Source organism: Gilliamella sp. Choc5-1, from assembly GCF_001690595.1.
Taxonomy (GTDB): Bacteria; Pseudomonadota; Gammaproteobacteria; order Enterobacterales; family Orbaceae; genus Gilliamella; species Gilliamella apicola_M.
In genome coordinates this window covers 1-108487 of the sequence record NZ_LZHH01000028.1, presented here as the reverse complement: position 1 = coordinate 108487, position 108487 = coordinate 1, and the positions used below count along the sequence as shown (strand labels likewise).

General features: G+C 35.4%; 92 protein-coding genes, 3 pseudogenes and 2 riboswitches. Of the genes and pseudogenes, 30 read left to right on the top strand and 65 right to left on the bottom strand.

All coding sequences use genetic code 11. The annotated features are described in order from the left end of the window. On the top strand, positions 1-544 hold a 544-nt coding region (locus A9G35_RS02720), incomplete at its 5' end, for an integrase core domain-containing protein (protein WP_141673745.1). A gap of 85 nt (positions 545-629) precedes the next feature. Here the strand turns inward: A9G35_RS02720 and clpB are convergent. Beyond that, positions 630-3203: an ATP-dependent chaperone ClpB gene (gene clpB, locus A9G35_RS02715; protein WP_065635569.1), complete on the bottom strand. Its 2574-nt coding sequence runs from the start codon at positions 3201-3203 to the stop codon at positions 630-632. 287 nt (positions 3204-3490) lie between these two features. After that, positions 3491-3536: riboswitch (PreQ1 riboswitch) on the top strand. A gap of 3 nt (positions 3537-3539) precedes the next feature. On the opposite strand from clpB, the gene queD reads away from it, so the two are divergent. Both queD and A9G35_RS02705 read left to right on the top strand, forming a co-directional pair. Next, the gene (gene queD, locus A9G35_RS02710; RefSeq protein ID WP_065635568.1) at positions 3540-3962 is read left to right on the top strand and encodes a 6-carboxytetrahydropterin synthase QueD; all 423 of its coding nucleotides are present in this window, start codon (positions 3540-3542) and stop codon (positions 3960-3962) included. Between the two features lies 1 nt (position 3963). Further along, complete coding sequence (locus tag A9G35_RS02705) at positions 3964-4578, top strand: 7-carboxy-7-deazaguanine synthase QueE (protein ID WP_065635567.1); 615 nt, start codon at positions 3964-3966, stop codon at positions 4576-4578. Between the two features lie 68 nt (positions 4579-4646). On the opposite strand, the gene pgeF is transcribed toward A9G35_RS02705, so the two are convergent. Continuing rightward, the gene (gene pgeF, locus A9G35_RS02700; protein WP_065635566.1) at positions 4647-5414 is read right to left on the bottom strand and encodes a peptidoglycan editing factor PgeF; all 768 of its coding nucleotides are present in this window, start codon (positions 5412-5414) and stop codon (positions 4647-4649) included. 5 nt (positions 5415-5419) lie between these two features. Next, positions 5420-6394 carry a 23S rRNA pseudouridine(1911/1915/1917) synthase RluD gene (rluD, locus tag A9G35_RS02695; RefSeq protein ID WP_065635565.1) on the bottom strand — a complete coding sequence of 325 codons (975 nt, stop codon included), beginning with the start codon at positions 6392-6394 and terminating at the stop codon, positions 5420-5422. Between the two features lie 92 nt (positions 6395-6486). On the opposite strand from rluD, the gene bamD reads away from it, so the two are divergent. The 6 genes from bamD to infA all read left to right on the top strand — a co-directional run bounded on the left by bamD (position 6487) and on the right by infA (position 12817). After that, a complete protein-coding gene (bamD, locus tag A9G35_RS02690; RefSeq protein WP_065635564.1) occupies positions 6487-7281 on the top strand; it encodes an outer membrane protein assembly factor BamD in 795 nt (264 codons plus the stop codon). Positions 7282-7602: 321 nt separating this feature from the next. Beyond that, positions 7603-10185: a leucine--tRNA ligase gene (gene leuS / locus A9G35_RS02685; RefSeq protein WP_065635563.1), complete on the top strand. Its 2583-nt coding sequence runs from the start codon at positions 7603-7605 to the stop codon at positions 10183-10185. A 35-nt stretch (positions 10186-10220) separates the two neighbouring features. After that, on the top strand, positions 10221-10712 hold the full coding sequence (gene lptE, locus A9G35_RS02680; RefSeq protein ID WP_065635562.1) for an LPS assembly lipoprotein LptE: 492 nt from the start codon (positions 10221-10223) through the stop codon (positions 10710-10712). Between the two features lie 7 nt (positions 10713-10719). Next, complete coding sequence (gene holA / locus A9G35_RS02675) at positions 10720-11724, top strand: DNA polymerase III subunit delta (protein WP_065635561.1); 1005 nt, start codon at positions 10720-10722, stop codon at positions 11722-11724. Continuing rightward, on the top strand, positions 11718-12371 hold the full coding sequence (gene nadD, locus A9G35_RS02670; protein ID WP_065635560.1) for a nicotinate-nucleotide adenylyltransferase: 654 nt from the start codon (positions 11718-11720) through the stop codon (positions 12369-12371). Before holA ends, nadD begins: the two co-directional genes overlap by 7 nt. A gap of 227 nt (positions 12372-12598) precedes the next feature. Further along, the gene (infA, locus tag A9G35_RS02665; RefSeq protein WP_025315083.1) at positions 12599-12817 is read left to right on the top strand and encodes a translation initiation factor IF-1; all 219 of its coding nucleotides are present in this window, start codon (positions 12599-12601) and stop codon (positions 12815-12817) included. A gap of 118 nt (positions 12818-12935) precedes the next feature. Here the strand turns inward: infA and A9G35_RS02660 are convergent, their stop codons facing one another. Together A9G35_RS02660 and A9G35_RS02655 are read right to left on the bottom strand one after the other, a co-directional pair. Further along, positions 12936-14378 carry an amino acid permease gene (locus A9G35_RS02660; protein WP_065635559.1) on the bottom strand — a complete coding sequence of 481 codons (1443 nt, stop codon included), beginning with the start codon at positions 14376-14378 and terminating at the stop codon, positions 12936-12938. A 209-nt stretch (positions 14379-14587) separates the two neighbouring features. Then, positions 14588-14854, bottom strand: coding sequence for a YkgJ family cysteine cluster protein (locus A9G35_RS02655; protein WP_065635558.1), 267 nt, complete (start codon positions 14852-14854; stop codon positions 14588-14590). 116 nt (positions 14855-14970) lie between these two features. On the opposite strand from A9G35_RS02655, the gene efpL reads away from it, so the two are divergent. Next, entirely contained in the window at positions 14971-15543 is a 573-nt protein-coding gene (gene efpL, locus A9G35_RS02650; RefSeq protein WP_065635557.1) for an elongation factor P-like protein EfpL, read from the top strand. A gap of 14 nt (positions 15544-15557) precedes the next feature. Beyond that, on the top strand, positions 15558-16454 hold the full coding sequence (gene ttcA / locus A9G35_RS02645) for a tRNA 2-thiocytidine(32) synthetase TtcA (RefSeq protein ID WP_065635556.1): 897 nt from the start codon (positions 15558-15560) through the stop codon (positions 16452-16454). 54 nt (positions 16455-16508) lie between these two features. Here the strand turns inward: ttcA and glnE are convergent, their stop codons facing one another. The 10 genes from glnE to rplM all read right to left on the bottom strand — a co-directional run bounded on the left by glnE (position 16509) and on the right by rplM (position 28993). Further along, positions 16509-19352 (bottom strand): bifunctional [glutamate--ammonia ligase]-adenylyl-L-tyrosine phosphorylase/[glutamate--ammonia-ligase] adenylyltransferase, encoded by a 2844-nt coding sequence (gene glnE / locus A9G35_RS02640; protein WP_065635555.1) that lies wholly within the window; start codon positions 19350-19352, stop codon positions 16509-16511. Between the two features lie 75 nt (positions 19353-19427). Next, positions 19428-20405 carry a hypothetical protein gene (locus A9G35_RS02635; protein ID WP_065635554.1) on the bottom strand — a complete coding sequence of 326 codons (978 nt, stop codon included), beginning with the start codon at positions 20403-20405 and terminating at the stop codon, positions 19428-19430. A gap of 10 nt (positions 20406-20415) precedes the next feature. Next, entirely contained in the window at positions 20416-21375 is a 960-nt protein-coding gene (locus A9G35_RS02630) for a CYTH domain-containing protein (RefSeq protein WP_065635553.1), read from the bottom strand. A 330-nt stretch (positions 21376-21705) separates the two neighbouring features. Next, positions 21706-23187, bottom strand: a complete 1482-nt coding sequence (locus A9G35_RS02625; protein ID WP_141673744.1) for a hypothetical protein — start codon at positions 23185-23187, stop codon at positions 21706-21708. Between the two features lie 578 nt (positions 23188-23765). After that, positions 23766-24173: a ClpXP protease specificity-enhancing factor gene (locus tag A9G35_RS02620; protein ID WP_065635551.1), complete on the bottom strand. Its 408-nt coding sequence runs from the start codon at positions 24171-24173 to the stop codon at positions 23766-23768. 40 nt (positions 24174-24213) lie between these two features. Beyond that, a complete protein-coding gene (gene sspA, locus A9G35_RS02615) occupies positions 24214-24846 on the bottom strand; it encodes a stringent starvation protein SspA (protein ID WP_065635550.1) in 633 nt (210 codons plus the stop codon). Between the two features lie 314 nt (positions 24847-25160). After that, the gene (locus tag A9G35_RS13830; protein ID WP_255305925.1) at positions 25161-25358 is read right to left on the bottom strand and encodes an HNH endonuclease; all 198 of its coding nucleotides are present in this window, start codon (positions 25356-25358) and stop codon (positions 25161-25163) included. 133 nt (positions 25359-25491) lie between these two features. Then, a complete protein-coding gene (gene ltrA / locus A9G35_RS02610) occupies positions 25492-26889 on the bottom strand; it encodes a group II intron reverse transcriptase/maturase (protein WP_255305919.1) in 1398 nt (465 codons plus the stop codon). A 1271-nt stretch (positions 26890-28160) separates the two neighbouring features. After that, positions 28161-28553, bottom strand: coding sequence for a 30S ribosomal protein S9 (gene rpsI, locus A9G35_RS02605; protein ID WP_034915459.1), 393 nt, complete (start codon positions 28551-28553; stop codon positions 28161-28163). Positions 28554-28564: 11 nt separating this feature from the next. Next, positions 28565-28993: a 50S ribosomal protein L13 gene (gene rplM / locus A9G35_RS02600; protein ID WP_065566227.1), complete on the bottom strand. Its 429-nt coding sequence runs from the start codon at positions 28991-28993 to the stop codon at positions 28565-28567. 275 nt (positions 28994-29268) lie between these two features. On the opposite strand from rplM, the gene A9G35_RS02595 reads away from it, so the two are divergent. Beyond that, positions 29269-29886 carry a YrbL family protein gene (locus A9G35_RS02595; RefSeq protein WP_065635549.1) on the top strand — a complete coding sequence of 206 codons (618 nt, stop codon included), beginning with the start codon at positions 29269-29271 and terminating at the stop codon, positions 29884-29886. On the opposite strand, the gene pmrB is transcribed toward A9G35_RS02595, so the two are convergent. From pmrB to coaA, 18 genes are all read right to left on the bottom strand, one after another. After that, positions 29858-30961 (bottom strand): two-component system sensor histidine kinase PmrB, encoded by a 1104-nt coding sequence (pmrB, locus tag A9G35_RS02590; protein WP_065635548.1) that lies wholly within the window; start codon positions 30959-30961, stop codon positions 29858-29860. The genes A9G35_RS02595 and pmrB overlap by 29 nt on opposite strands. Positions 30962-30994: 33 nt before the next feature. Further along, positions 30995-31657 (bottom strand): two-component system response regulator PmrA, encoded by a 663-nt coding sequence (pmrA, locus tag A9G35_RS02585; protein ID WP_065635547.1) that lies wholly within the window; start codon positions 31655-31657, stop codon positions 30995-30997. A 288-nt stretch (positions 31658-31945) separates the two neighbouring features. Then, entirely contained in the window at positions 31946-36889 is a 4944-nt protein-coding gene (locus A9G35_RS02580) for a DNA repair ATPase (RefSeq protein ID WP_065635546.1), read from the bottom strand. Between the two features lie 114 nt (positions 36890-37003). After that, a complete protein-coding gene (locus A9G35_RS02575; RefSeq protein ID WP_442903164.1) occupies positions 37004-39052 on the bottom strand; it encodes a hypothetical protein in 2049 nt (682 codons plus the stop codon). Between the two features lie 97 nt (positions 39053-39149). Continuing rightward, entirely contained in the window at positions 39150-39797 is a 648-nt protein-coding gene (locus tag A9G35_RS02570; protein WP_065635544.1) for a hypothetical protein, read from the bottom strand. 77 nt (positions 39798-39874) lie between these two features. After that, complete coding sequence (locus tag A9G35_RS02565) at positions 39875-40567, bottom strand: PspA/IM30 family protein (protein WP_065635543.1); 693 nt, start codon at positions 40565-40567, stop codon at positions 39875-39877. A gap of 17 nt (positions 40568-40584) precedes the next feature. Then, positions 40585-41241, bottom strand: a complete 657-nt coding sequence (locus tag A9G35_RS02560) for a YjfI family protein (protein ID WP_065635542.1) — start codon at positions 41239-41241, stop codon at positions 40585-40587. A 231-nt stretch (positions 41242-41472) separates the two neighbouring features. Next, a complete protein-coding gene (locus tag A9G35_RS02555) occupies positions 41473-42156 on the bottom strand; it encodes an amino acid ABC transporter permease (RefSeq protein ID WP_065635541.1) in 684 nt (227 codons plus the stop codon). Between the two features lie 6 nt (positions 42157-42162). Then, the gene (locus tag A9G35_RS02550; RefSeq protein ID WP_065635540.1) at positions 42163-42888 is read right to left on the bottom strand and encodes an amino acid ABC transporter permease; all 726 of its coding nucleotides are present in this window, start codon (positions 42886-42888) and stop codon (positions 42163-42165) included. A gap of 5 nt (positions 42889-42893) precedes the next feature. Further along, positions 42894-43727: an ABC transporter substrate-binding protein gene (locus A9G35_RS02545; protein WP_442903163.1), complete on the bottom strand. Its 834-nt coding sequence runs from the start codon at positions 43725-43727 to the stop codon at positions 42894-42896. 106 nt (positions 43728-43833) lie between these two features. Next, positions 43834-44256: a nucleoside-diphosphate kinase gene (gene ndk / locus A9G35_RS02540; protein WP_065635538.1), complete on the bottom strand. Its 423-nt coding sequence runs from the start codon at positions 44254-44256 to the stop codon at positions 43834-43836. Positions 44257-44271: 15 nt separating this feature from the next. Then, entirely contained in the window at positions 44272-46569 is a 2298-nt protein-coding gene (gene pbpC, locus A9G35_RS02535) for a penicillin-binding protein 1C (RefSeq protein ID WP_065635537.1), read from the bottom strand. A gap of 95 nt (positions 46570-46664) precedes the next feature. Continuing rightward, the gene (locus A9G35_RS02530; protein WP_065635536.1) at positions 46665-51791 is read right to left on the bottom strand and encodes an alpha-2-macroglobulin family protein; all 5127 of its coding nucleotides are present in this window, start codon (positions 51789-51791) and stop codon (positions 46665-46667) included. 306 nt (positions 51792-52097) lie between these two features. After that, on the bottom strand, positions 52098-52778 hold the full coding sequence (locus A9G35_RS02525) for a 7-cyano-7-deazaguanine/7-aminomethyl-7-deazaguanine transporter (RefSeq protein ID WP_065635535.1): 681 nt from the start codon (positions 52776-52778) through the stop codon (positions 52098-52100). Positions 52779-52823: 45 nt separating this feature from the next. Beyond that, complete coding sequence (queC, locus tag A9G35_RS02520; RefSeq protein ID WP_065635534.1) at positions 52824-53480, bottom strand: 7-cyano-7-deazaguanine synthase QueC; 657 nt, start codon at positions 53478-53480, stop codon at positions 52824-52826. Positions 53481-53509: 29 nt separating this feature from the next. Then, positions 53510-53983, bottom strand: coding sequence for a preQ(1) synthase (gene queF / locus A9G35_RS02515; RefSeq protein ID WP_065635533.1), 474 nt, complete (start codon positions 53981-53983; stop codon positions 53510-53512). A gap of 3 nt (positions 53984-53986) precedes the next feature. Further along, positions 53987-54031: riboswitch (PreQ1 riboswitch) on the bottom strand. A 133-nt stretch (positions 54032-54164) separates the two neighbouring features. Then, a complete protein-coding gene (locus tag A9G35_RS02510) occupies positions 54165-54608 on the bottom strand; it encodes a DUF1090 domain-containing protein (protein ID WP_065635532.1) in 444 nt (147 codons plus the stop codon). Positions 54609-54624: 16 nt separating this feature from the next. After that, entirely contained in the window at positions 54625-55560 is a 936-nt protein-coding gene (gene coaA / locus A9G35_RS02505; protein ID WP_065635531.1) for a type I pantothenate kinase, read from the bottom strand. Positions 55561-56489: 929 nt separating this feature from the next. Here coaA and yihI point away from each other — a divergent pair. The 3 genes from yihI (at position 56490) to A9G35_RS02490 (ending at position 59631) form a co-directional block, all read left to right on the top strand. Further along, positions 56490-56990: a Der GTPase-activating protein YihI gene (gene yihI, locus A9G35_RS02500; RefSeq protein WP_065635530.1), complete on the top strand. Its 501-nt coding sequence runs from the start codon at positions 56490-56492 to the stop codon at positions 56988-56990. A gap of 301 nt (positions 56991-57291) precedes the next feature. Beyond that, complete coding sequence (gene hemN, locus A9G35_RS02495; protein WP_065635529.1) at positions 57292-58662, top strand: oxygen-independent coproporphyrinogen III oxidase; 1371 nt, start codon at positions 57292-57294, stop codon at positions 58660-58662. 213 nt (positions 58663-58875) lie between these two features. Continuing rightward, positions 58876-59631: a hypothetical protein gene (locus A9G35_RS02490; RefSeq protein WP_141673743.1), complete on the top strand. Its 756-nt coding sequence runs from the start codon at positions 58876-58878 to the stop codon at positions 59629-59631. Between the two features lie 172 nt (positions 59632-59803). Here the strand turns inward: A9G35_RS02490 and rsmC are convergent, their stop codons facing one another. Continuing rightward, complete coding sequence (gene rsmC / locus A9G35_RS02485) at positions 59804-60844, bottom strand: 16S rRNA (guanine(1207)-N(2))-methyltransferase RsmC (protein ID WP_065635527.1); 1041 nt, start codon at positions 60842-60844, stop codon at positions 59804-59806. 88 nt (positions 60845-60932) lie between these two features. On the opposite strand from rsmC, the gene A9G35_RS02480 reads away from it, so the two are divergent. From A9G35_RS02480 to cyaY, 6 genes are all read left to right on the top strand, one after another. Next, on the top strand, positions 60933-61340 hold the full coding sequence (locus A9G35_RS02480; protein ID WP_065635526.1) for a DNA polymerase III subunit psi: 408 nt from the start codon (positions 60933-60935) through the stop codon (positions 61338-61340). Further along, positions 61309-61770 (top strand): ribosomal protein S18-alanine N-acetyltransferase, encoded by a 462-nt coding sequence (gene rimI, locus A9G35_RS02475; protein ID WP_065635525.1) that lies wholly within the window; start codon positions 61309-61311, stop codon positions 61768-61770. Before A9G35_RS02480 ends, rimI begins: the two co-directional genes overlap by 32 nt. Before the next feature lie 23 nt (positions 61771-61793). Continuing rightward, entirely contained in the window at positions 61794-62429 is a 636-nt protein-coding gene (locus A9G35_RS02470) for a thiamine diphosphokinase (RefSeq protein WP_065635524.1), read from the top strand. 78 nt (positions 62430-62507) lie between these two features. Further along, positions 62508-63293 carry a hypothetical protein gene (locus tag A9G35_RS02465; RefSeq protein WP_065635523.1) on the top strand — a complete coding sequence of 262 codons (786 nt, stop codon included), beginning with the start codon at positions 62508-62510 and terminating at the stop codon, positions 63291-63293. After that, positions 63294-63800, top strand: a complete 507-nt coding sequence (locus A9G35_RS02460; protein ID WP_065635522.1) for a surface-adhesin E family protein — start codon at positions 63294-63296, stop codon at positions 63798-63800. It abuts the gene before it with no gap. Between the two features lie 105 nt (positions 63801-63905). Next, positions 63906-64217, top strand: coding sequence for an iron donor protein CyaY (cyaY, locus tag A9G35_RS02455; protein WP_065635521.1), 312 nt, complete (start codon positions 63906-63908; stop codon positions 64215-64217). An 81-nt stretch (positions 64218-64298) separates the two neighbouring features. Here the strand turns inward: cyaY and uvrD are convergent, their stop codons facing one another. The 12 genes from uvrD to A9G35_RS02400 all read right to left on the bottom strand — a co-directional run bounded on the left by uvrD (position 64299) and on the right by A9G35_RS02400 (position 76531). Beyond that, positions 64299-66503 (bottom strand): DNA helicase II, encoded by a 2205-nt coding sequence (uvrD, locus tag A9G35_RS02450; RefSeq protein ID WP_065635520.1) that lies wholly within the window; start codon positions 66501-66503, stop codon positions 64299-64301. Positions 66504-66709: 206 nt separating this feature from the next. Next, positions 66710-67423, bottom strand: a complete 714-nt coding sequence (gene yigB / locus A9G35_RS02445) for a 5-amino-6-(5-phospho-D-ribitylamino)uracil phosphatase YigB (RefSeq protein WP_065635519.1) — start codon at positions 67421-67423, stop codon at positions 66710-66712. Positions 67424-67425: 2 nt separating this feature from the next. Further along, positions 67426-68346: a tyrosine recombinase XerC gene (gene xerC / locus A9G35_RS02440; protein WP_065635518.1), complete on the bottom strand. Its 921-nt coding sequence runs from the start codon at positions 68344-68346 to the stop codon at positions 67426-67428. A 10-nt stretch (positions 68347-68356) separates the two neighbouring features. Continuing rightward, a complete protein-coding gene (locus A9G35_RS02435; protein WP_141673742.1) occupies positions 68357-69091 on the bottom strand; it encodes a DUF484 family protein in 735 nt (244 codons plus the stop codon). Between the two features lie 121 nt (positions 69092-69212). Then, positions 69213-70037: a diaminopimelate epimerase gene (dapF, locus tag A9G35_RS02430; protein WP_065635517.1), complete on the bottom strand. Its 825-nt coding sequence runs from the start codon at positions 70035-70037 to the stop codon at positions 69213-69215. A 134-nt stretch (positions 70038-70171) separates the two neighbouring features. Then, a complete protein-coding gene (gene lysA, locus A9G35_RS02425) occupies positions 70172-71425 on the bottom strand; it encodes a diaminopimelate decarboxylase (protein WP_065635516.1) in 1254 nt (417 codons plus the stop codon). Continuing rightward, a complete protein-coding gene (lptM, locus tag A9G35_RS13350) occupies positions 71425-71598 on the bottom strand; it encodes an LPS translocon maturation chaperone LptM (protein WP_176701370.1) in 174 nt (57 codons plus the stop codon). The genes lysA and lptM overlap by 1 nt, the downstream gene beginning before the upstream one ends. 366 nt (positions 71599-71964) lie before the next feature. Continuing rightward, positions 71965-72852 (bottom strand): L-ribulose-5-phosphate 3-epimerase, encoded by an 888-nt coding sequence (locus A9G35_RS02420; RefSeq protein WP_442903162.1) that lies wholly within the window; start codon positions 72850-72852, stop codon positions 71965-71967. A 95-nt stretch (positions 72853-72947) separates the two neighbouring features. After that, positions 72948-73592 (bottom strand): 3-keto-L-gulonate-6-phosphate decarboxylase UlaD, encoded by a 645-nt coding sequence (locus A9G35_RS02415; RefSeq protein WP_065568886.1) that lies wholly within the window; start codon positions 73590-73592, stop codon positions 72948-72950. Between the two features lie 20 nt (positions 73593-73612). Further along, positions 73613-74305: an L-ribulose-5-phosphate 4-epimerase gene (locus A9G35_RS02410; RefSeq protein ID WP_065635514.1), complete on the bottom strand. Its 693-nt coding sequence runs from the start codon at positions 74303-74305 to the stop codon at positions 73613-73615. A 3-nt stretch (positions 74306-74308) separates the two neighbouring features. Further along, positions 74309-74782 carry a PTS sugar transporter subunit IIA gene (locus tag A9G35_RS02405; RefSeq protein ID WP_065568888.1) on the bottom strand — a complete coding sequence of 158 codons (474 nt, stop codon included), beginning with the start codon at positions 74780-74782 and terminating at the stop codon, positions 74309-74311. A 24-nt stretch (positions 74783-74806) separates the two neighbouring features. Beyond that, positions 74807-76531 carry a PTS ascorbate-specific subunit IIBC gene (locus A9G35_RS02400; RefSeq protein WP_442903161.1) on the bottom strand — a complete coding sequence of 575 codons (1725 nt, stop codon included), beginning with the start codon at positions 76529-76531 and terminating at the stop codon, positions 74807-74809. 485 nt (positions 76532-77016) lie between these two features. Between A9G35_RS02400 and ulaR the strand changes: the two genes are divergently transcribed. Both ulaR and ulaG read left to right on the top strand, forming a co-directional pair. Next, positions 77017-77778, top strand: coding sequence for an HTH-type transcriptional regulator UlaR (gene ulaR / locus A9G35_RS02395; protein WP_034943282.1), 762 nt, complete (start codon positions 77017-77019; stop codon positions 77776-77778). A gap of 26 nt (positions 77779-77804) precedes the next feature. Further along, positions 77805-78872: an L-ascorbate 6-phosphate lactonase gene (ulaG, locus tag A9G35_RS02390; RefSeq protein WP_034943283.1), complete on the top strand. Its 1068-nt coding sequence runs from the start codon at positions 77805-77807 to the stop codon at positions 78870-78872. Between the two features lie 89 nt (positions 78873-78961). Here the strand turns inward: ulaG and recG are convergent, their stop codons facing one another. From recG to pmbA, 5 genes are all read right to left on the bottom strand, one after another. After that, entirely contained in the window at positions 78962-81055 is a 2094-nt protein-coding gene (recG, locus tag A9G35_RS02385) for an ATP-dependent DNA helicase RecG (RefSeq protein ID WP_065635512.1), read from the bottom strand. A 5-nt stretch (positions 81056-81060) separates the two neighbouring features. Continuing rightward, positions 81061-83169: a bifunctional GTP diphosphokinase/guanosine-3',5'-bis pyrophosphate 3'-pyrophosphohydrolase gene (gene spoT, locus A9G35_RS02380; RefSeq protein ID WP_065635511.1), complete on the bottom strand. Its 2109-nt coding sequence runs from the start codon at positions 83167-83169 to the stop codon at positions 81061-81063. A 24-nt stretch (positions 83170-83193) separates the two neighbouring features. Next, positions 83194-83484 (bottom strand): DNA-directed RNA polymerase subunit omega, encoded by a 291-nt coding sequence (gene rpoZ / locus A9G35_RS02375; RefSeq protein WP_065635510.1) that lies wholly within the window; start codon positions 83482-83484, stop codon positions 83194-83196. A 169-nt stretch (positions 83485-83653) separates the two neighbouring features. Further along, a complete protein-coding gene (locus A9G35_RS02370; protein WP_218057179.1) occupies positions 83654-85387 on the bottom strand; it encodes a SulP family inorganic anion transporter in 1734 nt (577 codons plus the stop codon). A gap of 5 nt (positions 85388-85392) precedes the next feature. Continuing rightward, positions 85393-86745, bottom strand: coding sequence for a metalloprotease PmbA (gene pmbA / locus A9G35_RS02365; RefSeq protein WP_065635509.1), 1353 nt, complete (start codon positions 86743-86745; stop codon positions 85393-85395). A 77-nt stretch (positions 86746-86822) separates the two neighbouring features. Here pmbA and yjgA point away from each other — a divergent pair, with 77 nt between their 5' ends. The 3 genes from yjgA (at position 86823) to cspE (ending at position 88536) form a co-directional block, all read left to right on the top strand. Further along, positions 86823-87359 carry a ribosome biogenesis factor YjgA gene (gene yjgA / locus A9G35_RS02360; protein ID WP_065635508.1) on the top strand — a complete coding sequence of 179 codons (537 nt, stop codon included), beginning with the start codon at positions 86823-86825 and terminating at the stop codon, positions 87357-87359. A gap of 63 nt (positions 87360-87422) precedes the next feature. Continuing rightward, positions 87423-87953 (top strand): inorganic diphosphatase, encoded by a 531-nt coding sequence (gene ppa / locus A9G35_RS02355; protein ID WP_065635507.1) that lies wholly within the window; start codon positions 87423-87425, stop codon positions 87951-87953. 373 nt (positions 87954-88326) lie between these two features. Continuing rightward, positions 88327-88536, top strand: coding sequence for a transcription antiterminator/RNA stability regulator CspE (cspE, locus tag A9G35_RS02350; protein ID WP_025315032.1), 210 nt, complete (start codon positions 88327-88329; stop codon positions 88534-88536). Between the two features lie 147 nt (positions 88537-88683). Here cspE and gapA read toward each other — a convergent pair whose 3' ends face one another. Together gapA and A9G35_RS13065 are read right to left on the bottom strand one after the other, a co-directional pair. Further along, entirely contained in the window at positions 88684-89682 is a 999-nt protein-coding gene (gene gapA / locus A9G35_RS02345; RefSeq protein WP_065635506.1) for a glyceraldehyde-3-phosphate dehydrogenase, read from the bottom strand. Positions 89683-90379: 697 nt separating this feature from the next. Continuing rightward, entirely contained in the window at positions 90380-90841 is a 462-nt protein-coding gene (locus A9G35_RS13065; RefSeq protein ID WP_141673740.1) for a hypothetical protein, read from the bottom strand. Positions 90842-91515: 674 nt separating this feature from the next. Here A9G35_RS13065 and A9G35_RS02335 point away from each other — a divergent pair. Together A9G35_RS02335 and A9G35_RS14060 are read left to right on the top strand one after the other, a co-directional pair. Next, positions 91516-92175, top strand: coding sequence for a DDE-type integrase/transposase/recombinase (locus A9G35_RS02335; protein ID WP_218057178.1), 660 nt, complete (start codon positions 91516-91518; stop codon positions 92173-92175). After that, positions 92165-92320 (top strand): integrase core domain-containing protein, encoded by a 156-nt coding sequence (locus tag A9G35_RS14060; protein WP_141671754.1) that lies wholly within the window; start codon positions 92165-92167, stop codon positions 92318-92320. Before A9G35_RS02335 ends, A9G35_RS14060 begins: the two co-directional genes overlap by 11 nt. A 22-nt stretch (positions 92321-92342) precedes the next feature. Here the strand turns inward: A9G35_RS14060 and A9G35_RS13060 are convergent. From A9G35_RS13060 to A9G35_RS02310, 6 genes and pseudogenes are all read right to left on the bottom strand, one after another. Then, positions 92343-92459, bottom strand: a pseudogene (locus tag A9G35_RS13060) (helix-turn-helix domain-containing protein); the annotation flags it as partial. 124 nt (positions 92460-92583) lie between these two features. Beyond that, positions 92584-93435, bottom strand: a complete 852-nt coding sequence (locus A9G35_RS02330) for a metal ABC transporter permease (RefSeq protein WP_065635504.1) — start codon at positions 93433-93435, stop codon at positions 92584-92586. Then, entirely contained in the window at positions 93432-94298 is an 867-nt protein-coding gene (locus A9G35_RS02325) for a metal ABC transporter permease (protein WP_065635503.1), read from the bottom strand. The genes A9G35_RS02330 and A9G35_RS02325 overlap by 4 nt, the downstream gene beginning before the upstream one ends. A 6-nt stretch (positions 94299-94304) precedes the next feature. Beyond that, positions 94305-95195 (bottom strand): manganese/iron ABC transporter ATP-binding protein, encoded by an 891-nt coding sequence (locus tag A9G35_RS02320; protein WP_065635502.1) that lies wholly within the window; start codon positions 95193-95195, stop codon positions 94305-94307. After that, a complete protein-coding gene (locus tag A9G35_RS02315; RefSeq protein ID WP_255305923.1) occupies positions 95195-96040 on the bottom strand; it encodes a metal ABC transporter substrate-binding protein in 846 nt (281 codons plus the stop codon). Before A9G35_RS02315 ends, A9G35_RS02320 begins: the two co-directional genes overlap by 1 nt. 487 nt (positions 96041-96527) lie before the next feature. After that, positions 96528-98537 (bottom strand): autotransporter outer membrane beta-barrel domain-containing protein, encoded by a 2010-nt coding sequence (locus A9G35_RS02310; protein ID WP_065635500.1) that lies wholly within the window; start codon positions 98535-98537, stop codon positions 96528-96530. Positions 98538-98742: 205 nt separating this feature from the next. Here A9G35_RS02310 and A9G35_RS02305 point away from each other — a divergent pair, with 205 nt between their 5' ends. Beyond that, positions 98743-99669: an L-lactate dehydrogenase gene (locus tag A9G35_RS02305; protein ID WP_065635499.1), complete on the top strand. Its 927-nt coding sequence runs from the start codon at positions 98743-98745 to the stop codon at positions 99667-99669. A 126-nt stretch (positions 99670-99795) separates the two neighbouring features. Here the strand turns inward: A9G35_RS02305 and A9G35_RS02300 are convergent, their stop codons facing one another. The 6 genes and pseudogenes from A9G35_RS02300 to ilvG form a co-directional block, all read right to left on the bottom strand. Continuing rightward, the gene (locus A9G35_RS02300) at positions 99796-100665 is read right to left on the bottom strand and encodes a hypothetical protein (RefSeq protein WP_065635498.1); all 870 of its coding nucleotides are present in this window, start codon (positions 100663-100665) and stop codon (positions 99796-99798) included. A 169-nt stretch (positions 100666-100834) separates the two neighbouring features. Continuing rightward, the gene (gene ilvA, locus A9G35_RS02295) at positions 100835-102373 is read right to left on the bottom strand and encodes a threonine ammonia-lyase, biosynthetic (RefSeq protein WP_065635497.1); all 1539 of its coding nucleotides are present in this window, start codon (positions 102371-102373) and stop codon (positions 100835-100837) included. Continuing rightward, a pseudogene (gene ilvD / locus A9G35_RS02290) lies at positions 102373-104222 on the bottom strand (dihydroxy-acid dehydratase). The gene ilvA and the pseudogene ilvD overlap by 1 nt, the downstream one beginning before the upstream one ends. A gap of 115 nt (positions 104223-104337) precedes the next feature. Next, the gene (locus A9G35_RS02285; protein WP_065635570.1) at positions 104338-105267 is read right to left on the bottom strand and encodes a branched-chain amino acid transaminase; all 930 of its coding nucleotides are present in this window, start codon (positions 105265-105267) and stop codon (positions 104338-104340) included. 167 nt (positions 105268-105434) lie between these two features. Further along, positions 105435-105665, bottom strand: a complete 231-nt coding sequence (gene ilvM, locus A9G35_RS02280; RefSeq protein ID WP_065635496.1) for an acetolactate synthase 2 small subunit — start codon at positions 105663-105665, stop codon at positions 105435-105437. Positions 105666-105668: 3 nt separating this feature from the next. After that, complete coding sequence (gene ilvG, locus A9G35_RS02275; protein ID WP_065635495.1) at positions 105669-107345, bottom strand: acetolactate synthase 2 catalytic subunit; 1677 nt, start codon at positions 107343-107345, stop codon at positions 105669-105671. A 639-nt stretch (positions 107346-107984) separates the two neighbouring features. On the opposite strand from ilvG, the pseudogene A9G35_RS02270 reads away from it, so the two are divergent. Continuing rightward, a pseudogene (locus A9G35_RS02270) lies at positions 107985-108487 on the top strand (IS481 family transposase); the annotation flags it as partial.

The following is a 108487-nucleotide window of genomic DNA, read 5'->3' as shown; positions in this document are numbered from 1 at the left end:
CTATTCCAGACTCGCTTTTGCTAAAGTCTATACCGAGAAAAACAGTCTGATTGCTGCCGATATGCTCAATGATAAAGTCCTTCCTTTCTTTGACAGCGAACAAGTGCCGCTGTTACGCATTCTTACCGACCGAGGGACGGAATATAATGGCCATAAGGAGAGCCATGCTTATGAGCTTTATCTTAATCTAGAAGATATTGAACACACCAAGACCAAAGCCTACAGCCCACAAACTAACGGTATTTGTGAGCGATTCCATAAGACGATGAAAACAGAATGTTATGATATTTTATTTCGGCGTAAGATTTACACGCAATTGAGTGAAATACAAAACGATATTGAGCAATGGCTTGAATTTTACAATCGAGAAAGAACGCATTCAGGAAAATATTGTTATGGGAAGACACCATGGCAAACATGGAATGATGCAAAGGGCTTGGTTAAGGAAAAGCAATTGGAGAATTTATTTTGCTCATCGGACACGCATTTTGTTAAAATGAAAGCCGATGAGCAATATGTGTCTGTCAGATCAAGTTTGAGCTAATACATAAAAAATAAACCCCGAATTATATCGAGGTTTGTCATCAATCTGAAACCAACCATTTAGGTCGGTTTGTTGTTTTGGTGTGTTATTGCTGTTTCGCTTCGATATTGTCGCCCACTAAATCCAGATGGATGGCTTTACCTGGAATTAATTTGCCTGACAATATTTGTTGTGCTAATGGATTTTCGATCTCTTGTTGTATTGCGCGTTTTAGTGGTCTTGCACCATAAATTGGGTCAAAGCCCACTTTGGCAAGATGTTCTAACGCCGCATCTGAAATATCCATTTGGTAACCACGTTCATCTAAACGTTTTTCAACGTGTGCTAATTGAATTTTGGCAATCGCTTTGATGTTTTCTTGTCCAAGTGGGTGGAATACGACAGTTTCATCAATTCGATTGATAAATTCTGGTCTAAAGTGTTTAGCTACAACGGTCATAACCAATGCTTTCATTTCGTTATAACTTAGATCAACTTGACCTTGAATTAGGTCAGATCCTAGGTTTGATGTCATGATGATAACTGTGTTACGAAAATCAACGGTGCGACCTTGCCCGTCGGTTAAGCGTCCGTCGTCTAACACCTGTAGTAGGATATTAAACACATCAGGGTGCGCTTTTTCAACTTCGTCAAGTAAAACGACCGAATAAGGACGACGTCTTACCGCTTCGGTTAAGTAACCCCCTTCTTCATAACCCACATAACCCGGAGGCGCACCGATTAAACGTGCAACTGAGTGTTTTTCCATAAATTCAGACATATCAATACGCACCATGGCGTCTTCGCTGTCAAACATGAAGTTAGCAAGCGATTTGCATAGTTCGGTTTTACCCACACCCGTTGGTCCTAAAAATAGGAATGATCCAATCGGTTTGTTCGGGTCTGATAGCCCTGCACGGCTACGTCGAATCGCATTGGCAACCGCAATAACCGCTTCTTGTTGCCCTATAACACGTTTGTGTAGCGCATCTTCCATATGTAATAATTTTTCTTTTTCGCTTTCAAGCATTCTTGAAACCGGAATGCCTGTTGCTTTTGATAGCACTTCGGCAATTTCGTTATCGGTCACTTTGTTACGCAATAACTTTATGGTTTTGCCTTCTAACTGCGTTGCCGAGGCGAGTTTCTTTTCAAGCTCTGGTATTTTGCCGTATTGTAATTCGGACATTTTACTGAGATCGCCTGCTCGGCGCGCTTGTTCTATTTCAGTGCGTGCTTTTTCTAATTCGGCTTTAATGTTTTGAGTACCTGAAACAGCAGCCTTTTCAGATTTCCATTCTTCTTCGAGCGATGCGTACTGTTTTTCCTTTTCTGTAAGCTCTTCATTTAACATTTCAAGACGTTTTTTACTGGCTTCATCTGATTCTTTTTTGAGTGCTTGTTGTTCCAATTTGAGTTGGATGATACGTCTTTCAAGGCGATCTAAAGATTCAGGTTTAGAGTCCATTTGCATACGAATGCTTGATGCGGCTTCGTCAATAAGGTCTATCGCTTTATCTGGTAGCATACGATCTGAGATATATCGATGCGACAAAGTTGCCGCCGCTACGATCGCAGGATCGGTAATTTGTACATGGTGGTGCAATTCGTAGCGTTCTTTTAATCCGCGTAAAATAGCAATCGTGTCTTCTACTGTTGGTTCAGCAACGTAGACTTTTTGAAAGCGACGTTCTAACGCAGGATCTTTTTCAATATATTGGCGATATTCGTCAAGTGTGGTTGCCCCAACGCAGTGTAATTCACCACGCGCTAATGCTGGCTTTAACATGTTACCTGCATCCATTGCGCCGTCGCTTTTACCTGCACCGACCATGGTGTGGATTTCGTCAATAAATAGGATGATGCGCCCTTCTTCTTTGGCTAAATCTTTAAGTACCGCTTTTAAGCGTTCTTCAAATTCACCACGGTATTTTGCACCCGCAATTAATGCGCCCATGTCTAACGATAAAACACGTTTGTTACGCAAACCTTCGGGCACTTCGCGGTTGACAATGCGTTGCGCAAGCCCTTCAACAATGGCGGTTTTACCTACACCCGGTTCACCAATAAGTACAGGGTTGTTTTTGGTTCGGCGTTGTAATACTTGAATGGTACGACGAATTTCTTCATCACGACCAATTACAGGATCTAACTTACCTTGCTCTGCACGTTCAGTTAAGTCAATGGTGTATTTTTTAAGTGCGCCTCGTTGATCTTCGGCATTAGGATCGTTCACGTTATCGCTCCCTCTTACTTGGTTGACTGCTTGGCTAAATTTGTCTTTATTGATGCCTGATTTTTTAAGGATATCGCCTAGGCTGCCTTTGTCTTCTAAAGCGGCAAGTATAAAGAGTTCTGACGAGATATAGCTATCGCCATTTTTTTGCGCTAATTTGTCACACAAATTTAAGACACGAATAAATTCTTGTGATGGCAATACATCAGCCCCGACACCTTGAACTTGTGGTAATCGGTCAATCGCTTGTGTTAGTTCTTGCTGTAAAATAGCCGCATTAGCGCCCGCTGCATTCAATAATGGCGCAACGCTGCTACCTTCTTGGTTGAGCATGGCTGTTAGGACATGCACTGGCTCGATATATTGATTGTCTTTACCTAATGCTAGCGATTGTGCATCAGCTAAAGCTTGTTGAAATTTGTTGGTAAGTTTATCTAACCTCATAGTTTAATCTCCTGAGCAATAGATTTGGTGTAAATGCTTAATACATTTATACCATTTGCATTGATCACTAAATGAGTGTGGAAGAATAATTTTCAAGATCGGGTGAAGAATATTTTTATAAAATTTGTACAACAAAATCATTTACTAGTTTAGGCTTAATCAATGCTAAAATAAAGGTGGTAGTAAGAATAATTATAGTCAATAAATATCATTTAATTAACCAGTGAAAATGACAAATTGCCGTTTATCGATTATAGTAGCGCTCCCTTTTTATTTTGTTAGATTATCTAACCGTGGTTCGTAACCCATCCCACGCAAAAAAACTAGGAATACAACATGTTCAAAATAGCCAAAGAATTTCAATTTGATGCTTGTCATATGTTAGACGGGCATAATAAGAAATGTCACAATCTGCACGGTCATACTTACCGTTTATTAGTCGAAGTCAGCGGTGATCTTATTGATAGCGGTTCAAGCCAAGATATGGTCATGGATTATGCCGATTTAAAGCAAATCGTTAAACAGTATATTGTTGATTCTCTCGACCATGCTTATCTTTATAATCAAAATAATCCTAATGAGTGCCGTATTGCGTCTTTACTGCAAGAAATGGATCGCAAGATTTTTGCCTTTCCTTGCCGAACAACGGCCGAAGGGATGAGTCAGTTTATTTTCGATCATCTGTCGCAATATTTGCCTGTTTCGATGATCAAATTGTGGGAAACCCCCACCTCGTATTGCGAATATCGTCGGAGTTAATATGGTTGAGTTTCGTATTGTTGAAATCTTCGAATCTTTACAGGGCGAAGGTTATAATACTGGCATGCCTGCGGTTTTTATCCGTTTTGCTGGGTGCAATTTGAATTGTACTTGGTGTGATACTAATTTTCGTCAGTTTACTCGCTTTTCGTTGGCGGAACTGCTTGGCAAAGTGAGCAAATATAAAACTAAAAATATCATAATTACCGGTGGCGAGCCAACCATGGTTAAAGCGTTACCTGAATTGCTTTTGTCACTTAAAAAAGCGGGGTATTTTATCGCCATTGAAAGTAATGGGCTTGGTAAGGTCGATCCGTTAGTTGATTACATTGCAATTAGCCCTAAATTTTGCTACCAATCACGCTACCAAAAAATACCCCAACCTTCCGCCAATGAGGTGCGCATTGTTGCCGAAAATCACCCCGATTTTATCGATTTTTGCCAATATATCGAAACTCATATTCAAGCCAAACACTATTATCTATCGCCTTGTGAAAAAGATGGTGCGTTTAATATGTTTGAAACGATAAAGTTGTTAGGAAAAATCAACCAAAATCGACTGGATAATAAATGGTTTTTGAGTGTGCAAAGCCATAAGTTTGCCAATATAGAATAAAAATCCAATACTTTAAAAAACAAAAAATATCGTTAATACTTAATAGGTAAGATTAACAAAATTAATTTTTATTCGAACCAAATCATTGATGCCATTCTACCGGTCTTATTTTCTCGACGGTATGAAAAAAACGTGTCTTGTTCGGTATAAGTACAAAAATCACCGCCAAAAATCTTAGTTATCCCCATTGCTTGTAAGCGTTGTTTCGCAATTAAGTAAAGATCGGCTAGGTATTTTTGTTCTATAGGGTTAATTAATTTAAAGGCAGTTTTTGCGTTGCGGTCAATGTTTTCAAATTGTTCCTTAACTTCAATACCAACTTCGAACTTTTTGGCACTGATTGCTGGCCCAAGCCATGCAATGATATTTGACGGTGACGAGGCAAATTTTTTGACGGTTTCTTCCAATATTCCGTTACATAATCCTCGCCATCCTGCATGCGCTGCCGCAACTTCGTCACCTTCGGTTGTACAAAATAAGACAGGCAGGCAATCGGCTGTAAGTACAACGCTCACTTGTTTGGGTTGATTAGTATACGATCCGTCGGCTTCTGCCGTTTGGTTAGGAATGTTACCTGTTGCCGTTTTTAAAGGATTTTGCGATATGTCTAACACTATGGTGCTGTGGGTTTGTGTTAACCAATAAGGTTCACTTGGTATTTGTTCTGCCTGTATAACACGTTGGCGATTTTGGGCTACATGCATTAAATTATCGTCTATTCGACTTCCCATATTTAAGCTTGTAAATGGTGTCATGCTAACACCGCCTATTCGTGTTGTGGTCAAGGCATGGACGTTCTTCGGAGCTGTCCAATATGGGTAAATCGATTTTATCATGTTGGTTACCAATCTAGTTCGTCTTTGTGTTGTTCGGTATCTTCTTGCAAGGCTTGAATTAGCGTTTGCATATCTTGCGGTATTGGTGCGTTCCATTGCATAAGTTCGCCTGTAATAGGGTGATACAAACGTAACATGGTGGCATGCAATGCTTGGCGATCAAAATCGCGTAAGGTTTGAATAAACGATTCGCTTGCACCTTTAGGAGGCCTTGGGCGTCCACCATAAAGTGGATCGCCAATTAATGGGTGAGCAATATGCGCCATATGTACACGAATTTGGTGAGTTCGACCCGTTTCTAAGCGCAAGCGCAAGCGAGTATGTAGGCGGTACTTTTCCATCACTCTGTAATGTGTTACAGCAGGTTTTCCTGTCGGAAATACCGCCATATGAGTGCGTTTGGTTGGGTGACGGGTGATTGGTTGATCAACCGTGCCTCCTGCAGTGATAATGCCCATGGCGACAGCTTCATATTCCCGTGTAATTTCACGATGTTGAAGCGCATCAACTAAATGGGTCTGAGCATTAATGGTTTTGGCAACAACCATTAAGCCTGTGGTGTCTTTATCGAGTCGATGAACAATACCTGCTCGCGGCACGCGTGCTATGTCAGGATAATAATGCAATAAGGCATTTAATACCGTGCCATCAGGATTACCAGCACCAGGATGCACAACTAAATCACGAGGTTTATTAATCACTAAAATGTCATCATCCTCGTAAACAATATCAAGCTTTATATCTTCGGGTTGGTGATAAGTTTCTTCTTCAATTTCAGCATTGATTGTGATTTTTTCACCACCTAATACTCTTTCTTTAGGTTTGTTGACAATAACATCATTAACAATGACTTTATTATTAACAATCCAATCTTTTATTCTTGATCGTGAATAATCAGGAAAAAGCGCCGATAAAGCTTGATCTAAGCGCATCCCTAATTGGGTTTGTTCAATTTCGGTTGATAATTTTAACTTATGCATGTGTAATTTATCTATTTTAAGCTGTTATGTTTTAGAGTATTATATACCAATCATCGCCTTTAATGTTTAATTATATTTGGATTGAAAACTGAATGAAATTACGTTTACACTCTTTGTTAGCAATTGTTTTAAGTGGCTTGCTAATTGGCTGTACGTCTTCCAAACCCGATGTTGAAAATGTACCGGAAATAGAGCTTTATAATAAAGCAAAATCAGATCTTGAAAATGGGAATATTAAATCCAGTATTGCTGTATTAGAGGCTATGGACAAGAACTATCCATTTGGTCCTTATTCACAACAAGTACAACTTGATTTGATTTATGCTTATTATAAGTCAGCCGATTTACCATTAGCGATTGCATCAATTGACCGTTTTTTAAAGTTGAATCCAACACATCAAAATATTGATTGGGTTATTTATATGCGTGGTATTTCAAATATGGCGCAAGATGATAACATGATTCAAGGTTGGTTTAACGTTGATCGTTCAGACCGCGATGCTGATTATGCAGCTGCTGCATTTAAAGATTTTACTTATTTAGTATCAAGTTTTCCAAGCAGTCAATATACGGCCGATGCGCAAAAACGCCTTGTATTTTTGAAAAACAGGTTAGCGCGCTATCAGTTAAAAATAGCTCAGTTTTATACTAAACGTGGTGCCTATGTAGCGGTAATTAATCGTGTCACTGACATGCTATCGATGTTTCCTGATACCGATTCAACTAAAGAGGCATTGCTGTTAATGCGTAATGCTTATAACCAGTTAGGTTTAGTTAACGAAACACAAAAAGTCGATCAGCTAATTCAAGCCAATATTGAGAACATGCCAAAACAAGAACAAAAATCATTTTTATCACGCTTTACTAGTGTTTTTAATGGCGGTTAGACTGTTTTAAATTTAGACTCCAATCATTATTCTACATAACATTAATTGCTATTTACGTTTGATTAAATAGCAATTATTTTTGTTACGTTTCTTTTTATTTTTCAACTTAATCCCTTATTATTTTTTTATTGATTCAATATCAACAACCAATGTTACTTGATAACTGACAATTTTTATACCTGAAATTGGTTGTGTTTATTTAAATTAATTATGGCAAGAAATCAATATTGTGATTCACATATCGTTTGTAAAACGTGTCAATAAACAATACAATTAGCAGCATATTTTTATTAGCAATAATAGATAGGACATTAACTCGTCATGCAAGAACAATACCGCCCAGATGAAATTGAAGCCACTGTACAAAAACACTGGCAAGAAAATAAAACCTTTCACGTTACTGAAGATCCATCAAAAGAAAAATATTACTGCTTATCGATGCTGCCTTACCCTTCTGGGCGTTTGCATCTTGGTCATGTGCGTAACTATACTATCGGCGATACCATTTCACGTTATCAGCGTTTAAATGGTAAAAATGTACTGCAACCAATTGGTTGGGATGCGTTTGGTTTGCCGGCTGAAGGTGCTGCAGTTAAAAACAATACTGCACCTGCAAAATGGACCTATGAAAATATTGCTTATATGAAAAAGCAATTACAACTGTTAGGTTTTGGTTATGATTGGGATCGTGAAGTGACAACGTGTCGCCCAGAATATTATAAATGGGAACAGTGGTTCTTTACTAAGTTGTATGAAAAGGGCTTAGTGTATAAAAAAACCTCTGCCGTTAACTGGTGTCCTAACGACCAAACGGTTCTTGCTAACGAACAAGTCGTTGAAGGTTGCTGTTGGCGTTGTAGCACGCCAGTTGAGCGCAAAGAGATCCCTCAATGGTTTATTAAAATTACAGATTATGCCGAAGAATTGCTGAACGATTTAGATACATTAGAAAGCTGGCCTGAACAAGTTAAAACCATGCAACGTAACTGGATTGGGCGTTCTGAAGGCGTTGAGTTTGATTTTGCTGTTGAAAATTATGCTGATAAGTTACGCGTCTATACCACTCGCCCTGATACATTAATGGGCGTTAGCTTTGTGTCAGTTGCCGCAGAGCACCCTCTTGCACAATTAGCCGCAAAAAACGATCCTAAAATTGCCGAATTCGTTGCCGAATGTAAAAATACCAAAACCGCCGAAGCGGATATGGCAACGATGGAAAAGAAAGGTATTGCGACAGGATTTTATGCAATTCACCCTTTAACAAATAAAAAGGTGCCTGTTTGGATCGCTAACTTTGTGTTAATTGAATATGGCACAGGTGCAGTAATGGCAGTGCCGGGGCATGATGAGCGTGATTATGAATTTGCTTCAAAATATAACTTACCAATTAATCCTGTTATTTTAACACAAGACGGTAATGCGCCCGATCTTTCACAGCAAGCTTATACTGAACACGGAAAATTATTTAATTCCGGCGAATTTGACGGCCTTGATTTTGAGCAGGCCTTTAATGCCGTTGCCGATAAATTAATTGCACTAGGTATTGGCCAGCGTAAAGTAAATTACCGTTTACGCGATTGGGGCGTTTCACGTCAGCGTTATTGGGGTGCGCCAATTCCAATGGTAACGCTTGAAGATGGCACAACTATGCCAACACCAGAAGATCAGTTGCCAGTTATTTTGCCAGAAGATGTTGAAATGAACGGCATAACAAGTCCAATTAAAGCTGATCCTAATTGGGCAAAAACAACCGTGAACGGTCAACCTGCTTTGCGTGAAACGGATACTTTTGATACCTTTATGGAGTCATCTTGGTATTATGCCCGTTACACTTGTCCAAATTATGATAAAGGTATGCTAGATGAAAAAGCAGCAAACTATTGGTTACCTGTTGACCAGTATGTTGGTGGTATTGAACATGCCATTATGCATTTACTTTATTTTAGGTTTTTCCATAAATTAATGCGTGATTTTGGTTTGGTATCGGCAGACGAACCAGCAAAACGTTTACTATGCCAAGGTATGGTGTTAGCCGATGCATTTTATTACACCAGCCCAACCAATGAGCGTATTTGGGTGTCACCAACTGAAGTTACCATTGAACGCGATGACAAAGGTCGAATAGCTAAAGCTGTCGATAGTCATGGCAATGAGCTAGTTCATGCTGGTATGACAAAGATGTCAAAATCCAAAAATAATGGTATTGATCCGCAAGAAATGGTTGAAAAATATGGTGCCGATACCGTTCGATTATTTATGATGTTTGCATCTCCTGCTGAGATGACACTAGAATGGCAAGAATCTGGCGTTGAGGGTGCTAACCGATTTATTAAACGTGTGTGGCGTTTAGTGTATGAACATGCGCAAAAAGGTCAAACGACTAAACTCAATGTTACAACTTTGGTTAGTGAACAAAAAGCGTTACGCCGTGAATTACATAAAACGATTGCGAAAGTAAGTGATGATATTGGTCGTCGCCAAACGTTTAATACCGCTATTGCCGCTGTCATGGAGTTTATGAACCGCTTACAAAAAGCACCACAAGAAACCGAGCAAGATCGCGCCCTAATGAACGAGGCATTAAATGCAATTGTTCGCTTGCTTTACCCAATAATGCCGCACGCTTGTTTTGTGATGTGGCAAGCTTTAGGTCATAACGAATCGATTGATGATACCTCTTGGCCTGTTGCTGATGAGGCAGCGATGATCGAGGATGAAAAACTCATTGTTGTACAAATTAACGGTAAAGTCCGTGGCAAATTTACAGTGCCTGCGAATGCGGATCAAGATTTTGTTATGTCACAAGCAAAACAAGAGGCGAATATTCAAAAATACTTGAGCGATGTTGTTATCCGTAAAGTAATTTACGTTCCAGGCAAGCTATTAAATCTGGTTGTTGGTTAATATTGTTTGATAACTAAATTTAGGCGGTTATAGATATGAAAAAGTATTTAGCTTTATTGATGTTATTGGCAATATCCTTAACAGGATGTGGATTTCATTTACAGCATGAGGCAGAAGTTCCTGCGCGTTTTAAGACGATGTCTTATGTAAGTTATGATCCTTATGGACGCCTATCTCGTGAAATGAAAGAGATATTACATGATAACAAAGTTACACTAACGAATAACGCAACTGAAAAAATACCATCGTTAAGGATGTTAAGCGAAAACCTAAGCCGTAACACTATCTCGATTTATCAAGATGGTAAAGCAGCCGAATATCAATTAGTATTAACGGTTGAAGCACAAGTTATTATTGCAGGTCAACAGACTTATCCAATAAATGTACGCATTTTTAGAACGTTTTTTGATAATCCTGCTGAAGCATTAGCAAAAACAGTTGAACAAAATTCAATCGAAAATGAGATGTTTAAACAAGCGGCTAAGCAAATTATTCGTAAATTAAAATCAATTGATGCAGTAAATTAACGTTGTCATGATTAAAATTAATGCGGATCAAATTAGCCATAAATTAGGATCGCCCTATTATTTAATTTTAGGTAGTGATCCTTATTTACAAAATTACGTCCAAACTGAGTTACGAAAAGCCTTTACTCATGCTGGCTTTGATGAGCAACTGACGTTTGTGGTTGATAATCAAACTGACTGGACAGCCATTTTAGATAGCTGCCAAGCAATGAATCTGTTTTCTAACAATACATTGATTTTGCTTGATTTTGGTGATGGTGCACTAAATGCAGGTATTAGTACCAAACTTAATACGTTAAGTGAGATTTTAACACCAGATATTGCGCTGATAATTACACTTAATAAAATTACAAAATCACAAGAAAACGCAACTTGGTATAAAACGCTATCAGATAAATTAGTCGTCGTTAATTGTGCCACACCCGATACTTTGCAATTACCACAATGGATTAAAAGCTATTTGCAGCAACAACAAATAACCATTGAACCAAAAGCAATTGAGTTACTTTGTTACTATTATGAAGGAAATTTGCTAGCATTAACGCAAGTTATTGCACAATTAAAGTTGTTGTACCCAGACCAAAACATTTCTTATGATAAAGTTGAAAGCAATATTAACGATTCGGCTATATTTACCCCTTATCATTGGATAGATGCAATGGTTGCTCATAAAGTCAAACGGGCAACTCATGTTCTGCAGCAATTAAAAATGAATGAATTTGAACCTTTAATTTTATTGCGGATTATTCAGCGAGAGTTAATATTATTAATTAACTTAAAAAAAGGCTTGCAACAAAAATCATTCAAGCAAATCTTTGATGAGTATAAAGTTTGGCAAAATAAAAGAACAATTTATACAAGCTATTTAAATCGTTGCGATCTGACAAGCTTGTTTAATTCACTGGCAAAATTGACTGAAATCGAAATCAGTCTAAAGCATGATAACCAAGTGCGAATATGGGATGCTATATTTAGTTTATCCATGCAATTTATGGGTTTAGATAAATGTTAACTGCGTTATTAGGTGGAACTTTTGATCCAATCCATTATGGACACCTTCGTCCTGCTATTTCATTAGCGAATGAAGTTGATTTAAAGCAAATTCGTTTGTTGCCTAATCATATTCCCCCGCATAAACCGCAACCCGAAGCAAATACTGAGCAACGTTTAGCAATGTTGGCATTAGCTATTGAAGATTTGCCTTTATTTGCATTAGATGTAAGCGAAATCTTGCCCGAAACATCAACTCGCCCATCTTATACAGTTGAAACCCTACAAGCATGGCGATGCAAAAATGGTAACCAAAAGCCACTGGCGTTTATTATGGGACAAGATTCACTACTAGGATTGCCAACTTGGCATAAATGGCAAACGTTACTTGATTATTGTCATTTGCTAATTTGTCGAAGACCTGGTTATTCAACCCAAACCGATAATACAAAACTGCAACAATGGATTGATACGCATCAAACCAACGATGTAAAAGATTTACATAATTCACCAAATGGTTATATCTATTTGGCACATACACCACTTGAGGATATTTCGGCTACAGAAATCAGACAAAATATCAACAATGCACAAAATTGTAAAAATTTGCTACCACCTAAAGTTTGGCAATATATTCATACACAAGGGCTTTATGGTACGAAAAAGTAGAAAGGACTTTACATCTGACAGTTTTTTCGGCATTATTTTGCCGCTGTGTTTATATATTTTAAATTCGGTTTTTTGTGTTTATATTTAACTTTGCTAAATCATCGAATAACACACTAATAAGATGGTATAAAAGCATCATTCTTGTTTTGCTATTGTGTGCTTAAGCGTGTTAAGGTAGATGAGTCAGTTAAATATATTTAATTTGTATTTATTATTAAGAGGCCCCAATGGCAAAAGAAGATAACATTGAAATGCAAGGTACCATACTTGATACACTTCCAAACACGATGTTCCGTGTTGAACTTGAAAATGGTCATGTCGTTACTGCACATATTTCTGGTAAGATGCGAAAAAACTATATTCGTATTTTAACAGGCGATAAAGTTACTGTTGAAATGACACCTTACGATCTATCTAAAGCACGCATCATCTTCCGTAGTCGCTAATATCGTTATCAAAATAAACGAGTTTAGGTTATATAACGGTTTATTTTTCTCTTTTTTAATAAAAAATCCGTCGACTTTAGTCGACGGAAAGATAAGGAATTTAGGCTATAAGAGTGAATTAGTCTTCTGTAGAAAAGTCCATCTGTTCATATTTAACCCATTTTGTCTTTTTCACAATTTTGTAGCCAAAATAAATCATCAAAAATAGTGGTATGCCAATATAGGTAGCTATTACGCCATTCCAGTCAATGGTATCTTGTAAAAAAGCTTCGTAATTTTGCCCAAGAGTAATAATTAAGCATAATACAAAGGCAAAAATAGGGCCAAATGGAAAAAAACTTGAACGATATGGTAATTGATTAACATTATTACCTTGCATTATATAGCCCTTTCTAAAACGATAATGGCTGATAGCAATACCAAGCCAAGCAATAAATCCCGTCATGCCTGACATATTTAGTAACCATAAATAGACTTCTTGATCTTTGTACATAGAAGTTAAAAAACAAAGCATCGCTACAAATGTTGTTGCCAATAACGCTACGCGTGGCACGCCCGAAGATGACAATTTAGCAAAGATTTTAGGCGCTTTACCTTCTTTGGCAAGTGCATAAAGCATACGCGTTGAAGCATAAAGTCCTGAGTTACCTGCTGATAAGACTGAAGTTAAAATAACCGCGTTCATAAATGCCGCCGCTGACAATAATCCTGCATTTTGGAACACCAAAGTAAATGGACTAACACTAATATCAGTTTCATCATTGCGTAGTAAATTAGGATCTGTATAAGGAATGATCAAGCTGATAACTAAAATCGCAAAAATATAAAATAACAGTATTCGCCAAAATACTTGCCGCATAGCTTTAGGTATGTTTTTTTCTGGATCTTTTGATTCACCCGCGGCAATACCAATTAATTCGGTACCTTGAAATGAAAATCCAACCACCATTGCTACGCCAATCATTGCTGAAAATCCACCAGCAAAAGGCGCCTCTTTGATGGTCCAATTTTGCCAACCTGCCCCTTCGGCACCATGAAAAATGCCAATAATCATTAATAAACCAACCACAATAAAAATTATAACCGTGACAACTTTAATTAATGAAAACCAAAATTCAGCTTCACCAAAGCCTTTAACTGAAATATAGTTTAAACAAAAGATGATACTTAAAAACAATAAACTCCATAACCAGCTATAAGGACCAGCATCAAACCAATAAGAGATAACTAGCTGAGCGGCAACTAGGTCAACCGCAACGGTAATTGCCCAGTTATACCAATAATTCCAACCGATTGCAAAACCAAAGGCTTCATCAACATAACGTGCGCCATAAGTGGCAAACGTGCCTGAAACAGGTAAATAAGCGGCTAGTTCACCCAAACTAGTCATTAAAAAATATACCATTACACCAATAATAGCGTACGAAAGTAAAGCTCCCCCAGGACCTGCCTGTGCAACTGTTGCACCAGATGCAACAAATAGCCCCGTACCGATTGAGCCGCCAATAGCAATCATTGCTAAATGACGTGCTTTTAAATCTCGTTTTAATTTATTTTTCATAATTATTTCTTCTGCCTAAAGGAATTAAGCTTGATAATAAATCAGTCAATTATTTGATATGTTTATAAAGCAATTAATGACCAAAAATCGAACTTAAAATTATTGATATTTATCATTTTCTAATAAAGTGGAAGAAGTTTATCAAAAAAAATATAGTGCGAGATAAATAATTCTAATAATTGAATTGATTTGTTAAATTTAAGCAATATCTAGCCTTTAGTTAACTGTTCTAATTGAGTTAAATAATTCAATGCTTGCGCTTGATTATTGCCACACATCTCAATGCAGGGTTTTAAATGACCGCATACAGTTGGTCTTGATGGATGCAAAAATAATTTGCATTGATAATTATTATCTAAATGAATACAAGCCACACCTGCTGGCTTCCCTTTAGGCATACCTGGGATAGGTGATGATATTGAAGGAGCAATACAACAAGCGCCGCAGTTTTTTCGACATATTACTAAATCTGCCATAATATTTCTTTTATTTTAGAGATAACCGATAAATTTTGATGGTGACAATAGCAAGTTAGCGGTAAAATAGCGAGCTAATTTTTTAACCTCTTTATTAATTGTGAAGAATAAATATTATGGCTAAAGCAAATGAAATAAAACGTGGCGATGCCGTCACTTATAATGGCAAATTATTATTAGTTAAAGACATCGATGTGCAAAGCCCAAGCGCACGGGGCGCTAGTACGCTTTATAAAATGCGTTTTACCGATGTCAAAAATGATGGCAAAGTGGAAGAACGCTTTAAGGGCGATGACATTCTCGATACCATTGAACTATCACGCCGTCCTGTTAGCTTTTCGTATATTGATGGCGACGAATACGTGTTTATGGATAACGAAGACTACACACCATTTATCTTCAAAAAAGAACAAATTGAAGAAGAACTTTTATTTATTCCTGAAGGTGGAATGGATGGAATACAAGTGTTAATGGCTGATGATGAAGTTATTGCATTAGAACTACCACAAACCGTTGATCTAGAAATTATTGAAACTTCGCCAAGTATTAAAGGCGCTTCAGCAAGCGCACGAACTAAGCCTGCCACCTTATCAACAGGGCTTGTTATTCAGGTTCCTGAATATATTGATAACCACGAAAAAGTCAAAGTTCATATTGCTGAACGTCGTTACATGAGCCGTGCCGAATAACCAATAAAATTGTGATGAATACATATAATCAAAATAAACTACATAAACGATTGCGTCGCTTAACTGGCGAGGCAATCGCTGACTTTAATATGATCGAAGAAGGCGATCGTATTATGGTTTGCTTGTCTGGCGGTAAAGATAGTTACACTTTGCTTGATATTCTTATCAACTTAAAAATCAGTGCGCCAGTAAATTTTGATCTAATAGCGGTTAATTTAGATCAAAAACAACCAGGATTTCCTGAACATGTATTGCCTGAATATCTAAATTCATTAGGCATTGAATATAAAATCGTGCAAGAAAACACCTACGGCATTGTCAAAGATAAAATTCCTGAAGGTAAAACAACTTGCTCGCTTTGCTCACGACTACGCCGTGGTATTTTATACCGCACAGCCACCGAACTTGGCGCAACTAAAATAGCCCTTGGACATCATCGTGATGATATTTTAGAAACGCTCTTTTTAAACATGTTTTATGGTGGCAAACTCAAAGCAATGCCACCTAAATTAATGAATGATTCGGGCGAACATATCATTATACGACCACTGGCTTATTGTAAAGAAAAGGACATCGCTAAATATGCCGAAATTAAGCAATTTCCAATAATTCCGTGTAACCTTTGTGGCTCGCAACCAAACTTACAAAGGCAAGTGATTAAAGAGATGCTAAATGAATGGGATAAAAAATTCCCAGGTCGAATTGAGACCATGTTCCGTGCCACACAAAACATTACCCTATCCCATCTTTGTGATACCAATTTGTTCGATTTCAAAGGAATTCAAAAAGGTGATCTTGCCGTGAATGGTGGCGATATTGCTTTTGACCGTGAAGATATCAAACCGATAGTAGGCTTTGATAGTTCAGATCTTGAAGATCAAGATTTGATTTTATGGAAAGAAGTTAAATAATTAAGCCAGTTGAAATATTAAAAACGCCGTTCTAGTCGGCGTTTTTTAATACTATTATTTCAGCCACTTTTGCCAACTTTGATTAACTATTTCTGTTTCTTGCTTAAACTGCACACTATCCACCGTACTTGGTAATAATTGCAACGCAAGTTGATGGGTTTTATTACGCATATCAATATAAGCTTGCGTTAGTTGCTGTGCTTCGTGACTATCGATAATTTGATATTTTGTTGCTAGCTCTAAAATACGAACATTATCACTCCATTTTGTCATTTGAGGATGCTGGTAAGCATAATTAAGCACCAAATATTGTGATAAAAATTCAATATCACCAATTCCACCCTCATCAATTTTTAAATTGAATGAGTTATCTTGAGTGCTACCTAAATGTGAGCGCATTTTTTCACGCATTTCACGCACTTCTTTTTTTAATACAACTTCATCACGCTTTTTACAAAGTACATTATGGCGAATTTGATTAAAACGATCGATTAATTCGACTTCACCATATACAGCTCTGGCTCGTACTAAAGCTTGATGTTCCCATGTCCACGCTTCATTTTTTTGGTAATCTTCGAACGCATCTAAACTACAAGCAAGAAGCCCTGCATCACCTTGAGGGCGAAGTCTTACATCAACTTCATATAAAATACCAAAGCTAGTGCGTACATTAAATAAATGAATAATACGTTGTACAAGGCGCAAATAAAATTGACGGCTATCGATCTGCTTGTCACCATCGGTGACGCTATTAACAGGACAATCATGTAAAAAAACCAGATCGAGATCCGAACCATAACCCAGTTCCCAACCACCTAATTTACCATAGCCAATTACCACCAAACCTTTATGATTATCAGCCAAATGCTCAGGCTTACCATAGCGAGCAATCATTTGATTCCATGCCATTTGTACAACAAAATCTAATAAAGCTTCGGCTACATAAGTTAGATGATCACTCACTTTCATAGTAGTTAACACATGCTCAACATCGGCTGCGGCAATATGCAGTAATTGCATTTGTTTAAATTGACGTAAAGCTTCAAGTTGTTGTTCTTCATCATCCACTTCAATACGCAATAAATATTGATAAAGCTGACTTTTATATTCATTTGGGGCAACAGTCTGATAAAGCGAATTGATATCAATAAGCTCATCTAACAATATAGGATAATGAGCTAGCTGATCACTAATCATTGGTGAAGCACTACATAAGCGAATTAATTGCTTCAAAGCGGTTGGATATTCAAGTAACAGTTCTAAATAAGTGGTACGACTAACAATATTAACAAGTAACGGCAAAATTCTTGATAGCACGATTGTTAGTTGCTTTTCATTACAGATAGATTCTAATAAGCGTGGCATTAATTGATCGAGTATTTCACGCCCCCGCACACCAATTGTACGTTTACCAATATCATCACGAAATTGTATTAGCATTTGATGGATCTGTGCGATTTGTGTTTCTGAATAATTGGGTAACACTGCGCTGACATCACTAATTTGGAGATCTGGCACCCAAAGATCATCAAATTGATCATTATAAGACTTGGTTGTTAAAGTAGATTCTGATTCGTTTTCGCCAATAAGTTCATTAAAAATTTGGCGATTATGTTGCATTCGTACTGATAACGCTTGTTCAAAATCATGCCAATGATTAAAGCCCATGCTTGTTGCTAAACGAACTTGATCCAGTGCATTATCTGGCAAGGTTTGGGTCTGTTCGTCAGCAATAGCTTGTAGAAGGTTTTCACAACGGCGTAAAAATAGGTAATTTTCTCGTAATAACGATACCTCACTCGGTGCAAGTAGCGATTCTTGTTCAATCACATTAAGCGCATTTAATAGCGAACGAGTTTGCAATCCCACTACTCGTCCACCACGAATAAGCTGAAAAACTTGCACAATAAACTCTATTTCACGAATCCCACCGGCACCAAGCTTAATGTTATTTTTTAAACCACGGCGACGCACTTCGCGTTCAATCATGCTTTTCATATTACGCAATGATTGTAAAACACTAAAATCAATATAGCGACGATAAACAAAAGGCTTCAACATTTGATACAGTTCGCCTACATAAGGAGCATGCTGATCACCAAGAACTTTGGCTTTAACCATAGCATAGCGTTCCCAATCTCGACCTTGCTCTTGATAGTAATCTTCCATAGAAGAAAAGCTCAAAACTAAAGGCCCCCCATCGCCAAGCGGACGCAAACGCATATCCACCCGATACACAAAGCCATCTTCAGTAATTTGATCGAGCGCTTTAATTAAGCGTTGACCTAATCGAGTAAAAAAGACAGCATTATCTAATTCTCGACGGCTACCTTTTGTTTGCCCATGCTCTGGATAAGTAAAAATCAAATCAATATCGGACGAAAAGTTCAGTTCCCCACCGCCCAATTTGCCCATACCTAAAATCAACAGTGGCTGAGCCTGACCTTGATCATTACAAGGTGTTCCCCACTCTTTGCAACTAAGCTCATAAAGCCAATTACGAGCTGTAACAATAATCACCTCGGCCAATTCGGTCAATTGCAATAAAATCTGCTCATCATGACTTATTTTCGCCAATTGTGACCACTCAAGGCGCACTAACATAAAATGCCGAAACAGCCTAAGCGTTTTCATAAAAATAGCTTCATCGGTCACATCTATTAATTGCGCATCTAACCAAGATTGATAAAATTGCCGTTCATCGGCTTGCGGTGGATTTTGTATTATGTCGGCAAACCAATTAGGGAATCGACAAAACGCATCAACCAAAAAGTCACTCTGCAGCAAAATATCAAGGTGAGCTTGCACTTGAGCCAGATTACATCGGTCAAGTTGAAGGGCGACTTTTTGTTTTTGTTGTTCAAGCAAAGAAGAAAAAGACGAGTTAAATTCTGACATAAGCAAGCTCTCTTAGAATTCATTCACAATAATAAAAATCAGTGCTAGTTAACAAATAATTAATTACATTTAGACTTAAATATTTTGATAATTTTTATTCATTTCATCAAATAGTAGTTTGACCGCTATTCTCACCAATACACAGCTTGAAATAAATAAAATGACTACCATCATAAAACAAATCATTATTATTTCTAAGTCACTTATTTTGTGACAATATTCAAAATAATTTATTAATGAAATACTAAAAATGACTAATACAACCAATAATAAACAATTTAATAGAAAAATACCTATTGAACTAAAAGCGAGCTTTTTAAAAGCGATAGTTTCCGTTACGCCAGTAAAACATCGTCTTAACAAAAAATAACCAAGTAAATTCACAATTGATAAAAATACAGTTAAACCAACTATATCAATAATGATTTTTTTAAAACTGTAATACATATCTTCATCTAAAAAAATTAGCGTAAATAATGTAGTAAGAAAATAGCAGTTATAAAGTGCTATAAATAAACCTAAATGTAGTTGTTGGCTCTCTTTTTGAGTTAATGCATTGTCGTTATGCGTATAACTTTTATTAAGCAATTTGATACAAAGGTAAGTTACCAATATTATAATGGCTATCTTTAAAAAATTAGTTATATAGTTAGGCAAAAAGAAATATATATTGGGATTTAAATATTGTCGTCCAGACTGCATACACTCATAAATATAGGTGTAACAATACAATCGGCCAACTATATCGCCTAATGTAATTAATATGGCAATAAATAAACTATTGACAATATTTTTTTGATTGATTTGATTAACAGCATATTTGTTCAATATCAATACGGAAGTAATAAATAGCACAAGTGAACTAGGCAACTGTAAAAAGAAATTGAGCAATATTTGCTTAATAAATTTTCTGCTAATCTGATAGGTTGTCATATCTGATGATATAAAAAAATACTCATCAAATCCAACACTGTAAGTAATAACAAAAACAATATTAAATATCCAATAAAATAAAACTAATAATAAAGGTAATTTAAAAAATGACTTTTTCATCTCTATATCCTTATATATTAGTTTTATTTATTGCAACAATTAACATTAGTTTTAGCTTCGTATTTATCTCATTAAAAGCAAATTCTTTTACAGAATTAATAACCAACAATGCCGCTTGCCATTGAGCAAACTCCGGCTCGTTAGAAAGCGGTTTATTGCTTAACTGATCATTTACTTGATTTAAAGTTTGCTTGTAGTATTCCAAATCATCCACTTCTAAAGCATATTCTTCGTTTTGTTGCCAAAACTCAAGCAATTTAGACAAATCACATTGACTTGAAAGCGCGTAATCGCACTGTTTAGGTGCCAAATTATTCAGTAATCGATACCCTCTAGAAGCTTTGCTTTGTGAAAAAAGATGCAAATTAAATCGACTTAGCTCAATAGCAAAATTAAGTAAATCGTTTTTATTGCCTTGCTTGATTTCAAGCTCAACTTCCTTAATAGGGATAGATTGATTATTTGAACTAATTTGCCCTTGATCTAACGCAACTTCTATTTCACTACTTGCAAACGAAATTAACCACGTTTGCCGCTCAAAATTGGTGGTAAACAAAGGCTGTAAATTCCGTTGTAGCTCAGTAATATCACAGTCATTTGGCAGAGCATGGCAAGGTAATACGGTTAAATCAGGAACAGAATCTGGCAAATCGACATTAAATTCAGCACGCTCATGCAACCCCGCAATCGATTTTTTGTCACGTTTTAATGTGATTTCAAAATGTTTTGCGAAATTATCATCACACCCTCTTACACGCAGCCCACAACCATGATTACGCAAGTAATAATCACTGGTATCGTAATAAGTATTGGTCAAGTTTTGTTTGCTAACACTGCGTTTTGTTGATGATAATGCTAACGATGCCGAAAACTCGGCCTCGTCACAATCAGCCCATTGATCTAAATAATTTTTTAAACTGGCAATATCGTTGGTATTGATTTCAAATTTTAATTCGATTTCGTTACTCATTGTTCTGTTTTATATTGGTTATTTTGCTATATCATATCTTGAAAATTTGAAGAAATACACTTAAACATGTATTAAAGTAAGGAGATAGGCGTTTGTGGTTTGGGTGTTCAAAATCGAAATAGTGGTTATATTTAGGTTGGGAAATTAGCGATTGACTAATGATCCGTACTAATGAATAACACTTTTGGGTAGTTAACCACAATAACATTTCTCTAACCTAACTGACTTGGCTTAATGTTGAGGGGCTTGGCTTCTTGGTTGGTTGATTAACCTTCCAATTTACACCATTAGCTCCCTACAGACAAAGAATTAAGAACTAAATACTAAAAACTAAGGTACGGTGCAAACAGCATAGCCACCTCCAGAGGCGCTCCACTTATCCACATAACCATTACTGTGAATATATAAGTGAGTTGTATTTGATACCGCATCATTTGTCCAAATATCACCACGACCAAAACCTGCCACATCACCATAATAAGATACATCACTCCACTCACTTAAAAATCCCGCCCCTATTTGACGTTGGTAATATAGAGTATTTGACGACGGCGTGGAACCATCTATGCCGCTTATACATGGAAAATAAGCATTATCCACACCACATTTCGCATTGCTTAAATCTCTTATCTTCGAAAAACGATAACCCAAACTACTACACCAAGTTGCTTGCTCAGGAACAGTAGTATATTTCTCTCCCCGATGGACAAACCACTGCTTTAGCTCAAATCCATATTTAACAACCACACCACTACTATTCTTCCCTTCCAACACAAATAGTTGCGGCAAAGATGGCACAGTAAGTAGACTAGGATTACTTGATTGTATTTGGGTATTATTCGCCCTAGGGCCATTTAACGTTACTCGCGTTACGTTTTTGGATTTATCTGTAATCCAATCATCGTATGTAGTAACACCCCAGCACCATCGGCATGGAATGGTGAATGAGTCTGAACGAGGTTTTACCCAACTCACTGTTGCTGTTATCCCACCGTGAGTTTCTGAAGACCACGTCAACTGACTTGCATCCACCCCACCTATATCCAAATCAAAATATAATCCATCAGCTGCCGTTGTGGGAAAATTAAGATTATAAGAAGATGGATTAATTGACTGTGTTAAAAAACCTTTAGCAGGATCCCATATACTAGATGGACCCGCAAAGCGAGGGTTATCTCCAGCAAAATTAGTACCACCAAATATTAAGCGAGGCCTTACATAACAAACTTTAGGCTGCTGTGAATTTGGGTTGATATAATATGACACCGTATTTCCGCTAAAAGTACTTCTATTTGGCACACCATACTTTGTTTCTAAAGTAGCATCTGTACTACTTAATGTTACTCTATAAGGTGCATTACAAATATCTAATATATCACTGCGGCTAACAGCATTACCATTTTTATCCGTAAGCGATACTGATATATTCCCTGTTGCAGTGACACTATTACTTCCCTGCCCATCTCCATCATCATCCCCCCAATTACCTTGAGTTACCAAACTACTTATACTTATCAAGTTAGTTGATGGGGGAACTATCATTTCAATATTAACAAGGGTATCACCAGCATTAGGTAACTGGATTGGATTCATCGCTGAGTTATTATTTTGTGGACTGAAAACTTGGCCGTTTGATAATTTAATACTTAATAAGTCATTAGTTGTATCTAATTTGGTAACGCCACCATCAAGTGTCAAATATGGCGCCGAGCCATGAATGACCTGAGATGTATGAGTTGACAAGGCTAGTGAATCTACTGAATAGAGCAATAACAGCGGCAGTACAAAAGCTAAAGATGATTTGGATAACAAGTTGAAAATTAGCGACAATCTTGGCGATTTCGTTTGACCTGAAGATAAAGATAAAGATAAAGATAAAAATAAGAATAGAACCTGTTTTTGATTACAGTAAAGTTTAAATAGGTTTAGAGTATAGAAATACCAACACTTTTTATTATGATAACACAATTTCCAATCCTCAATTAATTTGTTGTTTTAGTTTTATAATTGCCCATTTTTTAATGAGATATATTTTGTCAAAAAGCGGTCAAAATTATAGTTAACTGAATACTAAAACGCCAGTTTTTTGTTAATTAATTGTAAATTATTTTTAAATAATATATTAACTTTAACTTGGGGACTTTATAGCGGCATTTTGTTAGCGGTTTTAGCTAGAAGTCGTCATATAAAAACATGATAAAATCAATATTTTTTCTAGTTAGCTTTTAAACGAACCACTACAATACCTTGACTTAATACCGATTAGCGTTACAAACACATCGCTATTAGCAAATGAATTTAGCTCTAATTTCATCGTATTAGCATCATCAAAGACACAAACCGCTAGCAATTAGGTTCTTAAAAAGCACCTTATCAAATAATAAAAAACACTATTTAACGACTCGAAATGGATTAGGTTTTGGTTTAGATTGTTCAAGTTGTTGAGATAAAGACTCACGCTGTGCCTGATATTGAGGCTCATCTTCAAATCCCATCCCAACACCATTTTCACGAGCATAAATTGCTTCAATTGCCGCCATTGGAACAACAATATGTTGAGGTACACCTGAAAAGCGAGCATTAAATTCAATTTGTTCATTATTTGCTAAATATTGCCCAACTGACTGTGGTGCAATATTTAATATTATTTGATTATTTTGAATAAACTCTTGAGGTACTAATACACCATGTATCGATGTATTAACCACAATATAAGGCGTCAATTCATTATCTAAAATCCAATCATAAAAAGCCCTAAATACATAAGGCCGACGTGGTGACATTTGTTCAAGTTCCATTAAGATTACCTTGTTTAAAGTTATTATAAATGAAAATAAATTATGCTCTTATTCTTTTTTCTTCTTCGGTTAATGAACTAACAAAAGCAGGACGTTCAAAAATTCGTGACATGTAAGCTAAATAATTCTTTTCAGCCACTTTTGGTAATTCAATACCAAGTAATGGTAAGCGCCAAAGTAATGGTGCAAAATAACAATCACATAATGTGAAATCATCACTCATAAAATAGTCTTTTTCTTTAAACATAACCGAAATTGAAACCAAATCATCAACAAGATTTTTTCGTGCTATTTTAGCTGCATCGCTATTAGGGTTGGCAATAATTGTTTCATAAGCACTATACCACTCTTTTTTAATACGATACATTGTTAATCTTGAATTAGCTCGAACAATTGGATAAACTGGCATTAATGGTGGATGAGGAAAACGTTCATCTAGATACTCTAACGCAATATGAGGCTCATATAACGTAAGATCGCGGTCAATTAATGTTGGAATTGATCCATAAGGATTAAGATCCAATAATTCCTGAGGTAAATTATCCGCCGTTACAAATTCTATTTCAGCAGTTACCCCTTTTTCTGCTAGAACAAGACGAATCTGATGTCCGTAAATATCTGTTGTATCACAAAATAATGTCATCACAGAACGTTTATTAACAGCAACAACCATATCCACTCCAAATGTATAAAATTAAAATAATTCTCACTAATAACTATTCTAACAAATCGAATAACAAATTTGTTAAAAAAAATGAATTTTCTTACATTCTTTTCATTAAAAATATAGTTTTGTAAAAAAATTTCAGGAAAACCTGTGTTTTAATATAAAAATTTAAAATAAAAAAACCCAGATAACTCTGGGTTTGAAACAAATTTGTAATATTGAACTTAAGTCGGGTGGCAGTGACACATTACTGTATCACCGCCCCCTAAGAACTGTACGAGCGAATTTCTCCGCATACAGCTCAAGCCTTTCAATTGACTTTAGTAAGCCAGTTTCACTACCTCCAATTTCAGTGCATGGACTTTTTTGTGGCAAATAGGATGTAGTAACACCCTATTTTTGAGCGTATCCGCCCCTCCGTGCATTTTGTAGATAATATGGTGGTCGTGCCATCCCGTCTCTTTTGTGATTGGGAGTTGACATAAACCACAATGACCTTTTTGTTCCTTATACAGCATTTGCCATTTGTGTATGTGTGAGAATTCCTCATACATCCGCTTCTGGTGTAATGTTTCTCCGTATAATTCCCATTCGGGTAAAAATGGATTATAGTCCGATTTAACCTTGCTATGTCGTTTGATTGCCGTCTTGCTACAGCAATAATTCAACCCATTTATCCATCCCATGGCGGTCCTTTATCATCGTGCCAAAGTTCCACACTCGGTTAACGGTTGTTTTAAAGTATTTCTCTTTAATCCAACGTTTACCTTTCTTACTGTGTCGTCTCTTGCACCAACGCCAAATTGCCCACCATATTAGTGCATCCATTCGCCCATAGGCATCACTGGCTACTTGACTTCGGTGATAGTTAGCCCATCCCCGAATCATTGGATTTAATCGCTTAATTAGCTCTTCTTGTTTGACCATTTTAGACTTTTTGATTCTGTTTCTCACCTTGCTATAGAATGCTTTCACGTTCTTTTTGCTCGGTTTGATTAAAATCTTGTCATTAAATTGTCTCACTGTCCAACCTAAGAAATCAAACCCTTGCTTGATATGTACCACCTGTGTTTTTCTCTCCGAAAGTGTTAGTCCTCTCTCTTTGAGAAATTCCTCCACTACAGGAATGACCTTTTCTTCCAGTAATTCTTTTGAAACCACTGAAATAATAAAGTCGTCTGCATACCTAACCATGTACGTTTTATGTTGCCTGATTTTCCTGCTCGCTTTCTCACCAAAGTGATTGGCTAGCTCTTTTTCCAAGCCGTCTAACGCCATGTTGGCTAGCGTTGGCGAGATAATCCCACCTTGCGGTGTGCCCGCCTCAGTCATCTTCACCTGCCCCATGTCAACAACACCCGATTTTAACCACTTCGTTAATATCCGCTTATTCATTGGAATATTCGCTATTAACCAATCATGGCTAATGTGGTCAAAACAGCCCTTGATATCTGCATCTAATACCCACTGCGCAGGTTGGTTAGTTTTCCGCCCCTTGTGTGAGAATATTCGATGTATATGGGTTATCGCATCTGCCGTTGAACGATTAATACGAAAACCATAAGAGCCTTTATCCGCCGTTGTCTCCGAAACAGGCTGCAGGGCAAATAGATAGAGTGCTTGCATTGCCCTGTCTTTTATGGTCGGAATACCCAAATGGCGTTTCTTCCCGTCAGACTTAGGAATATAGACCCGCCTTAATGGTTGCGGTTTATATCCCTTGTTGGTGAGCGTTACAATCGCTTTCCATTTTGCCTCAGCGGTGCTCCAAGTTACCTTATCAACACCTGCCGTCCTTTTACCTCTATTTTCAGTCACTCGCCTTACCGCTAATTGCTTAGCATAAGTTGAGCGTGTCAACAATCTTTGCAAGCGTTTAACCTTGCGCCAATCATTTTCAAGTGTCGCTTTCGCAATCCGACTCTGCAATCCTTTAACATGCCTTGTTGCTTTGACCCAATCGATATTGTGCCATTGCTTCGCCATGTCAGAGGTCGCTGGAGCTAGACCACGTGCTACTTTTTTGCTATCATGATTTTGCTCTTTCATACCTACCTCTCGATACAAGAAGTAGCAGAATTTACTTGATTCGTGTGAATAACTACCACGGAAACGAACCCACGTTAGGTGTGGTCGTTATTCAGTTAATCAAATAACTCTACCACACTGTAACATGGTTAATGATTGAGTTTTGAGCTTGGCGAATGTTCACAGGTGGACTATTTTCCCGATAGTCCACAACTGCTCAGCATTTCGCTAGCTCATCCCTCGCCTAAAATAATTCCATTAGAAATTACCCACCAAAGGATTAGCCTAACATCTTGCGACGAAAGACCAGTTAAAAGTCTGCACCCTTTCGAGTTAGGTCATGTTTCATACCCTATATCAGCCATTACAGCCAATCATTCGCTTTCTCTAACCTCCTTTACCTGCACGCTTAACAGCATTACTTACGCTCTGCCTGCCAATCCTCAATTTTTGCGCTCTATATAATACGATTGCTGAATTGTGGACGGCAAATGTACAGGCTTACCAAGTTCCGTTATTACCACACGAATAGTTAAGATGTAGACTGTCCGCCGATAGTCTTGTTGATGACGTATTCCCACGTTAAAAGGGAATAACCGACTACTTTACCTTTTGGTCAAAGCCTATCAGTAGTTTTGGCTTTTTCAGCATTACGGCGTTTAACATCTATTCACATTACATTCATCTTTCTATTCAGTCTAGCCCCTCATAACTTACTACTAGTTATTACTTAGTTTCACCTCACGATTCCACTAACCTTGCTATTCCTCAAGGGGGTACATTGTCAGGAAGCTCCGCACCAGACCGTTGCCAGTCTCGCACTATCCCTAGACTACTGCTAGTCATATAGCAGGTTGACTCTCATATAGTTAATACTTCTTCCTATATGACTCAACAATGGTAACAACAGCTTATGCACTTATACTCGCAATATTGTCAATTTTCGCTTAAACTATATGCCGATAGGTCTCTCTTTCTTCGACAGCTCAATATTTCTATTGAGACTTCTTAGAAATTAAGAATATCAGATAAGATTAATTGAAAAGTCGAAGACCGTTCTCTAACAATTCTAGAATTGTCTTCTAATAGACTAAGAAGTATTAGATTTGCCTCTGAATGGGCTAAAAATTACACTTGTTACCAAGTGGGGGTTATTGCAATATCCTTTCGGATATTGTAACATCCTACTTGGATATTGCGAGGCGTAATTAGGGCTATTAACCCTAACCACTTCACCGAAAACTTATTAAAAATCAATAAGTTGCATCGGCATAAGTGCGCTCTTGTCGCACTTATCGTTTGCTGAATTGTGGACGACGACGAGCTTTGCGTAGCCCCACTTTTTTACGTTCAACTTGACGTGCATCACGAGTAACGAAGCCAGCTTGACGTAATGCAGAGCGTAAAGTTTCGTCATATTCCATTAATGCACGAGTAATACCGTGACGAATCGCACCAGCTTGACCTGAAATACCACCACCTTTAACTGTGATGTAAAGATCAAGTTTGTCAGTCATTTCAACTAACTCTAATGGTTGCATAACAACCATACGAGCTGTATCACGACCAAAGTATTGCTCTAATGAACGTTTGTTAATAACAATGTTACCACTACCTGGTTTGATAAATACACGAGCAGCAGAACTTTTGCGGCGACCTGTACCGTAATATTGATTATCAGCCATCTTTTATCCCCTTAAATATCTAATACTTGCGGTTGTTGTGCCGCATGATTGTGCTCATTACCAGCATAAACTTTAAGTTTACGGTACATTGCACGACCAAGAGGACCTTTCGGTAACATGCCTTTTACAGCAATTTCGATGACTTGTTCAGGATGACGTTCAATCATTTCTTTAAAAGTCGCTTCTTTAAGTCCACCGATGTAGCCAGTATGACGATAATAGATCTTATCAGTGCGTTTTTTGCCTGTTACAGCAACTTTTTCTGCATTGATAACGATAATATAATCACCTGTATCAACATGTGGTGTATATTCTGCTTTGTGTTTACCACGCAAACGGCTTGCGATTTCAGTAGCTAAACGACCTAACGTTTTACCTGCTGCATCAACAACATACCAGTCGCGTTTTACTGTTTCTGGTTTAGCTGAAAAAGTACTCATTCGTAATTATCCAATTTTAAATTAATCTCACGTTAATAAATCTTTTGATTTATTTACACTTTTTGATTGTATCAATTAGTCAACTCACCCCTTCGAGTGGTTATATTAATATCGACAACCGCAAACAACGTTGGGAAAACATTGTCGTAACGTGGGTTGTAATATTATACAGAAATAATACAAAAGCGCTAGAGTAAAAAAGAAAAAATCATAGCGAGAAAGAGTACTTACTGATAAACTAAAAAATAACATTGAATAACAAATTATTTTAATAAATGAGCAATACAATTCAACTTTCAGAAGAAGATTATATTAGCAAAGGATTACATCGAAAGTGTTATCATTATCCTAATGATCCTAGTAAGTGTATCAAAGTAAATTATAATGTTGGTGCCGAAGAGGAAACAAATCGAGAAATATCCTATTATAAACACCTGATTAAACGCAATGTGTCATTTGATGCGCTAGCAAAATATTACGGCCCCGTTTCCACTAGTTATGGTAAAGGCCATGTTTTTGAACTTATACGAGATTATACTGGTGAAATAGCTATGCCGCTTGAAAAATACCTCGCTGATAAAAAATTAACTAAGCAATATTATGATGATTTATTGCTAGCGTTAAAAACGCTAAAATCAGCTTTATTGAAAGACCGCATTATTACAATGACAATAAAAAGCAAAAATATTTTATTTCAACACTTAAGTGCTGAAAAAAGTCGTTTAGTTATTATCGATAATATTGGTAACTCAACCTTAATTCCTATTGCCAATTACATTCCATTTTTTGCTAAAGCTAAAATTGAACGAACTTGGCAACGTTTTTTAATATCAATAATTAAAGAAAATAGCAACAACCAATTGATCACGCGTTTAGTTGATGATCTGAACTAATAATTCGAAATTTTGCAATAGCTCCTTTCGTTATATCAGGTCTATTTTTCAAAGTAAATAGGCCATGATGTAACTTAGCTATACGGTTAACAATACTTAACCCAAGCCCTATACCATTATGCTTACGATCCATACGAAAAAAAGCTTGTGTCAGTTGTTCACTTTTAGATTCCTCAATCCCCTTTCCTTCATCTTCCACCGTAATAACGATGTCTTTTTTATCTTGATAACAACTTACTACTATTTTAGTGTTCTCTGGACTGTAGCGATAACTATTTTCAACTAAATTACGTACTAATAGTCTTATTAAGGTTGCATCACCATTAAAAATAGGGTTTTTATCAGCCAAATACCATTCAAGTTGTTGCTGTTTTTTTGAAGTCAATTCTGTTAGTTCATCAGACAGAGGAATCATAATGTCATCATAAAAACTAATATGTTGATACTGTCCTATAGTAAATTTTTGACTAGCTCGAGCAAGCATTAATAGCTGCTCTACAGTACTGACTAATCGATCTATACGATCAATTAACTCTGTGCAATCAATGTTATTTTTATTTTCTAACAATTCTAGATGTAAACGAATACCCGCTAAAGGTGTTCGCATTTCATGCGCCACATCAGCAGTAAAAAGGCGTTCTTGAATTAATGTATTATTTAACCTAACAAAAAGGTTATTCAATACTGATGTAATCGATTTAATCTCCCCCATATTACTGATTGGCTCAATGGGTTTTAGGTTTTCTTCAGTACGTTGATTAAGATTTTTTTCTAAAATATCGAGTGGTTTTGTGATTCGTTTGATAGCTTGGTATGCTAAAAACAGTGTGACTAACATCATTGAGAAAGCAGAGCAAAATAAAACAAAAATGGCTTCTAACTCTTCTTGTTCAACAACTTCATCAATTTTATTTTGGCTCAACGTTAAATTAACCAATACATCAATTTGCTCTTTACTTTCATGCCATAACCAAAGGACGGTAATAATCTGACAAAACAACATAATAAAACCTAAAGTAAAGAAAAGGTTCCAACGAATGCTGTAACGTATATTATTAAATGATTTTGAAATCATAGTTTAATTGTTTAATCTAAATTAATTAGCTTATCAACATTTATCATTAAGTTGATAACCATAGCCTCGTACTGTATGAATCAAACTTTTCCCTAATTTATTGCGTAACCCATGTATATATACTTCAAGGACATTGGAACTAGGATCACTTTGCCAATCATAAAGATCGTTTTGCAATAAATCTCGGTGTACCTTTTCACCCGCTTTTAGCATCAATCTTGACAATACAATAAACTCTTTTGGTGTCAAGACCACCTCTTGGTTATTAACAGTTACTTTTTGTTGTTTAATATCAATCGAAATAGAACCATAACTAATAATATTATTTGCCGTACCTTGATCTCGACGAATTAAAGCTCTAACTCTAGCTAATAATTCGGTTAAAGCAAAAGGTTTAATTAAATAATCATCGGCACCGTTATCTAAGCCTTCAACTCTATCTTCTATCGTATCGCGGGCTGTTAAAATCAGTACAGGGGTTGATATGTTATTTTTTCGCCAACGGATCAACAGATCCAGACCATCACAATCTGGTAAGCCTAAATCTAAAATAATTAAACTAAATTGCCCAAATTGAATATAATCCTCCGCTTGTTTACCATTTGAAGCAATTTCACAGACATAACCACTTGATGTTATGCCATCGTATAGTCCTTTTTGTAGCAAACTATCATCTTCAACAATTAATATCTTCATTGATGATTAACCTTAATGTGGATGTTAAAACGACTCAAAATGCGCAACTGTTTATCATATATTTTATTTTGTATATCTACAGTTTAGTTAAATCGGTAATGATTATTATTTCTATATATATTCATTACCATAATTTCTCAAATCACTGTAAGCAAGGCTAGCAATTCCTACAATTAAACTACATTATCATTTAAAATTCATCATGTTACTCAAAATAGTAAAAGTGCCAACCTCAACAAATGATGCACAAAGGCATGACTGACACCTTAAATCCCTACCGAAAGCTTTTTATAACTTTAATGCTTGTACACTTTGTACTAAATCAGCAAGCTGTGTAACTATTTGAATACCAGTATTAGCCTCATCACCTCCAAGCTTTTTGTTACGCATAAAGTCGGCTTTAATTTGTTGCCATCGCTTACTTTGCTCTTTGGTTAATACATCACGAATTTCTGCTAATTTTAGTAAATTTTCTTCAGCTCCATTAGTGAGTAATTGTGCTTCACCAAGATAGTGATCTTCAATGATTTGGTTGAGCTCTTGATCATTCATTACTGAAGATATTTTTTCAGCAAGTTTATTCATGTTTCGATAACTGCCTTGTAATTTAAATGGTGGCTCAGTTCGATATTTATCAGATTGCGCAGCACTAATAATATATTGTTGATTGACTTTAAATACAACTTCACGAACCTTCAATAAATGACGCAAGACAGCAACAATTTCACTGATTTCAGCTTGGCTATAAGCATAACTGAGTTCATTTGTATTTAATGGCTTACCTTGCGCATGATCAATAAATTTATACAGATCATTTAGATCACGCAATGCAAGTGGTGATAAAATTGAATTGGACGTTAAACAGTTTTCAATATAGCTTGATGCAAAAACTTCATCCATGCCCCCTAGTACTTCACCTAAGTTATAAATATCAGCACGGTTAGCTAACATGTCAGGAATTTTAAAAACTTCACCTGATTCAGTGTAAGGATTACCAGCCATAATGACACAGAATTTTTTGCCTCGAAGATCATACGTTTTAGTTTTACCTTTCCAAACCCCTTCAATACGCCTAGAACCATCGCAAAGTGAAATAAACTTTTGTAAAAATTCAGGATTTGTATGTTGGATATCATCAAGATAAAGCATAACGTTATTACCCATTTCAAGCGCTAAGTTAAGCTTTTCTAGCTCTTGGCGAGCCGTCGCATTTGGTGCTTGCTCGGGATCAAAAGATAACACGCTATGACCTAATGCTGGCCCATTAATTTTCATAAAAATTAATCCTAGACGATTAGCCACATATTCCATCAAAGTAGTTTTACCATAACCTGGAGGTGAAATGAGTAATAATAATCCCATCAAATCAGTACGACGGCTTTCCCCCACCGTTCCCATTTGTTTTGCTAAGTTGTCGCCAATAATTGGTAAATAAACTTGGTTAATGAGTTTATTACGTACAAATGAACTTAATGGTTTTGCTTTAAATTCTTCAAGATGTAAATAATTTCGTTGTTCTTCTAAGACCTCTTGACGCAGCGCTTGGTAATATTGAAATTCAGGAATGATCACACGAGATTGTTTACGCATACGACTAAAAAAGTCATCCAGATTTATATTTAATGCTCCTTGTTTTATGCTTGGATGTTCACCTAATAGATCATTAACCGTAATATCTAGCTCAATTTCACTAACGGTAGTTGTTATGCTATTTTCTTTATCTAATATACATTGCATAGTAGCTTCAGCAATATAAGCAGCAAATTTTTGGTACTGAGGTAGTGTACATAGTCCTTTAAACCAACTTTCAATTAAGTTCCAACGGTCGGCTAGGCGTGTCATTAAGCTTGTTTGCGATTGATTAAAATCCCCCCACATATGGGATTGCTCTAGCTGTGTTTTTAATCCTTCAAACAATGTCAGACTATATTTACTTAACGTAAATTGTTGTGGAGTTTGAGCTAATACATAACTTAAATATTCCGAAGCCTGCTTTATATGATATGGTTCATGTTGTATTGGGTATCTTTGTAAAAATAAGTTTAATTGCTCTGATATTTCTGCACGTAGATTTTTTAAACCTTCTTCATGACCAAATAATGAATAAATATCCATACAGGTTTTTGCTCGTTCAGGCCATAACTTAGCAATATCATTTTTGTGGTTACAATGCCAATAAAGCATAGCTAAACTACGTGCTAAAGGATTGTAACGAAGTAGTCCTGCCGTTTCACCAAGAGGAATGAGTTTTATTAAAATTTTGGTAGCATCATGATCGTGAATACCTTTTTCATAACCTTCGCGGTATCGTATTGCAGCATAATCGCGAACTGTTTTACTTAAAAGCTCAGGTTGGCTTAATTGAGTTACCAAATCAGCATAACTTAATTCATGCTCTTTTTTTAATGCTGAATTAATGATTGAATAGGCAAGATATTCTGCACGATAAACTGTAGGCGATTCGGATTCTAATGACATAGTCCAAAATGGCTTATAGCTTTCTAGTTTAGGGTGCTCTATTTTTTCTTGATAATTAGTACCCGTTAGTTGTAAATATAGGTGGTTTTCTTTAGGTACAATGGTTAGATCAAGCTCTTGAGTATTAACACTAAACTTATGTCTTGGACCAAGTTTTATAACATTTCCACCTGATTCAAAGATCTCCGATTTATCACGTAAAGAGCGTATTGCTTGATCTTGTGCACTTTTAAAACGGGATTCAATATCATCAGCTTTTACATTATCAAACAGTGCCCTTAATTTTTCGACAATTTCACGAATTTTTTGGGCTAAAGGATCCGCTACAAAGAAAGCATTGAGTTCGGTTTGATCTGAAAATTTTGCAGTTCTTCTTGGGATGCTATCTAAAATTCGTTGTGCAGCGGTAAGCAGTGCTTCACTACGTCTGGCTCGGTCTTCTAATAGTACCTGTTTGTGCGTTTCAAATGATTCTAATATCTCTTCGCGTTTTGTTAATATGTCATTTAAAAATTCTTCGCTTTCGCTAAATTGATTTTCGAGCTCTTCTAATTGAACTAAAAGCCGAGAAAGCTCATCATCACATTTTTCAGGTGTTGTCGCTAAACCTAATGCATTAGCAATACTTTGATTAAATAGTTTGAATTGGGCACCAAATTGGGCAACCATTTCAACACTAGAAAGATTTTTTCGTTTTTGATTAATTCTTGCTTTTGTTTGGTTTAGCTTAGCATAAACTTCAGCGATAGACTCAATGATTTTAGTCTGTAATGTAACATCATCAAATTTTAATGATGCCATTAATTGGGATAGCATATCTAAATCATTAGACATATCATCAGCCATTTTTATTGGCTCACTAAGTTTTACAGCTGATTCTGCTTTAGCAATATCATTTTCAATATCATCAATTTTTGATATAAATGGCTGTAAGGCTTGTTCACTACCTAAAAATTTTGCTGTAGCTAAAGAAACAATAGATTGGCGTTCTTTCAATTCATTTTCCATTATATCAATTTGATTTAAATCGATATAACGGTAAGTTCTTAACGTGACAAGGCTGCCTAATTGCATTTTGATTGCATTAAGCGCATCAACATATTCTTGAGTTTCTTTCCAACTATCAGGATAAAGTTTTGTTAACAGATCTTGTTGGTTTGAAATGGCTTCACGCATAGCACTGTCTGATTGCCGGCGTATGCTTTCAACTTTTTCATACTCATCTAGAACTAATTCACTTGTCTGTGAAATATTACGCAAAATGGGAAGAAAAGGTAAATTTTGTTCATCATTTAGCCAAAAATAAGTATCGAAAAGACGTTTAGTATCTTCAGCTAATTTACTATATAGTTGTGATGATACTGACTGATTATCAATTTCACGAGCAATAAAATAGAGATCTGAAATCCCTCTAACTAGCTCAGCATTACCAATTTTACCTAAAAAACTATTATTTGTTGGTTGTTTTGCTGCAAATTCATCACTATAAAATGGAGTTTGCCAAATTTGCATTGGGTGGACTCGAGTTGGTTCATTGCTTTCACCCTCAAAAACGACCATTCTACCATCTTCAAAAACTGCATAACCATGACCTAAAATAGGATTATCCAGTTTTCGTTCAATCATATTGTAGTTAAATAATGCTAAACGACCAGAAGTTGGATCATAAAATATGTATAAAACATCTTCACCATTGGGCGAACGCCTAATACGTCGAAAACGCATTCCTGACATTGATTGATCAAAGGTTTTATACTCACCATTTTGTAAATAGTAACCACCAGGAAAAATAATGCCATGATCATCTGGTAACTGAATACAAGCTTGACCTATAAAGTCAATTCTTTGAACTGATTGTGTTAATGTATTATAAACTAAATACCGCCACTTATCTTCGCGGTAAGGTAAGACCTTTAATAGAATTAATGATCCTACTTTAGCATACTCTATTTTAGCATCATTAATGGATTGATTTTTATCTATAACATCTTCGTGATAAATACCTAGGCCATCGTTGGTATTATTTTCACATTTTATGGTTAAATCACCGCCAATTGTTTCAACAAAAACAGCATCTAATATATTGATATGTGGGAATCGACCATTAACGATATTTTCACGCGTGGTTTCGATCCATTCAAAATCATAAGCAGGAGGCAAGGCAATATCACGCTCACCACGATTATCAATATAATTAATGGTTTTTTTATCACTTGAAATAGACCAACGAAAAACGCGAATATCACTAACTCGTTCACCAATTTGAAAACTAGCAAGTAACTTTCCATCCCTCTCTACAAGTTGTAATAATTGCGCATTTTTATAATAAGTATATAGCTCATTAAAATCTTGAACAAAACGATCAATATTTAAAAAGGTATTAGAAAGATCAACAGGATCCGCTTCATAATTACCGTCACGTTCGTTTAGTTGATAAAGCGAAAAAACGTCTTCAATTTTGATTTCTTTTTTTAAACCCATAAAAACGTTATATCCAAACAATAACCAATCACCAAAACGGACGATATCTCTTGCTATGCAATTATTTTCAGTTCTTATTCGAATACGGCTAATAATTGACATGTCACTTTTACCAAATTCAGAAAGCCTTTTTTGGTTTAGTGTTTCTGCTTTTTGGTTAAGTTCCTGCCCAAGCGATGTTAAACGTTTGCGAAGAATTTCATAAGCGCCACCTTCGGCAACGGCTTTATCAAGTATTGTTTGTTGTTGATTTTCTTGTTCTATTTCTGCCATTTTAAACTCATTGATCATTATACAGAAAGGTTATTGTCTTCAGTAGAGATATTAAATCTACCGAAGACTGTTGATAGTCATAATTCGAATTAAGAATTATTAAAAAATATCAGATTATTGGCCATCATTTTCTTGGTTGCTATCTGATGGTAAAAATTGTTTAGCTAGTGCTTTTAAGTCGGTATTTTTCAAAGTTTCTTTTAAATCAATATTTTTGTTACCCGATAAACGTGATAATACTGATTGTAATGCAGATTGCAAAACAGGACTTTGGTTCACAGTTCCTTCAATGGCTTTACCAACACTAATTGCCTTAGAAAAGCTATTAAAGAAGTTATCATTACCACCAACAATTTCGATATTTGCTTTACTAAATGCTGCAGCAAGCACATCGGCTTGTTCTCTGGCAATTTCTTTATTAGCAGCAATTGCAGCCATGGCTTGTTCAAAGCCTTTTTCAAGTGCCAAACGAAACTCTTCATGATGTTGAGATTGTTCGCTCATTGTTGCCATCGCTTGGAATTTTTCGACTAAACCATTTGCTTCTGCTGTTAAGCGTTCACGAATGACTAGTGCTTCAGCAAGTCCTTGCTCTTTTGTTGCTGCTGCTTTAGCATAACCAATTCGTTCATCACCACGAGCTTGAGCAGATAGCTTTTCTTCAAGTACTTTAGCTTCAGTTAGGCCTTGTTTTTCGGTCGCTATTGCTTTCGCTTCAATGACCTTGGCTTCTGATAAGCCTTTTTCTTGATTACCTTTTGCTTCAGCAAGTAGGGTTTCTGCTGTAATATTAGCTTTTACTAACCCTTCTTTTTCTTCTGCTTCAGCTCGTGCTTTACGAACTTTAGCTTCAGCTAAACCAATTGCAGCTTCTTCTGCTTCAATACCTTGAGCTAATTGTTTTTTTGCTTCAGCTTGTTTAGCTGCAGCTTCAAGCTCTGCTTGTGCCATTGTGCTAATTTCAATTGCACGATGTTTAGATGATTGCTCATCTGCTTCTGCTTGCTTTACTTGCTTAACTAGTTCTTGTTCAGCTCTTGCTTCTGCCTCAATAATGGTTGTTTGTTTTTCACGATCAGCTTTAGATACTTCACGCACTTCCTTGATATTTTCTTCCTCAACAGCTACGGTTTTTTCAACAGCAACACGCTCTCGAATAACATTGGCAATATGTTTTTTTTCTTCTTCAAGTACTTTATCTTTTTCGATGCGTTGTAGTTCAACTTCACGTTCACGGGCAACGATTTCAAGAGAACGAGCCCTTTCAACACGTTCTTCTTCAATAGCAATAGCTCGCAAACGATTTTGTTGTGCAACTTCTACTTCACGTAAACGGTTTTCTTCACGTACTTCAATTTCTTGTTGAGACTGAATCCTTGCTTGCTCAGCCTTTAAACGTTCTTCTTCTTGTACCTTTAATGTTTCTGCTTTTTCACGAGCACGAATTGTTTCGATCTCACGTTTTTGGCGAGCTTCAGCATCGGCTTGTTGACGCTCAAGTTCTAATTTTGCTTCAATAGTTTCGGTATCTTTTTTCTTTAATGCTAATTCAAGATCTCTTTCACGTTTGTTCGTTTCATCTTTATGAACGGCAGTAATAGAAGTAATTTTGTTTATCCCTTCAGCATCAAAAATATTATCTGGATCAAGTGATTTTATTGGAGTTTGTTCTAAATAATCAATAGCAACATCTTCTAACGCATAACCATTAAGATCCTTTCCGATAACATCAATAATACGTTCACGAAAATTCATACGATCTTCAAATAGCTTGGCTAATTCAAATTGCTTACCTACAGTTTTTAACGCTTCTGAAAATTTTGCACTAAAAAGTGAACTTACTGCTTTTTGATCTGATGCTCTATCCACACCAATAGATTTGGCTACTTTTAATACATCTTCAGTGGTTTCATTAACACGAAGATAAAAAGCAACACAAATATCTGCTCGCAAATTATCTTTACAAATTAAACCATCTTTTCCTCGGCGTTCTACATCAAAAGTAATTAATGAAATTTTCATAAATTCTTTTTTATAAATAACAGGATAAACTAAAGCACCTGTAAAATGAACTTTAGGTTTTGAGGTCATATCATTAACGATAAGCGCTGTACCTTGAGGAACCTTAATATAAAAAGCTTTAAATAATAAGAAAAATCCCATTATAACTAAAAAGATAATTCCTACTGTTATAAGAAAAAATATTACTGTATCAGTATTTATAGACATAATTTACTATTCTCCAAAAAATTAATTCTAATTATCCGTTAAACTCTTCAATGCTAATGATTTCGTAACAATTATTGGTTGTATCATATCGCAGTAATACTGCTTTATCTCCACGTTTAAATTGATACGTTTTATTCCCTCTAACTTGTAAAATTAGTCCTGCTCCACCATCTTCATAAATTGCTTCTCCTTTTATTTCATTTACGATACTAGAACGTATTTCAACAATTTGTCCCAATAGCGACTTGTAATCATTAGTTATACTTAGTTTTTTAAATATAGGACGTATAGGTTTTATGACAAATGCAGTAAGGTAAACAGCGACAATTAGCGCAATAACAAAAACGAATGCCCCAACAAGAAAATAAAATAAAATAAAATCATGTAAAGGTAAAATAAAGAGCCGAAAACAAAAATAAGTAATTGCCCATCCGAAAAAAGAAATTGAGGTGATAACTAATGTCATTGGCACTTCATTAAAACCAAACTTTAATAATAAACCACCAAACCCTGAAGAGGGCATATCAGCAGCTATATCATCTAAGTTAATTGCTATATCTAAGCAATCAATACTTAAAATACCAATTGCAGCAACTAACCAATACAGAACACAAAGTGTTAGTAAGGCGCTAAAGATAACAACGGGAAAAGAAAAAAATATCCCCCAGAAAAACTCCATTATATTTCCTTCATATTCTAAATATCGTTATTATGAATATTTAATTATTATATTTTTTTAATTTAAAATCTAACAATTTAATTAACATGTTTTTCTTTTAATCTGGCTAAAATTGTTTTAGCATCCTGATTGCTAGATTTGATTCCCGCTTCTTCAAGTTTTCTATCAAGTGAATCTTGGTTTTCAGATACTGCCAATTCTTTTTTAGCTTCAATAGTTGCAGCAGTTTTTTCTTGTCGTTTTTTAATTCGCTCTAAAGAATCTAAGGCTGTTTGTAATTTTGTTGTAGAATTACCGTAACGTTGAGCAATTGCAGATTGTGCTTTTTGAACACTTTCTGTAGCTTTTACAATATCGACTTGTTGTTTAAGATTACGAATATTAATTTCTGTTTGTGATATTGTTTGGCGTAAATTTTTTACATTTTCAGCAAAATATATTGCTTGTTCTTTTTGATTTTTACATTTAGTTTCAAGAGCAGAAAGCTTTTCAGCAACTTCTAAAGCTAAGTTTTCATTATTATTTTCTAATGCTTTGATAGCATAATTTTCATACTCAGTAATTTCTGCTTGAGTTTTTTCAACTTCTTTATCTGCTAACTTTTGCTGAGCAAGTATGTTTGCTAATGATTCTTTAGCCTCTTTTAATTCAGCATCTGCATCACGAATTTCTTGATCCAAGATGCGTAAAGCTTGCGTAGCTATAATCGCCTCACCAGCCTCATTAACACCACCACAAAGTGCTGTAACAAGTTTTTTGAAGATAACCATTATAAATCTCCTTCTTATTATCTATTTTGATTCAATTTGTTAAAGTTAATATGATGCTCATAAGCTTCGGTAGCTTTAATAACATTATCCGATAAAGTTTCTAATTCATAAATAATGTTACTTAATAACGAAGAGGCACTCAATGCTCCGTACATAATATAATTTAATGAACCATCTCCTGTTTTTTCTATCGCAATTGTGGATAATGGAAAGAGTTTTCGAGTACATAGAACTTCTTCATTAAATTGACTCGGATGGGTAACAATATCAACTGGCCAAAGTAGTGCCTCAACAATTATTTGCAGATTTGAAACACTCAAAAATAAAGGAAGATCACCATATTTATGCATAGTAATATGCAAACAAGCATCAACCCCGTCGATAATTTCAACACTGGCAAAGCCTTGATTAAATAATTCTGAATCATGCAAAGCCTGATAAAGATCGGTAATTGACCAAACTTCATTTTTTTTCATTTCATTGTTTTCCTGTTTCTTATTAACACTTGTGCTATTTATTATTGGTAGACGAAATTGTTTTTCAATTTCAAGTAATCTAGTTGTATTTTCGGGTAAAATCCAAATTTCTTTTTTTATAAATCCTTGTTCACGTAAGCGTTGTCTATATTGTTGTTGATAAAATGCTGAGCTTTTAGGCTCTTTTGTCCTTTTCATAGATACTTGGTATTTAACGTAATCATTAATATGGTCTATATTAACATAAAATCATTACATGTAAATATCACATGTAATGATTTTATATTGAGTTAAATATAGAAATAACTTGCATTATTCACAGTCATTTAAGCAACTATGATAATACATATACATAAAAAGCTTGCTTTTTACGGGGAATGGGAATTCTCTTAATCATGAAATGTAAATAACTTAGCATTTTCCTATATATTATTTAGAACAAAATAATCGTAATTTTGGTAAAATCGAAACTGCAAAATCCAGTGATGCGCAGATAATAAAATAAACAACAATCACAAATAAAAAGATCTCAGTTGAATAAACCATACTGCGGTTATTAACTTGTGTTGCAATAAAAGTAAATTCCGCCACTCCAACAATATAGGCTAACGAAGTATCTTTAATGAGTGAAACCCATTGATTAACAAAAGAAGGCAACATCATTCTAAGGGCTTGAGGTAAGATGATAAATAAAATGACTTGCTTTTTAGTCAACCCCAATGAAAACGCCGCTTGCCACTGTTCTTTAGCAACCGCAATCATACCTGCATGAACAGAATGACCAATATAACCAGCACCAATAAGTGATAAAGCAAAAATTACAGTTGCAATAGCGGGCACATCAATATTGAGTAACACAGGCAAAAGAAAGTATGTCCAAAAAATAAGCATAATAACAGGTATAGCTCTTAAAAAACCGAGCACTCCTACCAATAAATAACGTATTCCTCCTTTAAAAACAGTCAATCCTATTCCAGCTAAAATGCCTAAAAAGGTGGAAAATAAAATGGCAAAAAAACTCATTAACAATGTTAAAAAAATGCCTCCAGGAAAGTTACCCCACATCATATAACTTAAATTATTATAAATAACTTCTAAACCTTTAAGTTCCATAAGTGGTTACACCTTACCTATTTGTAATCGTTTTGCTTGATAAATATTGCCTAAAGTGCCAACAATAATAATTGCCAAAATATACAATAAAGTGGCGATGGCAAAGTCTTGAAAGGTTTTTAATGATTCGGTTTCAACTTGACGCGATACATAAGAAAGCTCTAACACACCAATAGCCATTGTTAATGACGAATTTTTGATGATATTCATGTATTGACCAATTAAAGGAGGAAAGGCAATACGAAAGCTTTGCGGCAAAATAACAAATAGCATACTTTGCCACCAAGTTAAGCCTAAAGCTAATGACGCTTGTTCTTGCCCTTGCCTAACGCCAGCAATGCCAGCTCTAAACTCTTCAGCGATAAACGCACTTGAATAACACGTCAATCCAACTAAGCCAATAATAAACTCAAACGATGGCATTTTTAATGAAAAAAAGAACAACGAAATTTGTGGTTCATCAAATAACCATAATTTAAATTCAGCAGGTAATAAATTACCCACACCGAAATACCAAAAAAAGAGTTGTGGCAATAATGGAGAATAACGGAAAATTGCGTTATACCCCATTACGATGATTTGAATAATTTTAATTTTACTTTGTTGAGCAATAACCAGTAAAAAGCCCAATAATGTTGAAAAAACAATAGTAAGCAATGAGATAGCTAACGTAACTAAAAAACCATCCCATAACCACCACAGATAACGGGGCTCAAGTAATTGCTCGAACATAACTCTTACTGACCTTTACCTATTTTAAAATCACCACGAGGCATTGCCGATGTAGTATCAGGCCCAAACCAACGGTTATAAATGGTTAATGCTTCACCCTTTTCTTCAAGTGTTAATAAAATCTGATTCACTTTTTCTTTTAAGCGATCTTCGCCTTTTGGTATACCCACGGCTTGATATTCTTGGGTAATACTAAATGGCGAAATTTCAAATGCTGCACGTTGTTCTTCAGGCACATTAGCCAATAAACCGATTAATTTAGCATCATCTTGAGTAATTGCTTGCACAACACCATTGCGTAATGCCGCAAAGGCAAATGGTGTATCATCATAAGAAATTACTTTTGCTGTTGGATATTTTTCACGCAGTGTGATTTCCATAACCGTACCTTTATCGGCACCAATACGAAGATTTTTTAAATCATCCGCTGATTTTAATATACCTTTTTTTGCTATAAATTTTTGACCAGTTGCAAAATAAGACAAACTAAAATCAACGGTTTTTGCTCTTTCATCTGTAACAGTAAAATTGGCAACAATTAAATCAGCTTTTTTAGATGTTAATAATGGAATTCGATTAGCTGGATTAGTTGGGACTAGGTCAACTTTAACATTAAGAGCCTTGCCGATTTCATTTGCATAATCAACATCAAGACCAACAACTTTATTGGTTTTTTCGTCAATATATCCAAATGGCGGGTTACTATCGAACACGGCTATTTTAATTTCGCCCCGTTTTTCAATGTCATCAAGGCGATCTGCATAAGCAGAATTTGTACCTAGCAAACTACCTAGTAATGCGACCACGGTTAGTGATTTAGTCAACAATTTCATTCTGATTCCCCCCTAATTAAAGGTTATTTTATTTTCAGTTAAAGTCTAACAATAAAAAATTGAATGAATAAATAACCAATATTTACATACTTATAACTTACAGTTATATATATTACCCTACTATCTCATTATCTATAAAAAAGTAAGCGATTTCTCTTTCTGCCGATTGTAAAGAGTCTGAACCATGTACAGCATTTTCGGTTGTATTATCAGCAAAATCTGCTCGCAAAGTGCCTGCAGTCGCTTTAGACAAATCAGAAGATCCCATTAAGTCTCGATAACGTTTAACCGCATTTTCGCCCTCAAGTACCAAAACAACGATAGGACCAGAAATCATAAAATTAACCAATTTATCAAAAAATGGTTTTCCTTGATGCTCGGCATAAAAACCTTCTGCTTGTTTTGATGTTAATTTAAGCATTTTTAGTGCAACAACATTAAGTTTTGCTTGGTTGATACGGGTGATAATTTCACCAGTCAACTGCTTTTTAACTGCATTTGGTTTAATAATAGATAATGTTCGTTCAATAGCCATATATTTTTATTCTCGTTAATCTAATGTAAATGTTATGCGAGCAATCTGCCCACCCTTATCCAACAATAATAAATGGTGTAAGCCTTTTTTTGATACTGTAATTGACACTTTTTCATCATTAACTGATTTTGCTATAAGGTCACCATCTAAAAACCACCATTTGTCGCCAGCATCGCCTTGAGGAATTAAATCAATCGTTACTTCTTGCTGTCCGGGCAAACTTCTAACAAGTTGGTTATCAAGTAATCCTACAATAGATAATGAAGCAAAAACATCCTTACCAAATGCAGGACAACGTATATCAATTGGAGGTAATAACATTTGCCTACGTTCTTTAGGTAAAAGCCAATTTTCTAATGCTATCGGCCATAAAGCAATTTTTTTTTCATGAGCATTTTTACAATCTGCAGCTACCCGCTCCCCTTGTTCATTAACCCAGATAGTTACCCATCCCGAACGATAAAGGTTGTTATTTAACACGGATAAAGTATCAAGTGTTGGTGGTATCATATTATCGAGTATCCATGCTGTTTTTTGACGATGGCAATTTTTGTCCGTAACAGCTAAAACTTGACCTGATGGCCAACAAATTTTTTCAGAAGTAACTGTATCAGGTTTATTAAAATTAGATAAAGGACGATTTAACCTTCGCTCTTTATTGAGCAACAAAGCATTAACTTGTTGTAAAATTGGCACAGCAGTAACGCTACCATATTGTCCTGCAACAGGAGTTCCATCAGGACGACCTACCCATATTCCTATTAAATAGCGAGGGTTAACACCAATTGCCCACGCATCACGATAACCATAACTAGTACCAGTCTTGTAAGCAAGCAAATTATTATTGATTAACATTTGCTTAGTTATCCATGCACTACCGTCAGAAATAAAGTTTTTACTAACTAATGCTTCATCTTGTATGAACCGCAAAGGACTTACTTTACCATGTCTAGCAAACGCGCTATATGCACTGACTAGATTATCCATTCTTAGTGAAGCGCCGCCTAAAATATATGAGATATTTGGCATGCTACCTGTTGACATTAATGGTAAACCGACGCTAGCAAGCTTGCTTGTAAAACGTTTTGGCCCATATAACTCAATTAACTGCACTGCAGGTAAGTTTAACGATTTACTCAATGCCTCAGAAGCGCTGACCGGTCCATAAAAATCTTCATCAAAATTTGTGGGACGATAATTTGACTCAATACGAGGAACATCTTGTAATAAGGATTCGGAATGAATCATTCCCTCATCAATAGCAAAGGCATAAATAAATGGCTTTAATGTTGATCCTGGTGAACGAAGTGATCTTATCATATCTACTTGACCAAATCGCTCATTATCATTGAAATCAGCTGACCCAACATAACCTTTTACTGACATGTCAGTATGATCAACAATTAAAATCGCCAATGATGTTTTTGGAGGTAATTGGTTTTTACGGTTAACCGCAATATCTTCAAGTGCATATTGAAGAGATGAATCAATTGTTGAATGAATAATATTAGTATCTGGATATTGTTGACTTAATCGCTGTGCTAACAAAGGAGCTAGTTGGGGGGCTTTTCGTCGATAAACCCAAATTTCATCTTTACGAATTTGCTCAATAATATCAGATGACCACACTTGGTTTTCAGATAAACGATCTAATACTTTATCTCTAGCCTGTTTAGCTCGTTCAGGATATTTATCTGGGCGTAATCGGCTTGGTGCTTGTGGTAAAACCGCAAGTAATACAGCTTCACTACGAGTTAACTTATTAGGTTTTTTACCAAAATATGACCAACTGGCTGCTCCAAGCCCTTCTATTGTGCCTCCATAAGGAGCATGGTTGATATATAAGGTTAAAATTTCATCTTTGCTAAAATGCCATTCTAATTGTAGTGTTCTAAATATTTGCTTTAATTTTCCAAGCATAGTGCGGTCGTGATGATCAAGCAGTCTGGCAACTTGCATAGAAAGAGTACTTCCGCCCGAGATAATTCTATTATTGGTAATATTTTGAAAAGCAGCTCGTAGCAAAGAAATAGGATTAATACCTACATGATCGTAAAAATAACGATCTTCATAATTCAATAATGCATCAATATAATATTCTGGAACTTCATCTAATTTAATTGGGTAACGCCAAATGCCATTTTCATCAGCAAATCGCCAAAGTGGTGTTTCATCTTGAGCTATGACAGTTTGCGTTATTTTATTTTTTTTAATCGATAGCGGAAAAATAAAATCAGCGACTAAAAAACAAGCAAATAAACCGAGTGTAAAGCAAAGTAAAAATATTATAATTTTGTTAAAAAATTTTTTCATGATGCACTAATGCTTTAGGTTGGCATTACATTTTTATCATAAACAAACCGCCAACATCCGTTGGCGGAACATTAAATTTATGTAAACATAATTTATTAATTAGCTGGCTTATGCTCAGTAATTGACATTACATCAGATGTTTGACCTATTGCAAACCGTTCTGGTCGATACATTGACTCCACATATGGATATGGAATCATATAATTTCCAGTTGTTACTGCTCTCGCTAAATATACAACACGTTTACGGTATTTATTTGAACCAATATAGTTATGAATATCTACTGCTGCCACATATCTATCATCACGATATTGTTGGTACTTAATATCATTACTATCTTCACCTTTTAACAAGTTAGATAACTCAGGAATTGCCATTAGATTTACGCTACTATTCATTAAATTTTGGTTTTCCAATTCAAGCCCTGCTGGTAAAAAATCAACAATTAAAGCATCATGAATATTTTGTTTTGCTATTACATCTAGCACAACAACCATTAAGTCACCAACATTAAAATGTTCAGGCGAAATACGATTACCTTTCAAATCATAATAAAAACGATTAATTGTTAAAATATTATTATTACTAGTTGGCGCTGGTGCTTTTTTACCATAACCTGTAACAGTAAATTTAAGATATAACGGTTGTGCGTTTTCTGGGTTTGCAATCGTTAACTCTTTAGACAAGTGGTCAAAATTAAATGATTGAGATAATGATGCAGTTGCATCCACTAATTTTCCATTAATCGAAACATTGAATTTATTATCGCCTTTATGTTGTTCTAATGACCAACCTGCAATAAATAATGCATTTAATTCTTGCGTTGAAAAATAGCGAGTATCATTTAAAGTATCTGATAAATTAAATAGATAATCAGCTTGCTTATCAACACTAATTTTATTTTCTATTAATAGTGATAATACTAATGCCTTATCACGAATCTCACTACCATAATCACCTAGCCAAGGATATTGGTTATCATAGTTAGTACTGAACACTTCTAGCATGAGTTCATTATAAATTTTATCAAAACCAACCAATTTAGCTGATAATGCCAAATGCATAATCGGCAATGGAGATGCAATTGCTGAATCTCCATTAGTCACTATCTCATACATATGATTAATTTCATTACGCATTGCAGGCTTAATTTTATGTTGTTTAGCTAAAACCATTAATGCATAAGCCTTTGTTGCAAATTGAGTATATTGGGTTTCATAATGATTGCCATAATAGCCTTGTAAACTATTAAATGCATTAGAATCATAAATATATTGACTAATACGATTCATTGCCGCATCAAGAGCTGCATTGTTGACATTGTAACCACGTTCTTTTGCATTTAATAAAAAGTCAGTAGCGTAAACAGTGAGCCAATATTCTTCAGCACTTTCATTACTCCATAGACCAAAACTACCATTACTACGTTGCATTGACAAAATTCGTGAAATACCTAATTGAACTTTTTCACGACGTTCTTCATCAGACTCTGTTTTAATACCTAGATTAGCTAATTGCTGTTGATTAGCGTATAACGATGGGGTTAATCCACTGATCGTTTGTTCTAAACAACCATATGGATAAGCAAATAACTCTTTAATATATTGAGCAATATTAAGTGGAGGCACATTTGATACAATTAATTTACCATCAACGGTATTGTTAATCATATCAACAATACTACCTTCTGGTAATGACCAACTTTCACCGCCATTGATTGCTACAGAATAATACCGTGTGGTTGCGGCATAAGCAGGTCTAACGCCAATGTTCCAAGATCGTTTGATCTGATACTCAGAACCATCTTCTAACAAAATACCCTTAACATTAATGGTAACAGAACCTTTCCCATAGCCATAATCGGCCATGATTGGCACTTGAATAATCTGTCTTTGCTTACTATCTAATGTTAATGTTGTTACTTTAGATGAATCTTGATGAACCAAACCATCAGTAGACACCTCGATCTGCATTGTTTGTGTTTTTTCGGTTAGATTATTCAAATCCAACGCCAAGTTAGCCTGATCGCCGCCCGATAAAAAGCGCGGTGTCGATAATTCAGCAACGACTGGCGAAGCAACGAGCATAGTTTGTTCAGCCTTACCAAAACGCGTATCATCCCATGCTTGAGCCATTAAACGTAATTCACCATTAAAATTAGGCAAAGGAAGTTCAACAATACCTTCACCTTCATCATTTAATTGGATAGTAGTAAGTTGTTGTGCAACAATCTTTACATCAGTAACTGGTTTTTTACCGCCAGGTCCTGCTGAATCTAACATTGCATCACCACCAAAACTCATATTAACATTACGCCCTGATGCCTCTATTAACTTGCCATATACATCATAAAAATCAACATTATAACGTTTTCTACCTAAAAAAGCGCTGTAAGGATCTGGTGTAACAAAATTGGTAATATTTAATACGCCAGAATCAACGGCTGATACCAATACTGTTACCTTTTGATCTTTTTTAACAGCTTGCTTATCCATCTTGATTTTTATTGGAATCGTTTTTTCAGGTTTAGTCTTTTTAGGCGCTTCAATATTAATATTTAGCTGTCGATTAGAAGTATCAATTGGTAGATAAAGCAAACCAATTGCTCTTTTAACTGTCTGCACTGTGGCATCGGTTGATGGACGAATAATCATCGCACTAATATAAATATCATGACGCCCCCAATCTTCAATTGGAATATCAACATCAAGACCATTAACATCAACGGTAATATTTTTCTTCCACAATATACCGTCATTAGTTTCAAGCGAGATATAACCCGATCCTGCAACAGGAGCCTGTACATGAACTTTAGCGGTATCACCAATTGAATAAGCAGTTTTATCAATACTTAACTTCACTTGATCGGGACGAACTGAATTAGTACCATTAGTATTGTCTTCCCAATTATAACCACTCCAAAAACGAATACTACTCATAATATTATTTTGGGTATCAACAACTTCAATACGATAAGAACCATAGTCATCCGGTTGATAACTTACTTTAACTGTACCGTTTTCACTAATATCAAGTTTTTGTTCAAATGCGATAAATTCACTTGAATTGTAGTTCTGTCTCCATCCATCCTCATCAGACCAACTCCAATAATAGCTACGACGTTCACGCACAATTCGTGCTTTTAGGTGATTAGCGGCATATTTTTTACCATCGGCATCCACATAAGCAACTTCAAATTGGGCATTTGTATTTTCATCAACCGTTAGGCGACTCACATAACGATCTAATGACCAATCATAATAAGGTGATTGAGAAAATAATGCTCTTATAGCAGGCATTTTAGTGGCAGGCAAAATAATTTGGTTTGCATAACGCGTTACAGGGCGACCACCAGAATCAAGTAAACTGGCTTGCAAAATAATGTTGATTGGCGTTTTAAAATCTTTCCAATTAGAATTATCAACATGAACTTGAGCAACACCATTACTATCAAGTTTTTCATCGATAGTATCAAGTTGTCGATCAATTCCACTATCAGTTACTGCACCAATTTTATAATCAGCCAGTTCAGGTATTGAATCTATTTTTCTTAGATAAACGTTACCTTCTAAATTATTTTTTGACGCTGGTGCACCATATAAATACCAACCTTTAACTGAAAAGTTAACGCTTTGACTGGCTAAAATCGGTTTATTTGATGAAGCATTAATTTCCATCGCCATTCGTTCAGGTAAAAACTCCTCAACCTGAAAATAAAAGTAACGATAATTATCATCACCTAAATTAAAACGAAATGACCATTTGCCAGTTGCCGCATTGGCAGGAATAACATATTTCCATTGATATAAACCATTTGAATCGAGTTCTGGTTGTAAAAGAAAATTTTCGGCAACTTGCCCATCAGGAGACATAACATCAACAATAATGGGTTGTTCTGGTAATAATTTTCCATCAGCATTACGCAATAATGCATTAAAATAAGCGGTTTCTCTTGGTCGGTATAAATCGCGTGGTCCAAAGACAAATAGCTGCTGTTGGTAAAAAGGTGAACCTGTAAGGTTAAATTCACTTAAATTAAGCGCATTTCGATCTAAATTAACAAATGAAATTTGCTTACCATCACTTGCGGTAATTAAAGTGTATTTTGCATCTTCAGGCAAAGTCATTTCAACATAACCTTGGTCATCGGTTTTTGCTGAAACAGGTAAACAATTTTTATTGCTATCTCGTATACTGCTAGCACATAAGGCAGATAAATTTACATTAGCAATAGGCTTTCCATTATCAAGAGCATGGGTAATAACTGCTAACTTACCATCTGCATAATTATGCACAGAAATCCCAATATTACTGATTGTAAATAACGATGCAGGATTTGAATAATTATAGCTACCAGCTTGGTTCATAACAGCAATGTAAACACCTTCTTGCTGCAATTGAGAAATTTGAGATATATTAATTAAAACGGTTTCTTGTGAATTGCGTTTAGGGTTGAGGTCAAACCGAGAAGTATAAACTAAATCAATATACTTGCTCATTTCTTTCGAATTCCAAGTCGCTACTTGATTAATAAAACCATAATCAGCAATAAAATCAGATAATTTTTCCGGTTTAATTTTGAAAAAATTAACATCAACTTTATTGACATTAAGGGTCATGACTGGCAACCCACTCATTGATTTACTAGGTAACAAAAAACCTGTATTAGCAAACCCTACTAAAGGCTTACGATCTTGAGTAGTAAAATCTTTTTGATAAACTGATTTTAACTTTGTATTGTTAATCGCAGATAACATTTTATCAATTGTTAATGTTAACTTACGATTTGGTTCAAGGTAACGGTGCCTTAGTTCTAACCCATTGTCAGATAATTCCCATGCACCATCAACATTACCTGATTGGCGATCAACTAAACGTAGTAAATTAGAAAATTTAAGATTAGGATTTAAAGGAACTGAAAAAGTAATAACCAACGTGCTTGAACCATCAAGAATAACTTCTGAGCTATCAACAACCGTTAACTCTTTATCGTGATATTTTTCGATTAACTCAGGAGTAGATTTAAAAGCAGGTTTGGATTGGTTATCTTGCTCTATTTTGTTGTCATTGGGATCAGCTGTACCGCTATTATTAATAACGTTTGTTGCCGATTGAGTTATTGATTTTTCAGCATTTACATTTTGTTGCTTAATATCTTGATTATCACAGCTAGCTAACGCTAACAACATACTAAATATAGCGACATGTTTTACTAATCCCATTTCCTTACCTCATAAATAATAATTATTATCGATCATCATTAACTATGATCTTAACCGCATATTATGCACTGAAGCTTGCCTTTTGGCAAAAAGTGTTTAACGGAATAGAAAGATCAAAAAAGATAAATTAAAAAAGTAGTCAAAAACATATTAATTTTATTAAGTTTTATTTTACTGTTATCAATTTTTCTTTTACTGATATTAGAATAACTAATAATTAAAAAGTATAAAAATGGTATCTAATAAATAAGTAACCTGAAAGGAATTGGCTAATTCCCTTCAATAATGAAGGGAAAATGATAATAATCAGTTAGCTTTATAGTCTGCCACTAATTTTTTTAAAATAAAATTCAAAATCACCCCATAAAGTGGTAAGAAGAATAATCCACAAATTAGAATTTTAAAACTATAGTCCATTAACGAAATTTCGGGCCAATGATTTGCCATAAATTCGTCGCTACTTTGATAAAATGCGATAGCAAAAAAGACAATGGTATCAATAGCATTACCAAAAATTGCCGATGCTGTTGGTGCAACCCACCATGATCTGTTTTTTCTTAAATAGTTAAAGACGGTAATATCCATCAATTGCCCAACTAAATAAGCAGCAAAACTAGCTAATGCAATACGAAAGACAAAGCTATTAAATTCCGCTAATGCCGATAATCCAACCCAATGGGTTTCAAAAAATAATACCGAAATAGAGTATGAAAATAGTAAGGCCGGAATCATGACGACAAAGATGATCTTTCTTGCTAAACTTGCACCATAAATTCGAATGGTTAAATCGGTAGTTAAAAAGATAAACGGAAATGTGAAAGCCCCCCATGTGGTGTGAAAACCAAAAATATCAAATGGGATTTGGACTAAATAATTGCTTGAAGCAATAACTAAAATATGAAAAAAAGAAAGCCAATAAAGGGCTTTTTGCTGTTGTTTACGGGTAAAGTTTGTTTCTATCGATTCTGAATGAGTGTTCAAATACATCTTTTTTCCTTTTTAATGGGGTGAGGAACCCAGTTGTTGGTTAATCTATTTACTCTGAGCCATATATTCTTTTAAGCCCTTATCACGCAGCAGGCAACTAGGACACTTACCACATCCCCCTTCTATACCGTAATAGCAGGTGTGGGTATGTTTTTGGACATAATCAAGATAACCTAGTTTATCAGCCATTTCCCACGTTTGAGCTTTGGTTAAATACATCAGTGGTGTAATAAGATTAAAGCTATAATCCATAGCTAAATTCATCGATACATTCATTGATTTAATAAAGATATCGCGACAATCAGGATAACCACTAAAATCGGTTTCACAAACTCCAATAATAATGTCAGAAATTCCTTGCTGCTTGGCATGACAGCCAGCTAAAAGTAAAAAAAGCATATTCCGCCCATCAACAAAGGTGTTGGGGTAGTCGCCATTTTCGGCTGCTTTGATTTCTTGTGAGCTGTCAATAAGCGCATTGTTAGTGGTTTGTTTAATGACTGACGTATCAATGACGGTTTGCTTTATGCCTAAATCTTTAGCAATCCATTCGGCTTTTTCAAGCTCAATGGCGTGACGTTGACCATAGTGAAAGCTAATTGCTTGGACGTTTTCACGTCCATAATCAGCAATGGCTTGTAGCAAGCAAGTGGTTGAATCTTGCCCGCCCGAAAATATAACGAGTGCTTTGCGAGTTTGCATTAACGGTTCCTGTTTAGATAAATTATAGATTAGCGATTATCGACTTTTTCAGGATAAAGATCGTGATTAGCTAAACGGTTCAGCGCAATTTGCTCCCAATTAGTACCAGCTTTACCATAGTTAGCATACGGGTCGATTGAGATCCCACCTCGAGGAGTAAATTTTCCCCAGACTTCGATATATTTAGGATCCATTAATTTAATCAAATCTTTCATAATGATATTAATGCAATCTTCGTGATAATCACCATGATTACGAAAGCTGAACAAATAGAGTTTTAACGATTTACTTTCGACCATTTTAATATTGGGCACGTACGAAATATAAATTGTCGCAAAATCAGGTTGCCCCGTGATAGGACAAAGGCTAGTAAATTCTGGACAATTAAATTTAACAAAATAGTCGTTATTCGGGTGTTTGTTATCGAACGTTTCGAGTATTTCAGGACAATAGGTTGTTGGATAGCGAACAGACTGATCGCCTAGTAGTGTAATTTTACTCATTATTTTTCCTTAGTTTTTTAGCGTGGGAGGTTCACGAACCACGTAACAAGACGCACACCATACTCTTTTTAAATAAAAAAGTCTAGTAAGACTAAGGTATTATGCAAAAGACGACATACCCCCATCAATAGTAGTTAGTGATAGGGTTTATGATAAAAACATTATTGTAAAATTAGTACATCTAGCTGTGAGTTGATTTATTTTTTTCAAGTTCTTTATAAAATTCAGCTAATTCAGCCTTAACTTCATTAAGTTCTTGCTTAGCATCAGTTAATTTTGTTTGTTGTTTGGTGATTTTTTGTTTATCACCTTTTGTTTTTGCTTGATCCAATTCTTGGGTTCTTTTGGCCACTTTATCTGTTTTTTCTTGGATCTTTTTCTTATATTTTTCTTCCAAATCATTATTTGAACAATAATTATTAATATCTTCTAATGCCTTTTGAAGACCTTCTACTTTATGGGTATTGGTGTGATTTTTGGCTTGTTCAATTTCGACTTCAATAGCCTGTTTTTTACCTTCACAGGTGAGCCCTTCTACATGGTCAGAGGCATAAACGCCAATTGAAAATGAAATAATCAAAGTGATCATGCTTAATTTGGTCACAGCTTGAATTACTGATTTCATATAAACTCCTATTAATTTATTTTCTTAACTGAATCAAATCAACTTTGTGATCTTTACCTTTAGTTAAAATTAAGCTTGCTCTTTCTCTAGTTGGTAAAATGTTTTCAATTAGATTTAATTCGTTAATTTCGCGCCAAAGGCGATTAGCGATATTGACCGCTTCTTGTTCTGGTAGCTGTGAATAATGGTTAAAATAAGAATTAGGATCACTAAAAGCCCCTGCTCTAAATTTTAAGAATCGATTCACATACCAATCATGTAACAATGACAATTGAGCGTCAACATAAATTGAAAAATCGACATAATCAGATACAAAAACACGGTTATTGGCTTGGGCATAGTTTATGGTACCTTGTAAGACATTTAATCCTTCAAGAATCAAAATATCAGGACTATCGATAACCGTTTCTTCACCTTCAACAATGTCATAAACTAAATGAGAATAAACTGGCGCTTTGACTTTATCTTGTCCTGATTTGACATCAGCAACAAAGTTAATAAGTTTTTTAATGTCATAAGATTGTGGGAATCCTTTTTTATTCATAATCCCACGATCTTCAAGATATTTATTAGGGTATAAAAAGCCATCGGTTGTCACCAATGCGACTTTGCGATGTTCTGGCCAACGAGTTAATAATGCTTGCAATACACGAGCAGTCGTACTTTTACCCACCGCAACACTACCTGCTATACCTATGATGTAAGGAATTTTTTGGCTTTTACCTAAAAATTTGGATAATACCGCCTGCCGACTAAAACTGTTACTAATATAATAATTTAATAATCTTGATAAAGGTAAATAAATGTCACTAACCTCATCGATTGACAGGTCTTCATTAATACCTTGTAAAGAAGTGATCTCTTCCGAAGTTAGCGTCATAGGTACCGCATTACGCAAACTAGCCCATTCTTGGCGATTAAACTGCATATAAGGGCTTAAATGATTTTTCATTTATTGTGTTCTCTAATTAAATCTAACTAATTTATTGGGCACAGATTATACATGAATCTCTTTTTTTACAATCATAAATTATGCATAACGTGTAGCAATTGTTCGCGTTGTTTACAGTAATTTAAAAAATCCCTGTTATAAATATCCATAAAAAATAAAATTAAGGCCTATCATAAACGTGCGATAGACGCTGATACCATAAAGAAAAATAATCGTTACTAATTTGGCCAAACGCATTATGCGTTGCCTGACCATTTATGACGTGCAATAAAACCCAATTCGCATTTTTATCACTTTAAGCAGTAAAAATGAATGTTATAAAACCATCAGTTATAGTTTCAACTATATGATTAAAAATAAATTAACATGAAAAGCTAAAGGCAATAACAAAACCTATCTGTGCGAAATACAACAGACTGATACCTACTGTTTACCTTTACTTAAAAATGAAACGATGCAGCAAACTAGAGAATATTCACTTGATAGTATCTTTTTGATTTTTAATATTTTTATACATAAACGTAGTACACTCCTGAAACTTTTTTACAAAAACACTACTACCTTGATTTATTTAAATAACCTGTGTAATAACCGGTATATCAAGCAAAAATCACTAGCCCACAAACCAATAGAAAAGCCGAAAGCGTGATACGAACTTTGAATTGAGATGTGACATAATCAGCCAATATTTAACGATTCAAAAGAAAAAACAAAATCTTAAATATTTGATTAATTTTTTATAACACCGTTAAACCGCATAAAGCAATTTCAGAAAAAACGCCTTATGCGTTTTAGCGAATTATTTTAATCATGAAGTGTAAACAAATCGACGTTTTCCTACATATAACGTGTCTATCATAGCTATATTTTAGACTTACTGATAAAATAAGCTTATTGATGAGTAACCCTAATATCTAGACCGAGATTGTATGTTAAAAAATAACTCAAAACTAAAATCAAAAAAAAGCCGTCAAGAGATTAATGAAGAGTCTCGTGAACTAAAACGTAAACGTAAGCATAAAGGCTTGCCGAGCGGATCACGTTTTAATAATGGCGAATCCAACAAAAATAAAAACACGTCAAAAGTGATAAAGGATCCTCGTGTTGGTAGCAAAAAACCTATTTCATTGATAGTTGAAGATTCTAGTAATAGAGTAAAACCTGTTAAGCAATCTAAACCAAGTAAAACGTTTTTATCACCACAACAAGAATTAGAACAATTAGAAAACGATCCCAAATTAGATATGTTGCTTGATTTAGTCGAACAAAATAGCCAACTAACTAAAGAGCAACAAGCTTATCTGGACAGTAAATTAAATCGAATCGACGAGTTGATGCAAGAACTTGGTTATACCGATGACGACTTTGATGAGTTTGAAGATCAAGACGAAAAGAAAGAGGATATTGTTAGTTTGTTAAAACGTAACTAATGATAAAATATAAAAATCTGTAATTGTGTTTTTCAATACGGACAACATTTAATTTTAACTGTTCAATGTCTGTCCGCAATTTAGAGTCAATAAATTGATAACCTAAAAGTGAGCGAGCAAATCATAATGCCAATGTTAATTATGTTAAGTTTATATTTTGGGTTATTAATTTGTACATTGTTATATTTAAATAAAACAAGTCGCATCAAAATTAAAACAAAAATTAGAAATCAGCCAAAACCAATATTAAAACAGTATAAAAATAACAACAGTAAACATAGACTTAAACGGAAGTAATTAGATGAGCAATACGCAATTGTGGGATCAAGCATTAATTGAAAAATATAACTATTCTGGTCCAAGATATACCTCTTACCCTACTGCACTTGAATTTAATGAAAATTTTAATGATCAAGATTTTTTATTAGCAGCAACTGCTTACCCTACAAAGCCATTATCGCTTTATGTGCACATTCCGTTTTGCCATAAACTTTGTTATTTTTGTGGTTGTAATAAACTCATTACTCGTCAAACGCAAAAAGTTACCAAATACCTTGATATTTTAGATATTGAAATTGCCGAACGCGCAAAATTATTTAAGAATCGCACAGTGACACAAATGCACTGGGGAGGAGGTACACCAACATTTTTAACAAATGATGAGATATCTCGTTTAATAGCATCATTAAAAAAACACTTTCATTTTGCTAATAACGCTGAACTATCAATCGAAATCGATCCTCGCGAAATTACCCCCGAAACTATCGATCATTTAGCCCATGTTGGCTTTAATCGATTAAGTATGGGAATTCAAGATTTTAATGATGAAATACAAAACTTAATTAATCGAAAGCAGGATGAAAACTTAATTCGCGCACTGATTGAGCAAGCGCGTAAAAATCATTTTCATTCAATTAGTTTAGATCTTATTTATGGTTTACCCAAACAAACCGTTACCGGTTTTACTGAAACGTTAAATAAAGTTATTGCTATTTCACCCGATAGGTTAAGTGTCTTTAATTACGCCCACCTACCTAGCCGTTTTGCAGCACAACGTAAAATTAAAGATGATGATTTGCCTAATGCCAATCAAAAATTGCAAATTTTACAAACCAGTATTGAAAAACTTACTCATGCTGGTTACCAATTTATCGGTATGGATCATTTTGCCAAACCTACTGACGAATTAGCGATTGCCCAACAAGAAAATAAGTTGCACCGTAATTTTCAGGGTTATACCACGCAAGGAGAGGCCGATTTACTTGGACTTGGAGTATCATCTATTAGTATGTTAGGTGATAGTTATGCACAGAATCAAAAAGATCTAAAACAGTATCAAAACCAAGTAGAAAATTTGGGTAATGCATTATGGAAAGGATTTAATTTAAGTTTAGATGATAAAATTCGCCGTGATGTAATTAAACAACTCATCTGCCATTTTTATTTAGATAAAAAAGTCATTGAGCAGCAATATCACATTCAATTTGATGATTATTTTGCTGAAGATTTAAATCTGCTTAAACCATTGCAAAAAGATGGCTTAGTCGCAATTAATGAGCAAGTGATTACAGTCCAACCTAAAGGGCATTTGTTAATACGCAACATTTGCATGTGCTTTGATATTTATATGCGAAAAATGGCACGACAACAGCAGTTTTCTAGGGTTATTTGATTTAAATCAATTTGATTTAATTATAACTAAATATTACAATAAGTTATTCTATATGAATGCAATGAATTTAATAATTTATTGCTATTAAAGATTAACTTTTAAGTTAGTAACTTAGTATTTAATCATTGAGTTTCAATTCTAATAAATAAGGAATATAAAATGGAATTAATAAATAAATTAGTCTAAGTATTTCCTACTCGCCCTTTAAAGGTCATGAGACTAAAACAAGAAGGAAAATTACATCAAATAAGAAGAATACTTGCAACAATAATTTTCTTTGCGTTAGCTATATTTATGGCTGTGCGAAATTATCTAGGATTAATTGATGATTATAGAATATCACGCAATCCCGTTGTGGTCGACTATAAGGTAGAAGGTAAATGTCGAGCAAAACGTATGGTTGATAATTGTTCTGTAAAAATTACTACTGATACCGGAAAAGTAATTGAGCGTAATTACACTTTTCTTGGTGGGAAAAAAGGAAATTATGAAGTTGTAACTGTGGCTTCTGCCGATGATCCATCACTAGTAACAATCGATTTAGCTATTGATAATATGAAGACTCAATTTTTGGGTACTATTTTTCTTATTCTTATTTTTATATTGGTTATATGGATGAGCTTAGGGTGTTTCTTAAGAACACATAAGATGTTAAAAGTCATTGATGAAATTAACGGGAAAAAATTAACTCCAGTTATTGTTCCTATTAAATTAATAACTTATGGTAAAACTATGACAGCTTTATATCGTGCAAATAATGCACAAGGTGTAAATGCTAAATATGCAGCTAATTTTAATAAAGAATCAGACGGTGGACCAATCATTATAGGTGATATAATTAGAAGTAAATGTAATGTCTTGGCTGTAATTGGACAAAATAATTCTGTCCCTATTATTCTTGATGAAAACTTTACGCGCTGTGATTTTACCGATAGTGAAATACAGGCATTAATTGAAGTTCTCTCTTAATACTAATATGATATAAATAATAGTGAAATCAGTTTTAGTCTGATAGTTGTATTTTATAAATATGGCGATAATATCGCCTTATTTTTTAATTTTTTCAGAAGCTATTTTGGCTTATTCTATGAAAGCACTTAAATTAAGCTAATTAGCCTCTAAAAAAGTAAACCTTAACTCATTAATGGCTTGCTAGATAAACCTTAAATTTAGTCGTTTGTGCAATCACCTCAACATTTTTGAATGTTTCATCTAAAATGGTTTGATACGGTAAAAATGAATTTGCCACAATACACAAATAACCGTTTAATTTTAGGTGTTTTTTTGCCTCTTTAATTAGCGTGTTAACCGCGGTGTAATTAGTCTGTTTACCGTCATGAAAAGGTGGATTAGAAACAATTAAATGATATTTATCATTTAGGTTAGAAAAAACATCACTCGCCACAACACTTGCTTTTACGCTGTTGTTATCTAATGTTGCTTGACTTGAGGCAATTGCTGCACTACTTACATCTGATAAAGTTAATGTAATTTCGGGATATAATTTCCCTATAACCGTTGATAATATACCTGATCCACAGCCAACATCTAATACATTACCTTTTATAATGTCTGAATATTCGATTAATGCATTTAAAAGCAGTTCACTACCAGCATCCAAACCTTTTTGGCTAAAAACGCCTGGTAAACTTTTAATTTCGATATCTTGGTTTTCGATCGTTAAATGGTAACTTAACCACCATTCGTTAAGATCAAATGCCAAACGACTTTCAGCTTGAAAGCGGTATAGGCCACAACGCCTTGCACTATCTATTTTTTGGATTATGCCAAATTCATTTAATAACGCTTCAACGCTTTTTACCCCAGTTCTATTTTCACCAATAATAAAAATATCACTTCCTTTTGGCATATTGTTTAATAAATAAGAAAGTTGAAACTGCGCTTCGCTTTTTGTTTTTGGCCAATAGTAAATTAGCGTATCCATACCAACATATAGTTCGGCTTCTGGCAACAATGAAAAATAGGTATACTTACCACGAGCACTATTTTTTAAACGTAAATAAGTATGAAATTGTGTACAATGAATTTTAACTTGATTTGCTGGCATAATAACGGGATAACTGTCTTGAATGTCACCTGCAATGATCACATTTTTATCGTGAAAAAATTCTTGATGACGCTCAAGTACTTGACTTGCTGGAGTAAAAGCGGATGTGGACATATTTCCTCAATGAAAAACCTTTATAAATTGATGCGTTGATTATACAATTAACTATCTTTAATCTCTAATAAAAAACAGTAAGTCGATAATGACGCAACAAGATTGGTATCTAAAACAGTGCAATATTACGCAATATATTTTGCGTAACACAAATGTCTTTAAAGGCGAAATTGCCACTCAAATCAGTGATAAAATCCGTTTGATTGTTGTTGCCAAAGCGCAGCCAACGCAAAAAATCTATTTAGATATATTAAATGCAATTGCTCTTACTCAAGATCAGGTGTTAGTATTAACACCATCGCAACTTATTGTACCAGCAAGTGATATTAAAACCGTAATTTGGTTTATTGATATAAAGCCCGAAGAATCTTGGCAAAATCCATTAACCATTCAAACCACTAGCTTAGAGCAGCTTGCCCAAACACCACAACAAAAACGCCAACTTTGGCAACAATTATGTCAATATGAAGACTATTTCCACCCTGACCGAACATGATTTAACAAAAGCTTTTGAATTAGAGCAAATTTGCCATGCTATTCCTTGGTCAAAACAGATTTTCTTTTCAAACCAAGGCGATCGTTATTTAAATTTTAAAATAACGGTTGATAAACAAATTGTTGGATTTTGTATCTGCCAACAAGCTTTTGATGAAGCTAATCTATTTAATATTGCCATCCATCCCGATTTTAGAAAACAAGGACTGGCAAAAGCTTTGCTCAACCATTTGATAGAAGCGTTAATAGCCATAAAATCACCCTGCCCGATTTCAACGCTTTGGCTTGAAGTTAGACAATCAAATAGCCCTGCAATTGAGCTGTACCATGCACTAGGTTTTAACCAAATAACGGTTCGAAAAAACTATTACCCAACAACCGATGGTCAACAAGAAGATGCTATCATTATGGCCTATACACTTGCTTTATAAACAAATAATAAAAGGAAATGACGATGCAACACACTAACGCACTGTTATTTGTTAATGGTGAACCACCCAAATTTTATCCAAATGATATAGATAGTTATACCTATATTGCTGCAACCGATGGCGCTTATCATAATTATTTATCAACATCATCAATCGAGCCTAATTTTATTATTGGTGATTTGGACAGTTATAACCCTAATAACACAATTCCGTCTAAAACCAAAATCATCCATACTCCCGATCAAAATAAAACTGATTTTGAAAAGGCTATTTTATTTTTAGCTAGTAAAGGAATAACAAAATTTGATATTTATGGTGCTTGTGGTCATGCTAGCGATCATTTTTTGGGAAATATTTCTATCGCAATTAAATATTACTATCAGTATAAAATGACTTTTTATGATAATTATTGCCGTTTTTTTCTTGCCGAACATGAGCAGAAAATCGATAACGTAAAAGATCATATTATTTCATTAATTCCATTTTCTAAAGTAACTCAATTAACTATCTCGGGCGTTCAATACCCTTTAATTAACCAAACACTATCGTTGGAAGGTATGGTTAGCTTACGAAATAAGGCGATTAACGATTTAGTTAAAATATCTTTTAATGAAGGCTATCTAATGGTTTTTATTGAAAATTTACATAATATTAATTGAGATTGACACTGATATTTACAGTACCTTAAAATACCCATCAAAATAATAAATATAATTAATTATAGTAGGATGCTCACCATGCTTTTAAAAAAAAACTCTATACTTGTTTGTGCCTTATTTGTTTCTTGCATATCTTTTGCACAAACTAATAATAAGCAAAGTGAAAAAGATAAGGTAATTGACTCGTTTTTTCAATGTAATAATCAATTCTACAAACAACTTAATAAATATCAAGAGGTAATAAAAAAATACGTAGATTTAGAAACTATACCTAATAATATAACTTATATCCCCGTTGAGTCGATGAAGCAAGCCGATAAAAACAAAATTATGTTTAAAAAACCATTAGAGTATCGAGGATTAAAAATTACTGGTTATCAAAATATTTATATTCCAACCGATTTTTCTGGCCAGCTTTTTTACTGGGGATTTATTTTTGATAATAAAAAAGATGAAGTTAAAAACGCATTAAATAATATTAACTGGCTACCTTATAACACTAATGTTTATATAGCGAATGCTAAAATTTATGACCTGAATGCAAAATTAAAACAATGGCAGGATGACTTTTATGCCATTGACGGAGTCGCACCAAAATTTGGAACAATTAGTAAAGCACTTTATTTAGAAAATTTTGCTAACAATCAAACTAGTGTTTTCTGTTCTCTTCAGGGTGATTTAAAAAAAGAAATCCTTCTTGAAGCTCGTCCAGATTTAAAAATAACCATCGAAAAACAAGAAGCTAAACAACAAGAACTTATTAAAGCATACAAAGAAAAGATGCAAAAAGAAAAAGAAAAACAACGATCTCAACCACAAACTAACACAACAGAAACGATATCAAAAGATGGGGATAATATTTAAATGAAAAAGATCAGTTTATTTTTAATTCTCCTTTCTTTTGCAACATTCAATCATGCACTTGAAGAAGAAATCAACAGCAATGATAAGACAAAAACTTCAATTGAAAGTTTGAAAGATCCTAGAGTAGGTAAACAATTTATTCCTATCTCTAAATCAAAAGAAGATAATATTATTAGTTATTCATTTTTAGATAGACAATCAATTAAACTTCATCCTTTTAATAACAAGATTCGAGTATTTAGTGAAATAACTAATTACAGCCCTGAACTTATACAAAAAAATGATGATGGTACTGAAACACCTTATAATTCTATTAAAATTGATTATTATGCTAACTGCGACAAAATGGAGTTAGCAAAAGGTAAATTAAGTACTATCAAAAATAATTTTGGTGATGGCCCATTAATTAATACAGTTGAAACACTAAACCGTTGGATGACGATAATGCAAGACAACAGACAGTATAAGTTACTTGTTATTGCTTGCTCTTTACCGCTCGCTAATTAATAACTATTAAATCCACACTTATTTTGCTCTAGCCACCTTGCTGTGGCAGAGTATATCCATTTATACTAATATCACACCATGATTTATTAGAATGATTACACTTTTATGAATATTACACAATTCCATACACTTACCGACAAATTATTTAATAAAATCGAGCTATTTTTAGATAATTATGTTGATGAACATGACATTGATTTGGACTATGAAACTAATGGTAATGTTATTACTATTAGTTTTCCTAATGGAAGTAAAATCATTGTTAACACTCAAGAACCCCTTTTCCAGATTTGGTTAGCTACACGTAAGCAAGGTTATCATTTTGATTATGTAAATGATAATTGGGTCTGTAATCGGACTGATAAACCTTTCGAGATAGTCTTTTCTGAATCTGTAAAAGAGCAATCAGCACAATAGCACATATAAAAACGGGAATTTAACTATAAATTCCCGTTTAATTATAAAATGTTATAAAATAGCTCAATACAGTCTACAATTTTACAATAAAGTTAGATTTGCCAATTTAATAACTAGCCATTTAATTCCTTCATTAACAAAAGCAATTTGGGCTCTCCTATGATCGCCATCACCATCAATACTAACAATAGTTCCTTCACCAAAACGGCTATGTAGCACTTTACGACCTAATCTATAACCATCATCATTTTGGCGAGCTTTTTTAGGATAAGATTTTTTAGGGTCATTATATTCTTTTCGATCAGATACCCTAATAAAGTCTTGATGGCTGATTTCGTTTAATGCATCAACGGGTAACTCATTTAAAAACCGCGAAGGTAAATTGCGCTCTTCACGCCCATATAGGCGCCTTATCTGAGCTAATGATAGTGTTAAGCGTTTACGTGCTCGAGTAATACCAACATAAGCAAGACGACGCTCTTCTTCCATTTTTTCAGGGTCTTGTGCTGATCGTTGATCTGGAAATACGCCATCTTCTAGTCCAACAATAAATACATTATCAAATTCAAGCCCTTTTGCTGAATGCAAAGTCATTAATTGAATTGAATTTTGTTCATTAATCACATCACGGCTTTCTAGCGAGGTATATGCTAAAAATGATTCTAAAACAGTCAATGTTTTACCCGTTTCATTATCTTGGATAATTGTATTTTCATTAGAATGATGAAACTGCTCAGCAGCCGATACCAATTCTTCAAGATTTTCTAGCCTTGATTGTCCTTTAATACCGGGTTCCTGTTCGTACATTTGTAATATACCCGATAGTTTAATAATCATATCAAGTTGTTTATAAACTGGTTGCGATTCCACTTTATCAAAGATAAATTCCATTAAATCTAAAAAGCGACTTAAGCCAGAGCATTGTCTTTCGCTCAATGCATTGGTTTGAATAAGCATTAAACAGGCATCCCATAATGAAATACTATGTTGCTTGGCGACGGTTCTAACTCTATCTAATGTAATAGTGCCAATCCCACGCGTTGGAGTATTAATCACCGCTTCAAATGCCATATCATTGTTGTGATCATGTAATAGTCGTAAATAGGCAAGTGCTAATTTGACTTCTTGTCGTTCATAAAAGCGAATTGAGCCATAAATTTGGTAAGGTAATCCCGCTTGTAATAATGTATCTTCAAATATACGTGATTGCGCATTACTGCGATACAAAATAGCACAGCTTGAGTAATTATCACCCTCTTGATGGCGCTTTTTAATTTGACCTGTAACAAACCTTGCCTCATCAATATCATTATAACCAATATAAAGCAAAATCTGTTCACCATCACCGCTATCTGTCCATAAATTTTTACCCAACCGCTTGCTATTTTGTGCTATCAACTTATTTGCAGCATCTAAAATATTATTAGTTGAACGGTAATTTTGTTCTAATCGAATAATTTCGGTTTCAGGATAATCATTGATAAACAATTGAAGATTATCCGCATTAGCTCCACGCCAACTATAGATAGATTGGTCATCATCCCCCACAATCATCACATTAGCGGTATTACCTGCCAATTTTTTTACCAATCGGTACTGAATCTTGTTCGTATCTTGAAACTCATCAATTAAAATATTACAAAAGCGACGGTGACAATAATTTAAAACTTCTTGATTTTGACAAAGGAGTTCGTAAGTTCTTAGAATTAACTCCGAAAAATCAAGATAACCAAGCTTATCACAAATGACTTGATAATCGTGATAAATCCTTTGCCACATAACTTGTTTTGGATCTTCAGGAACAATGTCATCTGCACGAAGCCCCTTTTCTTTCTGAGTAGAAATAAAGGCAGCACACTGCTTAGCTGACCACTGCTTCTCATCGATTTTCAGCTCACGAAAAATTCGTTTAATAAGGCGAACTTGATCTTCCGTATCAATTAATTGAAAATTAGGTGGCAATTTAGCTTGCTCTGAAAACATACGCAATAAGCGATGAGCCAAACCATGAAAAGTACCCACCCACATGCCATTAAAATAACCTTCGCCAACTAATGCTTGAATACGCTCCTGCATTTCAGCAGCCGCTTTATTGGTAAAGGTAACGGCAAAAATTGAACTTGGGGAATATTGCTTTTCAATACAAAGCCAAGCAATACGATGAACTAAAACGCGAGTTTTACCACTCCCTGCACCAGCAAGAACAATGGTATATTGATTATCAGTGGTGGTGGCATTTTTTTGCTCGGTGTTTAGCTCATCTAATAATGATTGACTAGTTTCCATTATATTCAAACCTATTTTGATAACAAAAAACACTAACCAACATTAATGTTGAAAATGTTAATATTTTTATCATATTTAAAGATATTTGGTTGACTGTAATCAAACAGGAATATAAAAACAAAACTATTAAGCGCAACACACCGTTACACTTAACACAATTTATCTTTATATAGGCTTACTGTCCATCTATACAGGTAAAGGTAAGATTATAGCAGATTATCCAATTCTAGCAATTGAGTTATTTCCATATGAGGTAAACATCTTGCATCATCAAGTTGAAAAATGTCACACTTATAGATATTAATAAAACAAGCTAAGAAGCCATTGTTGATAGCACCATTAACATCAGTCAATAGATTATCGCCTACATGTAAAATATGTTGTGATGGAATAGCTAACTTGTCAGAAGCTAAATCAAAAATCTCGGGAAACGGTTTTGAACGCCCATGTTCACCACCACGCAATGAAAATTGAAAATAATCCCCTAAACCAATTTGATTAATATCTACGTTTCCATTAGTGATTACTGCCAAAGGGTATTTCGTAGCTAATTTTGTCAATAACGTATGTGTTGATTCTGGAACTTGCATTTTGTGCCGCCAAAAATTAAAGCATGATATTGATTCATCAATAATATCTGCAAATTTTTGTACTGGAATATCAGTTTTATTTAACAGCGATTTGATAGTTTGAAATCGCCAAACATTAACATCGTGATAAATTTCGGGATGAGATAAAAGCACAGTGTGCTTTTCGGCCAAATACTTGGATATTGTAAGCGTATGCAATTGCTCATAATTTTGGAGTATTTTGACCATTTCTTGTTCCGCTTTTTCAACAATCATGCTGTTATCGTATAACGTGTCATCGAGATCGAAAGTCAATGCTTTAATCGTATTAATAGATCGATAAAAGTGCATCGTTATTTTCTCCTTTTAGCTCGTGGATGGGCTGAATCATAAACTTCTGATAGGTGTGCAAAATCCAAATGTGTATAAACTTGGGTCGTTGATAAATCAGCATGTCCAAGCAACTCTTGTACTGCGCGTAAATCACCACTTGATTCTAGCATATGAGTTGCAAAAGAATGGCGTAATTTATGGGGATGAACATGACTGTTTAGTCCTTGTTTAACACCCCACTGAGCAAACCGTTTTTCAACATTTCGCGGTGAAATACGCTTACCTAATTTAGAAATAAATAAAGCATCATCTTGTGGTGCCAAAAAATCTCGCATTGACAACCAGTGTTTAATCCATTTGATCGATTCTCGGCCTAATGGCAATTTTCGCTCTTTATTCCCCTTACCCATTACACGAATTTCACCATCAACAAGATTCAATTCTCGACAGTTAAGGCCGACTAATTCAGAAAGGCGTAACCCAGAACCATACATCACTTCAAGCATAGCTCTGTCACGAACAGAAAGGGGATCGTTATGATCAATATCAAGCAATTGATTAATTTCGTCAATATCAATGTTTTTTGGTAAGTGTTGACCTAATTTTGGATTTAGCACACCTCGAGCTGGATTGGCAGTAAGTAGTTCATTTTTAACCATCCAATCGCAAAAGCTCCGCAATGCCGATAATCTTAATGATAAGCTTCTTGCCTGTAAACCAGTGCGTTTACTACGACTAATCAATAATCTTACCGCAGATGAGTCTAAATCTTGCCATGTTGATAATTCTATCTCTTTCGCTAACAAAATAAGTGCATACAGCTGTCTTTGATAATTAATTTGAGTATTTAAGCTGAGCTGTCGTTCTGACTTTAAATAATTTAAAAACTGATCAACAGGTAATGTTAATGCAGTATTGTCATTTTGATTAGGCTGTTCCATGAGGGGATCCTTATTTTTTTCGCATAATCCATTTGCTAATTAAAATAGGTAAAATTTCACTCATTTTTTCAAGTAATAATGTTCCTTGCCTAGCTTGGTAATGTTGTGGATTAGCGCTAGTAAACATTAACAATCCTAAATCACCAAATTGCCCTAATAAAGATAAAGCAACCGATCCAACATAACCATGTTTAGGTAACAAAAAATCAAGTTCAGTTGAATTTAATGGTCCTAAATATTGTTGGTTATACTGTAAGTGCCTAACACGAATAAAATCGAATTGTGATGGATTTAACGCTAAATGATGATAATTTGATGGTGCACTAAGCAACCATTTATCATCAAAAAGATACAAATAAGCACCGCTAAGACCTAACGATTTTGCCCATGTATTTAATAAAGCTATCAATTGATTTAGATCCTGAGCTTTAATCAACTCAATTTGCAAATCCATTAGTTGATTAAACAGCAATTCATTGGCGCTAGCATGCTCCATTAATAACGATATTTCACACTCTAGCTGATTAATTTTGTTACGCTGACGAGCCATATTCCATTCAGGTAACGAAATTATTCCCCTTACGGGATGCGGCACTCGCATACATTCAACATGTCTAGCATTTCGTATAAAAAAATCTGGGTTATCAATAAGATATTGCGCCACAATTTCGTCATTTAACTTTACTGATGAAGGCTTTTGTTGAGCTTTTTTATCTTTTAAATTTCGTATATTTTCACCAACCATAATTAACGTCTATTATATTATCGTATTATCACATTACGTTATGTTTCTACTGCTTTTTTGCTTTGCTATTTTTTATCAATTCAACCAACAAATGCAGGTACTATCGATGATGATATGGCAGTTAAATTGCAATAAAACCATCATAAACATGTGTTGCAGGTCCTGTCATATAAAGTGGTTGATTACTACCTTGCCATTCGATCAATAATTTACCACCTGGTAAATTAACATTAACGCATTCATTTAATAAACCTTGTTTGATACCAACTGCAACTGCTGCACAAGCACCAGTGCCACAAGCTTGTGTTTCGCCAACACCTCGTTCAAAGACGCGTAAATTAATGTTATTGCGATCAATAATATGCATAAATCCAATATTGGCCCGTTCAGGAAAACGCTCATGCTGCTCTAACAGTGGCCCAAGCGTTGCAACTTGTGCTGTTACAATGTTCTCAACTTGAATCACACAATGAGGATTCCCCATAGAAGCAACACCACATAATACGGTTTGTTCTTGTGCACGAATGATATAAGTCTTTTCTTCTTTGATAGCTTTGAAAGGGATTTTACTGGGTTCAAAAATAGGCTCCCCCATATTAACTCGTACAGTTTCGTCCGCATTAACCGTTAAAACAATATTACCTTTCATTGTACTAACTTTTAATACCCGTTTGCGGGTCAATCCTTTTAAACGAACAAAACGCGCAAAACAGCGTGCACCATTACCGCATTGCTCAACCTCGGAACCATCAGAATTAAAAATACGATAATGAAAATCACTATCTGGCACATAAGGTGGCTCAACAATAAGCAATTGGTCAAACCCAACACCCGTGTACCTATCTGCCATGCGTTTAATCATTTCAGTAGAAAGATGAACATTTTGCGTTACGGCATCAATAACCATAAAATCATTCCCGAGCCCATGCATTTTTGAAAAGTTCATCGTTAGTTTACCTTCTATTGTCAAACGTTTTATTTTATTACGTGTTACTTTCAGCTTCACTGTTAACCAGAATCGACTAAAAACCAGAAATACAGCTATTATTTATTAAACATTTCCAACACAATTTATCAATATTATAAAACCGACTCACCACGCCATAAATCGTCAAAGGATTCTCGCTGACGAATTAATTTATGCTGTTGTTCATCAATGATCATCACTTCCGCAGGCCTTGGATGACTATTATAATTTGATGCCATACTAAAGCCATAAGCACCCGCACTGCAAATAACAAGCAAATCATCTTGCTTAACTGAAAGTTCTCGCCGATAAGCCAAAACATCGCTTGATTCACAAATCGGACCAACGACGTTATATATAAAAATTTCATCGCCAGATTTTGGTTGTCTTTCAGGTAAAACATTCATCCAAGCATCATAAAGTGCTGGGCGAATTAAGTCGTTCATGCCAGCATCAACAATCGCAAAATGGTTACCCTCTTGATGTTTGGTATATTCAACCTTAGTAATTAACACGCCTGAATTAGCCACAATTGATCGCCCTGGTTCAAACAAAATTTCAATATCGGGGTAGTTGATCAATTTGTTTTTCAATTCTGTCACAAGTTGCGATGGCGTTGGTGGTTGTTCGTTATCATAACAAACGCCTAATCCACCCCCAAGATCAATATGCTCAATGGTAATATTATCAGCTTGCAGTTTGTCCACTAAAGCAAGTATACGATCAGTAGCATCAATAAACGGCGATAATTGCGTTAACTGCGAGCCAATATGACAATCAATACCAACAATATTAATATTTGTTAATGCACGGGCACTTTGATAAACCGATAATGCTAACTGATAGCTAATCCCAAATTTGTTTTCGCGTAGACCTGTTGAAATATAAGGATGCGTTTTAGCATCTACATCTGGGTTGATTCTTAATGAAATTGGTGCAATTTTATTTAACCTTTTAGCAACTTCATCAATTCGATATAATTCAGCCTCTGACTCAACATTAAAACATTTAATTCCGACCTCAAGCGCACGCTCAATTTCAATTATTGATTTAGCAACACCTGAAAAGACAATTTTTTGGGGATCGGCACCTGCTTTTAATACTCGTTCTAACTCACCTTGTGAAACAATATCAAAACCAGCACCTAATTTTGCAAGCAAACTTAAAACAGCTAAATTGCTATTTGCTTTAACGGCATAACAGATTAAATGATTTGTATTAACCAAGGCCTGTTCATAGGCTAAAAACTGCTCACGAATATGATTGGCTGAATAGACATATAAAGGGGTACCATACTGCTTAGCAAGATCTGCTATCGCTATTTGACTAGCAAATAAGCGATCATGTTGATAATTTAAAAAATCCATCACTTTATTCCATTATGCAATTTAAATAAATCAGATTGAATTGAAGCAGTTGTTAGTTTTGTTTGTTGCATTGCTGCTTTTTCAACTGGATTATAAAGCGGGCCTTTTAAACCACATCCGACTAATGCCAATGTAACAAAACAGATAGAGAGTAATTTTATAGTTGATCTCATACAATATTCGCAATTCTTTCCATTTTTTATAATACTATCTATATTACACGATAGGCACAATGCTGCAAAGCGCAAATCATCATGTATTATCAAATAGATGCGGGATAGTAGTTTGTCAAATCCATCACAATGTTTACAGTAACTCAATAAATTACTGTAGTGAATATACATAAAAACAGAACTTACACCGTATCACAGACAAGAAATATAGCATTTATATCATAAAAAAATAATCATTATCGATTTAGCTAAGCTTTTTACAGTGGTTCAACTATTTATAACGTGTTATAAAACCATAGGAATACTCCACCATAAAATTATTTTAGTGGAGCTTGATTTTTTTTATTTGTGGATGGTGAATTATCATTAATTATTAAGAACTGAAAATAAAGGATAATTGTTTTTTTCACCTATTTTTTTTAAGTGGTTTTGGGCAGTAATTATGTTATCTTGCCATTTTTCATCTTTTGCCCACATTTCTATTACCAATGGTGCAACATAATTCATAGTGCGAAGTGTTGCAAAAATAGCGGCAAAATCAACTTCACCTTCACCAATGACTAGATCCCTAAATTGCCCAGAATAATCAGCTTTAACTTTAAATGTGTCTTTTAGATGAATTTGGACAATATGGTCACGACTTAACATAAGTTCAGTGCAAGTATCATAATTCCAACCAGTAATATTTCCAACATCAGGGTAAGCCATAAAGTAAGGAGAATCGATATTTTTTTTGAGGATTTCGAATTTGCTTAAACTGTTAAGATACGGCGTATCCATAATTTCAACCGCTAACATTACCCCTGCTCGTTCTGCTTGCTTAACTGCCCACTGCATACCTTGAATAAAACGCTGATGCGTTTGTAAGTCAGCAGGTTCATAATAAACATCATAGCCAGCAAGTTGGATCACTCTTATTCCTAACTTATAAGCTAGCGTAATGGCTTTGTCCATAATGATTTGGGCTTCACTACGGATATCATTATTGGCTGAACCAAATGGATATTTACGATGTGCGCTTAAGCACATGGAATGTAGAGGAATTCCGATTTTTTCGCATTGATGTCTGAGTGAATAGATCTCATCGTCAGACCAATCTAATCTGGCGCGACGTTCATCCGATTCATCGATAGAAATTTCAATGAAATCAAATCCTAAATCTTTAGTTACTTGTAATTTATCTTGCCATAATAGCTGGTTAGGTAGGGCTTTTTCATAAATACCAATACGAGGCGTATTTTGGGGTTGATACAGTTTTTTTGATATATTTTTACTTTGTGGCATGGCGATAACCTATTTTTTATATGAAAAGAAACCATGTAGCCGATTTGTTCAGCTACATGTGGTTGTTACCAATATTTTGCGATCTGCTCTCTTAATGCTTGTGCCGTTTTTTGACCGTTTTCGTTAGCCAGCGCACGACCGGCAATAAAGGCTTTGGTTTTTATGCCTGCAAATAGATGAATATCTTCTGGCACAATTCCACCAGTAATTGATAGTTCAAGCCCTAAATCAGACAATTGACGCATTTTAATTATATCATCTTCACCCCAACCAATACCTGCTAATTCTGCATCACGAGAGCGATGGTATATCGCTTGCTTAATGCCAAGTTTTCGCCAAGCTCTGGCATCATCTAAAGTCCAATGGCCATACAATTCGATTTGAATTTCACCATTAAATTCATCAGCCACTTTTTTACATGCTTCTACAGTTGCAATATGAGCTGCAGCTGATACGGTTAACCAATTGGCTCCAGCTGAAAACGCCATTTTTGCCAATATCGCTCCTCCATCAGTGGTTTTTAAATCACACACTAAAATGTGATTTGGGTAGAGTTCTCTTAACCGTTTTACACTTTGCATACCCGCGGCAAAGGCAAGAATGGTGCCAACTTCAATAATATCAACAAACCCTGCTACATTTTTTGCCACATCTAGTGCAGGTGTTAATTCAGTTTGATCTAATGCTATTTGTAATTTAGGTGCTGTCATGTTGTTCTCCTTAATATTTGTTATTTTTGACCGTAGTAAGCATTCGCACCATGTTTGCGAAAATAGTGCTTGTCAGATAATGTTTGTTGTATTTTGATTGTTTGATTAAGTTGCCGAGTTGAAAGCGCCATCATTGCTACTTCTTCAAGTACTACAGCATTATGCACCGCATCTAAGGCGTTTTTACCCCAACAAAATGGGGCATGACCTGATATGATAGCGCCAGGCATAGCAACAGGATCTAAGCTTCGGCGTTTAAATTCTTCTATTATTACTAATCCTGTATTTTTTTCGTAATCAGTTGTAATTTCACTATCGGTTAGTTCACGTGTACAAGGCACATCGCCATAAAAGTAATCAGCATGAGTGGTGCCCAGTGCTGGAATATCTAATTCAGCTTGAGCCCAAATGGTAGCGTAACGAGAATGGGTGTGCACAATACCGCCAATCTGTGGAAATGCTTTATACAACTCAATATGTGTTGCGGTATCACTGGAAGGATTTAATTTTCCATCTAAAATATCGCCCGTTAGCGAAACAACCACAATATCATCCACCTTCATATTGCTATATTCAACACCAGAAGGTTTAATAGCGATAAGACCTTTATCGCGATCGATTTCAGATACATTACCCCAAGTAAAGGTGACCAAATTATATTTGGGCAGTAATAAATTAGCGTTTAAAACACGTTCTTTTAAAGCTTGATACATAATTCAGCCTCCATTTAATGCCTGATCGATAACGGCATACACATCTTCTTTGGTGTTACAACGCCTTAATTTATCAAGATCAACTCCTGTTTCACTATTTTCATCATCTAAAATTTGCGTGACTTCCATTAATCCTTCCATGTGCTGATCAGACGTGCTACCTGCTAATGTCACTAAGACATCAACAGGCTCAGCTTCACCATCAAAATAGACAGGATTTTTTAAAGTCACCAAAGCAAAAGCGGTACGATTTACACCGTCTTCAGGCCTTGCGTGTGGCATGGCAAAGTTTGGCGCAATAATAATGTAAGGACCCATTGTATTGACGCAGCGGATAATGGCATCGTAATAAGAAGGTTCTATTGCCTTAGAAGCAACTAACATATCCGTACCCAATTTAACTGCTTCTTGCCAATTTGATGCCTCAGCCTTGAGTAAAATAGAGTTATTTTCAATTAATGATTCTTTTAAAGCCATGGTGTACTCCTTAGTATTTAAAATCTATTTTAAAAGCACTTGCTCAATCAGTTTTATAAGCTCATCGCCAAAGGTGTGGGGGTTTAGCATATTTTGCACACCTAATGCATGTTGGCCTTCATTAACCTCGATTTCATGAATAAGATGTTTAGAAGCGACGATGATATCGACATTTGGCAAGCGTGATTTATAGTCTGTTACAGCACAGGAATCCATTTCATTTGGAATACCTTTTTTATTTAGATAATTGGCGATTTTCATTTTCATCATCATTGATGAACCTTGACCACTACCGCATACTGCTAAAATTCGAATTGGACGGCCTTCACTCACAGCGACTTCATCCATTTTTTCAAGTACAGATTCGTTAATATCTTGCTGTTTATCATTCACTTCATCAGGTCGATTGTTAGAATCAGTCTCTTCTTGACGTAGCTGTTTAGCTGCAAAGAACATATAAACTAAGGCTAACGCAATAAGTACATAGATGAATAAGTGTGAAATAGATAAACCTTGTAAAATTGGTGGGAATAAAATTACCCAATCGGCCATTCCCATCCATGAATCAATTGGCGTGCCATTTTTAGCAAAGATATCGATCACCCAAGCAGAGCCTAATACCTCTATCATGCCCATAGCAAAACAGATTTTCATTACTGCTTTCCAACCACCAAAATGGTTAGCAAATACCCCAATAGTCGCATTCGAAAAGAACATTGGTATAAATCCCGGAATAATCATGATTGGCGATTTAAAGATAAGCAGTAAAGCAATCGCTAAAAATTGACCTAATGCCCCCCAAATAAAACCAAATACCATTGCATTGGGTGAAAAGGCATAAATTGCCGCACAGTCAATGGCTAAAACTGCGTTAGGAATCAATTTTTCTGAAATACCTTTGAAAGCTTCAGACAATTCAGCGACAAACATACGCACACCACCAACAATAACTTGAATTGCGACGGCAAATTTAAGTCCTGTTTCAAAAATGTAGATAGTCCAATGGGTGGAACCAGCCATTGTTTGTAAATTATCTAACCCAAATGAGAGCAAAATAATACCGAAGAAAATTGTCATCACGATCGTGGTTGCTGCGATACTATCGTGAAAGATGTGTAACCATTTTGGTAATTTTAGATTATCAACTGTATCGTTTTTATCACCTAATTTTGGCGCTAATTTAACCGCAATCCAAGATCCTAGCTGTTGCTGGTGTCCTATTGAAAAGCCAGCTCCACCAGTTACCGCTTCGGTTGGCTTAAACATCATATTAGAAAATATTCCCCAATAAAGTGCGGTGATAATGGCCGAATAGATGATGGTTTCCCACATGCTGTAACCAAAAAGAAAGTAAAATAGTGCAATTAAACCAACCTGTTGGAACATAATATGGCCAGTTAACATAATAGTTCGAATACCGGTCAGGCGTCGAAAAATAACGAGTAAAATGTTGATAGCTAAAGCAAGTAAAACCGCATAGCCTACCCATGAGTAGTGTTCACCCATACCGTTTTCAACAGCAACCATTGATGCATAAGTATCAATAATCGAACCTTTAATACCATGATATTCAGCCAATTTGGCAATAACGGGTTTAAACGTTGATACTAAAACCCCCGAACCAACCTGCAATAACATAAATCCAACAATGGTTTTAATTGTGCCTTTTAACACGGTAGTTAGATCTTTACGTAACAGACAATAACCAAGCATTGTTACCAAACCAAGTAATAAAGGCGCTTTTGTCATCACTTGACTATAAAAAATATAAAATACGTTATAGATTACTTCCATATGTCCCTCTCATCAGTTATTGACATTTTTATTGCTCTAACAGCACTCATCCCTGATATCGAGTTCCATTTAAATGTCTTTCATCAAGTTTCTTACAGACTGTAAAGTGAATGAATGAAACACTGCTCACTTTACGTTATTGTTATTGTTCATCTTCATTAATAATATTTGTTATATTCCACAATCAAAATAAATCATTCAATGATTGTTTATGATTAGTTTGATGAAGATCACTGTTTTTATAAAATCAACACAGCATCTGTGACACAGATCACAACCTGATAAAAAATAACAAGCAAAAAACAAAATTAAAACTATTATTATCAACACATTAAATAATTAAATAATGAAAGTTAAAATTATAATAATTGACAATAATACAAATGAAAATTATTATCAAAATGATCATATTTAATCATTTAATAATATAAGAGGAAATAATGAACGAAATCGCACGGCATAACGAAATGGTGGCATTAGTTAATGAAAAAGGCATGGTTAAAGTAACAGAATTAATTGCCAACTTTGCTATATCACCAGCCACAGCAAGACGAGACATTACTAAGCTTGCTCAGGAAGGGCGAGTTAAAAAAGTTCGTAATGGCATTATGCGATTAGAAGAAGTAAAACCAATCTGGGCACCGATTGACAACAATAATACCGATCACTATCACGAAAAAGCTCGAATTGCGATTCGTGCAGCAAAACTCTGTAGTAGTGACGAAAATATTGTCATTAACTGTGGTTCAACAGCATTTTTATTAGGCCGTGAATTATGTGGTAAGAATGTTTCAATTATTACTAACTACTTTCCACTCGCCTGTTATTTGATTGAGCATGATCATGAAAATGTCATCATTATGGGAGGGTTATACAACAAAACACAAAATATTATCCTTAACCCAGTTGCCAATATTACTGATTCTTATGCGGGCAAATGGATGTTTACTAGTGGCAAAACTTTAACGCCAATAGGTCTATATAAAAATGAAATTTTAGGTGCGGTTGCAGAACAGCAAATACTTGAACAAGTCGAAAAACTAGTTGTGGTAGTAGACAGTTCAAAAATTGATACTAAAGCCAATTCAGGCATGCTTTTTTGTCCAGTAAATAAAATTGATATTTTAATTACTGGAAAACAAGCTAATAAGGACGTGATCGAATGCATTAAGGAGCAAGGTGTTGAAGTTATTTTAGTTTAACTATTAAATTGTAAAAGGAACAAAGTATGAGTAAAGTGAATGAAATTACCCGTGAATCTTGGATACTAAATACATTTCCTGAATGGGGAACTTGGCTTAATGAAGAGATCGAAACAACAGAGGTTAAACCCAATACATTTACTATGTGGTGGCTTGCTTGTACAGGTATTTGGTTGAAATCAGCTGGTAATACCAATATATCTGTTGATTTTTGGTGTGGTACTGGTAAAAAAACTCACGCCAATCCATTAATGAACAAACAACACCAAATGATGCGAATGGGTGGAGTTCGTGAATTGCAGCCTAACTTAAGAACTAGCCCATTTGTTCTGGATCCTTTTGCAATAAAAGAAATTGATGCAGTGATGGCAACGCACGATCATGCCGATCATATCGATGTAAATGTTGCAGCTGCAGTTATTCAAAACTGTTCATCAAAAGTAAAATTTATTGGTCCAAAAGCTTGTGTGGAATTATGGAAAAGTTGGGGTGTACCTGAAGAACGCTGTATTGTTGCCAAAGTTGGCGAAACAATTGAAGTAGGTGATATTACTATTCGGGTATTAGACTCTTTTGATAGAACATCATTGGTAACTTTACCAAAAGGTGTATCATCAACCGATAAATCTATTTTAGATGGTATGAATGATAGAGCGGTCAACTATTTATTTGAAACATCTGGTGGTTCACTGTATCACTCTGGTGATTCTCACTATTCTAACTATTATGCCAAACATGGTAATGACTACAAAATTGATGTTGCACTACTGTCTTATGGCGAAAACCCTCGTGGCGTGACCGATAAAATGACATCGGCTGATATTTTACGGGCTGCTGAATCGCTTAATACTCAAGTTGTGATCCCTTTCCACCATGATATTTGGGCAAACTTCCAAAGCGATCCTCGTGAAATTGAAGTTTTATGGAAAATGAAAAAAGATCGTCTTGATTATCAATTTACCCCTTTCTTCTGGCAAGTTGGTGGTAAATATACTTACCCAACCGATAAACATAAAATGCATTATCAACATTATCGTGGCTTTAGGGATATTTTTATCGATGAGCCAGAATTGCCGTATCGCTCATTCTTATAATTGGCTAATGTAGCAATTCGACTTTAGCGTGTGGACGGATTCAAACAATAAATTTACCATCTACACGCAATCTAACTTAACATTATTAATCAAGCATTAATATACTTTTCACGATTTGGCAGCCAACAATCAACTAATTGCGCTGCACTTTGTGGGTGATTTTTTTGAATATCATAAGAGGCTTGTTGTACTTCACTAATCAAATGTTGATCACGAATTAGATCTACAACTTTAAAATTAGCCACTCCCATTTGCCTAGTTCCTAAAATTTCGCCGCTACCACGAAGTTCAAGGTCTTTTTGCGCAATAACAAAACCGTCATTACTTTCACGCATAACTTTCATACGCGCTTGGGCAACTTTGCTTAAAGGCGCTTGATACATAAGCACACAATGCGATACCGCCGTTCCACGCCCTACTCGCCCTCGCAATTGATGTAATTGAGCTAAGCCTAATCGTTCTGCATTTTCGATAATCATTAAACTCGCATTAGGCACATCAACACCGACTTCAATAACCGTTGTAGCAACAAGTAGTTGAATCATTCCAGCTTTAAAGTCTTGCATGACTGATTGTTTTAAATCTGATTTCATTTTGCCGTGTACTAAAGCAATATTAAGATGTGGCAATCTTTGTTGTAATTCTTCTACAAGTATTTCAGCAGCTTGGGCATCAAGCGTTTCGGACTCTTCAACCAATGTACAAACCCAATAAACTTGGCGGTTATCAAGGCAAGCTTGGTTGACACGTTCAATAATTTCATCACGACGAGTATTAGGTATGACAACTGTAGTAATGGGCGTTCGCCCAGGCGGTAATTCATCAATGATAGAAACATCTAAATCTGCATATACTGTCATGGCTAGTGTTCGAGGAATCGGCGTTGCAGTCATAATTAATTGGTGTGGATGAAAGTTATTTTTAATACCTTTTTCCCAAAGAGTTAAACGTTGGTTTACACCGAAGCGATGCTGTTCATCAATAATGACTAATCCTAACGAAGCAAACTCAACTTTATCCACAAACACTGCATGCGTACCAATTAACATGGTGATTTCACCATTTTTAATACGTTCATAACGAAGCTGCTTATTTTTAGCGGTTAATCGACCAGATAACCATTCAAGGCTAATCCCTAACGGCGTAAACCAATTATTGAAATTGTTATAGTGCTGTTCAGCTAATATTTCGGTCGGCGCCATTAACACCACTTGATTACCGTTTTCAATCGCATTTAATGCAGCTAAAGCAGCAACTAACGTTTTACCAGAACCTACATCACCTTGAATTAATCGCATCATGGGCACTGCTTTGGTCATATCTTGATAGATATCTTGCACAACGCGTTGCTGAGCACGAGTTGGCGTAAAAGGTAATGAGGATAAAAATGGCTTAATTAAGCGCTGGCTTGGATAAAATGGATGCGATCGCTGGTTTTGGTTATGTTTTTTTATCATCAACATACTTAAATGGTAAGCAATTAACTCTTCAAAAATAAAACGTTTAATCGCAGGATGTTCACCCGATTCTAACTGCGTAATTTGAGTGCTAATCGGTGGGTTATGAATAGTATTTAAACAATCTAATATTGGTAAAAAATGACTAGCCAGTTGTGGAGGTAAAATTTCAGCTGGTGGGTTATTTTTCAAAAGCAATAATACCGCCATAATTGATCGCCTAATTATAGCTTGAGATAAACCATAAGTAGTTGGATAAATCGGCGTATACCTTTCTTGGTCACCATCTAAAGTAGTGCATTTATCATCGCGATTAGCTTTAAGCTTAAATTGTGGGTGAATAATTTCTAAGTGATTTTTACCGCGTTTTATTTCACCATAAGCACTGATCCATTTTCCTTTAATTAACGATGCTTTCATGCCTGCAGTAAAATGTATAAATCTTAATATAGCAATCCCTGAATCATCTTGAACATAGCAAATGAGCATTTGCCGACGGTTAAATGTGAGTTCACTTTTGATAATTATGCCTTCTATTGTGGTGAATTCACCAATAGTGACATCACCAATAGCACAAGATGAAGCGCGATCTTCATAACGCAAAGGAAAATGCAATAGTAGATCTTTGGCAGTATATATTCCTAATGTATTGAATTTTTTTTCTAAACTTGCACCAATTCCTGTTAGTTTTATCAACGGTAAATGATCAAAAAGGCGGTTTATCATAATGATTAATTTATATTTCGTGTAACACTCACTACATCTGGTTGTAATGACATTTTACGAATTAACTCATTAAGTTGTTGTGTATTTTTTACTTCAATTTGCAAGATGACGGTATAAATTTGTCTATCTTTTTCTTCAGTATTTAACCATTGCAGGCGAGTATGTTCATCATTAATAATTGACAGAATATTTGCCAAAGAGCCTTGAGTGTTTAGAATATCAATCCAAATTTCAGCAACAAAACGTTGAGAAATATCTGGCGCCCATTTTAGTGAAATATACTTTTCTGGATTTTTTTGATAACCAGCAACATTTCGGCAGGATTCGTGATGGACAGTTAAGCCCTTTTCAGGACTAACATGCCCAACAATAGGATCATTTGGAATAGGATGACAACATTTAGAAAACGTAACTAAAACACCTTCGCTACCAGTAATAACCAATGTTTTATTCGGCTCTGATTTACTTTGTAATAACCCTTTATGCTCTAAGCCTTTGACAATAAAATGACTCATAATATTGCCAAGTCCAATTTCAACCAAGACATCATCAAAAGAGGGTTGTTTAGCTAATTCAATCACTCTAGCTTTTTGACTTGATGATAACGCATTAATACCGCCTGACTTAACTAACGAAAGATTGAGTAAACGTCGGCCTAATTCAATGGCATCTTCACGTTTTAATGTTTTAAGTGCTTGACGAATACGCGACTTCGCTTTAGCACTAACCACAAAATTTAACCAATTTGCGTTAGGGCGCCCTTCTGGCGAGGTGATAATTTCAACCGTTTGCCCACTGCTTAACGGTTGTGATAATGGGTAAGGTTTACGATCAACTAGCGCACCAATACATTGATAACCAATGTCGGAATGCACGGCATAAGCAAGGTCAACAGCGGTTGCGCCTTCAGGTAACTGAACAATAAGCCCTTTAGGAGTAAAAACATAGATTTCTTTAGGAAATAAATCTGATTTTACGTTTTCAATAAATTCGAAAGAATTTCCTACACTTTGTTGTAGTTCTAGCAGACTTTGCATCCAACGTTGTGCTTTAATTTGTGCTGTTGTATTGTTTAATTCATCATTTTCGTTATATGCCCAATGTGCAGCAACGCCCATTTCTGCCATTTGATCCATATCTTCGGTACGAATTTGTACTTCAACAGGTGTACCATGTGGTCCAATTAACGATGAATGTAATGATTGATAACCATTTGCTTTCGGAATCGCAATATAATCTTTAAAACGATTAAGTCGTGGTTTATATAAATTATGTACAAGACCTAAAGCACGATAGCAAGCATCTACATTTTTAACCACAATTCTAAAAATATAAATATCCATAATAGAGTGAAAATGCTGCTCTCGCATTTGCATCTTTTGATAAATGACATAAATATTTTTTTCTAATCCTTCAACTTCGGCATCTATACCTGCTTCAGCTAAACGATTTCTGATTTCAGATAAAATTTGTTGAATGAGTTCTTTTCTTGTATTTCGTGCTACTTTAACAACTTTTTCAAGTACTTTAGCACGATTTGGATGCATTGCTGTAAACCCCAAAACCTCGAGTTCGGTTTTTATATGGTGAATACCCAAACGGTGAGCAAGTGGAGCATAAATTTCTAATGTTTCTTTTGCTATACGACGGCGTTTATCTGGCCTTAATGCCCCAAGCGTACGCATATTATGAGTACGATCCGCAAGTTTAATTAAAATAACACGCACATCTTCGGTCATGGCAAGTACCATTTTCCGAAAATTTTCAGCCTGAGCCTCTTGCCTGCTACGAAATTTTAATTTATCAAGTTTAGAAACACCTTCAACTAAAATAGCAACATGTTTACCAAATTTATTGGTAATATCTTGAAAGGTGACGGGGGTATCTTCAATGGTATCATGCAAAAGCGCGGCAATAATTGTTTCATAATCAAGCCGCATATCCGCTAAATATGTTGCAACAGCAACAGGATGAGTGATATAAGGTTCACCACTACATCGGAATTGCCCTTCATGGGCATTTTTAGCAAAAAGATAAGCATCTTGAATCAATTTGACTTGTTTAGATGGAAGATAAGATGCAACAAGCTCTTTTAAGCTATCAAAATACTCCATGAGCAATTCCTGTAAAAGTACAGTTTATTCGTACGATGGCGTGTTTTCTAAAAGAATCGATTCATGAAGTGTTGCACGTACTTCAGCTTCTTCATTTTGACGTGTTTGGAAATCAGTAGCATCAAGGATCTGTTTGTTAACAAGCCCATCTTCAATTTCGCGTAAAGCGATAACAGTTTCTTTGTCATTCTCTTCTGGAATAAGTGGAGATTTATTTTCAACTTGTAGTTGACGAGCGCGTCTTGCTGCTACAATAACGAGATCAAAGCGATTACCAATTTTTTCCACTGCATCTTGAACAGTTACACGAGCCATTTTTACCTCTAATATTATTTACTAAAATACTTATTTAAAGTGATCTAGCATTTTACTTAAATTTGTAGGGGATTGTCTATATTAATATTGGTTTATATATCGAAATTCAAAATCCAAATTACTTAGACAAATAAATTCCCCTTATTAATGTTATCGATAGTAATAGTGATTAAATTAATCCCTCATCATCTTTATTATCCATATGTTCCTTACTCTGAACTAGTCTAACAGCAAAATAAAGGTCATAAGCAAACTCAATATGCTCATCATCAAGCTTAATATTCATTTGTTTAAACCAGTTTTTAAGCGTTTTTCGACGACCTGATAAAATTAAAATAATGTTTCTTACTTTTAAAGACCTCACTAACTCATCAATCCCCGACAACACACTAACATCTTTGTAGGTAAAGCAAGCAATCGCATCAACTATTACATAGTTTATTGGCTCATCAGCCTCATCAATATAACTAATGATTCTTCGCTTAAAATAGGCAATATTAAAATAGGTCAGCGGAGAGTTGAATCGATAAATCATAGTATTACTGAGCGGTTTTACATCTTGACCGAGTGAATGAATTCGACCACTTGCATCAACACCTAGCAGCTGATCTTTCGGTCTAAAAACCCGTCGTAAAAATAAAAATAGCCCAAGTAACACAGCTAGCGCCATGCCGGGAATAATTCCAATAACTAATACTGAAACAAGTGTTGTTAAGCTTAAATAAAATGCATCTCGATCAAATTTAAAAAAGCGAATGATTGTTTGAAAATTAATTAATGAAATTGAAGAATAAATTAAAATCACCCCTAATACACAAGTTGGAATATACTGCAAAGGGGAAAGCAAGAACATTACCACAAAACCGATTAAGATTGCGGCAATAATTGAAACTAGTTGCGTTTTACCCCCATTGGCATCATTGACAGCTGTTCTTGATGATGTACCACTAACTACAAAACCTTGTGATAGCCCTGCTGCAATATTAGCGATACCTAACGCCTTAAATTCGACATCGGCATTGGTTTCATAGTTATTTTTAGAGGCAAAACTGCGTACTGTTATCATCATACTAACAAAACAGATGATAGCGATATTAAGCGAAGGCACAACTAAATCACGCATTAAACCTTTATCAAAATCAAGCCATGATTCGGCAGGAATAAAATCACTGCTCACATTACCTATAATACGAATATTAAAATGATCAAAATTAAACAACCATGAAAATATCGTCATCACAATAACAGCTAACAGTGGCGCTGGATATTGTGGTCTTAATCTCTTTAGGCCAACTAAAATTAGCAAAGTAAAAAATGAAACTAACGCTGTTGCTATATGTATTTGGGATATTTTAAATGGAAAATAAACAATTCGCTCAATCAAATAAGAATAATCATAACGAAACCCGAGTGTTTTAGCTAATTGATCAACCATAATAGTAATTGAAATACCATTAAGCAAACCAATTAAAATAGGTTGACTAAGTAAGTCAGCCAACGCACCAAGATGTAACTTTCCAGCAATGATACACCAAATACCGATCATAATTGTTAATATAACAACTAATTGCCAACGCAATACAGGATCATTTGCCGCTAGCGGTAACACAACAGCTGCGACCACCGCACAAGTTGCTGTATCAGGCCCAATAATTAGTTGCCGAGAAGAGCCAAAAAGCGCATACACAATTAAAGGTAAAATGGTTGAATATAGCCCTGCTATTGCGCCCACTCCTGTCAATTCAGCATAAGCAATGGACACAGGTAACGAAACAGCAGCAACCGATAAGCCCGCTTTAAGGTCAAAAGTAAAATATTCTCGTTTATATCGTAATAAACTGCCTAACCCTGGCATCCACGAAGTTATTTTTTGAAAAAAAGTACTATGTAAAAACCTGCCCATACTGCTTATTTCCCTGCTATACTCATATTATCAATCAAAATTGAACCACATTGAATACTAGTTCTTGTTTCAAGATCATTACCTATTGCGACAATATTTTTATACATGTCTTGCAAATTACCGGCAATAGTAATTTCATTAACTGGATATTGAATTTTTCCATTTTCAACCCAAAAGCCAGTAGCCCCACGTGAATAATCACCCGTCACACTATTAACACCTTGCCCCATCAACGAAGTCACCAAAATGCCTTTATCGAGTTTTTTAAGCATATCATCAAAACTTATATTATTTTGGCTTGGTGATACAAACCAATTGTGAATACCACCGGCATGGCCTGTTGATGTTAAGCCCAATTTACGTGCAGAATAATTACCTAGTAAATAAGTTTGCAGCACGCCTTGCTCAACAATATTACGTTGAACGGTTTTGGTCCCCTCACTATCAAAAGGCGAAGAACCCACCCCTTTTAGAATATAAGGATCTTCATAAATGGTAAACCAGTTTGGAAAAATAGTTTGTCCAATGCTGTCTAATAAAAATGAGGATTTACGATAAATAGCACCACCACTTATAGCGCCTACTAAATGCCGAATAAGCCCAACAGCAACTTCAGCACTAAATAGCACAGGAGCTTGCATTGTTGCAATTTGCTTCGCTCCCAAATGAGAAATTGCCCTATCTGCTGCCTCAATGCCAACTGTTTCAGCTGGTTTTAATTCATTAAAATCGCGTGATGAGCTATATACATAATTGCTTTCCATCTGCCCTGCTTGCTCAGCAATAACTGAACATGAAAGTGAATGAGAGCTAGCACAATAACCTTGTAGCATTCCTAAACTATTACCATAAACATAAACGCCATAGCGACTACTAAAATAACCTCCATCGCTATTGACTAATTTTGAATGATTTAGCGCAGCAAGCTCAGCCTGTTTTGCTTGTTCAATGGCATTATCGACATTCAAATCACTAGGATAAAATAGATCTAAATCAGGCGACTCAAATGCCATTTGGCTTATATCGCCCAAACCAGAACAAGGATCGGATGATGTGTATTGCATAATATTAATAGCCATATCAATCGTCTGTAAAATAGCCTGAGGTGATAAGTCATTAGTTGATGCACTACCTTTACGTTGATTTTGATAGACCGTAATAAATAACGCACCATCACTATTAAATTCAACATTCTCGGTTTCGCCCATGCGTGTGCTAACATTAATACCTGTTGACTTATTAATCGACACCTCAACTTCATCAACACGTGACTTTGCTTGCTTTATAGCGTTATCAACAATTGCCGATAAATTTTCTTTTTGATTTATTGCTTCTTTTTTAATTTGTTCAATACTCATCTTATTATTTTCTACAATTATGCTAGTGATACGTTATAATATGCCAGAATTAAATATTAGTTAACAAAAGAAATAACATGAATCACAATCAAGAGACAATCCTAGAACCCAACTTCTCTATTGACATTGAAGATGATGAAATTATCTATGTCAGTAAAAGTGAAATCAAACGCGATGCTCAAGCCCTAAAAAAATTAGGTACCGAACTTGTCAAGTTGAGCAAAAACGAACTTGAAAAAATTCCTCTTGATGAAGATCTTATTTATGCAATTGGCCTTGCTCAGAAAATAAAAAAAGAAGGGTACCGCAGGCAAATTCAATATATTGGCAAATTACTACGCAATAGAGATATCGATCCTATTAGCCAAGCGCTTGATAAACTCAAAAATCGCCACAATCAACAAATTGCCCTATTTCATAAACTCGAAAAGCTACGCGACGATCTGATTACAACAGGCGATGCTGAAACCATTATCGGCTTATATCCAACAGCTGATCGCCAGCAACTGCGCACTTTAGCTAGACAAGCTAAAAAAGAGCAAGATGCTAATAAACCTGCAAAAACGGCAAGGCAAATTTTTCAATACTTAAAAGAATTGAGCGACACAAAATAACCATCATTTTGTGCGTTTATTATCATTAACAATACTATATAAACTTAGATAGAGGATACAAAAATGGGACTTTTAAATGTACCAGCAGGTAAACAATTACCAGATGATATTTACGTTGTGATTGAAATTCCAGCTAATGCTGATCCAATTAAATACGAAGTTGATAAAGACACTGGCGCAGTATTTGTTGACCGTTTTATGGCAACAGCAATGTTTTACCCATGTAACTATGGTTATATTAATCACACATTATCATTAGATGGCGACCCTGTTGATGTATTAGTTCCTACGCCATACCCATTACAACCAGGCTCAGTTATTCGTTGCCGCCCAGTTGGTGTATTAAAAATGACAGACGAAGCAGGTCAAGATGCAAAACTAGTTGCTGTACCTCACACCAAACTATCAAAAGAATATGATCACATTAAAGATGTTGATGACTTACCTGAATTACTCAAATCACAAATTAAACACTTTTTTGAACAATACAAAGCGTTAGAAAAAGGCAAATGGGTTAAAGTTGACGGATGGGATAATGCTGATGCAGCTCGTAAAGAAATAATCGAATCATTTGAGCGAGCTAAAAACAAATAAAATTGAGTTATAAAAAATAGTTGTAAAAAACCATAAAATAATTTTTTATGGTTTTTTTATAAATGCGCAGATATTTACCCCTATCCATCTTACAAAATTTGACTTTTATCAATTAACAATTAATTATTCTAATAATTAAATAATAACTCTATTTATATGTAAAAAAATTGTTATTAACTTCTTGCATTTGATTATAATTTATGCGGTAATAGCATTGGGTAAAATAACAATGTATGAAATTATGAAAACAATTAACTTTAATAATATCGTTTTAAGTTATTATTATAAGTTTTAAATTGCATAATCAATACAATATTGAGGCCCATACGAGCCCAAAAGGCTAATTATTAATTATTGTTAGGATGTCTAGTAAATGAATAAGAAAACAGGCCAAGTAAAATGGTTTAATGAAAGCAAAGGTTTCGGTTTTATTACTCCTGCGGATGGAAGTAAAGATGTATTTGTTCATTTTTCTGCTATTTCAGGAGATGGTTTTAAAACCTTAGCCGAAGGGCAACAAGTTGAGTTTGCTATCCAAGATAGCCCTCGTGGACCAGCCGCTGCTGAAGTTGTTGTTATTTAATTAAACTTTAGATATTTATTTCCATAATAGCAAAACACTCACTCAAAAAGTGGGTGTTTTTATTTATAAAGCCTAAAAACAACTTTTTTAAAGTGTATCATAAAAAAGCGACCCGTAAGCCGCCTTTTTAACAAAAATAAAAGTTAATTATTTTTTAGAAACAACTGCAATTAAATCTAATACTTTGTTTGAATAACCCACTTCGTTATCATACCAAGAAACAAGTTTTACAAAGTTGTCGCTTAATTGGATACCTGCTTTAGCATCAAACACAGATGTACAAACTTCACCTAAGAAATCAGTAGAAACAACATCATCTTCAGTATAACCAAGAACGCCTTTCATTGGGCCTTCAGCTGCTGCTTTGATTACTTTACAAATATCTTCGTATTTAGCTGGTTTAGCTAAACGAGCTGTTAAGTCAACAACAGAAACATCTGGAGTTGGAACACGGAAAGCCATACCTGTTAATTTACCGTTTAATTCAGGAATAACTTTACCTACAGCTTTAGCAGCACCCGTTGATGATGGGATGATGTTTTGAGCAGCACCACGACCACCACGCCAATCTTTATGAGATGGGCCATCAACAGTTTTTTGCGTTGCCGTTGTTGCATGAACAGTTGTCATTAATGCTTCAACAATACCAAAGTTGTCATTGATAACCTTAGCTAAAGGCGCTAAACAGTTAGTTGTACATGATGCGTTAGAAACGATATCTTGACCAGCATAGTCTTTATCATTAACACCAATAACAAACATAGGTGTGCTGTCTTTTGAAGGACCCGTTAAAACAACTTTTTTAGCACCAGCTTGAATGTGTTTACGAGCTGTTTCATCAGTTAAGAATAAACCAGTTGCTTCAGCAACAACATCAACACCAACTTCGTCCCATTTTAAGTTTGCAGGATCGCGCTCAGCAGTAACGCGAATTGTTTTACCGTTAACAACTAATTTACCGTCTTTAACTTCAACTGTACCGTCAAAACGACCATGAGTTGAATCATATTTAAGCATATAAGCCATATAATCAACATCTAATAAATCGTTGATAGCAACAATTTCAATGTCTGAACGCTTTTGGGCAGCGCGGAAAACAATACGACCAATACGGCCAAAACCATTAATACCTACTTTGATTGTCATAACAGTTACCTTCTTTTATGAGTTTTTAATGTAAAAATACTTTTGTGTAAACTATCAAATTTTAAGGATTTATTCAAGAAAATTCAAAACAATTCAACTTTAATTAATTAAATAGATTACAATTAACACAATTAGCGTTTATTAAAACTAATAAAATCATATTGTTAATTATAAAATATCGAATTTAGTAAACTAGTTTGAAATAAAAATCCACAATTAAAAAACTCATTAATGAATTAATCATTAAAACGTCAAATAAATCCATTAACATTTTGTTTTATATAATTTAAAACCCAAGCATTGATTAGTTACACACCATTTCAATTAAAGTGCCTATCACACTTTTGGGTTTTTAAATGCCCAAACAGTATAGACTCCTGAATATTTTTTACAAAATAACCTTCAAAATGCACTAATAAACAGCCCCACTCAATGTGGGGCTGCTATTTTTTATTGCTTGGCTGTCTTATATAACTTTAAAGATTAATAACTAAAAACTAAGGGGTGACACACATTCCGCTGTCACTGTGATCTGGATAACCGTCGTCAAGAATATCTCCCAGAGGATCCGAGTTCAAAACATCTGAGCCTTCCGACAGGCAGACATCAAGCAACTTTCCTTTATCAGAAAATTTATCAGCAAAATCACTCGTTGGCTGACAATTGTAAATAGAAGTAACAACATTCTGGTAATCGCTTATCCGGCCCCACTCTGAGGCAAATCCCCCCCTATTCGACGTTGGTAATGATTGCCAGTTGATGACGGTGTCGCACCGACGAGGTTTCGACAATAATGCTGGTTTTTGGCATCACAAATTGCATTAGTCAAATCTTTTACCTGCGGAAGCCGATAGCCTATGCCATTACACCAAACACTTTGCCTAATGCTATTACGTGCCTCTCGAACAACAAACCACTTTTGTAGGACAAATCCGTATTTTACAATCTCATTACCAAGATAATCTCTACCCACTAACTCAAAAGTCTGTGGTAATTTTGGCACGCCAATCCGCGTAGGATTGGTACTATTCCATTGAAATTTTGCCTCTGGACCTTTTAACCTAACGCGTGTCACGTTAACCTCATGAGGCATCTCCCCTTCCGACTCAGAACTCATCCCATATCGAACCCAATATTCATTTGCACGTACATACTCCACTGTAGCAGTTATGCCCTCATGCGTGACGGGCTCCCAAATCAATTCGCTCTCATCAAGGCCCTTTATCACCAAATCAAAATATAAACCATCCATGCCAGTGGTTGGAAAGTTAAGGTTATATGATTGAGGATCGATTGATTGAACTAAAAATCCCTTATACTCATTCCATATGTCAGCCGGACCTCTAAAATCCGCACCCAAAGTCCTCCACCAATGCCCCCGCCTAGCGTAAGTGATAACTTGCGATGGAGTTATTATTGCATCACTACGCTTAACTTGATTATTGTTACCATTTGCTGCCTGCAATTGCCACGAATATGACAATAACGGCAGTGCCAGTAATGCAATTTTTGCCAATGATTTTAGTGATGATTTAAACCAGAATGTCGAAGGTATAAGTAAGAAAAGTGTAAAAACGTGCCTAATGGCGTTATTTGATAAGTTTAAGGCATAGGTTTGCCTGTGTTGGTGCTTAATAATATGGTGCTACATTATACCTCCTTTGTAAAACAATATCTTGTTTTGTTTATAATCATTTGATTGTAAAACGATTAATTTGTCTCATAAATTTTAATCTTTTGAAATCCACTTGACTAGCTTTTTTGAAAATTTTTTAAATATATAACATGTAGAAATTTGCCACGTTGTTTACAGTAATTTGAGAAACTACTGTAATGAATATACATAAAAAAACAAAACTAACGCCTTATCACAGACAAGAGATATGGCGCTTATATCATAAAGAAAAAATAACGGTCACTGATTTGGCAAAACGCTTTATGGTCAGTCGGCCTACCATTTATAATGTACTAAAGAAAGCCCGATTGAAGCTTTTTGTGCCTTTAACCAGTAAGAATGAACGTTATAAAACCATTCGTTATGGAATTAAACGTTTGGTTAAAGTCGAAAAATCGATTGAAGATAAATTAAGACGGCAAGCTAAACGCGATAACAAAACCTATCCGGGAGAAATGCTACACGTTGATACCAAACGTTTACCTTTACTTAAAAATGAAACGAAACAGCGAACTAGAGAATATTTATTTGTCGGTATTGATGATTTTTCACGTGAGCTTTATGCGGGTATTTACCCTGATAAATCCCAATTTAGAGCGGCACAATTTTTACAAAACGATGTGTTAACCCAATGTCCTTATACTATTGAATGTGTTTATTCCGATAATGGACGTGAATATCTAGGCACCAGCGAACACTTATTTGTTAAAACGTGTAACAACCACCGTATTAATCAAAAATTCACCAAACCTGCCTACCCACAAACGAATGGTAAAGCCGAAAGAGTGATACGAACTTTGAATTGCTATGTGGCATAATCAGCATATATTTAGCGATTCAATAGATAGAAAACAAAAACTGAAACGCTTTATTAATTTTTATAATACCGTTAAACCACATAAAGCGATTTCAGGGAAAACGCCTTATGAGTTTTTAGAGGATTATTTTAACCATGAAGTGTAAACAACTCTGCGTTTTCCTACAGATAATAGCTATCTCGACTGTATCCCATGACTTTGCAAGCTTGTTGAACGTTACCGAGTTGCTTAGCTAATTCTAGCAGTCCTAATTTTGGTTTAATAATTTTGGCTGTTTGATTCATTTCTGACTCTCCTTTTGTGTTATAAAATAACTTAAATGTCAGATTAAGTAAAGACTATTACAAATAACGATAAAAATTGCACACAGCAATGCTTGGCATATTTTTGTCTCAATGATTTTAAACGTTACTTGATCACCGTTTTAACGGCGATTTTTTTATTAGCAATAAATTGATAAATTTGGGCCAGTAAAAATAAGATTGCTTGTAAAATAACAATACTTGCACTAGTTGATGCATCAACATAATAGCTTATTAATGTCCCTAATACGGTTGAAAATGCTGAAACCAATACCGCAATGACTAACATCCGCTCAAAGCGCTTAGTTAACGAAAAAGCAATAATGCCCGGAGCGATTAACATTGCTATCACTAAAATCATGCCAGCTGTTTTTAATGAACCAACAATAGTTAAAGCTAGCACACTTAATAGCCCGTAATGTAACAGCTTGACAGGCAAACCAACCACTTTGGCCTGCAGCGGATCGAAGCAGTACAGCATTAAATCACGGCGTTTAATAATAACTAAGATCGACACAATTGTGGCAATAAGGATAATTTGTTTAAGCTCGTCATAACTTGTTCCAAGCACGCTACCAAATAAAATATGGTTTAAATGTTGCGAGGTATCTACCTTTGAAAACAGCACCAAACCAAACGCAAACATTCCCGAAAACACAATGCCCATGACAGTATCTTCTTTAACTCGACTGTTTTCTTTAATATACCCCGTTGCCACTGAGCAAAATAATCCTGATGCAAATGCGCCAATAATAATGGGGATTCCTGCTAAATACGCCAACACGATCCCTGGCAAAACGGCGTGTGAAATCGCATCACCCATTAATGACCAGCCTTTTAGCACCAAAAAACAAGAAAGCAAAGCACAAACAACACCTGTGGCTAACGCGGCTAAAATTGCGCGTTGAATAAGGGGTAGGGTCAGAGGATAGTAGATAAATTCCCAAAACTCTGTCATACCTTTCTCCCTTTATTTAAACGGCTTTTACGGATCTGAAGATGATTGGCAATAAGTCCTTGCTTTGGAGCAAATAAAAATGCGGCAATAAAAATTAGCGTTTGTAGCGTTACAATAACGCCACCAGTTTCTCCATTTAAAAAGTAGCTAATCCAAGCACCAACAGCACTAGTTACAGTGCCAATAAGAACCGAGATAATCAATAGCCGAGAAAATCGATTAGTAAGTAAGTAAGCGGTTGCCCCAGGGGTAACAACCATAGCTATTACTAAAATAGCCCCAACTGTTTGTAATGCTGCAACGGTACATGCGCTTAAAATAGTAAAAAATAGGATTTTTAGTTTTAATGGTTTTAATCCAATCGATCTGGCATGAGTTTCATCAAAAAAAACAACTAACAAATCCTTCCAAAAAAAGAAAAGTAGTATAAATGATACCAAAATAATGATTTGCACTTGCCACATATCGCTATCATCAATTCCAAGAATATTACCAAATATAATAGTTTGTGCGTTAACAGATGTTGGATTGAGCGAAATAATTAACAAACCGATGGCAAAAAAGGTTGAAAAAATAAAACCAATAATCGCATCCGCTTTTAACCGTGTAAAAGCGCGTACTAAGGTAATGGCAAGAGCTGCGAGCAATCCAGTAAAAAAAGCACCAACCGAATAAGGCAACCCCAAGGCATAAGCACCTGCAACCCCCGGCACTACTGAATGCGAAAGCGCATCGCCCATTAACGACCAGCCTTTTAACATCAAAAAAGCCGACAAAAAAGCACAAGCCGCACCAACAAGACTACTTACCCAAATAGCTTTGAACATAAAATCATAGGTGAATGGTTCAAGTAAAAGTTCCATTTATTGTTATCCCTTGGGTTTATTATCGTGATGGTCAATCAATAAATCTCGATGGGGGGAATCATGCTTACCTTCGCCATAAAAAATAGCAGCACGCTCATCGTCAGTTAATATGGATACTTTACGAGGATCTTCGTCATCATGCAGTTTCTCGCCTGATAAACTAAGGTAACGTAGTGCACCACCAAAGGTGGTCATTAAATTTTGCGGTGTAAAAGTTGTTTTAGTTGGACCAAAGGCCAGTACGGTTTGATTAATTAATACCACTTGATCACAAAATTCAGGAACACTACCTAAGTTATGGGTTGAAACTAAAATTAAATGGCCTTCTTCACGCAGATCTTTCAATAAATCAATAATGGCATTTTCGGTTTTAACATCAACTCCAGTAAAGGGCTCATCTAGCAACAGCACTTTACCTTGTTGAGCTAATGCTCGAGCTAAAAATACTCGTTTTTTTTGCCCACCAGAAAGTTCGCCAATTTGACGATGCTTAAAATCAAGCATGTTCACACGTTCAAGAGCAATATCAACTTGTTTTTTGTCTTCTTTGCTTGGAATACGTAAAAAAGACATATGCCCGTATCGTCCCATCATTACTACATCCGACACCAGAACAGGAAAATCCCAATCGACTTCTTCGGTTTGTGGCACATAGGCAATGATATTTTGCTTTAAAGCTTGCTTTACTGAGAGATTATTAAAAGTTACACGTCCACGGGTTGGACGAACCATTCCCATAATGCTTTTAAATAACGTTGACTTGCCACTACCATTAATACCAACTAAAGCACAAATAGTACCACCGTTTAAGTTAAAGCTAGCATCATAAATTGCAGTATGGCCATTATTATAAGTCACCGTGATATCATCAACTTTCAAGCAAATTTGAGTCATTATTTTTCAAATCCTTTAGTAATAGTTTCAACGGTCACTTTTAACAAATCAATATAAGTTGGAACAGGACCATTTTTAGTTGAAAGCGAATCGACATACAAAACGCCACCATATTTAATATCGGTTTCTTTGCTCACTTGTTTAGCGGGTTTATCTGAAATAGTACTCTCACTAAAAATGACAGGAATATCATTTGCTCTCACTAAATCAATTAATTGCCTAACTTGTTGAGGTGTGCCTTGTTGTTCAGCGTTTATTGGCCATAAGTAAGCTTCTTTCAAATTATAGTCGCGAGCTAGATAACTAAAAGCTCCTTCGCTAGTCACAAGCCAACGTTTTGCCTCAGGGATTTTGGCTAACCGTTCGCGTAATGGTGCATCAAGCGCTTTAATTTTAGCAATATAATCAGCAGCATTTTTATTATAAGTAGCCGTATTTTTAGGATCATATTTGACAAATGCCGCGCGAATATTTTCAATATAAATTAAGGCTAGTGTTGGCGACATCCAAGCATGTGGATTAGGGTTACCTTTATAGCTTCCTTCGCGGATTGGCATCGGCTCAATACCTTCAGTCACAACAACGGATGGGACATCTTTTACATCTTCAAAAAAGCGTTTAAACCAAAGCTCTAAATTAAGGCCATTCCATAACACTAAATCTGCTGAAAGCACTTTGGTAATATCTTGCGGGGTGGGGTCGTATTCATGAATTTCTGCGCCGACCTTGGTAATTGACTCTACTATAGCAGCATCACCAGCTACATTTTGCGCAATATCTTGAATAACCGTAAAGGTAGTAACGACTTTAAATTTCTTTTCTGAAGCTTGTGCAGATTTGTGCATACCGGTCAAAATAATTAACGAAGTTAAAATAACCTTTAATAATGTTTTACGATTTTTCAAAAAATTGAACTTCATTAGCGACTCCTAGCGTTTAACTTATAAACAAATAGCAAAATTCAGTAATTATTCCTAACAAATCAAACAAAAATTTTTCTATTTAATTACTTATAGTAGTTGGTAGCGAAATTGCATTACTAATTATTAAAGTAATAAAATTAAATGTTAATGAGAATTATTATCACTTAAAAAATAAAAGTCAATTTTTAAAAGTTCGCGGTTTCAATTAACTTATAACTTCTATTGATTTACGACATAGTTATATCGTTAATTTATTGTATATAAAACTAAATTAAATAGTAGCTAATTCCGTCTATTTAAATAATAGTTAAAGTAGAAAAATGATATAATGAATTTCATAAACCACATATATTTTAAATATGCGGTTTATGTTTTTTTGATAGTGTAACGATAGTAATTTTATAGCTAACTAGAAAGAAAAACGATAACCTCCGTTGACTTGTAATAAATCAAATCGGTTACCTGGTGAGCTTTCTAAATCCAAATAAATATTATGTTGTTGATTAAGCTGTGCGCTGATACCAACGCCATTATTCCACCAATTACCTTTGAATGAATGGCTTTCTTTATTAGTATTTAATTTATAGTAAGTATCACCATTAAATTCTCTAACAATTCCTGTTTTAGCATAGATATTGATATTATTGTTATCAGAATTGATTTCGTATCCAAATAATGCAGATGCTCGACCAATTAACGAATTATAATTACCTAATTTTACTTTAAGCCCGTTAGTCGCATTAATTGATGTAGCGTTTTGATGGCTATAAGATAATTGAGATTGTGGTTCAATATAAAAATCATTTAATTTGTATTTTTGACCTAACTCTAAAGATAAGCCCAGTCCATTGGTATGGCCTGTTCCTTGAACGTGATTACTGGCAGTATCTTTAACCTTGAAGTGATTTTTTTGGCGAGCATATTTAGCAACGCCATCAACATAAAATCCATCATTGCTTAAATATGTTGCGTAAAGGCCGGTATTAAATGATTTTAAAGAGCCATCACCTTTATGATAATTTGGATCACCATAAGTCTGCCCAACAAAAGCACCGACTACAAAAGGTGAATCTTCAGATAGCTGTTTATCTGCACCAAATTGGAAACCATGGTAGCTCATATCAAATTTACTTAATTTACCACCAGAAAACGAATCTAACTTACCGGAAAAACCGCGTAACCAAACATCACCAAACTGCCCACTTGTTCGCATGTCGCCAAGACGTTTTAGCAGTGTTTGGGTTTCAACATAACTCATTAAGTAATTACTGTTAAGAAATCCGGCGCTAGCCATTGCCGACGAAGTAATAGGATTAGCAGTTAATACATAATCTTTCCCATCTTTTTTTAAAGAATATTGATAACCACCAAGTTCAACATCATGATTGATTTTAAACTCAGCAGTACTTGTTGCATTGTCATCAATTTTAACTAAGGTCAATTTTTCTTTACCTGTGGTATTAGACGCTCCATTATTTGTTAAATTTAGGGTATGAGTTCCTTCTGCTGATATAGGACGATTTGTGTCAGCTGATTTTGAAATAATAATTTTATCGCTTTTTGCAGCAGCAATGTCGGTACGTAAATCAAAACTTGATTCACCTTTTAAATTCTCAATGGTTAACTCTCCATAATTACCATTAGAATTATCATTAACAAATTTTATCGAACCTTGTCCAGATAGTTCGGTAAGGTAAGAATCTTCATCGGTTATTTCCCAAGAAGCGCCTTTGGCAAGATTCATTTTTATAATTCCAGTGGTATCAGGATTACCACTATTAGGATCATCTGGATCACCAAATCCTGACACTCTACCTACAATTTTGGAACCAGAAGCTAAATCTAATATAATTTTTCCGCCATAATATGCTTCGATATCACCATGAATTATTGATTTATTATTTATTTTTATTACTCCAGCATCATGAGCAACAATAGCACCATCAATAAGTGATTCACCATTTAGCGTTAAATTTCCATCAGTTACGGAAATTGCATCAGACCATTCACGATCGCTAACGCTTAATGTTGTTTTTCCATTAACGATGATGGTTGAATTTCCAAGTAAAAAAATTGCATCAGAATCATGTCCTTGCATATGAATTGTAAGATCACCATTAAAAATGGTGCTAGATGATGTAGAGTTAGGTAAAAAAGCATTATCCATTCCTGAAATAGATACTTCATCTTCTGTACGATTAGCTTCTCTTTGGATATTAATAGTGACATTTTTTTCAAAAACAGTATTGCTGTTAGCAAATATATGGATACCTGATGTGATTTCTCCATTAACTTTATTTAAATCGTGAGTAACAGGAACATTAATTTCATCAGTGTAGGTTTGAGTTCCTTGTAATTCAAGTGCATTTACTGCTAATGGTGTGGCTAGAGTTAATCCTAGAATTATTTTATTTTTCATCTAATAATTTCCTTTCATCTATAATTGATGGCAGTTTAACAATAAAAAAATAATCGTTCAATAATTAATATCAATAGAGTTGTTACCTTGTAGATTATTAACAAAACCATTAATTAGTCATTTTGACTTGAATCTTTAATTAACGAGAGTATAAGGGTAAACAAATGGTTCCTTTTTAATTCAAATAAAATAGGGGAGGATAAGTATGAAACTGAGAAAAGTGATGATTATTGGCGTGGGGAATGTGGGATCAACAACGGCTTATACATTAGTAAATCGAGGTATTTGTGAAGAAATCGTACTTGTTGATCTTAATAAAGAATTAGCCTATGGACATGCACAAGATTTATTAGATGCGGCGGCTTATCGGCAAAACATGGTCAAAGTTAGCCTGCGTGAATCGACTGATTGTTCAGACATTGACATAGCCATTATCACCGTCACATCAGGCATTGCCCAAAAAAGCCGAGCCGAAGAGCTTGCAGGCACATCTAAAATCATCGCAAGTATCGTGCCTAACATGATGAAAAGCGGATTTAAAGGCATCTTCTTAATTGCCACCAACCCTTGTGATGCGATTACTTATCAAGTTTGGCAACTATCAGGGCTACCACGCCACCGCGTAATTGGCACAGGGGTATGGCTTGATACCGTACGATTACGCCGATTATTGGGCGAAAAAATGGATATTGGCCCACAAAGTATTGACGCCTTTATTGTTGGTGAACATGGTGATTCACAATTCCCTGTTTGGTCGCATTCATCGGTTTATGGCATTAATCTTAATGATTTAGAAAAAAATGAAATTGATTTTGAACAAATTGGCACTCAAGCTCGAAAAATGGGCTTTGAAATAGCTAACCGTAAGCACTGCACCGAATACGGTATTGCCAGTACTATCACCGAAATCTGCCAACACATATTCACTAATAGCCACCGTGCCTTAGCGCTTAGCTGTATTTTAGACGGCGAATATGGCTATAAAAATGTTGCGATTGGTGTTCCTGCAATTTTAGATCAGCATGGTATTAAAAAAGTGATCAAACTCGACTTTACCGAAAATGAAAAGCAACTCTTTGACAAAAGCATCAATATTGTTAAAGGCTATATTGATCATATCAAATTACCGTAGCACAAGTTATTTCACTATTGCTTGATTAGCCGCTACCTAATATTATCAATTCGTGGCATCGTTCCCATTCATAGCGTGCCACGAACAAATTAGGCTTTGTTAAAGCTTCATTTTGGAATATAACGGCTAATCGTCTAAAATGATTTTAAGTTGGTTTTTAAGTTGATGATATTCAGCATCGCTTAAAAAGTGATAATGAGTATTTCTAATATAATGAGCAATCTTTTTATAGGTATTCAGGTTTTCGGATACTGGATAACAAGCAATATAATCATTAAAAGCTGCAACATCAGCAATATCTGCTAGCTGTGTTTTTATAAGTTGGTTTAAATAGTTTTTAAGGTCAAGGGTTTGGCAGTTTGGCGTATGTTCTTCTCGCCAAAATTGTTTGTTTTTAAACTGGTAAGTTAAATTTATATCTTTTTCATGATAATAATTATTATCCTTAACATCAATAAAATACGTCAATGAATAATGGCTTTTTATATAGACATGAAATAAATTATTAAGCGCTAAAGACGAATAAAAAAACATATGATCTTCATGTCCAGTTTGCCCTGACAAAATAAGCTCATCTAAATATTTTCCATTTTCATCAAAAGCATTTAATACATTTAAATCCTCTAAAATTCCTTCGCCTTCACTATCAAAAGTCAGGCTATAAAGCACAAATCGAATATTATCGATTTCAAAACGGCCAATGACGGTAAGATTTTTTAATGTAAAATAACGTCGTTCTTTATCTAGCGGATTATCATAATATCGATAATCATCATTCTGAAAATGAAAAAATTTGCTATCGACAAATTTACCATTAGACAACGAATGGGTATCAAACGGTATGGTCAGTATAGGTAAACTTTGGTAAAAGTCATCAAAATTGGCAAAATGCTCTCTAGACTTATATTGAGATAATGAAGTTTGAGGATCTGCTAAAGAACAATTAGCACAAAACAAACTAAACAATATCATTAAAAATAACATTAATATTTTCATCGTTACTGTTTTCCTAATTATTTTTGTAAAAAATATTCAGGATTCTATACCGTTTGGGGATTAAGTTCGGTATTTTATAAGAAATAATTCTACTATCAATTTTCAAAATTAATTTACCTAACTAAACCTATCCACCTTAATAGGTGGATAGTGGTTACTAGTTTTTACTCTAATTTATCAAAAACAACTTAAGTGATGGATTTTGCGTTTCGTTATGAAAACCATACCCCAAAGCTTTCAAATGCTGATCAAATTCACTATTATCACTTTCGCTAATTTCAAACGCGGCCAGCACTCTACCATAATCTGTTCCATGGCTACGGTAATGGAACATCGAGATATTCCAATTTGTCCCTAATGTTTGCAAGAATTTAAGCAAAGCACCTTGTGATTCAGGAAACTCAAAACTGTACACTTGTTCTTGAATTGATTTGCACGGTTTGCCGCCAATCATGTAACGAACATGCAGTTTTGCCATTTCGTCTTCGGTCAGATCCACAACCGGGTAGCCTGCGGCGGTAAGTTCTTGCATGATGCCGTCTTTTTCGTTGCTTTGCGCAATTTTAATGCCAACAAAAATATAGGCGGACTTGTCATTGTGGTAGCGGTAGTTAAATTCGGTTACCGAGCGTCCGCCAAGCAGTTGGCAGAATTTTAAAAAACTACCTTTCTTTTCGGGAATGGTGACAGCAAACAGGGCTTCACGCTTTTCGCCAAGCTCGCAACGCTCTGATACATAGCGTAAGTTGTGGAAATTTAAATTAGCCCCCGATAATATGTGAGCAAGGTTTTCACCGCTGATGTTGTGCTGCTCTACGTACTTTTTAAGCCCTGCCAGTGCTACAGCACCAGAGGGTTCGGCAATGGCACGCACATCGTCAAATAGGTCTTTTACTGCTGCGCAAATTTCATCGCTATCAACGGTGATGATGTCGTCGATATATTGCTGGCAAAGCCTGAATGTTTCGTCTCCAATTCGTTTAACAGCGACGCCTTCGGCAAAAAGTCCAACACGATCTAAATCAACTGGGTGGCCGGCATCTAAAGCCGCTTTTAAGCAAGCGGAGTCTTTAGGTTCGACTGCAATCACTTTGATTGATGGCATGATTTGTTTGATTAATACCGCAACGCCGGCAGCAAGACCGCCCCCCCCGACGGGTACAAAAATGCGGTCGAGTTTGGCATTTTGTTGTAATAATTCCATGGCAATACTGCCTTGCCCAGCAATGACCAGTGGGTGGTCAAACGGGGGAATAAAGATGCGTTTTTGTTCTTTAGCAAGTTCCATTGCTTTGGCTTTGGCTTCGTCAAAATTGGCACCGTACAAAAGCACTTCACCGCCGAAGCTTTTTACTGCTTCGACTTTAATATCAGCAGTGGTTAGTGGCATAACAATTAAGGAGTTAATACCTAATTTGCTTGCTGAAAAAGCAACACCTTGCGCATGGTTACCTGCTGATGCAGCAATAACGCCGCATTTGCGTTCTTCTTCACTTAAGCTGGCTATCATGGCTTGTGCTCCACGGATTTTGAAGCTGTGGACGAGTTGGCGGTCTTCGCGTTTGACAAAAACTTGATTGTGTATTCTTGCCGATATTTTTTCCATTTTTTCAAGTGGCGTTACTTCTGCCACATCGTATACGGCGCTACAAAGCGTTGCTTTTAAATAATCTGCACCGGTAAGTTGAGTATTTTCTTGTTTCACAATTAGCCACCTAATTTACTTTTATCTCGTACGGCACCTTTGTCTGCGCTTGTTGCTAAACTGGCGTAAGCTTTTAGCGCAAAAGAGACGTAACGATCTCTATTATGAGGCGTAAATGCTTTTTCACCTCGTTCTAGTTCTGCAACTCGTCGACGTTCAAGTTCAGAAGTTGGGACATCTAGTACTAATTTACGATTTGGGATATCAATATCAATAATATCGCCATCACGAACAAGACCTATAACGCCGCCATTTGCTGCTTCTGGAGAAATATGACCGATCGATAAGCCAGAGGAACCACCAGAAAATCGTCCATCTGTTATTAATGCACATTTTTTACCTAGTCCCATGGATTTTAAATAGCTGGTTGGGTAGAGCATCTCTTGCATACCCGGTCCGCCTTTTGGTCCTTCATAAATGATGACAACGACATCACCTTCAACCACTTTGCCTCCTAATATGCCATCAACAGCATCTTCTTGGCTTTCAAATACTTTTGCTGGGCCTCGAAAAATTAAATTTTCAGTAGCAACGCCTGCAGTCTTAACAATTGCGCCATCTTGAGCAACATTGCCATAGAGTGTTGCAAGTCCACCGTCTTGACTATAGGCGTGAGCTTTATCACGAATACAACCGTTTACACGGTCATCGTCAAGTGAATCCCAATAACAATCTTGTGAAAAAGCTTTAGTGGTGCGAATGCCTGCAGGTCCACTACGATACATTTTTTTTACTGCTTCGTCAGTAGTTTGAGTTATGTCGTATTTGGTGAAAGTTTCTTGTAATGTTAGTCCTAGAACGTTGTGTACATTGCGATTTAGTAATCCTGCTTTATCTAGTTCTGACATAATTGACACAACACCACCAGCTCGATGAACATCTTCCATATGATATTGCGCTGTACTTGGCGCTACTTTACATAAATGTGGGACTTTTCGCGATAATCTATCTATATCTGACATGGTAAAGTCGATTTCGCCTTCTTGTGCAGTAGCTAACAAATGTAATACGGTATTGGTCGAGCCACCCATAGCAATGTCTAATGACATAGCATTTTCATATGCCGCTTTTGTTGCAATTGAACGAGGCAGGTAAGATACATCATCATGTTCATAATAACGTTTGGTGATTTCAACAATGCGTTTAGCTGCGTTTAAAAAGAGTTGTTCACGTTGTTTGTGAGTGGCAATAAGTGAACCATTGCCCGGTAATGAAAGCCCTAATGCTTCGGTTAAGCAGTTCATGGAGTTAGCCGTAAACATGCCAGAGCAAGATCCACATGTTGGGCAGGCTGATTCTTCTATGGCTTTGCTATCTTCGTCGCTAACATTTGGTTAGCGCTTTGAATCATGGCGTCAACTAAGTCTAATTTAATGATTTGGTCAGATAGTTTGGTTTTGCCTGCTTCCATCGGTCCACCCGAAACAAAAATGGTTGGGATATTTAAACGCAGCGAAGCCATTAACATTCCTGGTGTGATTTTGTCGCAGTTTGAGATGCAGATCATGGCATCGGCACAGTGCGCATTAACCATATACTCGACAGAATCAGCAATGAGTTCTCTTGAAGGAAGTGAGTAAAGCATTCCACCATGTCCCATGGCAATACCATCATCAACTGCGATTGTATTGAACTCTTTGGCTATACCACCCGATGCTTCAATTTGTTTGGCGACTAGCTGTCCAATGTCTTTTAGGTGGACATGTCCTGGTACAAATTGTGTGAATGAGTTGACCACCGCAATGATGGGTTTACCAAAGTCTTCATTTTTAACGCCAGTTGCACGCCATAATGCGCGAGCTCCAGCCATGTTTCGCCCCTCGATCGAGGTTGCTGAACGATATTTAGGCATTTTCTGCTCCCAATTTTATGCAAGTACCGTGTTTAACGGTTTTTATTTTTTTAAAATTAATCAATAGTTAAAAATTAACATACCAACATGCTTGGAGAATTTTTGATTTTGTTTGCTATTTAACTGGATCTAACCAACCATATTTATCTTCAGTTTTACCATTAAATAAACCAAAGAATGTTTGTTGGATTTGTTTGGTGATTGGGCCACAACGACCAATGCCAACTTGAATGCGGTCAACACTGCGCACTGGTGTAATTTCAGCTGCTGTACCGGTCATAAAAACTTCATCGGCTAGATAAAGAGACTCGCGTGATAGTGTTTGTTCTCGCACTTCAATACCAATATCATGTGCTAGCGTTAATACTGCATCACGTGTAATACCAGGTAGTGCCGATGACGATAAAACAGGAGTGTATAAAATGCTGTCTTTAATAATAAAGAGGTTTTCACCTGCACCTTCAGATAAGTGACCATGAACATCTAACGCAATACCTTCTTGGAAGCCATTTGCTCTCGCTTCAGAACCAATTAATAATGATGATAAATAATTCCCACCCGCTTTAGCTGCGGCAGGAATTGTATTTGATGCAACGCGATGCCAAGATGAGACCATTGCATCAATACCTTGGTCTAATGCTTCTTCGCCTAGATAAGCTCCCCATGGAAATGCAGCTATCATGACATCGGTTTTATAACCAGCAGGAGGGTTTACTCCCATACCAACATCACCAATAAAGACTAATGGACGAATATAAGCGCTTTTTAAATTATTCTTTTTGATGGTTTGACGTGTAGCTTCCATGATTTCATCAAGAGAGTAAGGTACAGGAAAACGATAAATTTTTGCTGAATTTAACAGCCGTTGTGCATGTTCTTTGTGGCGAAAAATGGCAGGACCTTTATGGGTGTCATAACAACGTACACCTTCAAATACTGAAGTTCCATAATGTAAAGCATGTGACATTACATGAACTTTTGCATCTGCCCATGGAATCATGTCACCATTCAACCAAATATAATCAGATTTTGCTGTAGAACTCATTTTGTTTCCCTCTTTATTTTTCAATTTGTTAAGCATGTACTTTGCTTTCGGTATTTTTGTTTTAACGGTCAAGCATTATACTACACTTATTTGTTTATTTAACTGTTAAATTGTTTACCATCTTTGATTTAAGTTATTATTTAATAATAAGTTGTTTGAGGTTATTATTACTCAATTACTATTACATCTTCTAATTTTGCTACTTGATTTTGTAGTGTCGAAAACGCTCTTTCGGTGGTTAATATTAATGTCATAATTAGTATGTTGTTTTCAACTGTTTGCATTTGCATTGATTTAATATAACCACCCCGATGACGGATAACCCGTAATATACGTTCAAGTGCCCCCAATTTGTCATAAGCTTTTATGACTAATTGGTATTGTGTTTGTTCGTTCATTGCTTACTCCTCACAACTTCTATCTAGCATGTTTTCGTTTGCTGCTCCAGGTGGTACCAGTGGCCATACGTTTTCTAATTCATCTATGCATACATGTAAAAGATAAGCACCTTTTGAATTAAATAGGTTATCGAGCGCAGTATCGATTTGTGACTTTTTGTTGATAGTTTGCCCAGGTATATCAAATGCTTTAGCTAGCATTAAAAAGTCGGGATTATCTGATAAATTTGTTTCGCTGTATCTTTCGTTAAAAAATAATTCTTGCCATTGGCGAACCATACCTAGGCGTTGGTTATCAATTAATACGATTTTTATTGGCAATTTTTTACGTTTTATAGTGGCTAATTCTTGGACATTCATCATGAAAGATCCATCACCTGATACACAAATTACACAGTCATTGGGTCTTGCCATTTGTGCGCCAACGGCCGATGGTAAACCAAATCCCATTGTGCCAAGCCCACTTGATGTAATGAAGTTTTGAGGGTGATTAAAGCACATATGTTGTGCTGTCCACATTTGGTGTTGTCCCACATCGGTAGTGACAATAGTATTAGCTGATTTTCGCTCAGAGATAGTTTTTAATAAAGTTGGCGCATAAATAGCTTCACCGGGGTGATCATAGCGAGTTGGATGTTGTGCTTTTAATTGATTAATTTTTTTATGCCAGTTATCAATTGAAACTGTTTGATTTAGTAGTGGTAAAACTTGCTTTATATCGCCTTGTAATCCTAAATGGCTTTGGCGTAATTTATTGATTTCAGCTTGATCGATATCAATATGAAGTACTTTAGCATGTCGTGCAAATTCATTAAGATTGCCGGTAACCCTATCATCAAATCGTACTCCTAGGGCAATTAGTAGGTCACACTCTTGCACTGCTAAATTGGCTGCTTTTGCTCCATGCATGCCCACTAATCCTAAATAATAGGGATTATTAATATCGGCTACGCCAAGTCCTTTTAGGGTTGATACACTTGGAATGTTCGTTAATCCCATAAATTGCCTTAGCTCGGATATTGCGCCAGAAAGCCCAACCCCACCGCCAATGTAAAGCATTGGTTTTTTAGCTTGGGTGATCATTTGTTTAGCTTGGTTTATATCATCAGGCAGGATTGGATATAATTGAGTGTTATTTTGAGCGGTTTTGGTTAAGGATGGCGATAAAAAGTTTTGATAATCTAGGTTTGCAAGCTGTATGTCTTTGGGGATGTCAATCAATATTGGCCCCGGCCTGCCCGAACTGGCTAAATCAAAGGCCTGCTCTAAGGTATTGGGTAAATCTTTAGCATCATCAATTAAGTAACTGTGTTTGGTGCAAGCAAGTGATAATCCTAAAACATCAACTTCTTGAAAGGCGTCAGTACCAATAAGCTTTGTGGGAACTTGTCCTGTTATGGCAACAATCGGTACTGAATCAATTAAGGCGTCGGCAAGACCGGTAATGATGTTGGTTGCTCCAGGGCCCGAAGTGGCAATGCAAACGCCAGTTTTGCCTGTTGCACGAGCATAACCTATAGCTGCCATGGCTGCACCTTGTTCGTGGCGACACAGTACATGCTCAATACCACCATCATAAAGCGCATCGTATAGCGGCATAATTTGTCCACCAGGATATCCAAAAACGGTGGTTACACCTTTTTCTTTTAAAATTTTTACTATCCACTGTGTTCCTAACATTGATTCCTCACTTATTTTGCCCATTTATTATTCATAAAAATAAGATTTATTAAAAATAAAATTCATAAAAAAACCCCCGCTTTTTAAGGGCGGGGGTTTTTGAGTTATGTATGAACATACTTTTAATTCAAAAAACGCCCCCGCGTAGGAATAATGACCACGCTGACAATAATGTTGATGAGGACGATTTTGAGTGAAAATTTCATAATGTTATATAACTAACTTTTTGCTATTTTTAAAAACTATTGTTAACAAAATACTCGTTTTAAAAAAAAAGTGCAACCGTTTTTTGACATTTTTGTCATGTGCATCAATAAACTAATAAACTGTCAAAAAATTTCAGAAAACCATATGTTTTAGTATAAAGCTGACTTTATTTGCAGCTTATTTTTGTAAAAAATATTCAGGAGTCTATACCGTTTGCCGATTTGTAGGAAAACGCCGAGTTGTTTACACTTCATGGTTAAAATAATCCTCGAAAAACTCATAAAGCGTTTTACCAAATCAGTGACGGTTATTTTTTCTTTATGATATAAACGCCATATCTCTTGTCTCTGATAAGGCGTTAATTTTGTTTTTTATGTATATCCATTACAGTATTTTCTCAAATTACTGTAAACAACGTGGTAAATTTCTAAATATTATCGCTTTAAAAAACTGTATGAGCAAGGGGGTGAGCTTGCGCTTCAAGAAATCAGTCGTAAAAAGCCTATCGAAAAAAATCGGGTAGAGCCACATATAGAACAAGCCGTTGTTAATATGGCCTATGAATATCCAACTTATGGACAACATCGAGTTGCCAATCAACTTCGTCAAGAAGGCATCATGGTGTCAGGGAGTGGGGTACGCTCTATTTGGCTACGTCACGATTTAGAAAGTTTTAAAAAACGCTTAATAGCCCTAGAAACCAAAGTGGCACAAGAAGGATGTGTGCTCACTGAAAATCAATTACAAGCCCTTGAAAAAGCCAAAGCATCAAAAGAAGCGCATGGTGAAATTGAGACACATCATCCGGGATATTTATGTGCACAAGATACCTATTATGTAGGGCACATTAAAGGCATAGGGAAAATATACCAACAAACATTTATTGATACCTATTCCAGACTCGCTTTTGCTAAAGTCTATACCGAGAAAAACAG

Coding starts and splice junctions, on each gene's coding strand:
- A9G35_RS02555 (WP_065635541.1), bottom strand. CDS start 42,156: ATGGAACTTAAAGGTTTAGAAGTTATTTATAATAATTTAAGTTATATG.
- ilvG (WP_065635495.1), bottom strand. CDS start 107,345: ATGTTAGGAACACAGTGGATAGTAAAAATTTTAAAAGAAAAAGGTGTA.
- A9G35_RS02305 (WP_065635499.1), top strand. CDS start 98,743: ATGAAACTGAGAAAAGTGATGATTATTGGCGTGGGGAATGTGGGATCA.
- glnE (WP_065635555.1), bottom strand. CDS start 19,352: ATGTCAGAATTTAACTCGTCTTTTTCTTCTTTGCTTGAACAACAAAAA.
- A9G35_RS02310 (WP_065635500.1), bottom strand. CDS start 98,537: ATGAAAAATAAAATAATTCTAGGATTAACTCTAGCCACACCATTAGCA.
- A9G35_RS02660 (WP_065635559.1), bottom strand. CDS start 14,378: ATGAAAAATAAATTAAAACGAGATTTAAAAGCACGTCATTTAGCAATG.
- pmrA (WP_065635547.1), bottom strand. CDS start 31,657: ATGAAGATATTAATTGTTGAAGATGATAGTTTGCTACAAAAAGGACTA.
- ltrA (WP_255305919.1), bottom strand. CDS start 26,889: ATGAAAGAGCAAAATCATGATAGCAAAAAAGTAGCACGTGGTCTAGCT.
- rplM (WP_065566227.1), bottom strand. CDS start 28,993: ATGAGTACTTTTTCAGCTAAACCAGAAACAGTAAAACGCGACTGGTAT.
- coaA (WP_065635531.1), bottom strand. CDS start 55,560: ATGAAAAATCATTTAAGCCCTTATATGCAGTTTAATCGCCAAGAATGG.
- A9G35_RS02315 (WP_255305923.1), bottom strand. CDS start 96,040: ATGCACAAATCTGCACAAGCTTCAGAAAAGAAATTTAAAGTCGTTACT.
- A9G35_RS02560 (WP_065635542.1), bottom strand. CDS start 41,241: ATGAAAAGGACAAAAGAGCCTAAAAGCTCAGCATTTTATCAACAACAA.
- yjgA (WP_065635508.1), top strand. CDS start 86,823: ATGAATCACAATCAAGAGACAATCCTAGAACCCAACTTCTCTATTGAC.
- lptE (WP_065635562.1), top strand. CDS start 10,221: ATGAAAAAGTATTTAGCTTTATTGATGTTATTGGCAATATCCTTAACA.
- queF (WP_065635533.1), bottom strand. CDS start 53,983: ATGAGTAAAATTACACTACTAGGCGATCAGTCTGTTCGCTATCCAACA.
- A9G35_RS02330 (WP_065635504.1), bottom strand. CDS start 93,435: ATGACAGAGTTTTGGGAATTTATCTACTATCCTCTGACCCTACCCCTT.
- recG (WP_065635512.1), bottom strand. CDS start 81,055: ATGATAAACCGCCTTTTTGATCATTTACCGTTGATAAAACTAACAGGA.
- ttcA (WP_065635556.1), top strand. CDS start 15,558: ATGAATACATATAATCAAAATAAACTACATAAACGATTGCGTCGCTTA.
- rimI (WP_065635525.1), top strand. CDS start 61,309: ATGAAGACTATTTCCACCCTGACCGAACATGATTTAACAAAAGCTTTT.
- A9G35_RS02525 (WP_065635535.1), bottom strand. CDS start 52,778: ATGTATTTGAACACTCATTCAGAATCGATAGAAACAAACTTTACCCGT.
- A9G35_RS02620 (WP_065635551.1), bottom strand. CDS start 24,173: ATGGAACTTGAACAAATGTCACCACGTCGGCCTTATGTATTTAGGGCT.
- A9G35_RS02705 (WP_065635567.1), top strand. CDS start 3,964: ATGGTTGAGTTTCGTATTGTTGAAATCTTCGAATCTTTACAGGGCGAA.
- spoT (WP_065635511.1), bottom strand. CDS start 83,169: ATGGAGTATTTTGATAGCTTAAAAGAGCTTGTTGCATCTTATCTTCCA.
- lptM (WP_176701370.1), bottom strand. CDS start 71,598: ATGAGATCAACTATAAAATTACTCTCTATCTGTTTTGTTACATTGGCA.
- A9G35_RS02635 (WP_065635554.1), bottom strand. CDS start 20,405: ATGAAAAAGTCATTTTTTAAATTACCTTTATTATTAGTTTTATTTTAT.
- uvrD (WP_065635520.1), bottom strand. CDS start 66,503: ATGGAAACTAGTCAATCATTATTAGATGAGCTAAACACCGAGCAAAAA.
- gapA (WP_065635506.1), bottom strand. CDS start 89,682: ATGACAATCAAAGTAGGTATTAATGGTTTTGGCCGTATTGGTCGTATT.
- clpB (WP_065635569.1), bottom strand. CDS start 3,203: ATGAGGTTAGATAAACTTACCAACAAATTTCAACAAGCTTTAGCTGAT.
- A9G35_RS02400 (WP_442903161.1), bottom strand. CDS start 76,531: ATGACAAAAGCGCCTTTATTACTTGGTTTGGTAACAATGCTTGGTTAT.
- rpoZ (WP_065635510.1), bottom strand. CDS start 83,484: ATGGCTCGTGTAACTGTTCAAGATGCAGTGGAAAAAATTGGTAATCGC.
- rsmC (WP_065635527.1), bottom strand. CDS start 60,844: ATGTCCACATCCGCTTTTACTCCAGCAAGTCAAGTACTTGAGCGTCAT.
- A9G35_RS02415 (WP_065568886.1), bottom strand. CDS start 73,592: ATGACAGCACCTAAATTACAAATAGCATTAGATCAAACTGAATTAACA.
- A9G35_RS02565 (WP_065635543.1), bottom strand. CDS start 40,567: ATGGTTATCTTCAAAAAACTTGTTACAGCACTTTGTGGTGGTGTTAAT.
- ndk (WP_065635538.1), bottom strand. CDS start 44,256: ATGGCTATTGAACGAACATTATCTATTATTAAACCAAATGCAGTTAAA.
- pgeF (WP_065635566.1), bottom strand. CDS start 5,414: ATGATAAAATCGATTTACCCATATTGGACAGCTCCGAAGAACGTCCAT.
- A9G35_RS02285 (WP_065635570.1), bottom strand. CDS start 105,267: ATGAGTTCTACAGCAAAATCTGATTATATTTGGTTGAATGGTGACATG.
- A9G35_RS02410 (WP_065635514.1), bottom strand. CDS start 74,305: ATGTATCAAGCTTTAAAAGAACGTGTTTTAAACGCTAATTTATTACTG.
- A9G35_RS02335 (WP_218057178.1), top strand. CDS start 91,516: ATGAATATACATAAAAAAACAAAACTAACGCCTTATCACAGACAAGAG.
- leuS (WP_065635563.1), top strand. CDS start 7,603: ATGCAAGAACAATACCGCCCAGATGAAATTGAAGCCACTGTACAAAAA.
- yigB (WP_065635519.1), bottom strand. CDS start 67,423: ATGCACTTTTATCGATCTATTAATACGATTAAAGCATTGACTTTCGAT.
- A9G35_RS02580 (WP_065635546.1), bottom strand. CDS start 36,889: ATGGCAGAAATAGAACAAGAAAATCAACAACAAACAATACTTGATAAA.
- ppa (WP_065635507.1), top strand. CDS start 87,423: ATGGGACTTTTAAATGTACCAGCAGGTAAACAATTACCAGATGATATT.
- A9G35_RS02630 (WP_065635553.1), bottom strand. CDS start 21,375: ATGAGTAACGAAATCGAATTAAAATTTGAAATCAATACCAACGATATT.
- A9G35_RS02510 (WP_065635532.1), bottom strand. CDS start 54,608: ATGAAATCAGTAATTCAAGCTGTGACCAAATTAAGCATGATCACTTTG.
- A9G35_RS02490 (WP_141673743.1), top strand. CDS start 58,876: ATGAGACTAAAACAAGAAGGAAAATTACATCAAATAAGAAGAATACTT.
- A9G35_RS02655 (WP_065635558.1), bottom strand. CDS start 14,854: ATGGCAGATTTAGTAATATGTCGAAAAAACTGCGGCGCTTGTTGTATT.
- cspE (WP_025315032.1), top strand. CDS start 88,327: ATGAATAAGAAAACAGGCCAAGTAAAATGGTTTAATGAAAGCAAAGGT.
- lysA (WP_065635516.1), bottom strand. CDS start 71,425: ATGGATTTTTTAAATTATCAACATGATCGCTTATTTGCTAGTCAAATA.
- A9G35_RS02595 (WP_065635549.1), top strand. CDS start 29,269: ATGAGCAATACAATTCAACTTTCAGAAGAAGATTATATTAGCAAAGGA.
- A9G35_RS13830 (WP_255305925.1), bottom strand. CDS start 25,358: ATGCTGTATAAGGAACAAAAAGGTCATTGTGGTTTATGTCAACTCCCA.
- bamD (WP_065635564.1), top strand. CDS start 6,487: ATGAAATTACGTTTACACTCTTTGTTAGCAATTGTTTTAAGTGGCTTG.
- A9G35_RS02550 (WP_065635540.1), bottom strand. CDS start 42,888: ATGTTCGAGCAATTACTTGAGCCCCGTTATCTGTGGTGGTTATGGGAT.
- rluD (WP_065635565.1), bottom strand. CDS start 6,394: ATGCATAAGTTAAAATTATCAACCGAAATTGAACAAACCCAATTAGGG.
- ulaG (WP_034943283.1), top strand. CDS start 77,805: ATGAGTAAAGTGAATGAAATTACCCGTGAATCTTGGATACTAAATACA.
- rpsI (WP_034915459.1), bottom strand. CDS start 28,553: ATGGCTGATAATCAATATTACGGTACAGGTCGCCGCAAAAGTTCTGCT.
- sspA (WP_065635550.1), bottom strand. CDS start 24,846: ATGGTTGTTGCTGTTAATAAACGTTCTGTGATGACATTATTTTGTGAT.
- A9G35_RS02370 (WP_218057179.1), bottom strand. CDS start 85,387: ATGGGCAGGTTTTTACATAGTACTTTTTTTCAAAAAATAACTTCGTGG.
- nadD (WP_065635560.1), top strand. CDS start 11,718: ATGTTAACTGCGTTATTAGGTGGAACTTTTGATCCAATCCATTATGGA.
- A9G35_RS02465 (WP_065635523.1), top strand. CDS start 62,508: ATGCTTTTAAAAAAAAACTCTATACTTGTTTGTGCCTTATTTGTTTCT.
- A9G35_RS02320 (WP_065635502.1), bottom strand. CDS start 95,195: ATGACTCAAATTTGCTTGAAAGTTGATGATATCACGGTGACTTATAAT.
- queD (WP_065635568.1), top strand. CDS start 3,540: ATGTTCAAAATAGCCAAAGAATTTCAATTTGATGCTTGTCATATGTTA.
- efpL (WP_065635557.1), top strand. CDS start 14,971: ATGGCTAAAGCAAATGAAATAAAACGTGGCGATGCCGTCACTTATAAT.
- cyaY (WP_065635521.1), top strand. CDS start 63,906: ATGAATATTACACAATTCCATACACTTACCGACAAATTATTTAATAAA.
- A9G35_RS02460 (WP_065635522.1), top strand. CDS start 63,294: ATGAAAAAGATCAGTTTATTTTTAATTCTCCTTTCTTTTGCAACATTC.
- yihI (WP_065635530.1), top strand. CDS start 56,490: ATGTTAAAAAATAACTCAAAACTAAAATCAAAAAAAAGCCGTCAAGAG.
- A9G35_RS02470 (WP_065635524.1), top strand. CDS start 61,794: ATGCAACACACTAACGCACTGTTATTTGTTAATGGTGAACCACCCAAA.
- ilvM (WP_065635496.1), bottom strand. CDS start 105,665: ATGAACGAACAAACACAATACCAATTAGTCATAAAAGCTTATGACAAA.
- pmbA (WP_065635509.1), bottom strand. CDS start 86,745: ATGAGTATTGAACAAATTAAAAAAGAAGCAATAAATCAAAAAGAAAAT.
- pmrB (WP_065635548.1), bottom strand. CDS start 30,961: ATGATTTCAAAATCATTTAATAATATACGTTACAGCATTCGTTGGAAC.
- pbpC (WP_065635537.1), bottom strand. CDS start 46,569: ATGAAAAAATTTTTTAACAAAATTATAATATTTTTACTTTGCTTTACA.
- dapF (WP_065635517.1), bottom strand. CDS start 70,037: ATGAACTTTTCAAAAATGCATGGGCTCGGGAATGATTTTATGGTTATT.
- infA (WP_025315083.1), top strand. CDS start 12,599: ATGGCAAAAGAAGATAACATTGAAATGCAAGGTACCATACTTGATACA.
- A9G35_RS14060 (WP_141671754.1), top strand. CDS start 92,165: ATGTGGCATAATCAGCATATATTTAGCGATTCAATAGATAGAAAACAA.
- hemN (WP_065635529.1), top strand. CDS start 57,292: ATGAGCAATACGCAATTGTGGGATCAAGCATTAATTGAAAAATATAAC.
- A9G35_RS02325 (WP_065635503.1), bottom strand. CDS start 94,298: ATGGAACTTTTACTTGAACCATTCACCTATGATTTTATGTTCAAAGCT.
- A9G35_RS02575 (WP_442903164.1), bottom strand. CDS start 39,052: ATGGGATTTTTCTTATTATTTAAAGCTTTTTATATTAAGGTTCCTCAA.
- A9G35_RS02435 (WP_141673742.1), bottom strand. CDS start 69,091: ATGGTTGGTGAAAATATACGAAATTTAAAAGATAAAAAAGCTCAACAA.
- A9G35_RS02530 (WP_065635536.1), bottom strand. CDS start 51,791: ATGGGATTAGTAAAACATGTCGCTATATTTAGTATGTTGTTAGCGTTA.
- A9G35_RS02570 (WP_065635544.1), bottom strand. CDS start 39,797: ATGGAGTTTTTCTGGGGGATATTTTTTTCTTTTCCCGTTGTTATCTTT.
- xerC (WP_065635518.1), bottom strand. CDS start 68,346: ATGGAACAGCCTAATCAAAATGACAATACTGCATTAACATTACCTGTT.
- ulaR (WP_034943282.1), top strand. CDS start 77,017: ATGAACGAAATCGCACGGCATAACGAAATGGTGGCATTAGTTAATGAA.
- A9G35_RS02405 (WP_065568888.1), bottom strand. CDS start 74,782: ATGGCTTTAAAAGAATCATTAATTGAAAATAACTCTATTTTACTCAAG.
- A9G35_RS02300 (WP_065635498.1), bottom strand. CDS start 100,665: ATGAAAATATTAATGTTATTTTTAATGATATTGTTTAGTTTGTTTTGT.
- A9G35_RS02480 (WP_065635526.1), top strand. CDS start 60,933: ATGACGCAACAAGATTGGTATCTAAAACAGTGCAATATTACGCAATAT.
- queC (WP_065635534.1), bottom strand. CDS start 53,480: ATGCAAACTCGCAAAGCACTCGTTATATTTTCGGGCGGGCAAGATTCA.
- holA (WP_065635561.1), top strand. CDS start 10,720: ATGATTAAAATTAATGCGGATCAAATTAGCCATAAATTAGGATCGCCC.